General features: G+C 29.8%; 105 protein-coding genes, 9 tRNA genes and 2 riboswitches (2 of these 116 cut by a window edge). Of the genes, 15 read left to right on the forward strand and 99 right to left on the reverse strand.

The window, feature by feature from the left end:
* A protein-coding gene (locus tag JK634_RS12420; protein ID WP_202767957.1) for a hypothetical protein crosses the window boundary here: on the forward strand, positions 1 to 743 show its 3' portion. The gene continues 952 nt to the left of window position 1, outside the view; only the last 743 of its 1695 coding nucleotides appear in the window; the start codon falls outside the window, past its left edge; it ends in the stop codon at positions 741 to 743.
* A gap of 50 nt (positions 744 to 793) precedes the next feature.
* Here JK634_RS12420 and JK634_RS12425 read toward each other — a convergent pair whose 3' ends face one another.
* The 26 genes from JK634_RS12425 to JK634_RS12550 all read right to left on the reverse strand — a co-directional run bounded on the left by JK634_RS12425 (position 794) and on the right by JK634_RS12550 (position 29547).
* Positions 794 to 2104: a nucleotide sugar dehydrogenase gene (locus JK634_RS12425; protein ID WP_202767958.1), complete on the reverse strand. Its 1311-nt coding sequence runs from the start codon at positions 2102 to 2104 to the stop codon at positions 794 to 796.
* Positions 2105 to 2333: 229 nt separating this feature from the next.
* The gene (galE, locus tag JK634_RS12430) at positions 2334 to 3314 is read right to left on the reverse strand and encodes a UDP-glucose 4-epimerase GalE (protein WP_202767959.1); all 981 of its coding nucleotides are present in this window, start codon (positions 3312 to 3314) and stop codon (positions 2334 to 2336) included.
* A gap of 76 nt (positions 3315 to 3390) precedes the next feature.
* Positions 3391 to 4317: an NAD-dependent epimerase/dehydratase family protein gene (locus tag JK634_RS12435; RefSeq protein ID WP_202767960.1), complete on the reverse strand. Its 927-nt coding sequence runs from the start codon at positions 4315 to 4317 to the stop codon at positions 3391 to 3393.
* A gap of 279 nt (positions 4318 to 4596) precedes the next feature.
* The gene (locus JK634_RS12440) at positions 4597 to 5562 is read right to left on the reverse strand and encodes a DMT family transporter (protein WP_202767961.1); all 966 of its coding nucleotides are present in this window, start codon (positions 5560 to 5562) and stop codon (positions 4597 to 4599) included.
* Positions 5563 to 5579: 17 nt separating this feature from the next.
* Entirely contained in the window at positions 5580 to 6275 is a 696-nt protein-coding gene (locus tag JK634_RS12445; RefSeq protein ID WP_202767962.1) for a sugar phosphate nucleotidyltransferase, read from the reverse strand.
* 16 nt (positions 6276 to 6291) lie between these two features.
* The gene (locus tag JK634_RS12450; protein ID WP_202767963.1) at positions 6292 to 8133 is read right to left on the reverse strand and encodes a phosphotransferase; all 1842 of its coding nucleotides are present in this window, start codon (positions 8131 to 8133) and stop codon (positions 6292 to 6294) included.
* A gap of 276 nt (positions 8134 to 8409) precedes the next feature.
* Complete coding sequence (locus JK634_RS12455) at positions 8410 to 9450, reverse strand: acyltransferase family protein (RefSeq protein WP_202767964.1); 1041 nt, start codon at positions 9448 to 9450, stop codon at positions 8410 to 8412.
* 59 nt (positions 9451 to 9509) lie between these two features.
* Entirely contained in the window at positions 9510 to 11036 is a 1527-nt protein-coding gene (locus JK634_RS12460; RefSeq protein WP_202767965.1) for a lipopolysaccharide biosynthesis protein, read from the reverse strand.
* An 85-nt stretch (positions 11037 to 11121) separates the two neighbouring features.
* A complete protein-coding gene (locus JK634_RS12465; RefSeq protein WP_202767966.1) occupies positions 11122 to 12111 on the reverse strand; it encodes a glycosyltransferase family 2 protein in 990 nt (329 codons plus the stop codon).
* Between the two features lie 38 nt (positions 12112 to 12149).
* Positions 12150 to 13157, reverse strand: a complete 1008-nt coding sequence (locus JK634_RS12470) for a sulfotransferase family protein (protein WP_202767967.1) — start codon at positions 13155 to 13157, stop codon at positions 12150 to 12152.
* 22 nt (positions 13158 to 13179) lie between these two features.
* Positions 13180 to 14121, reverse strand: coding sequence for a glycosyltransferase (locus tag JK634_RS12475; protein WP_202767968.1), 942 nt, complete (start codon positions 14119 to 14121; stop codon positions 13180 to 13182).
* Between the two features lie 14 nt (positions 14122 to 14135).
* Positions 14136 to 15329 (reverse strand): O-antigen ligase family protein, encoded by a 1194-nt coding sequence (locus JK634_RS20660; RefSeq protein WP_202767969.1) that lies wholly within the window; start codon positions 15327 to 15329, stop codon positions 14136 to 14138.
* A gap of 41 nt (positions 15330 to 15370) precedes the next feature.
* Positions 15371 to 16432, reverse strand: coding sequence for a glycosyltransferase family 4 protein (locus JK634_RS12485; protein WP_202767970.1), 1062 nt, complete (start codon positions 16430 to 16432; stop codon positions 15371 to 15373).
* Between the two features lie 9 nt (positions 16433 to 16441).
* Entirely contained in the window at positions 16442 to 16918 is a 477-nt protein-coding gene (gene pssE, locus JK634_RS12490) for a PssE/Cps14G family polysaccharide biosynthesis glycosyltransferase (RefSeq protein WP_202767971.1), read from the reverse strand.
* Positions 16915 to 17367 (reverse strand): PssD/Cps14F family polysaccharide biosynthesis glycosyltransferase, encoded by a 453-nt coding sequence (pssD, locus tag JK634_RS12495; RefSeq protein WP_202767972.1) that lies wholly within the window; start codon positions 17365 to 17367, stop codon positions 16915 to 16917. The genes pssE and pssD overlap by 4 nt, the downstream gene beginning before the upstream one ends.
* Before the next feature lie 9 nt (positions 17368 to 17376).
* A complete protein-coding gene (locus JK634_RS12500; RefSeq protein WP_202767973.1) occupies positions 17377 to 18681 on the reverse strand; it encodes a UDP-glucose dehydrogenase family protein in 1305 nt (434 codons plus the stop codon).
* 26 nt (positions 18682 to 18707) lie between these two features.
* The gene (locus JK634_RS12505) at positions 18708 to 19358 is read right to left on the reverse strand and encodes a sugar transferase (protein ID WP_202767974.1); all 651 of its coding nucleotides are present in this window, start codon (positions 19356 to 19358) and stop codon (positions 18708 to 18710) included.
* Positions 19359 to 19950: 592 nt separating this feature from the next.
* Positions 19951 to 21267, reverse strand: a complete 1317-nt coding sequence (locus JK634_RS12510) for a transglutaminase domain-containing protein (RefSeq protein ID WP_202767975.1) — start codon at positions 21265 to 21267, stop codon at positions 19951 to 19953.
* A gap of 293 nt (positions 21268 to 21560) precedes the next feature.
* Positions 21561 to 23048 carry an N-acetylmuramoyl-L-alanine amidase family protein gene (locus JK634_RS12515; RefSeq protein WP_202767976.1) on the reverse strand — a complete coding sequence of 496 codons (1488 nt, stop codon included), beginning with the start codon at positions 23046 to 23048 and terminating at the stop codon, positions 21561 to 21563.
* Between the two features lie 165 nt (positions 23049 to 23213).
* The gene (locus JK634_RS12520; RefSeq protein ID WP_202767977.1) at positions 23214 to 24947 is read right to left on the reverse strand and encodes an O-antigen ligase family protein; all 1734 of its coding nucleotides are present in this window, start codon (positions 24945 to 24947) and stop codon (positions 23214 to 23216) included.
* 464 nt (positions 24948 to 25411) lie between these two features.
* On the reverse strand, positions 25412 to 26110 hold the full coding sequence (locus JK634_RS12525) for a hypothetical protein (RefSeq protein WP_202767978.1): 699 nt from the start codon (positions 26108 to 26110) through the stop codon (positions 25412 to 25414).
* A gap of 18 nt (positions 26111 to 26128) precedes the next feature.
* Positions 26129 to 26443 (reverse strand): hypothetical protein, encoded by a 315-nt coding sequence (locus JK634_RS12530; RefSeq protein WP_202767979.1) that lies wholly within the window; start codon positions 26441 to 26443, stop codon positions 26129 to 26131.
* Positions 26444 to 26601: 158 nt separating this feature from the next.
* Positions 26602 to 26802, reverse strand: coding sequence for a small, acid-soluble spore protein, alpha/beta type (locus JK634_RS12535; RefSeq protein ID WP_202767980.1), 201 nt, complete (start codon positions 26800 to 26802; stop codon positions 26602 to 26604).
* A 91-nt stretch (positions 26803 to 26893) separates the two neighbouring features.
* On the reverse strand, positions 26894 to 27646 hold the full coding sequence (locus JK634_RS12540; RefSeq protein WP_202767981.1) for a carbohydrate deacetylase: 753 nt from the start codon (positions 27644 to 27646) through the stop codon (positions 26894 to 26896).
* Positions 27647 to 27664: 18 nt separating this feature from the next.
* The gene (locus JK634_RS12545; RefSeq protein WP_202767982.1) at positions 27665 to 28192 is read right to left on the reverse strand and encodes a DUF3284 domain-containing protein; all 528 of its coding nucleotides are present in this window, start codon (positions 28190 to 28192) and stop codon (positions 27665 to 27667) included.
* A 209-nt stretch (positions 28193 to 28401) separates the two neighbouring features.
* The gene (locus JK634_RS12550; RefSeq protein WP_202767983.1) at positions 28402 to 29547 is read right to left on the reverse strand and encodes a DEAD/DEAH box helicase; all 1146 of its coding nucleotides are present in this window, start codon (positions 29545 to 29547) and stop codon (positions 28402 to 28404) included.
* Between the two features lie 300 nt (positions 29548 to 29847).
* On the opposite strand from JK634_RS12550, the gene JK634_RS12555 reads away from it, so the two are divergent.
* Positions 29848 to 30915, forward strand: coding sequence for a nitronate monooxygenase (locus JK634_RS12555; RefSeq protein WP_202767984.1), 1068 nt, complete (start codon positions 29848 to 29850; stop codon positions 30913 to 30915).
* Between the two features lie 77 nt (positions 30916 to 30992).
* Here JK634_RS12555 and JK634_RS12560 read toward each other — a convergent pair whose 3' ends face one another.
* From JK634_RS12560 to JK634_RS12585, 6 genes are all read right to left on the reverse strand, one after another.
* The gene (locus JK634_RS12560; RefSeq protein ID WP_202767985.1) at positions 30993 to 31637 is read right to left on the reverse strand and encodes a hypothetical protein; all 645 of its coding nucleotides are present in this window, start codon (positions 31635 to 31637) and stop codon (positions 30993 to 30995) included.
* A gap of 11 nt (positions 31638 to 31648) precedes the next feature.
* Entirely contained in the window at positions 31649 to 33016 is a 1368-nt protein-coding gene (locus JK634_RS12565) for a VgrG-related protein (RefSeq protein WP_202767986.1), read from the reverse strand.
* Positions 33017 to 33072: 56 nt separating this feature from the next.
* Positions 33073 to 34662, reverse strand: coding sequence for a cell wall-binding repeat-containing protein (locus JK634_RS12570; RefSeq protein WP_202767987.1), 1590 nt, complete (start codon positions 34660 to 34662; stop codon positions 33073 to 33075).
* 53 nt (positions 34663 to 34715) lie between these two features.
* Positions 34716 to 36863, reverse strand: coding sequence for a cell wall-binding repeat-containing protein (locus tag JK634_RS12575; protein WP_202767988.1), 2148 nt, complete (start codon positions 36861 to 36863; stop codon positions 34716 to 34718).
* A 137-nt stretch (positions 36864 to 37000) separates the two neighbouring features.
* Positions 37001 to 37075 (reverse strand) — tRNA-Trp (locus tag JK634_RS12580).
* 173 nt (positions 37076 to 37248) lie between these two features.
* Positions 37249 to 38139: a metal ABC transporter solute-binding protein, Zn/Mn family gene (locus JK634_RS12585; protein ID WP_202767989.1), complete on the reverse strand. Its 891-nt coding sequence runs from the start codon at positions 38137 to 38139 to the stop codon at positions 37249 to 37251.
* 188 nt (positions 38140 to 38327) lie between these two features.
* Between JK634_RS12585 and tsaE the strand changes: the two genes are divergently transcribed.
* Genes tsaE through rimI form a run of 3 tightly spaced genes read left to right on the forward strand, consistent with a single transcriptional unit; the run spans position 38328 to position 39954 of the window.
* Positions 38328 to 38789, forward strand: a complete 462-nt coding sequence (gene tsaE / locus JK634_RS12590; protein ID WP_202767990.1) for a tRNA (adenosine(37)-N6)-threonylcarbamoyltransferase complex ATPase subunit type 1 TsaE — start codon at positions 38328 to 38330, stop codon at positions 38787 to 38789.
* On the forward strand, positions 38786 to 39490 hold the full coding sequence (tsaB, locus tag JK634_RS12595; RefSeq protein WP_202767991.1) for a tRNA (adenosine(37)-N6)-threonylcarbamoyltransferase complex dimerization subunit type 1 TsaB: 705 nt from the start codon (positions 38786 to 38788) through the stop codon (positions 39488 to 39490). Before tsaE ends, tsaB begins: the two co-directional genes overlap by 4 nt.
* Entirely contained in the window at positions 39490 to 39954 is a 465-nt protein-coding gene (gene rimI / locus JK634_RS12600; RefSeq protein ID WP_202767992.1) for a ribosomal protein S18-alanine N-acetyltransferase, read from the forward strand. The genes tsaB and rimI overlap by 1 nt, the downstream gene beginning before the upstream one ends.
* A 52-nt stretch (positions 39955 to 40006) precedes the next feature.
* Here rimI and JK634_RS12605 read toward each other — a convergent pair whose 3' ends face one another.
* Positions 40007 to 40579 carry an ECF transporter S component gene (locus JK634_RS12605; protein WP_202767993.1) on the reverse strand — a complete coding sequence of 191 codons (573 nt, stop codon included), beginning with the start codon at positions 40577 to 40579 and terminating at the stop codon, positions 40007 to 40009.
* 99 nt (positions 40580 to 40678) lie between these two features.
* A riboswitch (FMN riboswitch) is annotated at positions 40679 to 40800 on the reverse strand.
* Between the two features lie 128 nt (positions 40801 to 40928).
* Positions 40929 to 43091, reverse strand: coding sequence for a Tex family protein (locus JK634_RS12610; RefSeq protein ID WP_202767994.1), 2163 nt, complete (start codon positions 43089 to 43091; stop codon positions 40929 to 40931).
* Positions 43092 to 43332: 241 nt separating this feature from the next.
* Here JK634_RS12610 and JK634_RS12615 point away from each other — a divergent pair, with 241 nt between their 5' ends.
* Positions 43333 to 43833 (forward strand): hypothetical protein, encoded by a 501-nt coding sequence (locus JK634_RS12615; protein ID WP_202767995.1) that lies wholly within the window; start codon positions 43333 to 43335, stop codon positions 43831 to 43833.
* A gap of 61 nt (positions 43834 to 43894) precedes the next feature.
* Here the strand turns inward: JK634_RS12615 and JK634_RS12620 are convergent, their stop codons facing one another.
* The 11 genes from JK634_RS12620 to recD2 all read right to left on the reverse strand — a co-directional run bounded on the left by JK634_RS12620 (position 43895) and on the right by recD2 (position 58821).
* On the reverse strand, positions 43895 to 45292 hold the full coding sequence (locus JK634_RS12620; RefSeq protein WP_202767996.1) for an FAD-binding oxidoreductase: 1398 nt from the start codon (positions 45290 to 45292) through the stop codon (positions 43895 to 43897).
* A gap of 4 nt (positions 45293 to 45296) precedes the next feature.
* Complete coding sequence (locus tag JK634_RS12625) at positions 45297 to 46490, reverse strand: electron transfer flavoprotein subunit alpha/FixB family protein (protein WP_202767997.1); 1194 nt, start codon at positions 46488 to 46490, stop codon at positions 45297 to 45299.
* 12 nt (positions 46491 to 46502) lie between these two features.
* Positions 46503 to 47291: an electron transfer flavoprotein subunit beta/FixA family protein gene (locus tag JK634_RS12630; protein WP_202767998.1), complete on the reverse strand. Its 789-nt coding sequence runs from the start codon at positions 47289 to 47291 to the stop codon at positions 46503 to 46505.
* A gap of 27 nt (positions 47292 to 47318) precedes the next feature.
* Positions 47319 to 48842: an L-lactate permease gene (locus JK634_RS12635; RefSeq protein ID WP_202767999.1), complete on the reverse strand. Its 1524-nt coding sequence runs from the start codon at positions 48840 to 48842 to the stop codon at positions 47319 to 47321.
* Positions 48843 to 49068: 226 nt separating this feature from the next.
* A complete protein-coding gene (locus JK634_RS12640) occupies positions 49069 to 49755 on the reverse strand; it encodes a FadR/GntR family transcriptional regulator (RefSeq protein ID WP_202768000.1) in 687 nt (228 codons plus the stop codon).
* A 142-nt stretch (positions 49756 to 49897) separates the two neighbouring features.
* Positions 49898 to 50996 (reverse strand): peptide chain release factor 2 gene (gene prfB / locus JK634_RS12645; protein ID WP_202768001.1). Its coding sequence is split into 2 segments (ribosomal slippage): positions 49898 to 50917 and positions 50919 to 50996, totalling 1098 coding nucleotides; the frame shifts between segments, so codons are not numbered across the junction.
* Between the two features lie 166 nt (positions 50997 to 51162).
* Complete coding sequence (gene secA, locus JK634_RS12650; protein ID WP_202768002.1) at positions 51163 to 53682, reverse strand: preprotein translocase subunit SecA; 2520 nt, start codon at positions 53680 to 53682, stop codon at positions 51163 to 51165.
* Positions 53683 to 53858: 176 nt separating this feature from the next.
* A complete protein-coding gene (gene hpf / locus JK634_RS12655) occupies positions 53859 to 54392 on the reverse strand; it encodes a ribosome hibernation-promoting factor, HPF/YfiA family (RefSeq protein ID WP_202768003.1) in 534 nt (177 codons plus the stop codon).
* Positions 54393 to 54861: 469 nt separating this feature from the next.
* Positions 54862 to 55539 (reverse strand): ComF family protein, encoded by a 678-nt coding sequence (locus JK634_RS12660; RefSeq protein ID WP_202768004.1) that lies wholly within the window; start codon positions 55537 to 55539, stop codon positions 54862 to 54864.
* Positions 55524 to 56540 (reverse strand): hypothetical protein, encoded by a 1017-nt coding sequence (locus JK634_RS12665; RefSeq protein WP_202768005.1) that lies wholly within the window; start codon positions 56538 to 56540, stop codon positions 55524 to 55526. Before JK634_RS12665 ends, JK634_RS12660 begins: the two co-directional genes overlap by 16 nt.
* A gap of 46 nt (positions 56541 to 56586) precedes the next feature.
* Complete coding sequence (gene recD2 / locus JK634_RS12670; protein WP_202768006.1) at positions 56587 to 58821, reverse strand: SF1B family DNA helicase RecD2; 2235 nt, start codon at positions 58819 to 58821, stop codon at positions 56587 to 56589.
* Between the two features lie 146 nt (positions 58822 to 58967).
* Between recD2 and nagA the strand changes: the two genes are divergently transcribed.
* Positions 58968 to 60104: an N-acetylglucosamine-6-phosphate deacetylase gene (gene nagA, locus JK634_RS12675; RefSeq protein WP_202768007.1), complete on the forward strand. Its 1137-nt coding sequence runs from the start codon at positions 58968 to 58970 to the stop codon at positions 60102 to 60104.
* Between the two features lie 76 nt (positions 60105 to 60180).
* Here the strand turns inward: nagA and metK are convergent, their stop codons facing one another.
* From metK to JK634_RS12725, 10 genes are all read right to left on the reverse strand, one after another.
* Positions 60181 to 61356: a methionine adenosyltransferase gene (gene metK / locus JK634_RS12680; protein ID WP_202768008.1), complete on the reverse strand. Its 1176-nt coding sequence runs from the start codon at positions 61354 to 61356 to the stop codon at positions 60181 to 60183.
* Between the two features lie 93 nt (positions 61357 to 61449).
* Positions 61450 to 61554, reverse strand: a riboswitch (SAM riboswitch).
* Positions 61555 to 61682: 128 nt separating this feature from the next.
* Positions 61683 to 61767: transfer RNA gene (locus JK634_RS12685), tRNA-Tyr, on the reverse strand.
* Between the two features lie 5 nt (positions 61768 to 61772).
* A tRNA-Thr gene (locus tag JK634_RS12690) sits at positions 61773 to 61847 on the reverse strand.
* A 26-nt stretch (positions 61848 to 61873) separates the two neighbouring features.
* A tRNA-Val gene (locus JK634_RS12695) sits at positions 61874 to 61949 on the reverse strand.
* Positions 61950 to 61975: 26 nt separating this feature from the next.
* Positions 61976 to 62060: transfer RNA gene (locus JK634_RS12700), tRNA-Tyr, on the reverse strand.
* A gap of 7 nt (positions 62061 to 62067) precedes the next feature.
* Positions 62068 to 62142, reverse strand: a tRNA-Thr gene (locus JK634_RS12705).
* 26 nt (positions 62143 to 62168) lie between these two features.
* Positions 62169 to 62244 (reverse strand) — tRNA-Val (locus JK634_RS12710).
* 24 nt (positions 62245 to 62268) lie between these two features.
* Positions 62269 to 62353: transfer RNA gene (locus JK634_RS12715), tRNA-Tyr, on the reverse strand.
* A 7-nt stretch (positions 62354 to 62360) separates the two neighbouring features.
* Positions 62361 to 62435: transfer RNA gene (locus JK634_RS12720), tRNA-Thr, on the reverse strand.
* Positions 62436 to 62716: 281 nt separating this feature from the next.
* Positions 62717 to 63322, reverse strand: a complete 606-nt coding sequence (locus tag JK634_RS12725; protein WP_202768009.1) for a hypothetical protein — start codon at positions 63320 to 63322, stop codon at positions 62717 to 62719.
* A gap of 154 nt (positions 63323 to 63476) precedes the next feature.
* Between JK634_RS12725 and yyaC the strand changes: the two genes are divergently transcribed.
* Positions 63477 to 64004, forward strand: a complete 528-nt coding sequence (gene yyaC, locus JK634_RS12730; protein ID WP_202768010.1) for a spore protease YyaC — start codon at positions 63477 to 63479, stop codon at positions 64002 to 64004.
* 364 nt (positions 64005 to 64368) lie between these two features.
* Here yyaC and mreB read toward each other — a convergent pair whose 3' ends face one another.
* The 27 genes from mreB to JK634_RS12865 form a co-directional block, all read right to left on the reverse strand.
* Positions 64369 to 65400, reverse strand: coding sequence for a rod shape-determining protein MreB (mreB, locus tag JK634_RS12735; RefSeq protein WP_202768011.1), 1032 nt, complete (start codon positions 65398 to 65400; stop codon positions 64369 to 64371).
* Positions 65401 to 65492: 92 nt separating this feature from the next.
* A complete protein-coding gene (gene spoIIID / locus JK634_RS12740; protein WP_202768012.1) occupies positions 65493 to 65744 on the reverse strand; it encodes a sporulation transcriptional regulator SpoIIID in 252 nt (83 codons plus the stop codon).
* 116 nt (positions 65745 to 65860) lie between these two features.
* On the reverse strand, positions 65861 to 66595 hold the full coding sequence (locus JK634_RS12745) for a M23 family metallopeptidase (RefSeq protein ID WP_202768013.1): 735 nt from the start codon (positions 66593 to 66595) through the stop codon (positions 65861 to 65863).
* Between the two features lie 204 nt (positions 66596 to 66799).
* Complete coding sequence (spoIID, locus tag JK634_RS12750; protein ID WP_202768014.1) at positions 66800 to 67843, reverse strand: stage II sporulation protein D; 1044 nt, start codon at positions 67841 to 67843, stop codon at positions 66800 to 66802.
* 223 nt (positions 67844 to 68066) lie between these two features.
* Complete coding sequence (murA, locus tag JK634_RS12755; RefSeq protein ID WP_202768015.1) at positions 68067 to 69329, reverse strand: UDP-N-acetylglucosamine 1-carboxyvinyltransferase; 1263 nt, start codon at positions 69327 to 69329, stop codon at positions 68067 to 68069.
* A 21-nt stretch (positions 69330 to 69350) separates the two neighbouring features.
* The gene (locus JK634_RS12760; RefSeq protein ID WP_202768016.1) at positions 69351 to 70004 is read right to left on the reverse strand and encodes a hypothetical protein; all 654 of its coding nucleotides are present in this window, start codon (positions 70002 to 70004) and stop codon (positions 69351 to 69353) included.
* Positions 70005 to 70316: 312 nt separating this feature from the next.
* Positions 70317 to 70715: an ATP synthase F1 subunit epsilon gene (atpC, locus tag JK634_RS12765; RefSeq protein WP_202768017.1), complete on the reverse strand. Its 399-nt coding sequence runs from the start codon at positions 70713 to 70715 to the stop codon at positions 70317 to 70319.
* A 24-nt stretch (positions 70716 to 70739) separates the two neighbouring features.
* On the reverse strand, positions 70740 to 72137 hold the full coding sequence (gene atpD / locus JK634_RS12770; protein WP_202768018.1) for a F0F1 ATP synthase subunit beta: 1398 nt from the start codon (positions 72135 to 72137) through the stop codon (positions 70740 to 70742).
* A 15-nt stretch (positions 72138 to 72152) separates the two neighbouring features.
* Complete coding sequence (gene atpG / locus JK634_RS12775) at positions 72153 to 73001, reverse strand: ATP synthase F1 subunit gamma (protein ID WP_202768019.1); 849 nt, start codon at positions 72999 to 73001, stop codon at positions 72153 to 72155.
* A gap of 37 nt (positions 73002 to 73038) precedes the next feature.
* Positions 73039 to 74553: a F0F1 ATP synthase subunit alpha gene (gene atpA / locus JK634_RS12780; RefSeq protein WP_202768020.1), complete on the reverse strand. Its 1515-nt coding sequence runs from the start codon at positions 74551 to 74553 to the stop codon at positions 73039 to 73041.
* A gap of 10 nt (positions 74554 to 74563) precedes the next feature.
* On the reverse strand, positions 74564 to 75103 hold the full coding sequence (locus JK634_RS12785) for a F0F1 ATP synthase subunit delta (protein WP_202768021.1): 540 nt from the start codon (positions 75101 to 75103) through the stop codon (positions 74564 to 74566).
* Between the two features lie 2 nt (positions 75104 to 75105).
* The gene (locus JK634_RS12790) at positions 75106 to 75585 is read right to left on the reverse strand and encodes a F0F1 ATP synthase subunit B (protein WP_202768022.1); all 480 of its coding nucleotides are present in this window, start codon (positions 75583 to 75585) and stop codon (positions 75106 to 75108) included.
* A gap of 54 nt (positions 75586 to 75639) precedes the next feature.
* On the reverse strand, positions 75640 to 75876 hold the full coding sequence (atpE, locus tag JK634_RS12795) for an ATP synthase F0 subunit C (protein WP_202768023.1): 237 nt from the start codon (positions 75874 to 75876) through the stop codon (positions 75640 to 75642).
* Between the two features lie 22 nt (positions 75877 to 75898).
* On the reverse strand, positions 75899 to 76582 hold the full coding sequence (locus tag JK634_RS12800; RefSeq protein WP_202768024.1) for a F0F1 ATP synthase subunit A: 684 nt from the start codon (positions 76580 to 76582) through the stop codon (positions 75899 to 75901).
* Between the two features lie 4 nt (positions 76583 to 76586).
* Positions 76587 to 76946, reverse strand: coding sequence for a hypothetical protein (locus JK634_RS12805; protein ID WP_202768025.1), 360 nt, complete (start codon positions 76944 to 76946; stop codon positions 76587 to 76589).
* A 664-nt stretch (positions 76947 to 77610) separates the two neighbouring features.
* Positions 77611 to 78792, reverse strand: a complete 1182-nt coding sequence (locus tag JK634_RS12810; RefSeq protein WP_202768026.1) for an acetyl-CoA C-acetyltransferase — start codon at positions 78790 to 78792, stop codon at positions 77611 to 77613.
* A 165-nt stretch (positions 78793 to 78957) separates the two neighbouring features.
* A complete protein-coding gene (locus JK634_RS12815) occupies positions 78958 to 79284 on the reverse strand; it encodes a hypothetical protein (protein WP_202768027.1) in 327 nt (108 codons plus the stop codon).
* A gap of 161 nt (positions 79285 to 79445) precedes the next feature.
* On the reverse strand, positions 79446 to 80594 hold the full coding sequence (wecB, locus tag JK634_RS12820) for a non-hydrolyzing UDP-N-acetylglucosamine 2-epimerase (RefSeq protein ID WP_202768028.1): 1149 nt from the start codon (positions 80592 to 80594) through the stop codon (positions 79446 to 79448).
* Positions 80595 to 80610: 16 nt separating this feature from the next.
* Positions 80611 to 81102: a dCMP deaminase family protein gene (locus JK634_RS12825; RefSeq protein WP_202768029.1), complete on the reverse strand. Its 492-nt coding sequence runs from the start codon at positions 81100 to 81102 to the stop codon at positions 80611 to 80613.
* Between the two features lie 316 nt (positions 81103 to 81418).
* The gene (gene upp / locus JK634_RS12830) at positions 81419 to 82048 is read right to left on the reverse strand and encodes a uracil phosphoribosyltransferase (protein WP_202768030.1); all 630 of its coding nucleotides are present in this window, start codon (positions 82046 to 82048) and stop codon (positions 81419 to 81421) included.
* Positions 82049 to 82070: 22 nt separating this feature from the next.
* Positions 82071 to 82520, reverse strand: coding sequence for a ribose 5-phosphate isomerase B (gene rpiB, locus JK634_RS12835; protein WP_202768031.1), 450 nt, complete (start codon positions 82518 to 82520; stop codon positions 82071 to 82073).
* Between the two features lie 50 nt (positions 82521 to 82570).
* Entirely contained in the window at positions 82571 to 83029 is a 459-nt protein-coding gene (locus JK634_RS12840; RefSeq protein ID WP_202768032.1) for a low molecular weight protein arginine phosphatase, read from the reverse strand.
* A gap of 11 nt (positions 83030 to 83040) precedes the next feature.
* Positions 83041 to 84093, reverse strand: a complete 1053-nt coding sequence (locus JK634_RS12845) for an L-threonylcarbamoyladenylate synthase (protein WP_202768033.1) — start codon at positions 84091 to 84093, stop codon at positions 83041 to 83043.
* 18 nt (positions 84094 to 84111) lie between these two features.
* Positions 84112 to 84708 carry a hypothetical protein gene (locus JK634_RS12850; protein WP_202768034.1) on the reverse strand — a complete coding sequence of 199 codons (597 nt, stop codon included), beginning with the start codon at positions 84706 to 84708 and terminating at the stop codon, positions 84112 to 84114.
* A gap of 179 nt (positions 84709 to 84887) precedes the next feature.
* Positions 84888 to 85976, reverse strand: coding sequence for a peptide chain release factor 1 (gene prfA / locus JK634_RS12855; protein ID WP_202768035.1), 1089 nt, complete (start codon positions 85974 to 85976; stop codon positions 84888 to 84890).
* A 136-nt stretch (positions 85977 to 86112) separates the two neighbouring features.
* Complete coding sequence (gene prmC / locus JK634_RS12860) at positions 86113 to 87855, reverse strand: peptide chain release factor N(5)-glutamine methyltransferase (RefSeq protein WP_202768036.1); 1743 nt, start codon at positions 87853 to 87855, stop codon at positions 86113 to 86115.
* 12 nt (positions 87856 to 87867) lie between these two features.
* A complete protein-coding gene (locus JK634_RS12865) occupies positions 87868 to 88461 on the reverse strand; it encodes a thymidine kinase (protein ID WP_202768037.1) in 594 nt (197 codons plus the stop codon).
* Positions 88462 to 88632: 171 nt separating this feature from the next.
* Here JK634_RS12865 and rpmE point away from each other — a divergent pair, with 171 nt between their 5' ends.
* Positions 88633 to 88839 (forward strand): 50S ribosomal protein L31, encoded by a 207-nt coding sequence (gene rpmE, locus JK634_RS12870; RefSeq protein WP_202768131.1) that lies wholly within the window; start codon positions 88633 to 88635, stop codon positions 88837 to 88839.
* 292 nt (positions 88840 to 89131) lie between these two features.
* Positions 89132 to 90283, forward strand: coding sequence for an MGDG synthase family glycosyltransferase (locus JK634_RS12875; RefSeq protein WP_202768038.1), 1152 nt, complete (start codon positions 89132 to 89134; stop codon positions 90281 to 90283).
* 54 nt (positions 90284 to 90337) lie between these two features.
* Here JK634_RS12875 and rho read toward each other — a convergent pair whose 3' ends face one another.
* The 12 genes from rho to JK634_RS12935 form a co-directional block, all read right to left on the reverse strand.
* Positions 90338 to 91780 carry a transcription termination factor Rho gene (rho, locus tag JK634_RS12880; RefSeq protein WP_202768039.1) on the reverse strand — a complete coding sequence of 481 codons (1443 nt, stop codon included), beginning with the start codon at positions 91778 to 91780 and terminating at the stop codon, positions 90338 to 90340.
* A 368-nt stretch (positions 91781 to 92148) separates the two neighbouring features.
* Positions 92149 to 93747: a CTP synthase gene (locus JK634_RS12885; RefSeq protein ID WP_202768040.1), complete on the reverse strand. Its 1599-nt coding sequence runs from the start codon at positions 93745 to 93747 to the stop codon at positions 92149 to 92151.
* A 160-nt stretch (positions 93748 to 93907) separates the two neighbouring features.
* Positions 93908 to 94195: a hypothetical protein gene (locus JK634_RS12890; RefSeq protein WP_202768041.1), complete on the reverse strand. Its 288-nt coding sequence runs from the start codon at positions 94193 to 94195 to the stop codon at positions 93908 to 93910.
* 116 nt (positions 94196 to 94311) lie between these two features.
* The gene (locus JK634_RS12895) at positions 94312 to 94728 is read right to left on the reverse strand and encodes a YwiB family protein (protein WP_202768042.1); all 417 of its coding nucleotides are present in this window, start codon (positions 94726 to 94728) and stop codon (positions 94312 to 94314) included.
* Between the two features lie 74 nt (positions 94729 to 94802).
* On the reverse strand, positions 94803 to 95435 hold the full coding sequence (gene spoIIR, locus JK634_RS12900; protein WP_202768043.1) for a stage II sporulation protein R: 633 nt from the start codon (positions 95433 to 95435) through the stop codon (positions 94803 to 94805).
* Positions 95436 to 95493: 58 nt separating this feature from the next.
* Positions 95494 to 96336 carry a 4-(cytidine 5'-diphospho)-2-C-methyl-D-erythritol kinase gene (gene ispE / locus JK634_RS12905; protein WP_202768044.1) on the reverse strand — a complete coding sequence of 281 codons (843 nt, stop codon included), beginning with the start codon at positions 96334 to 96336 and terminating at the stop codon, positions 95494 to 95496.
* A gap of 158 nt (positions 96337 to 96494) precedes the next feature.
* On the reverse strand, positions 96495 to 99140 hold the full coding sequence (cphA, locus tag JK634_RS12910) for a cyanophycin synthetase (RefSeq protein ID WP_202768045.1): 2646 nt from the start codon (positions 99138 to 99140) through the stop codon (positions 96495 to 96497).
* Positions 99124 to 99954, reverse strand: coding sequence for a cyanophycinase (locus JK634_RS12915; RefSeq protein WP_202768046.1), 831 nt, complete (start codon positions 99952 to 99954; stop codon positions 99124 to 99126). The genes cphA and JK634_RS12915 overlap by 17 nt, the downstream gene beginning before the upstream one ends.
* 289 nt (positions 99955 to 100243) lie before the next feature.
* Entirely contained in the window at positions 100244 to 101809 is a 1566-nt protein-coding gene (locus JK634_RS12920) for a DUF3794 and LysM peptidoglycan-binding domain-containing protein (protein ID WP_202768047.1), read from the reverse strand.
* A gap of 332 nt (positions 101810 to 102141) precedes the next feature.
* Positions 102142 to 102378: a Veg family protein gene (locus JK634_RS12925; RefSeq protein WP_202768048.1), complete on the reverse strand. Its 237-nt coding sequence runs from the start codon at positions 102376 to 102378 to the stop codon at positions 102142 to 102144.
* A 214-nt stretch (positions 102379 to 102592) separates the two neighbouring features.
* On the reverse strand, positions 102593 to 103456 hold the full coding sequence (gene yabG, locus JK634_RS12930; RefSeq protein WP_202768049.1) for a sporulation peptidase YabG: 864 nt from the start codon (positions 103454 to 103456) through the stop codon (positions 102593 to 102595).
* 194 nt (positions 103457 to 103650) lie between these two features.
* Positions 103651 to 104649 carry a CotS family spore coat protein gene (locus tag JK634_RS12935; RefSeq protein WP_202768050.1) on the reverse strand — a complete coding sequence of 333 codons (999 nt, stop codon included), beginning with the start codon at positions 104647 to 104649 and terminating at the stop codon, positions 103651 to 103653.
* A 106-nt stretch (positions 104650 to 104755) separates the two neighbouring features.
* Between JK634_RS12935 and JK634_RS12940 the strand changes: the two genes are divergently transcribed.
* The 3 genes from JK634_RS12940 (at position 104756) to JK634_RS12950 (ending at position 108098) form a co-directional block, all read left to right on the forward strand.
* Complete coding sequence (locus JK634_RS12940) at positions 104756 to 105877, forward strand: glycosyltransferase family 4 protein (RefSeq protein ID WP_202768051.1); 1122 nt, start codon at positions 104756 to 104758, stop codon at positions 105875 to 105877.
* A 142-nt stretch (positions 105878 to 106019) separates the two neighbouring features.
* Positions 106020 to 107330, forward strand: coding sequence for a putative DNA modification/repair radical SAM protein (locus JK634_RS12945; RefSeq protein ID WP_202768052.1), 1311 nt, complete (start codon positions 106020 to 106022; stop codon positions 107328 to 107330).
* A gap of 12 nt (positions 107331 to 107342) precedes the next feature.
* Entirely contained in the window at positions 107343 to 108098 is a 756-nt protein-coding gene (locus tag JK634_RS12950; protein WP_202768053.1) for a TIGR03915 family putative DNA repair protein, read from the forward strand.
* A gap of 61 nt (positions 108099 to 108159) precedes the next feature.
* On the opposite strand, the gene JK634_RS12955 is transcribed toward JK634_RS12950, so the two are convergent.
* From JK634_RS12955 to JK634_RS12965, 3 genes are all read right to left on the reverse strand, one after another.
* A complete protein-coding gene (locus JK634_RS12955; RefSeq protein ID WP_202768054.1) occupies positions 108160 to 109197 on the reverse strand; it encodes a CotS family spore coat protein in 1038 nt (345 codons plus the stop codon).
* 12 nt (positions 109198 to 109209) lie between these two features.
* Positions 109210 to 109935: a hypothetical protein gene (locus tag JK634_RS12960; RefSeq protein ID WP_202768055.1), complete on the reverse strand. Its 726-nt coding sequence runs from the start codon at positions 109933 to 109935 to the stop codon at positions 109210 to 109212.
* 181 nt (positions 109936 to 110116) lie between these two features.
* Entirely contained in the window at positions 110117 to 111127 is a 1011-nt protein-coding gene (locus tag JK634_RS12965) for a CotS family spore coat protein (RefSeq protein ID WP_202768056.1), read from the reverse strand.
* 166 nt (positions 111128 to 111293) lie between these two features.
* On the opposite strand from JK634_RS12965, the gene JK634_RS12970 reads away from it, so the two are divergent.
* Positions 111294 to 112433: a glycosyltransferase family 4 protein gene (locus JK634_RS12970; protein ID WP_202768057.1), complete on the forward strand. Its 1140-nt coding sequence runs from the start codon at positions 111294 to 111296 to the stop codon at positions 112431 to 112433.
* Positions 112434 to 112482: 49 nt separating this feature from the next.
* On the opposite strand, the gene JK634_RS12975 is transcribed toward JK634_RS12970, so the two are convergent.
* Positions 112483 to 113595: an ABC transporter substrate-binding protein gene (locus JK634_RS12975; RefSeq protein WP_202768058.1), complete on the reverse strand. Its 1113-nt coding sequence runs from the start codon at positions 113593 to 113595 to the stop codon at positions 112483 to 112485.
* A gap of 180 nt (positions 113596 to 113775) precedes the next feature.
* On the opposite strand from JK634_RS12975, the gene JK634_RS12980 reads away from it, so the two are divergent.
* The gene (locus JK634_RS12980) at positions 113776 to 114666 is read left to right on the forward strand and encodes a LysR family transcriptional regulator (protein WP_202768059.1); all 891 of its coding nucleotides are present in this window, start codon (positions 113776 to 113778) and stop codon (positions 114664 to 114666) included.
* Between the two features lie 6 nt (positions 114667 to 114672).
* Here JK634_RS12980 and JK634_RS12985 read toward each other — a convergent pair whose 3' ends face one another.
* Positions 114673 to 115343 carry the 3' portion of a polyprenyl synthetase family protein gene (locus tag JK634_RS12985; RefSeq protein ID WP_202768060.1) on the reverse strand. It continues 298 nt past the right edge of the window, so 671 of the gene's 969 nt are visible here — the last part of the coding sequence; its start codon lies beyond the right edge, outside the window — the gene reads right to left on this strand; the stop codon is at positions 114673 to 114675.

The raw sequence follows: 115343 nt of genomic DNA on the forward strand, positions 1-115343 counted from the left end.
CCTATTTATTATCACTAGGAACATTAGGTTATATTTACTTTGTTTTATACAAAAAATATGAAGTCCATATATTTGCTGGAGAAGGCTCTCGTATGCTAGTTAGATTTGGCTTTATTGCTTTTGCACTAGTATATCTATTAAGTAATTTTTATGTTTCTTTTTTAATTCTTCTAAAAGAACGCTATCCATTTATAACTTTTTGTTGTATTAATGCATTTGGTGCTCAAATTATGCTTCTGTTTGTAGATCCAAGGTTTGCTGGAGATCATAGGATTTTATTTCCTTCACTTTTACTTATGAGTATATTCATAGTTTACTCTTCATTAAAGTTTTACAGTAATAGATTGTTCCTAGCATTTGCATTACTTGCAATTTCACTTGGAACTCATAAGCTATCACTAGCAATTATAGCTTCAATATTGGTTATATTATGTTTTATTCTTTCAATTATTAAAATTAACTTTAAACCACTGAGATTTATAATAGTTTTAGTTTTTCTAGGAATCTCCTTATTTGCTTTTAAAAATACTTATTCTGGATATAATGAAGCCTCCTATGAACAAGTATTTAACATGAATGCAATAAATGAGTATCATAAAAATAATAATGAGGGTGTATTAAGGCTTAAAAAGACACCTCCAACTATATACGGTTATAATGTTTCTAATTGGAATGACATGCCCTACTTTATGAAACAATGCTATAAAATAAATGAAATGACTGTAATTGAATATTATAAATAAGATTAAAGGCAGAGGGGTTTACTTCCCTCTGCCTTTATATTAATTATTCACTATAGTCTAAAATAAACATAACCAGCTTTTTCGAATTCTTTTCTATTGTAAAGTCCTTTTACATCTATTAAAACTGGAGTTCCTTCACCATAGAACTTCTTTATACTTTGTGCATCTAATTCTCTAAATTCACTGTGACTAGTAGCAAACACTACTGCATCTACATTCTTAATGTCATTAAGTTCTAAGGATGATATTCCATATTCTTCTTTTAACTCATTTTTGTCAGCTACTGGGTCAAATGGTAATACATCTATTTCATACTCTTTTAACTCTTTAATAATATCAAATACTTTTGAATTTCTTGTGTCTGGACAATTCTCTTTAAAGGTTAATCCCAATATTGCAACCTTTGCACCCTTTACTTTTTTATCTCCTTTAATTAAGGATTTTACTACATTTTCAGCAACAAAAGCAGCCATTCCATCATTTATTTTTCTTCCAGCTGCTACAAGCTTTGCTTCAACTCCAAATTCTTGAGCTCTATGCACTAAATAGAAAGGATCTACTCCTATACAATGTCCTCCAACTAATCCTGGATTAAACTTTAGGAAGTTCCACTTTGTTCCTGCTGCATCTAATACTGCTCTTGTATCAATTCCCATCTTATTAAATACCATTGAAAGTTCATTTACAAATGCAATATTTACATCTCTTTGAGTGTTTTCTATAAGTTTAGCTGCTTCTGCAACTTTTATACTTTCAGCTCTATATACTCCAGCTTCTATTATAAGTTCGTAAGTTTTTGCAACTACTTCTAAAGTCTCTTCATCCATTCCAGAAACTATTTTAGTTATCTTTTCTAATGTGTGAACTCTATCTCCTGGATTAATTCTCTCTGGTGAATAGCCAATTTTAAAATCTATTCCACATTTTAATCCTGATTCTTCTTCTAAAAGAGGAATACATACTTCTTCAGTAACTCCCGGATAAACTGTAGATTCAAAAACTACTATTGCTCCTTTTGATAAATTTCTTCCTACTGTTTTTGATGCACCAATTACTGGTCTTAAATCTGGTGTGTTATCTTTATTAGTTGGTGTTGGTACTGCTACAACAAAAAATTTAGCTTTTTTAAGCTCTTCTTCATCATAAGTAAACTTGCAGCTGCTTGCTTTTAAAGCATCATTTCCAACCTCATTAGTTACATCGATACCATTATTGTAAAGATCTACTTTTGCTTTATTTACATCAAATCCTATAACATCTACTTCTTTTGCAAATGCTACTGCTAGTGGCATTCCTACATATCCTAATCCTACCACTGCTACTTTTTCTTCTCTTTCAATAATCTTTTGGAATAAATCCATCTTATTATCCCCCTATATGTTAAGCTTTAATTATTTCAGGTTGTTAATAGTTTAAACTATCTCTACAAAACCTACGTTATTATGTCTCTATTTCAACTCATCCTTATTATTATAGTTTATATGTTATATAAATATCAATACTTAGCATAAAAATAGATTAAAATATTACTAACCCCTTATTCTTAGGGGTTTTAATAACATTTTAATCTAATAAACAAAATCTATTTACTTAGAATCCATTTGGATGATTTGAATGCCACTTCCAGGCTGTCTCTATTATATTTTCTAGAGTATTAAATCTTGGCTCCCATCCTAGCTCTTCAACTGCTTTATTAGATGAAGCTATTAAAATAGCTGGGTCTCCAGCCCTTCTTTCAGCAACTTCTGCAGGAATCTCATGCTTAGTAACCTTCCTAGCAACCTCTATAACTTCTTTAACAGAAAAGCCTGTACCATTTCCTAAATTATATATTCTGCTCTCTCCACCACTTTGGAGTCTTTTAAGTGCCAGTAAGTGAGCTGAAGCTAGATCAGACACATGAATATAATCTCTTATACAACTTCCATCAGGCGTATTATAATTATCTCCAAATATCATTATTTTATCTCTTTTTCCTAAAGCTACTTGTAATATTAAAGGAATTAAGTGAGTTTCTGTTTTATGATCTTCTCCAATATCACCACTTACATGAGCTCCTGCAGCATTAAAGTATCTTAAAACAGTATATTTAATACCATAAGCAGTATCACACCACTTAAGAATCTTTTCGACTATGAGTTTAGATTCACCATAAGCATTTGTAGGTAAAGTCTTGTCCCCTTCTAAAATAGGAGTATTTTCTGGTTCTCCATAAGTAGCTGCTGTTGAAGAAAATACTATATTCTTAACTCCATGTTCTTTCATAGTTTCCAAAAGATTAATAGTCCCATAAACGTTATTATTGAAATATTTAAGTGGTTCTACCATACTTTCTCCAACTAGGGAATAGGCTGCAAAATCTATAACTGAGTCTATATTATTTTCATTAAATACCCTATTTAAAAATTCTTTATCTCTTAAATCCCCAGTATATAGCTTTACCCCATTAACCGATTCTTTATGACCAGTCTCTAAGTTATCTACAACTATTACCTCTTTCCCTTCTTCTAATAAATATGCTACCATATGGCTACCAATGTAGCCGGCACCTCCACAAACTAGAATTGCCATTTTAAACCTCCTATTTATCATTAAATTTCTCTATAGCTATACCATTATATCTAATGATCGTGACTGTAATGTGTCTCTAATCATTCTTTTGTAAGTTTTTATAGAAATCTAAAGTTTCTTTAAGTCCATCTTCTAATGTATACTTTGGCCTCCAAGAAGACGAATTTTTTATCTTTTCATAACTCATATAGCTGTTATTTATATCTCCAAATCTTTTTTCTCTATATTCAGCTTTTAACTCTAACCCTGTTAATTTATTAAAAACATCAATTAACTTATTTACTGAAATTTCAATATTGGTCGCTACATTATATATCCCATTATCTAAAGCTTCTAATGCTAGTAAGTTTGCTTTAGCAACATCCTTTACATAGACAAAATCTCTTGTTTGCTCACCATCCCCAAAAATTATAGGGGATTGTCCGCTAAGAAACTTCTCTGAAAAAACTGCAACAACTCCGCCTTCACCATTAGAATCTTGTCTTGGACCATAAACATTTGCATATCTAAATACAGTATAATTTAATCCATATAATCTGTTATATACATCTAAATAATGTTCAACGGTATGTTTTGTAACTCCATATCCACACTGCATATTTAATGGATGATTTTCATCAATAGGGAGATATTTAGGCTCCCCAAATATTGCTGCAGATGCAGGATATATAACTTTTTTCACATCATATTTTCTGCAACATTCTAATAAACTAATTGTTCCTAAAATGTTTATTTCTGCATCCTCAATAGGGTCTTCTATTGAAGTAGGTACTGAAATTTGTGCTGCTTGATGACAAACAACATCAAACTTTTCCTCTTCGAATACTCTCCATAAATCTTTATCCCTTATATCTATCTCAATTAACTTAGCCTTTTTATTTACATTACATTCCTTGCCATGAAACATATTATCTATTACTACAACTTCATGATTATTTTCTATGTACTCATCTACTATGTGTGAGCCTATAAATCCAGCTCCACCTGTCACTAATATCTTCATCAATACCCTCCAAATATCTACAATATATAATTCTCAATCATAATAATTATATCAAACTTTTTGTATTTTTTTAATACTTTACATAAAATTAGAACGACGTGCTTAATTAATTGTACTAAAACTTTCATCTATAGTCCATATGCATAGAGTAAATATAATGATCAATTCAAATATGTTTTTATACATAAGATGCTATCTATATACTAAAATAAAAGTGATGAATCTTAATAATTCACCACCTTCTTATCCTAGCCTGACTTTACATCCATATATTTTTTTCTAATTCGCAAATTCAATGTTCTCATTCTCTTGGTCTTTGGCAACTATTACTGAACCACAAATAATTAACACACTGCAAATAACAGATTTCAATGTTGTTCCTGTTCCTATGAAAATTACTTGGAATATAATAGCCCATACGGAATATGTTATGTTAAGTGCCATAGCCCTTGTTGCTCCTATTTTATTTATTGCAGTATAATATAATAAATAAGAAGTTGTTCCAGCCAACGCCGTTGCTACTATTAGCGCTGTAGTACTTAATGGAATTCCACTCTTTAGTACACTTATTCCTCCCATTGCAGGAATGATTATAACTCCATAAACTAATGCAGATGTTAATTGTCTTACAAATAATGCTTCATCTGGCGCTAGGTCGTCACCTTTCATTCCGTATGCACAGACTACGCATTCTAAACCCCATCCGATAACTGCTAATAATGCAAATGCAAAACCTATCATACTTGCTGAAGACATCCCATCTGAACTATATCCCAATACTAAAATGGCTCCAATACTTAAAGCCAATCCCATAACCCCTTTAATTGAAAGTTTATCTTTCAATATAATAAATGCAAAAAGAGCTCCTACAGCTGGATAAAATGCAGAGATTGAAGCAGTATAAGCTGGCCCAATATATTTTACTGCAAGTAAGTATCCAGTCATTCCAACAGGTCCCCCTAATAAAGCTGCTATAGCTACAACTCCACCATTTTTACTAAATACTTTTTTAATAGAATTTTTCAAATTACCTCTAACTCCATGATATATAATCATCCATATAACTGAAAATAAATCATGTAAAAATGCTGTAAGTAGTGGTGCCAAGAATATTATCTTTTCATCTTTATTAAATATTGCTGCTAATAAAACTACCCCCATTAGTGTTGTGTCTAGCCCCCATGTCATACCAGAAAATATACCTGAAAAGAAACCTTTTTTCCCGTTACTTAAACTATTTTCCATTAACTTAATTCCCCCTTCTACTTATTGCTGCTTATTAGTAATTCATTTAGATTGTTATAATCTTCCAATGTGTCTACTTCAAAAATATCATTAGTACCAATCTTCTCAATATATATTTCTAACTCTTTTAAGTTTTCCCTAACAATATCATCCCAATATAAATTGCTGAAATCTCTTTCTTCAACAGCCTCTTCTAACTTTCTTTTAATATATTCTCCACTTTTCTTAGTCCAGAAAGAAACTCCAGATAAAATATATGCTGATTCTTTAGTTCCTACTTCAATGTCTACAACTCTATTTTTACCATCATGTATAATAATCCATTCATTACTAAAGCCTGTTTTTTTTGCAGAATAGTACTTAGATATTTCAGGATTTGCTTCAAACATATTATTCTTTATATATACATCTGCATCTATAACATATGCATCCTCTAAATACTCTCTAACTAGGTACATTGTATAAATGTTATTATATTTGTTATATTCTTTATTGTGGATTAACTTAACTCCATATTTATCAACTAGATAATTAAATTTATCATTTAAGTATCCTGTTACAACTATAATTTCATCTATTCCTTTTTCTTTTAAAAATTCAATTTGTCTTTCCATCATAGGCTCTCCTAATACCTTAACTAAAGATTTTGGAGTGTCTAGTGTTAATGGCCTTAATCTTGTCCCCATTCCAGCTGCTAATAAAATTGCTCTCATCTTTATTTTCCTTTCTCTATATTCTTGTTAAATTTTCTTTTGCTCTATTAAATCTATCTATTCCATATGATCCAAAGTTATCACCTTTGGCTTCTTTTATAATTGTCCAAATTGACCATAAAAAATCTTGAAGAATCTTATTTATTAAAATTCTTTTTCTATATTTCTCTTTTGGTTCACCGTCAAAATAAAGTCTTAAAAACAACTCTTCTTCATTCTCATTAAAACCTGATTCTAAACTATGTGCAGCCAAGTCCCACATTGGATCATTTAATCCTGAATATTCCCAATCTATTAGATACATTTTAGAATTACTTTTTACAAAATTATCTGGTAACGTATCGTTATGACATGGTTTTAATTCTACATCATTTTCTATTAATATTTCTTTAAGTATCAATACTTTTTGTTTTACTTCATCATAGCCTTCATAAAAAGCCCCTTTATACTTCTTTCCTAAATCCTCATATTTTTCAATCAACACATAAGGATCAAACACATTTTTTATAGGTATTTCTGAGTAATGCAATTTTTTTAATAATCCAATAACAAGTTCCATATTAGCTTCTTTCTTTGCTGTCATAGCTGTTAAAGTATCTGCATTCTCTATATATTTTGATATTTTAACTCCTGTATCAGGATTATGATAGATTAACTTTGAGTCAATACCTAAATCTGCAGCCAAGGATGAGTTATTTTTTTCATCAATTCTATTTATCATTTCTTCAGTACCTTTACCCGCCATCCTTAAAACATAATCCTCATTTTTTACACTTACTTTATAATTTCTATTTGTCATGCCTCCAATAGGAGATATATTTGTAATATCACTTTCTTCTACATTCATAGCTTCTCTTATGCATTCTTTTATGTTTTTTTCCTTAAACTCTAGTTCTTTTCTAGCTATAAGTGGATATATTCTCTTAATTAAGTTTTCATAATCATTTATCTTATCAATATCTGTCCAAACTATATCATTAACCTTTGCATATCCTATATTATAATTTCTTGCTACATCCATAAGTACATATTCATAATTGATATATGGATTCATATTTGACTTCATTTCATTTAGCATTTTTTCATAAACATCAATAGAAATCTTAAGCGCTCCAAGCATTTCTCCATCTATTCTATTAAACATACGCATATCTTTTGAAAGTTTAAATACATGTTCTTCTTTTATCTGAACAAATGCTTCATCTCCGCTACCACTTTCATTAGTTATAAGCATACAATCCCTTTTTTCATTATCAAGTAGTTCTTGTAATGCTCTCTCTTCAATTATTAAATCATCTTCAATCAAAAGAAAATCTTCGTTTATATATTCTTTTGCCATCATTAATGAGTGCATACTACCTGTCCACTTGTATTTATCATTTTCAACTATTTTAAAGCTACTATTTCCTTCAAATTCATCAAAATACTCTTTTTGATAGCCTGCAACTATTATAAATTCCTCAATTCCTAAGTTTCTTAAAATATTTATTGTTCTATCTATTATCTTGTTATCTTCTAAATCCATTAAACATACTGGTTTCTCAAAGTTTTTTTTCTCACCTGCAGCTAATATTATTGCTTTCTTAATGATATTTTTTTCTTTTTTATGCTGAATATTTAATTTTTTATCTTTTTGATGGCTTAGGTAATTTTCTAGTTCATTTATACCTAATGTAGTAAGTTTATATGTATATTCTTTTCCATCTTTAACAATACTAATATGATTACTCTTCTCTAATTCATTAAGCAACATATTTACTTTCCCTAAAGAAATATCAAGAACTTTTGAAATATCTCTTTGCTTTAATGTTCTTTCATTATTAATGCATTCTAATATTCTAAAAATTGTATTATCCATTCCTACACCTCTTTGTTCATTTTTTGAACCTCACTATTGATTATGCATTATTTTCATTAACAATTCAAGTGCTTTTTTACATTTTTTTGTAGATAAATAATTAAACTTAAATATTTATGAAATTTTACTGTTTAATCCCTAACAATTAAAAATGCACTTTTATGTTTTGAATCTATTAAATTACTAATAATACTTGAGTAATAATTAAAAATAAAAACGTGAAATACTTCTTAAATAGATATATTTCACGCCTTTTTTAAAATACACATATTCAATTTATTTTTTTAGTTTCACTTTTTTCATAATAAAATCATATATAATACTTAGAACTATTACAGTTAGTAAATAAAATGTCAGCGATACTTTTCCATTAAAATACTTAAAATATGAATATTCTTCTCTAAAAACACCTTCAAATAGATAAACAAAATATGATATTGCCCCAATCTTAATTAAAAAATTAGATTTATAGCCGCAATAGCTAATAAATACCAATGTCATTATAAATATCATTCCCACGGTTAGATTATAAATTATGTACGCTGTGTCGCTGTTTTTCAAATAGTTATAAGTAACTAAAACTAAAATTATACACACTAAAAATTGTAGACTCATTATTATGTTTAAAATTTTCTTTGATTTCAAGAAATCTATAATCTTTTTACTATAAAATCCCCAAAAAACACCTAATGGAAATATAAATGCATGAACATGAAATTGATATTTCATATTATCAAAAGGATTATTATATTTCGTTAAATAGAAGCCTATAGAAACTACAAATAATAAACTTAGCTTTATGTACTTAGGTATTTTAAACTTAAATATTATACCAAATGCAATATACCATAAAATAATAAATTCTATATACCACATAGTAGTGTCTATTAATTTAGTAGGTTCTATTCCCAAAACTGATAGAAATATAAATGTTACCGAGTACTGTTTCCCTTTAATAAATATGTTTATTAGTATCCACATTGATGTAACTATGCTGAACGGAAGAAGTACAGTATGAAATCTTTTTTTGATATAGTTTAAATCAATACCATTTTTTTTATATGACTTTGTAAGTCCAAAACCCGATATAAATAAGAAAAGTACAACGCCTTGAGCTCCTAGTTGATTAACAAACATATTATGTATTCCTACATTTCTAGATAAATGTCCTGCTAAAACCAAGAAAATTCCTAAGCCTTTTATTTCATTAGATAGGCTCGGATTAATTTCTAACGCTCCCCCATCAGTTTTCCTAAAAGAGAATATCGTTGTTACTATAAATAATAGTGTATATATTTCGTACGATGTCTTTGGCATATTCCCTCCATATATGGCTCCCTAGTAATACTTTTTATATATTCAATTAAAAATAATACCTATTTTCTTTTTGAACTTATTCCAATTTTATTTAATATAAAATTCTTAAAATAGGAATATTCATCTGTTTTTCTAAATAATATTATAAATATCAAATTCACATATATAGCTGAGAAAATTCCTGTAACTACAAATGTTAAAAAATTTGATTTCAAATTAATAAAACTTGTTATGTAATTAGATGAAAATAGCATGGCTAATGAAATAAATAAATATTTGGCATAATTTATATAATATTCTAATGCATTTGACTTAAATACAAGTTTGTATACTAATATTGGCCTTATCCAAAATATTACTGTCAAACTACTTATTATTGTTCCTAGTATTATTCCCGCAATACCTAAATACCTTCCTAGTATAATACAAGCAACAAAGTTTATTGCTGCTTCAATTAAAGGAAAAAATCTATCATTATGATATATACCAGCAGCTTCTTTAAATCTATCAATAGATGGTCTCATATTTAAAATATAAAAATTAATAAGCATTAATGTTACTATATTCCTATCTAATATAAAATCCTTACCTAGCCATATAATTACGAACTTATTGATCGTATTATATATACAGACTAGACAAAAGCTAACAAGACAAAAATTAAAAAAGTAAACCTTATTAAAAACATCTTTTGTCTTTTCATTATTTGTACTTACAATTAAATTTCCTATACTCGCTACAAGTCCTTCAAATAATTTTGCTATAAGAGAGTTAAAAAAAGTTATAACCATTAGATAATTATTATACAAACCTAAAATATTTAAGTTTGCAAAATATGACATCAACATAGAATCTGTTCCGAATACTACAAACCCTCCAATCTTGTGTAATGATAAAGCTTTAATATTCTTAAAAAGATCTTTTTTAGTTGCAATGTCAATACTTCCTGTGGCGTCAAAAATCACTTTATATCTTTTATTTATAACTTTGTTGATTATAAAATAATAAGTAATATTAAACAGAGTTTCAATTACTAAAAATATTACATATGATCTAAATATATAAAGTATTCCTATTTGTACTATATTTTTTATTACTTTTATTGAACTATCATATTTTGAAATAACGTAATTTTCTTGGTTTACATATAAAATTGGTAGTTTATATGTAAAAAAATAGCTTAATGATGTATTTAATAAATATATTAAAAAATATACTTGAACTTTAGAAATATCCATTTGATCTTTAATAAAAATATTTATAAAAGGCGTAACTGCAAATCCTAATAGGATTACTGCTACACCAGAATAAGTATACATTTTTTTATAAAAACTAATTATCCCCTTAATTAAGCTATAATTTTTTTCCTGTATCGGCTTGTACAATGCGTATATAACTGACCCACCAACGCCTAGTTCAGCTAGATTCAAAAAACTCATAATACTACTAAACAAAGAATTTAACCCGTTGGTATTGTTTCCAAGTGATGAAATAAACATTTTCTTTGTAAAGAATGTTATTATTGATACTAACACAAAGAAAAGTCCATTATATATCATATTTTTAAATGCCTTTTGTGTTCTCATTACTCTATCTCCTATTATAAATAATACTTTTGAATAATATTACTTATATAAATTTCAAATTAATCTAATAGGCATAATTTTATCTTCATATAAAATATTTTAGAACGATTGCTCCTAAACTACTATTTGCAATAAATACATTATATTTTATCTTCCATTTAAAATTAATAGTTCTTAGTGTATACTTTGAATTTAAATTAATTAACTTTAATTTTTTATTTTTAACAATCTCATTAAATTTAGCGATAGTTGAATTTTTTAGTATTCTTTTATAGATACCTAACATTATGTTGTTATAATCGTTATCTATACTTATTAGCAAGCTATCTATATCACTCTTCTTAAAAATTTCCTTTTTTTCTACGTAGTCATAAAAGTTTCTATTTAAGTAAAGTGCATCTAAAAAATGTTCATTGAAGTCTGAATTAATTGCTGATCCATTCCTATTCAGATTTTCAAATCCATTATAAGCAATACTACATACCTTCTCTGAATTTAACAAAGCTTTATTTATAAACTCCATATCTTCACCATATGCATATCCAAATGAATATGTCAGATTATTATTTACTAACAAATCTTTTCTATATAGGCATGTTCCTTGACATATCCATATATATTTCTCTACCTTTAATCTACAAGCCTCAATACCTGAAACTGGTTTCTCTAAAAAAACAAATCCGTCTTTACTATAAGTAGTCTCCAGATAATCATCTTCATCGTAGACTTCCCATCCACAAAAACATATATCGCACTTTTCATCATTTATCTTTTTTACAGCCATTTCAATATAATTAGGTTTAATTCTATCATCTGCATCTAAAAATAAAATAATTTCTCCTTTTGAATAGTTAATCCCATTATTCCTTGCAGCACTAACTCCTTGATTGTCTTGTTCAATCAATCTTATTTTCTCGCTAGTTCTTTGTTTAACTACTTTTGAAGTATTATCTGTAGATCCATCATTTATAATCAATATTTCAATATTTTCATATGTCTGATTTAAAACTGAATCTATACATCTCCCTATATAATTTTCAATATTATATGCTGGTATAATAACACTAACTAACATCTAAATCTCCTAAAATATTTATTATTTCATTGTTGTAGTTAACTAAATTTATAGCAAAATTCCATTAATTGATCTTCTATTAATTTTATATCATTTTCTAGATCGCTATGTTTTTTCCAAACTTGCGTATTTTTTATTGAAATTTCTGGGTTAAAATACTTAAATTTATCTTTATGTTCTTCCGAATTCAAGCTGGTAAATTTATATATAGTATTAATTGCTTCATCATAATTATAAATTAAATCTTCAAATTTAATTCTTAAAACAAAGTCAGAATCATTACTTTCTACATTCTTTCTAAGACTTTTAAACCATTGTATAAAGACATTAACATCCTCAGAAGGTATCCACCCTTCTTTCCAATACTTTTTATTTAATGTATATAAATCTCTTGGATCTCTATCAACACATATTATCTTAATATCCTCAAAATAATTTAAATATCTGTCTGTATTTGTTGGTGGTACTAACTGATCCATTACTATATATTCTGCTTTTTTACTGCTTTCGTCTTTTAAATTGTTCAATATGTCATTAAAATATTCTTTCGTCAATTCATAAAAATTATCAGGATTAGAATAATACATAGTTGATCTTTTATAGTAAGGAATATACTCATACCCACTTTTCTTTAAGAAATATTTATAAATATTTCTTTGGACTTTTGCAGGTAAACTGAACAATAAAAAACGAGACATTGAACTATATCTATTCATATGCCTATGCCAATAACCTTCCCAACTAATTTCAATTAACCCATCTAAGTATTTCTCAGATATTTCATCAAAATTACTAATAAACTCAGAATACTGCTTACTTACTATCTTTAGTAATTTCTTAAATCTAAATATAGCTTCATCAACTTTCAATCTATGATTATCATTTACAAGAAAATGTTCCAAATCTGAAATTCCATCTATTTCATGTGCAATTGAAAATTCATAACTACCTAATGAAACTGTTTTATTAAATTCCTTTAACAAATCTGTTATCGCTGAGGAACCAGTTCCACCAAAACTAGCACATGTTATTATTTTTTTCCCCATATACTCCTCCAATGTAAGCACATCACTTTTGATTCATTCTTTTTATATAAAGCGTTCTTTTCACCCTTTTAATTAATTCATCCCTTGAATATAGGCTTAATACGATAGCTATACCACAATAAAAAGCCTTTAGAAACTTAGATCCTTTAGCCTTATTCTTTAAGCTTTTAGACATATAATATCGTTCTGCTCCAACTTCTGATGATATTAAATCCTTCAGTTTTACGTATATTAATTTGTCATCCTCATTATTAAGTCTTTTTTTATACATCTTCTTAACATAGTAAGCCGCCTTTGATTGCTTGAAAGAATTTGAAATAGATATTCCATTATCTCTTAATCTATATAATAACAACTTATCATCTAAATTATCTATATTATAACCATTGGTCACGACTCTTGTTATAAAATCATAATCTTCTGCATACTTAACTTCTCTGTAGTTTCCCAATTGCTTAAGTATGCTTCTTTTAAACATCCAAGTTGGATGTGCCATCGGATTACAGTAATTTAGCATCACTTTCAAGTTATACTTATTAGTATAAACATTACTTTTTTTATTTATTATATTTTCATTTTCATCTATAAACTCTATTTGACTCCCTACCAAATCCACTTTTGGATTGTTAAGTAAAAACTTTATTTGCTTCTCAAATCTATTTTCTAAACTTATGTCATCTGCATCCATTCTAGCAATATATTCCCCAGTTGCTATTGCTAACGCAGAATTCAGGGATTCAATTAATCCTTTATTTACATCATTATATATAAGTTTTATTCTTTGATCTTTTTGTGCATAACAATTAAGAACATCTTTTATTTCTATGTTTAACGGATTGTCTAGCACTATTATAAATTCAAAATTTCTTTCTGTTTGATTTAAAATTGATTCTATAGATTTTATTAACCAACTTTTTTCTTCATTATAAGTACTCATTATAACTGATATTAATGGTTGTGTCATTGGTGGCCTCCATGCTATTCCTTAACTTCCTTGTATTTCTCACTATATAATATTTTTATCACAGTAAAAAATGGCAACGTAAAAATAAACAAATGATAATTGAATAATCCATTGAAAACTGCCAAGAAAATAAATCCTGATAATATCCACAAATTTATTGTCTTTATACTTTTTAATAATATGACTATATAAAGTAATACTCCTATCAACCCATATGAAAGAAGTACTTGAATAAAATCATTATGAGCCCATATAGCCATCTTGTAATATGTCTCATTTATAAATACAGTAATATCCATTCCACTTCCAAACAATTTTTCAAATATTGTAAACTTGTTAACATAATAATCTATTAGGTAACGCCAAAAAACATTTCGGCCACTAGTAAACCCACCTGCTGTACTTGTTCGTATCGTCTTTTCAATCAAAGGCAAATGTTTAAATAAACCAGTAAGGACAAAAATAACTACTGAAGATAAAATTAATCCTAAATTTATCTTCCAATATTTAATTCTATTTTTAATATCAAATATAAAATTCATGATACCTAACAAAGCTATAATAATTAATGGTGTTCTCGCACCTGTCATGAAAGATAACACTAAAATAATAACTTCGTAAATATATAGATACCACTTACCTGAGTACATTCTGATAATAGTAACAACTGCTAACATAGACATTAAGAAATATCCACATAGATGTGGATTGTCAAAAGTACCTATAAAGTATTTTTCATTTCCCCACCATTTTTCAAAACCAAATCCAGCTATAGCTGATACTACTAATAAAAACATGCATGCGTTCATAATAATATACAAGTACTTAATATTTTTTAGTGTAAAATCTTTAAACCCATTAACTATATTTTTATTGGTTATCAATTGAAACATTGCACAAGTAAATATTAATCTTACTATGGAATTATAGTTTGTATTCCATTTATGATTAAATACGAACTGAAGGAATACAATACCTATTAAAATCAAATTATATATATTATTTTTTGATTTATAATTTAATATTAAATTCATGACTATTACTAGAACCATAAAAATCCCTAAAAAATTAAATGGAACATACTTTTCTAGCATAACAACTGGTAATGATAAGAAAACTGCCCAATATAAATATTGGGGTATAGCACTCTCTAAATAATTTATGTATTTACATAACTTTTCATTGTGGGATTTTATTAAATTAATCACTATATACCTCCACTTTTGTAAGATTTACTTATATGCTTTCGTTAGTTACTACTTTTAATCAATCTAGTATATATTTCGAATAACTTATTTACATTATTCTCAATATTGTAATTTTCACTTACTAATCTATAATTTTCATTACTCATTACACTTCTTAACTTTTCATCGTTCAAAAGTAATAGTATATATTTTTTCAGATCGTTTATATTTCCTGGTTCAATTATAAATCCGTTTTTATAATCTTTAACTACTGTCGGTATACTTCCTACATTTGTAGATATAACCGGCACTCCATAACTCATAGCTTCTAATATAGACATAGGCATTCCTTCATAATATGATGGTAACAAATATATAATAGTATTTTTCAAAATTTCGTCTCTCTTATTATGATCAATCCACCCAAGTACATTAATGTATTGTGAAATACCTAATTCATCAGCTTTTTGTTTCACAACATTAGCATCCCCTGATCCTGCAAAGACAAACTTAACATATGGAAACTCTGAACATACTTCCTTCACAACCTTTAGTATATCAAAAGTTCCTTTATCTTCTTCTAGCCTTGCTAAAAGTGTTATATATGTTGAATCATTTGAGAATTGATTTGTTCCAGGTATATCTATAGCATTATGTAAAACTACTACCTCCGAATCACAATATCCAGATATTTTTTCTTTCCATTCATCACCTAATGCTATTACAACATCACATTTATTTAGTATTTTAGATATATAGTTTCTCTTTTTATCATCGCATTCATTTAAGTAATATTGATGAAATGCACCTCCATGCATATGAAAAACTACCTTTTTACCAAAAATCTTAGATAAAGTTACAAAATAAGATTTTCTAATAAAGCTTCCTCTAGCAGCAGAATGAATATGAACAATATCTATTTTTTTAGTTAATAATACTATAAGTACTCTTAAAAGCGAAATCAGAAAATATGTCATTTTAGTTAATTTATTACCACCAATAGTAGTTGAAATATGCTTTATATTAACCTTATCTTTTAGATTAGATGAATAGTAGTTGTTTATGACAGTTGACATCCCACCTAACACTTTTTTAGGATGTGGCGCAATCATTAGTATATTCATAGTTCGCTCCTAACTACCTATAAAATCTTCAATTAAATTTATGATTCTTTGATTATTAGATATATAAGTTTTATAAGTCTTTGTATTCAAATCTTTAATTGCTCTTTCTAAATCTTTAATATCAACAATTCCTTCTATTAGTCCCATTTCATTAAATTGACTAACTATCTCTACTTGATGATCATCTACATGTTCTTCGTATTTTTTAAGTCTAGCAACTGCTATAACCTTTTTCTCTTTTTTTACAGCTGAAATTATCGCTCCAGTTCCCCCGTGCGTAATTACAATATTTGCTTTATTAATGGAGTTATTAAATTCATCTCTATCCAAAAATTCTTTATACCGGTAATTTTTAGGTTTATAGTCTGAATATCCAATTTGAGCAAATACTTCATCTTCTATTATTCCTTTTTCAACTAATAAATCCACTTCTTCTAACAATCTATTAAATTGAAACTTTTGTGATCCCAATGATATGAAAATCAATATATACCGCCTCCATAAACTGCATTTGGATAGAACTCTTTAAGTTGTTCCCATTGAATAATAAATAAATCAGCAAACTTATATACAATTTTTCCTGATAAGGTTTGTGTACTTATTTTTGCAAACGATTCTATGAAAATCACTTTTTTCCCTTTAAGTTTTCCTAATAAGCATACTGGAACAGTTGATAATGCGCCAGTAGAGATAACAACGTCAGGATTCTCTTTATTTAATATCTTAAATGTTCTATATGTGTTTGCAATAAACTTCAAAACCCATCCAGATTCTTTTCTATTAACTTGTTTCAAATAATAAATATTTTTACTATTTGAAGGTTGATATTGAGTTTTTTCAGTAATTACAAAGCTTTCATTTTTATCCATAATAGGCTTAAGCATCATTAATTGTTCGAAATGTCCACCAGATGAAGCCGTAAAACAAATTTTCATATCACACCTCTAAACTATATCTCGTCGTCCAATTGAGTAGTATTCAACTCCAGATTCTTCTGCATCTTTAAGCTTATAGCAATTTCTTCCATCAAATATTACTGGAGTTTTCATTAATTCTCTATATTCCTTTAATGAAATACTGGTTATAGTATCCCACTCTGTAAATATAAATGCTACATCAGCATCTTTTAAAACCTCTTGAACATCTTCAGAATAATTTATTTTACCTGAAACCTTAGTTTTAAAATTATTTATGCCAATTGGGTCATATACATAAACATTTGCCCCTTCTTCGATAAGCGCTTTTACATTTGGAATTGATGGTGCTTCTCTTAAATCATCTGTTCCTGGTTTAAATGTAACCCCTAATATAGCAACTTTCATGTTTTTAAATCCATTAAATCTTTTTTTCGCTTTCCTAAACAATCTAAATTTTTGATTTTCATTTACTTCTATTGTTGCCTTAACAGTTTTAATCTCGTAACCATTATCCTCGGCTAACCAATGCAATGCTTTAGTATCTTTAGGGAAACATGAACCACCGTAACCTATACCTGCTTTTAAGAATTTATTTCCAATTCTCGGATCGTATGACATACCATTAGTCACATCTTCAATATCTGCTCCTACTAATTCACATACATTTGCTATTTCATTTATAAACGAAATCTTTAGCGCTAAAAAATCGTTTGACGCGTATTTTATCATTTCTGCACTTCGTCTATTTGTAACAACTATTGGTATATTAAATCTTTCATAAATCGTCTTTAAAAGTTCTTCAGATTTTTTACTTTCAACCCCTATAACAATTCTACTTGCTTGTAATGTGTCTTTTATTGCCGTTCCTTGTGATAAAAATTCTGGATTTGATGCAACTTCTACATTTACATCATTTTTAAGATTTTCCCTAATATATTTTTCCACATAATCATTTGTTCCTACAGGTACTGTAGATTTTATTACAACAAGACAATCTTTTTTTATGTTTTGTGCTATCTGTTCTGCTACAGCATATAAATATTCTAAATTAGCTGAACCATCTTCTCTTTCAGGGGTTCCAACCCCTATAAATATAACGTCAGCATCACTATACGCCTGTACAAAATCCGCGGTAAAATTCAGTATCCCTTTCTTATAATTTGATAACAAAATTTCATCTAGTCCTGGTTCATATATTGGCGAAACACCTTTTTTCATTAATTCAACTTTTTCTTCATTTATATCTACACAGGTAACGCTATGGCCTACTTCAGCCAAACACGCTCCAGTTACAAGTCCAACATACCCTGTCCCTGATACAACTATTTTCATATATTCTCTCTCCATTCTAAATACTGCTATCTAGCATTTTCATCCCCTAATAGTACAGAAAATGTTTTACAGATAAGTTTAATATCTAACCAAAAATTTCTTTCTTTTACATACTTCACATCTAGTTTCATCCAATTTCTAAAATCAATACTATTACGTCCCATAACTTGCCAATAACAAGTTAATCCTGGCTTAACATCTAATCTTTCTCTCATCCAAGGTTCAAATTCTTCTACTTCCTTCGGTAAGCTTGGCCTAGGTCCAACTAAACTCATCTCACCTTTTAAAATATTTATCAATTGGGGCAATTCATCGATACTTGTTTTTCTTATAAACTTACCTATTCTAGTTATTCTAGGATCTTCTTTCATTTTAAACATAGGTCCAGACATCTCATTACGTTCAAGTAATTTCACTTTCAATTCCTCAGCATCAACTACCATGCTTCTAAACTTATACATTTTAAATGATTTACCATTTTTCCCTATTCTCAATTGTGAAAATACCACTGGACCTGTAGAATCCAATTTTATTAAAATTGCTACAATAATAAAAATAGGACTCAATATAACTAGTCCAATAAATGAACACACAAAATCCAATATTCTTTTGCTAATATCATACCCTATTCTTCTCTCACTACTATCAACATCTTCACTAATATTATTCAGTTGCATTTTATTCCCCCCAGAATAATTAATAATTATTAATTATTGATATATTCATTTCATTTTATGTGTATTAGTTTTTTTTAAGATTATAATACAAATATGTTTTCCCTATATTATTTATAACTTTTTATTATATGTAAACTTGCTATTTTAAGCTTATACCAGTTATTAAAAACTTGTTTACTTTTAAACAACATTCTATATTCTATCATAATCATATTTCTATTTCAATCATAACAAATTGACCTTTTTTTTATATTATCGACATTATTTTATTGTAGAATAAGAAATATTTTTCGACTTATATATTTTTTTCATCTAAGCTTTAATAAACCCTAAGTTGTTCAAATAATTCTTCAAAATTTAGTCTATAGATATATATATAGGCAAAATATTATTATATTTACTTAAATTCATTATACTATATTTATAATGTTAAAACTATATAAAATTATTGTTAAAAATAAGTGCTTTAAAGCAAAATAAAGAGACTATCCCCTATGGCATAGCCTCTTAAATTTCCTTAGTTACTTTATTTTCCTGCACAATCAGAGCAATACAAATTTCATACAATCAAAGGTTATTCCCACATTTCAAACTAAAGCATAACTCCATTAGAACCTATTTTATGTCCTCCTATAGTTGTATTAACTGCCATTGTACCGTTTGAATAGAAATAATACCAATGATTTGATAGACTTACCCAACCAGTCTTCATCGCTCCGGAAGAAGCAAGATAATACCATTTACCTGATAGTTGTATCCATCCAGTTTTCATTGCCCCAGTTGAATCCATGTAATAGTAAGAATTTCCGACTTTATTCCAACCACTCTTCATTGCTCCAGTATTGTCCATATAATAGAAAGTGCTACCTACTTTAACCCAGCCAGTCTTCATTATTCCGCTAGCATCCATATAATAATAAGTTGTTCCTACTTTTGTCCATCCAGTTTTCATACTTCCACTAGCATCAAAATAATACCACTTAGTATTATTTAATAACCATCCTGTTTTTCTCATCCCTGTAGTTTGATCATAGTAGTTCCATGCACCATAATCTCCCATAACCCAGCCATTTCTATTTATTAGAATTGTATCTGGATCTAACGCATGTGTTGATTGCATCTGACTATCTGAAAGATTAAAGTAATTATAATGTACTGTGTTACCTTGATCTGGAACTGGATCATCCCAAGTAGCATCTACTTGATAATACTTACCATTTATTCTTACTCTGTTCCATGCATGATTAATTTTATGTGAAGGAACTATATCACATTCTATTCCTGCTTTATCCATAAATAACTTCATTGCCTTAGCATAACCTTCACATACAGCTTCATTGTACTTAATTACTCCATATGCAGAATGAGAAGAATTAAAATCATAATCATCATATGATGTATTTTTTACTATATAGTCATGAATAGCCTTCTCTTTTTGTAATTGGCTCATATTATTTGTTATTATAGATGAATAAATTGAATTGACTTTTGCATCAAACTGTTTTTTCTCAACTAGATAGTCATCAGCAGTAAGTAAATAAGTTGGCTCAATTTCAAGTTTTATTACTGTTTCTCCAACCTTTGTTGTATATGCATAAACACGTCCTGCTCCATTAAATAGTTCTGGGTGTTGAAATAGCACTTCAAAGTAAGCTTCCATAGCCAAATTATCATCTTTTGTATAAGACGTTACATCGATACTCTTAGCATTGTTCCTTATTCCAATATAAAGTGCATACTCTAACTTAGGATTTCTTACATACGAAGAGCTTGTACTAAAACTTCTTTCTGAATAATTAGTAATTACAATAGTATTATTCTTTTCTGCTGCAAATGTTGGGCTAGTGCCTAACGCAACCATAGTTATTACGCTTATAAGTGCTAAACTGATTTTTTTGAATAATTTCATTTTTCTCCCCCTTGTATAAATTCATTTTTAAACTTTTACATAATTATGAATATATTATATCAGAATTCCATATTTTCTTAACAATATTTACCCTTTATCCATATCATTGAAATAAGTATATTGAAAAATGACATTTTATCCACATATTATAAATTATATTAAATTTTTCGTTGGTTAATATGGGTTTCTTAACCTCTTTATGAATTTTTTATTAACATATTTTTATATCTTGATATAAAAATGCATACCTAAAATAGATATGCATTTAACTTTTTTTTCATCTCTTTATAAGATTACTTAATCCAAGCTCCATTGGCTCCTAATTTACATCCACCTATAGTTGTATTATATGCCATTTGACCATTTGAATATAAATAATACCAGTTACCAGATACTAGTATCCAACCTGTCTTCATTGCTCCTGAGGCATCCATATAATACCATACTCCTGAAACTTTGTTCCAGCCTGTCTTCATTGCTCCTGTGGCATCCATATAATACCATGCACCTGAAACTTTGTTCCAACCTGTCTTCATTGCTCCTGAGGCATCCATGTAATACCATACTCCTGAAACTTTGTTCCAACCAGTTTTCATTATTCCAGAAGTATCCATGTAATACCATACACCTGAGACTTTACTCCAACCAGTAGTTGCACTGCCATTTACATAATAATACCACTTACCATTAATTAATTTCCATCCACTTATACTATTTATATTTATTATTTTATAAATTCCTGTATATGTACTTTTATCAATTCCTGATACTGTTAAATGATAATCATCATATACATAAACACCGTTCATCCTTGTGTCTACTTGGTACTTCTTAACAGGAACATCATTTTCTATTTTGTATACATATCCATCATTTACATACCATATATTATTATTCACATCAAGAGAGAAAAATAATATAGGTACACTATATGTGGCATTTATAATTGGGTTACCAGAAGCTATTATTTGATTATTTTCAATTTTTACTTTTTGTAACAAATAATTGTATCTATTTGTTACATAGGTATTATAGTTTAAATATATGCCATTTTGGTTCACATATATATATGCCGCATTCCCAATACTTTTTAGAGTTGTACTTAATGGATAATTATGATAGATTCCATCTGCTCCAATAATATTTACGTTATTATTGGCATCTAAATAATAAAAACTATTATTATAAACAACTGATCCATAAGCTAATCTGTTAAAGTCTTGTCCCAAATAATCTGTTGATGATTGTTTTACCTCATATACCTTAGATGAAGAATTGACTACACCTATAATATAATTTGTCACATTATTTTTTACATAACGTATTTTATATCTACTCCACTTTACATCACCCGTTGAGCGAATTGGAATTAAATCCATATATGCAATAGTAATATTGCTATATTTTGTAGTAACTGCATTTTTTTCCAAAACGTATGTACTATCTTGTTCCAAGTTAGAAACTTTTCCTGTCTCTAGATTAAAAATCAGTTCATTGCTTGGATCCACTACTTGATTTTGTGAATATTGAACATACCAAGACAAGTCACTAACATCACTACTAGTACCATTATTATAATATTTTAGTCCAAATTCTGAGTCTAGAAGTGTCTTATCCTTATACTGAATTCCAGTCATGATATACGCTTCACTATAGTCTAAATATTTTGGTACTGTACTTTCTGCTGCATTAATTTTTTTTGCTAATACGTTAATTGGTAGTACTGTAAGTATAAAAATATATAATATCAATATACCTAAAGCTTTTTTTAAGTTTTTCATTTAATTTCCCCCTTTTGTATTTCTTTATCTTAAGCATAACAAAAATATTGTCCTGCAAAAAATAACTTTAATTCAAATATATAATGCCAAAATATATATAAATTTCATTGATAATTACTTTATCTTTGCATAATATAATATCAATACACTATATATTACCTATTTTCAATCTTTCAAAGTATCTTCTAATGTTGCTCCCAATTGATTTTTAAGGTATTTTGTTCTAAAACTTCTATTGCCATTTGCTTCTGAATAGATTTTATTCAGAATAGGAAGAATTTTTTCATCATGCTTTATATACTTATATGCTTCCTTATAACTTTGCGAATTATATTTTTCTTCATGTACAAGTTGAATTCTTAATTCCTTACCTTTTGAGTTATTCAACTTTTCATAAACATATGCTAAATTCCATTTTATCAAAACATTTTCTTCATGAGCCTTCAGTCCATTAATCAAAGCTTCTTCTGAAGTCTTTAAGTCTTTTTCACTAAATTCTGAATGAGTATTTTTTATAAACGAATCGCTTCTAATTTGATAAATTCTCCAATCATGAAATAAGTTTATCTCTGATATTTTCTTACTTATATTAAAGTTTTCATATAATACCGATAAGTATGAAACTCTTAATATTGTTTCATTAAAAATAACACCTGTTGAAATAAATATTAGAAGTATAATTGGAATTTTGTATTTAAAACTATATCTTTCCTTTACCAATACCTTATTATCATAGGTTAATGTAAACAATAGCAGTATTATAATAGGTGAATATATGAAATCAAAATCCATCATTGAATGAATAACTATAATTAGCAATAAAAATACCTTATCAAAATCTCGATTTTTATATAATTTAATAAGTGACATTATTATAATTACTGCTAATAATATCCCTCCTACTATTCCAAGTTCAAATGATGTATGTAATATTGAATTATGAATATACTTTATGTCGTAGAATCCACTTTGGATTTTAAATTGTTTATACTGAAAAGTTCCTATTCCATATCCAAATAGCTTGAGATTTTTAATAACATCACTAAATGTTAATAATCTTTCCTGTAAGGAGCCATTGCTGCTACTAATATTTCCTATTCTCTCAAATGTATTTACTTTTAAAAATAAAGTAAAGGAAGTAATTAGAATTATTGAAATACCACACAAAATCTTTGATTTATTAAATCCTTTAAATTCATAAAATAGATATAAAATAAGTGGCAACGCTACTATTCCTAATATTGGTACATATTCAAGCATAACAAATAGTAACAATGAAACTATAAAGGTTTCAAATAAAACATGTTTATATCTTCTAAATTCTATATACAGTATATTTACTACTAATAATATTAATGTTGTTCTAGACCCAGTATATAAAATTGTCAACATATATATGACATTTATAACTTTTCCATATTTATTCTCATTAAACTTGCAATTAATATTTAATAGAATAAGGATTAAAAGTGCATAACTGTTGGCATAGCCTAAGTTCCCATATACCCTAACATTGTAGTAAATTCCTAAGTAAAGAATATATCCAAGTGCAACAACAGCTGTTGCTATTACAGTTATATTAATCATCTTTTTCATTTCCTTAATTCCAGTAATTGTATACATGGACTTAAACACTAGATAATATAGTGGAATTACTATGTAGGTACCCATAGATGCAATTTGATCTATTTTTATTCCATAAATTAAAATACTTATTACACTCCAGCCTAATAATCCCAAGGAAACTAATAGAACTTTTTTATAGATTAATACAGGTTTGTTTTTTAATAAGTAAAATATCCCAAGTAAGATAATTATCCAATTGGATAAATTATCCCCTAAAATAGTTACTGGAATTATTGAAATCAAGACCATAATAATAGTGTTAATAGTTTGCATACGCTCCTCCATCTATACCCAAATGCTTGACTAAAATGTACTAAATACAATTACTAAATCTCTATAATAATACTTCTCAATGGATTCAACTTATGTTAGCATATGGCTAATTTACCATCAATATAAACAATTTGACAAAGTATTATCAATATCGACAACTAAAATTTTACTATTTTTTAATGCAACCTTTTTCTCAATCATACTCTTGATTAATAAATCTTATGGTAAATCCCTCCATTATTCATGTTTTTTTTTTGATTTAACTATAATAAATTTAAAACTTCATGATTTTTTCTTAACATAATATTCACTAAATATCAAAAATAAAAATACTTTATTCATAAAGTTATCCTTAAAATAAAGAATATCTTGTTTTTTACAACGTAATTTAACACAAAAAAACACACAAAAGTCTTTAAAGACTTTTGTGTGTTTTTAAAATTCAAACTATTTTATTAATTATTTTAATTATTTTCTATAGCAGTTGTTCCATCAGTTGAATCAGTTGTTGGTGTAGAATTATCTGCGGGAGCTGGAGTTGTTGCCTGTCTTGCAATTGCTAAAGCATCATCTAAATTAGAATTTAATTTATTTAACGCATCTAATCTTGCTTGAAGTTTTGCAATAACTTTATCCATAGATGCTAATGCATTTGAAAAATCTTTTTTATCAACCTTTTCCTGTGTATCAGCCTCTACAGTGCTTATTCCTGTTGTAGCCTTTACTTCATCGCTTGAAGTATTAAGTACAGCTGCCTTTGCTAATAAATCATTTAGCATATCTTCTGGAAGTGTTTTATTTCCTGCTTTTATGTCTTCTAATATAGCATTTAATTCTTCTGTCTTCCCCTCAATTTGTTGTCTAACTTGAATTGTTTGTTGTCTGATTTGTTTCATTGTTTCATGCTTAGCTTTCATTGCTGTTTTGAATTCACTAATCTGTTGTTTCTTTTCATCTTTTTTTGCTTGATTAGCTTCTTTTTTAGCTGAGCCATTGTTTTGTTTTGCTTCATTATCTGTAGCATTAGTTGATTGTTTTTTGTCCTGACTTACTACATTTGCTTTGTTAGCTCCTGTATTTTCTGGTTTTCCTTTAGCATAAACTGCTGTTGAAGTTAACATTACTCCTGAAATTACTAATGCGGCTAATCTTGTTTTATTCATAATACTTTCCCCCTAAAATTAATTTGCTGAATCTAAATTTATATCTTTAACATCATCAAGTGAATTTAAAGATTCTTTTATATTACTAATTGCTGAATCTAATTTATTATTAACCTTAGCCTTTTGAGCTGGGGTTAACTCCTTAACTGTACCTGGCTTAACGGTTTTAACATTACCATTTGTACTAGCTGATTTATCTGTAGCCTCACCTGCAGAAGTTTTAACTGATGCTGAACTACTATCTGTTCCATTGGAGGTTACATTGTTCTTATTTCCACAACCAGCTAAAACGAGACTAGAAATAATTACAATTAACAATAATACCTTCTTCATAACTTCCTCCTTATCTGCCTTATGTTAATATATACGAAGAACATATTTATTTTCTTGGGGTATTTATAGAATTTTTTTAATATTTAATCAACAAACTTTTTTTGCAATATAAAAAGCGAAAACCACTGGTTTTCGCTTTTCAATATATCTACCTAAAACTATTTTTCTCTTATTGGAGTTCTAGGCGCTCTGTTTTCTATACTACTGTCTATTCTTGATTCATTTTTCCCAAGTTTTCTGGATTGTTTTGAAAATCCTATTTCATTTGCAGTTTCTTCCTGCATCTTCTTAACTTCTTTGTGAGTTTTCTGTCTTGATTTTTTATTATCCTTAGAATTCTTATTATTCTTATGTGACACAACAATACCTCCTATAATTATTTATAGGTTTATTGTTTCAATAAATAAATTGAGCTATTCTAGGAAATTCTAGGAATGGTCATTAATAATCTTATATCTCATTGAATCCAATAAGTTTAATACCATTATCTTTTATATATTCTTTAATTGAACTAGAAGTTAACACTTCAAATTCTTTAGCTCTGTTTGTATTATAGGAAGTTGCCTTAATTAAGTCTTCATCTACATAAGCTGGATGGCACATTATCTCTAAAGTTTCATCCTCATCAGCATTTTCCAATAATTTAATTAAAAATTCTTTTGTTGTATTATCTCCATAAAAATCTATTGAGGTACTATTTGTTGTTTTAACACCTTTTTCAATATAATACTCATAATCTTTTGAATATACACATCTAAGAGGTATATTCATCTCCTTTGCTAGCTTTATAACTATGTCTGTAAGCTCCTTATTTAAAACAAAGAAATGATGATGAGCATCTAAATGAGTTGGCTTTAATCCTAATAAAAGCAATTTATTTATCTGCGCTCTAAGCTCTTTTTCAACCTCATCAAAATTAGGTTTCTTTACATTTTCAATTCTTCTGTAAAAATATCCATTATCATCAACTATAGAGCTAACTTCATCTTTTGGCAATATAGGCTTTCCCCAACTTAAAGTTAGATGGATTCCTATATTAGTTATCCCTCTTTTTTCAGCTTCTTTTAAGGCTTCTTCAATATATAAACCATTTGCCATAGCTGTAGTTTCTGTTACTATTCCATTCTCCATGGAATCTAATATTCCTAAAGAGACTCCTTTGGTTATACCAAAATCATCTGCATTTATTATAATATTTTTCATAATACCACTTCCTACAAATTACTCTTCAGTCATTTCTTCCTTATCTACAACTACTTCTTCAGTATCAACTTCTGTATTTGCAGACTTTCTATTAGTTCCATTTCTTCTATCCATCAATGCTTGCAATTCATTTTCAAGTGATTTTACGAAATAATCAAATCTTCTTTTAATTCTTTTCTTAAAAAGATATTTTGTCATAAATACATTTACCGTTGAAAAAATACCATTTGCACCTTCACTCTCTATTAGTACAAGTTTAGTTTTATTTTCATCTAGTGCTGTGAACTCATATCTTGATATATATACTAGAGAACCACTGCTATTGTTGCTTCTAATTTCATATACTTCATTTTTTATATAATCAGTTATCTCTACAGTCATTGTTCCAGTTTTTGAAGAATAAGCACCAACTTGCTTTGTTACCGTAGCTCCTATTGGGTCTTTTTCATTAAATCCTGGGAAATCTCTTTTTGCTGTTTTTGCAAAAATACTGAATACATCTTTTACTGAATAATCTAATATTACTTCACTTTCATGTAAGCTCATGTTTTACCCCCTAAGCTATTTTGTTTATGATTTTAAATTTTTGCACAATAAGAATAAAATTCTTTAAACCACTAAGTGGTACTTTTTACCCTATAAATATTATACTTATTTATGTAATTATTTTCAACGTATTTAGCCAACTAATCCATAAAAAAAACAGAAACTCATCGTTTCTGCTTTTAAATCACTACAAACAGACACTCTATGAGTTAATCTTCTGCTTGTAATATCTTACCCATGTATATATACTTTTTATTAAACTTAATTCTTAAACTTCTTTCGTATTCTTCTATGATCGGAATCTCTTTAAAATCAACTAAGGAGTATGCCTCACCCTTCTCTCCTGCTCTTCCAACTCTCCCAACTCTATGTAAATACTCTTTAGGGTCTTCTGGAATGTCTACATTAATAACTTGAGTAACACCTTTAATATCTAGGCCTCTTGCTGCTAGATCAGAAGCTACTAACACTTGAACCTTTCCATTTCTAAAGGATTCTAGTGCTCTTTTTCTTTCTTCTTTATCTATATTACCATGAATAGTTGCAGCATTCACTTTATGGAATTTAAGTTTCTCAAGCGCTTCATTAGCATCAAATGCCTTATTAATAAATACTAATATTTTTTTAGCTTTTGAAGCATGAATAAATCTTCTTATGTAATCTATTTTCTTTCTTTGCTCTACTAACACATAGTTATGAGTTATATCTTCATTTACTCTATTTCTTTCCTTTACTCTTATTACCTCAATGTTATCAGCTAAATCCTCAGAAAGGCTTAAAGTAACATTATTTAATGTAGCTGAAAACATTAATACCTGTTTTTGCTTTTGAGTTGCTTTAAAAATGTCCTTAATAATAGGTAAATTCTTTTTGTCTAATAACTTATCTACCTCATCAAGAACTATAGCTTTAATATTTTGTGCTGGTATCTTCTTTTTTCTAATAAGTTCAAGAGCTCTTCCTGGTGAAGCTACTAATATATTAGGTTTATCTTTTAATTTTTCTATTTGCCTTGTTATATTCGCACTACCGATTAATGGAGTAGATGTAATATCAAGATTTGATTCTCTTTTTATTTCTCCAATAGTATTATGTATTTGCATTATAAGTTCATGAGTTGGAGCAAAAATTATACATTGTATTTCTTTCTTTCCCTTATCTAATCTCTGAAGTAAAGGAATTAAATAAGCTAAAGTTTTACCAGTCCCAGTCTCAGATTGAGCTAATATATTTCTTCCTTCTAATGCGATAGGTATGGTCTTTTCTTGTACCTCTGTAGCTTCAACTATTTTAAATTTATTTAATGCTTCAACTAGATTTTTATCTAATTCAAACATATCAAATTTTTTCTTCATTATTATACCTCGTTAATTTTTGATTATTGTGTATACAGGGTTTTTTATATGAAACTTAATTTATTCTTGTTTGAAAATGTCGGTTTCTTGACATTTTCAGGCATGAATAAGTTATTAGTTGAACTTAAAACCCTATACTATATAATACCTTAGTATAGGTTCTATTATCAACTTTTATTAATAATAATAACAAATTTACTTGTTAAAAATAAAATAATCAACTATAATTAAGCTACAAAATACTTTTATTATAAAATTATTTCATTATCAAAGTAAATTTTTAAAAAGGAGTTGTTTTTTGTGGATATAAAGCCATTAAAAATAGGAAATTTAATTGCAAAGCTTCCTATTATACAAGGTGGAATGGGTGTAGGAGTTTCCTCATCTAAACTAGCAGGTGCCGTTGCATCCTGTGGTGGTATCGGGGTAATTTCTGGTGCTCAAATAGGTTATACTGAGGATGACTTTGAAATAGATTCTCTTAAGGCTAATTTAAGAGCTTTAAAAAATCACATAAAAGTTGCTAAAGAAACAGCCAAAGGTGGAATTATAGGTGTAAACCTTATGGTTGCTATGAAAAATTATGAAGAGCATGTTAAGGCTGCTATAGAAGCAGGAGTTGATATAATCATATCTGGTGCTGGACTTCCAACAAATCTTCCCAAAATAGCTAAAGGTTTTAATGTAAAACTTGCTCCTATTGTTTCTTCATTAAAAGGTGCAAACGTAATATTAAAGCTATGGGATAAACATCATGGAGTATCTCCTGATATGGTGGTAGTTGAAGGCCCTAAAGCTGGAGGTCATCTTGGTTTCTCAAAAGATGATTTAGAAGGCGGAAATATTGATTTTGACAAGAGTGTCGTAGATATTATAGAACTTGTTAAAACTTATGAAGAAAAATACAATAAATCAATACCAGTTATTGCAGCTGGAGGAGTTTTTGACGGACATGATATAGCTAAATATCTAAAGCTAGGTGCAAGCGGAGTTCAAATTGCTTCAAGATTTGTTGCTACCGAAGAATGTGATGCTCATATTAATTTTAAAAATGCTTACATAAATAGCAAAAAAGAAGATATTGTTATAGTTAAAAGTCCAGTAGGAATGCCTGGTAGAGCTATAAAAAATGCTTTTGTTGAAAGAGTTAACTTAGAAGGCGAAAAGGTAACTAAATGTTATAACTGTTTAGTTCCATGCGACCCTAAAACAACTCCTTACTGTATAACTAAAGCACTAATTAATGCTGTTAAAGGTGATTTAGATAATGCATTAATATTCTGTGGTGAAAATGCCTATAGAATAAATAAAATGTATACTGTAAGTGAGCTAATGAATGAACTTATTAGCGAAGCTAAACTTTCATAAACGTTAAATAACCCCAGAATACCAAAAGTATTCTGGGGTTATTTTTTCATCATTGAAGTTCAAAAATCATTATATAACTAATTCAAATTACCTATTTCAATTATTTTAGCTCCATCGACCAATTTAATTTTATATATAATTTCTTTCTTTTCATTTTTACTTTGATTATTAATACTTCTGCTTTCATCTGTTTTTACAGTGGCCTGGTATATATTTTCTTCTACCTTTTTAACACTGTCTAGTGAAAAGTCCATTTTTTCTATTTTAGTATTGCTTGCTCTGTAACCTTCTATTAAGGATTTAACATCACTATATGCTTTGCTATCCTTTTCTACAACATCCTTTAAAAAATCAATGTTCAAATCCTTATTATTAACCATGTTCTTAAAAATCATATTAAATGAAGTTATGGATTCTTCAATTAATGCACTATTGTCATTATTAACTTGATCTGATTCTTTATTAGATTCTGGCTTAGCATCATTATTATTTTGCTGTTTATCTTCTTTTTTCTGAGTTTCATTAGACTCATTTTGACCATCAGATTCTTTTTTATTATCTGAAGTATTATTTTTTGCATCATTAGAATTATTAGTGTCTACACTTATATTGCTTTTAGCTTTATTTGATTCATTTTTCTTATTAAAAGTTATGTAAACTATAGAAGAAATTATTACAGCAATTACTACACTGCTTATTACTATCTTTAAGTTTTTATTCATCAACTTTTCTCCTAGTATGATATTTCTCTTTGATAATTTCTTTTAATATCAGCACTCTCGTTATCATATCTATCCTTAACCCCATTGTATATGGAACTTCCAACTGGGTAGGATTTAGCAACCACAGCTAATCTACCATTATATACACTTGTTATAAAATCTGTCATACTTAAGGTTTTATCTATCGGTGCAATAATATTATAGGCTCCTGTTACTCCATGTTGTATTGAGGTAGAAAAAATCATATTCCTTGTTGCGTTATATGCAGCAAGCTTACTAATATCATAACCACTATTTTTTGCTTTATTAATAAATCCATCATAGTAAACACTCTTAGTATAACTAAATTGAAGTGCATAAAACTCATCATAGTTATTAGCTGCTATCTGTTGCCATGCAGCTTTAAAGTTAGTTCCGTAAGTATTTCCATCTGCAATATATGCATTATTTAACAAACTATAAAAAGCCGGTTTAGCTCCTGATAGCCAAGAAATAAATGATGCTAAAGTACCCACGTTAGCTGCAAATTGGAACACCCCACAGGATACTCCTCCTTTATCAGCAGGATTATCTGATATTGCTCCAGGATCGCCATTTGATTCATACTTTCCTGCTATATTTCCAAACATTGAATTATTTCTATCATCTTGTATAAAATCCAAGTAATTAGGAAGGTATCCTGTCACTATAGTGTTATCTGGCTTATACCACTTAAACTGATAAAACCCTCTAGTAAGAGCAACTATTTCAATCAACGTATTGTTTGGTACTTTAATAGAAGTTTTATAATCATTTGACGGTTGAGTTCTTATGTAAACATCTGTGGATGTTACAGCAAGCTTTTCTTTAAATCCAGTTGTATTATTTATAAGTTCTTGACCGAATTTGTTATAAGCTCTTCCATTTGTAATTGACTTTGCCGCATTTACTGCATCAAAAGAGTTTGAGTATTTATTATAAAATTTTTCTCCTTGAAACACATAATACCCACTGTTATTCCAAATTACTTGTCCACCTTTTGTCATTACAACAGAACCATTAATACTGCGTGCTTTTAGTACTGAAGATGCTAAATCACCTGAAGAATAATAAGAAATAACTGAACCACTTGAATTTTTTACTGAATACATTTTAGTATCTAAAACATTACTTAAAATTACCATATCATATATATCTATGATACCATCATTATTATAGTCAAAACTAGAATTGTATGTATTATAGTATTTTTTTAATGCTTCTAGGTCGTTTGAATTAAGTACATTATTTCCATCCACATCATAGTTTATTTGCGCTGCATACACTTTTTGAGCTGTAGGCATTATAATATTAGCTATACCAAAACTTAATAACAGTATCCATACGAATTTCTTTTTCATATTTATCCCTCTTAAAAATATTTTTTATTCCATTTTAAACAACATACTTCATTAATTTAATAATTTAATAAATCTCCTTCTGGACATATAATTATTCTCGGATTTTTACTTGGATCTAATCTTTTCATAACATTTAATAAGTTAGGTTCACTTAATCCAACACATCCCCCAGTTCCTCCACCACTCTTAGGTGATACATGAAGGAATATAGCAGCTCCATCACCTCTCACTGGATTATAATAATTAAAATCTATTGCCATAGCATAATTATACTGCTGCTTATAGTTGATAAGATGTTCTGCTCCATCCAATTCCCATCCTCGATATCCTTCAACCCATCTATTGTAGTATGTATTATTCATATCTGTTACCCAATAACTTTCGCTATCGATATTTCTATAATTATATTTCACTCCCGGATTATTACTATAACCAAATGCGAAGACAAATCCAAAATCTCCAATTGGACTAGTATTAGTATTTTGTTTTCTATTGTACATTAGTCCATTTTCGCCTGTAACTGCTGGCATATCTTTATACACTAGTTTCCATACTCCGTCTTGTTTCTCATAATAATTTGCATTTGCCCTAAATCCATTAGTTGATGGGGCAGTTATAGTTATAATTTGACTGCTTGTATCCGCTGCATATAATTTTTCTACTATCAAGTTTGCTGGAACTAAATTGTATTTTATAGCATTTGATATAACACCTGTACTACCTAATACATATAAAGTGGTATTTCCACTTTCTTTAATGAAGTTTGCCACTTCATTCTTTATATTTTTTCTTTCTACTAATAAAATTGATTCTTTCCTTTTGGCTGCTAAAACCCCTCCAGAAAGTGCATCTGGAAAATCGCTTCCTGTAGCAAGTATTACTCCTTTATTTAGAACATTCTTATAAGTTTTAGCGACATTTAAAGACGTACTATATCTATCAACTCCTGCAATTCTTTCTGAAGTAATCCCTAAAGTTTTTAATTCATTTACTATACTATCTGAAACCACACTAGGTCCACCTGGTATTATTATTTTAGTAATATTCTTATTTTTTATATACTCCTTAGTCCTAGTATTTAATCTCTGTGTTTCTGTATATAAAATAGGGTAATTATTTATCGCAGCATAAGAGCTTATAGAAAGTGCATCTGGGAAATCATATGCTGTTGTTAATATCGCAACTTTTTTATTATACTTGAGTACTTCATTGCTTATATTCATAGATGTTTCAAATCTATCCTTACCCCCTATTCTTGTAACATTATATCCTTTAGCAATTAGACCCTTCTGAATATTATCAGAAATTACTCCATTACTTCCAAGCAAATAGATGTTTTTTGCTTTTAATCTTTTTATCTCATCTAAAGTTGCAGGTGGAATAGATTCTTTATCTGTTAAAAGTATAGGTGCATCTTTAATATAAGCAAAGGGCACTCCAGTAAGCGCATCAGCGAAACCATTGCTATAAGCCAGTACTACATTCTCAGCTTGGGACCATCCCCCCTTGCTTACTTCCACCGCAGTTTCATATCTATTGGCTCCACCGTATCTGACCATATTTACCGATGTCATTGCACTTACATTAAAATTATTTATTATTGTAAACATTAATGTTCCAACAATTATAATAGTAATTTTTCTCATAGTAATTTTCCTCAAATCCTTAATTTATCTTTTAGTTCCAACTTCATATCTCGTTAGTTTGAAATTAAGTTCTTTAATATGGTATTATCAACAACTCCAACTCCACCAAGAACATCAATAGTCTTTACACTACTACTATTTGCACTTACTATACTTTTTGCGTTTTGTGAATCAGCTCTATCTGCTAATAAAATAGGTGAATTTGTGTTTGAAGCTAAAACTGATCCTGCTAGAGCATCTGGGAAATCTAACCCTGTTGCAACATAAACTTGGTTAAAGTTCATTGATGATTTTATATAATTAACTATTAACTTATTAGTATCGTATCTATCTTTTCCACCTAATCTTACACTATTTTTCATATTTCTAATCGCATTATCAGACACTACTCCTGCAGAACCTACTACGTAGGTTTTGGAAATATTTAAGCTCTTAATATAGTTTTCTGTATCTTTAGGCATACTATTTTTTTCTGTTAATATTATAGGTATCCCTTTTAAAGCTGCATAAGAAGCTATTGAAAGTGCATCCGGATAATCCTCTCCTGTTGCTATTACTACTTCATTTACTTTACCCATAACTTTTGCAATCGCTAATGATGTACTATATCTATCTTTTCCATAAATTCTTGAGCAATTATAACCAGAATTCACTAGTTGTTTTTCAATATCCGATGAAACTGCACCACTACTACCTATAATTATTATATTTTTAGGTTTAAGCCTATTAATTTCATTCTTTGTGCTATCATATAGAGTATTTTTTCCAGTTAATAATATTGGTGCATTATACTTCTTAGCCAATGGTGCCGCACTTAATGCATCTGGAAAATCTTCCCCCGTTGCTAAAATTACAGTATCACTTGTGCTTGTCCATCCAGCATTAGATATCTTAACTGCAGTTTTAAATCTATCAACACCTGCAATTCTATTAGGGATCTTTGTTACTGATTTAGCTAAATTATTATGGTCTATTGATATATCACTTGATGCAACAATATTACCACTCTTGTCCTTTGCCAATACTCTGTACTTCGCATTTAAATCCAATATGCCATCTGTTCCATAAGTATTTCCATAATTATAGGTTCCTATTGTAGCAGTTCTTCCAGTTGAATCTTTTGATGTTTTGACCACACCGTAATAAAAATTACTACTAGGATTATTCATATCCCCCTTATAAAAAACAACTGAATAATCTAAATCATCAGTACTATCATCTGCAGAACTTGTCCAATTTAAGGTTACAGTGGACTTAGTTCCTCCCCAAGGATAAGGAAGTGTTGATACATTAGTAACTGTAAGCAGAGGCACAGTTGGTGCCACCTCATTACTTGCCCTTTTACCAGACATACTTACCCAATAGTTATATAAATTATTAGCTTGAGAAGCTAGTGGCAAATATATATTTTCTTGTGGCCATATATTATACATTAAGCTACTCCATGAATAATTAGTTTGATCTCCTGCTATTGTTCTATCCTTTATATCCTTAAATTCATTAATATTTTTACCAGTTATACTTCCATAAAGCTGCTTATAATCTTCTGCTGCCATCTCTGCTGGATCCCATTCATGATATCCTGAGTTAACGCTGCTATAAGAAGATAAATTTCTTGCTTTATTATAACTATTACTATCATCACTAAAAAGCTTTCCTTCTTTTAGTAATAAATAATAGTTTGTAAATTGATGACCATATTCATGAGAAAGTACTCCTGCTAATTCTTGAAATGAAACAGTATCACATCCAAAAAGTTCTATATATCTATCCTTAGCTAACCTTTTTACTCCCCCATTATCTTCATACATACCATGCCATACACCAGCTGTATATGCCCCCATTGGATAATCACTTATTAAATCAATATGTGATAGATAGCTTACTTCCGGTCCAATGGTATTCTTTATTAGCTCGTTGTAAACCGCCTGTACTTTATCTATTGTATTATATGATGATGAATAACTTCTTATTTCCACACCATTAGGCCCTTTATAGGAGCAAATTGGTTGTGTAGTCGCCTTTAAAATATACGCATTTCCTTTTGTTTCATTATCCCATATGACATCATCTTGAACTTTATTATTACTATTAATACTTACTTGTTTATTCTCATGTAGCTCACTTGCAAAAGCTGTTCTTGTGTTTAATATTAAAAATGCTGCTAATGACAAACTATAAATTTTCGTAAATCTTTTCATAAAATCCCTCACCTCTGATTTTAAATGAATCACTAATACTTAAATTATATTATATCAAACTTTCCTTTTCAATTATATGACGTTCCTCATAATTTTTAGACATAAAAAAACAACAGAAATAAATTTCTGTTGTTCTATGGCAGGGGCAGTAGGATTTGAACCCACAACCAATGGTTTTGGAGACCACTACTCTACCGTTGAGCCATACCCCTATATTTAACACAAGACTTATATTATCATACTTTTTTTTAAGATGCAATAGTTTTTTGGCTTAAATATTATAATTGTTTATTTCTTGAACCATATTTTTAAAGCAGAAAGTAATCTTCTGCTTTATCAATTTATAATTTATTAAATAAACTATTATATTTAATTACTTTTATATTTAATTACTTTCCTCTAAAGTTTTCAAGCTGTTATAGGTGTTATTGATGTTTTCTGTTAAGAGATCAGCAAATTCTTTATCCCCATTATATGTGTTTACCTTTATAAATATGGCCCCTTTTGTTATTAATGAGTTTTTATAGCTTTCTATAGTCTCATCTTTTTCATAAAATACTATGAATGGTTTTATATCTTTTTTTTCAGTAATAATCTTACTTACTTTTTCACTGTCTAAAATATCTGATTTAGAATTTAGATATTTGCTATAGTATTCCAAGGTATTATCAGCATAATAAAAAGTTGTACCATTTATTTTTCTTATATTTTCAACATTCTTTGAATTGTCACTTTCAAATTTGCTTACTATATCATTATAATTATCTTCATAATAATTTCTATTATCTAAATCATCAGTTTGCAATTCACTTTTTATATTAAATAATGCTATTTTATAGTTATCAAAATCCATCCAATAATAAGGGATTTGTTTGCCGTCTGAACTTTTCAAGCCCTTTGTACCTCTTGATAAATCAATTATTCCAGTTTTTCCTTTATCAAGATTACTAATAAGCTCTTTAGCCCATGGCTCAAATGCATCGCTTGAATAAACAAACAGATTCATTCTTGAAATATTATTTACTATGTCGTCATTAAATGTATAATTTTTTATCTCTTCTTGACTTTTTAGCAAAAATTCTACATTATGTCTGTCCTTAACCAATTTTTTTATCATAAGATAAGTTGGTTTATTTGACGCCATTATATTTAAATAAGGAGCTCTTTCCTTGCTTGCATGATCAACTTTACTTGATACCACTGTTTGCGGGAAAATAAAAAGTCCTATAAACATTATTAAGTTTATTATAATTAAGGCAAAAGTTACCTTCTTCACTGTTTTCCCTCCTAATAACATATGGTTTTCTAGTATATTCTATAATAATATATGTATAATTTCAATTGATATATACTGGATGTAAGACTTTCTTAACTAATATGTAATATATTACCTTTCATTTTCTCTATAATTTGGATAAAATATAAGCTATAATAATTAAATAAACTATTTGAAAGGAGTCAATTATGGAGTATATTATTGATTCTGTAGAAAAAACTCTATCCCTTGGCGAAAAACTAGGTCAATTAGCTCAAGCGGGAGATGTTTTTTGTTTAACTGGAGACTTAGGTACTGGTAAAACACATATATCCAAAGGATTTGCAAAGGGACTTGGAGTAAATGAGGAAATAACCTCTCCTACTTTTAATATAGTAAATGAATATCATAGTGGTAGAATCCCTTTATTCCATTTTGATGTATATAGAGTAAGTGATTCTGATGAAATTATGGCAATTGGGTTTGATGAATATGTTTTCGGGAAAGGTGCTACATTAATAGAATGGGCTAATTACATAGAGGATATACTTCCTGAAGAATTTGTACATATTAATATAAAAAAAGTTCCTGAGCTTGGAGAAAACTATAGAAAGATTAGAATTAAAGCTTTTGGAGGCAGATTTAAAAATTTTGAGGAGAAAATTTTATGAAGATTTTAAGTATTGATTCCTCCACTTCTGTTGCTACTGTCGCACTTTTAGATAGTACAAAAGTTATTGGAGAATATAGTTTAAATGATAAAAAACAGCATTCTATTCTACTTTTGCCAATGATTGATAGATTATTATCCGATAATGAACTATCTGTTAATGATTTAGATGGATTCGTTGTTTCAGAAGGTCCTGGTTCCTTCACTGGTCTTAGAATTGGTCTTTCTACTATAAAAGGGATGAGTCAAGGAATTAAAAAGCCTTATGTTTCAATATCAAACTTAGATGGTCTTGCATACAATGTCATTACATTTAATGGCATCATTTGTCCTGTAATGGATGCATTAAGAGGAAATGTCTATACTGCAATTTACAAGTCAAATAACGGCAATCTAGAAAGATTAAGTGATTACCTTATAATATCTCTTGAGGAATTAGGCAATTTGCTAGATAAATATGATGAATCAGTTATATTTGTAGGTGATGGTACTTATAAATATGAAGAAGAGCTAAAAAACTTAAAAAGTAATGCTCATTTTCCACCTAAACATCTTAATTATACAAGAGCAGCTTCTTTAGGTGAGCTTGGATTAGAAAAATTATTACTTGGCAAAAAGGATGATATAAACAACTCAACCCCTTTATATCTTAGAAAATCTCAAGCTGAAAGAGAGTATGAAAGGAAATTAAGGTTAGACTAATGGAGGATATACCAGAAAATATTGAAATTGTTGAAATGAAATCAGCTCATTTAGCTGATGTTTGCGAAATTGCAATCTTCTCTTTTCCAATACCTTGGAGCTATGATTCTTTTAATAACGAATTAAATAATAAGCTTGCAACTTATATAGTTGCAAAAAAAGATGAAAAAGTAGTTGGTTTTGGTGGCATATGGGTAATCTTTGATGAATCTCATATAACTAATATAGCTGTGCATCCAGATTATCGTAGCTTAGGAATAGGTGATATTTTGATGAAAGAACTTTTAAAAAAATCCTATGACAAAGGCGCAAAAGATATTACCTTAGAAGTTAGACGATCTAATATCGTTGCACAAAACTTATATAAAAAATACGGATTTGCTCAAGATGGAATTAGGAAAAAATATTATCAAGATAATGGCGAAGATGCAATTATTATGTGGAAAAGAGAAATTAAAGAGTAATTAATATTATAAAAATAAGGTCTAGATTTAAATAAAATCTAGACCTCTATTTTTATCTGTATTCTGTTTTTCTAGCTTCACTATTTAATAAAGCTGATACTTGCTTATACAAAAGCAATGTTGGAACTGAAGCTGCTGCTCCTTTTATTAAGTTAAAAGGTAATGTTGCAGTTGCTATAAATGCTCCTAAATCACCTATTGGAACTTTAAATACATTAACATACATTGGTAGTAGTATAAAATAGTTTAGTAAAACTGCAACAACAGTCATTGCAATTACTGAAACAATTAGTCCAATTAAAGCACCACTAAATGTTCTCTTGTATTTATAAATTAATCCTGCTACTAATACCCAAGTTCCTCCAATTGCAAAATTAGCAAATTCTCCGATAAATGCAGATTGGCTTCCTTTTATTAGTGTATATAATATATTCTTAATTAATTCTATTACTACACCTGCTATTGGTCCTAATGCAAATGAACCTATTAAAGCTGGGATATCTGATAAATCAATTTTTAGAAATGGTGGAAAACCTGGTATTGGGAAATCAAAATACATTAGCACAAATGCCAAACCAGCTAGCAATGCTATTTTTATTTGTTTGTTTAATTTGGAATTACTCATTAATAATACGCCTCCTATATTTCTTCGGGGCAATATTAAGATAAACTAAAAAACCCTGAATCAAAACGATTCAGGGCGAAATAAACGTAGTTACCTAAATATTACCTTCTTCCATCCAGACTATACTGTCGGCTTCGGAGTTTCACCGAATCAACCTTAAATTTATAAGGGTCGCGGGCTATACCGCCGGTGGGGAATTACACCCCGCCCTGAAGATATTAATTTTTTCTTACCTTTATTATATAACTTTGTTTTATTTTTGACAAGTCTTTTATATAGGGTTTTAAGTTCAACTATTAACTTATTTATGTAAGTATAAGTTAAGTTTCCTATCAAAAACCCTATATTATTAATCCACATCTTTCATTGTTAATGATATTCTCTTTCTTTTCTCATCAACTTCTAAAATTTTAACCTTAATAATATCTCCTAATTTTACTACATCAAGTGGATGATTTATTCTTCTATTTGCCATTTGTGACTTATGAACCAATCCATCTTGATGCACTCCAATATCAACAAATGCTCCAAAATCTGAAACATTTCTTACTGTTCCCATCAGTTCCATTCCTGGTTTTAAATCCTTAAGGTCAATAACTCCTGATTTGAATATTGGTTTTGGTAGTTCTTCTCTCGGATCTCTACCTGGTTTTTTAAGTTCTTTAATTATATCTTTTAAGGTAGGTTCCCCAACTTCTAATTTTTCTGCTAATTCTTTTATACCTGCTTTATCAGCTCTTTCATCTATATCAGCTAATTGGCCATTTTTTAATTCATTTTTATTGTATCCTAATTCTGCTATTAGTTTCTTAGCAATTTTATAAGATTCTGGATGTACTGAAGTATTATCTAAAAGTTCTTCACTTTCCATAACTCTTAAGAATCCTGCGCACTGTTCATATGCTTTTTGTCCTAATCTTTTTACCTTAAGTAATTCATTTCTGCTCTTAAACTTACCATTTTCTTCTCTATAAGCCACAATATTTCCTGCTATACTCGAATTAATTCCTGATATATAGCTTAATAATGAAGGGGTAGCAATATTTAAATCTACTCCTACTTTATTAACCGAATCTTCAACTACGCCTTTTAATGATTCATCTAATTTTTTTGGAGTAACATCATGTTGATATTGTCCTACTCCTATTGATTTTGTATCTATCTTAACTAATTCTGCTAGAGGGTCCTGTAATCTTCTTCCTATAGAAATAGCTCCTCTAATAGTAACATCAAGATCTGGATACTCCTTTTGTGCTAACTCTGAAGCTGAGTAAACTGATGCCCCTGCTTCTGAAACTATACAATAAAATAATTCTCTACCAGTCTCATTCTTTATTTCAGTTATCATTCTAGCTATAACTTCTTCCGATTCTCTAGATGCAGTTCCATTCCCTAAGGATATAACTTCTACCCCATGCTTATAAATAAGTCCTTTAAGTGTTTTTATAGTTCCCTCAATATCACTTCTAGGAACTGTTGGATATACAGTAGCCTTCTCTAAGAACTTTCCTGTATCATCTAATACTGCAACTTTACATCCTGTTCTAAAACCTGGATCATAGCCCATTACTACTTTTCCTTTTATAGGCGGCTGCATAAGCAATGCTTTAAGATTTTCCTTGAATATTCTTATTGCTCCCTCTTCACCTTTATCTGTAAGTTCGTTTCTTATTTCTCTTTCAATTGATGGATATATAAGTCTCTTTATGGAATCCTTTATTGCATCTTCTAAATATTTATCAGTAGTTTTATTTCCTTTAAGAATCCTATTTTTAAAATATGTTATTATTTTTTCTTCTGGAGCTACAACCTTTACGCTAAGAATCTTTTCTTTTTCTCCTCTATTAATGGCTAAAATTCTATGTGAAGGTATAAACTTAACTGCTTCAGAATATTCATAATACATTTCATAAGGTGTAGGGCTATCTGATGAGCCTTTTGTCTCTAAAGTACCTTCCCTAAATAAAAATTCTCTAAGCCACTTTCTATAATCTGCATTATCAGAAATTTCTTCAGCAATAATGTCCATTGCACCTTGCACTGCTTCTTCTACAGTATTTACTTGTTTCTCTTCGTCTATATACTTACCTGCCTCATCTAAAACATCTCCACTAAATTCTCCTGTAGAAATTACATCTGCTAGTGGCTTTAATCCCTTTTCTAAGGCAATAGTTGCTCTTGTTCTCTTTTTAGGTTTAAATGGTCTATAGATGTCTTCAACCTCTGACTGCGTTTCAGCTTTTAATATTTTGTTTTTCAGTTCCTCAGTTAGGTTTCCACTCTCATCTATTAACCTAATTACATCTGATTTTCTTTCTTCTAAATTTCTTAGATATATTAATCTCTCTTCAAATTTTCTTAATACTTCATCTGTTAATCCACCAGTTTTTTCTTTTCTATATCTAGCAATGAAAGGTACTGTATTACCTCCATCTAATAATTCAATTACACTCTCAACTTGAGGTAAACTTATTCTTAACTCTTTACTTAAAGTTTCTCTAATATTACTCATATGTCCTCCTTAAAATTCTATTCATATATTATTTTAGCTAAATGTAACAAATTATTCAAACTCTTAACATGATATTGTCACAATAGTCCACTATATTTAGAAGCAGTAACCATTCTATAGGGTTTTAAGTTCAACTAATAAATTATTCATGCCTGAAAATGTCCAGAAGCCGCCATTTTCAAACAAGAATAAATTAAGTTTCCTATAAAAACCCTACATCTCAAAATTAAGGAGTGTTATAATGAAAAATAAGAGTATATTAAAGAAAGCTATAATTCCGGCTCTTGTCTTAGGAATTACTGCAAGTATTTTAACTGGCTGTCAATCAAAAAATAATTCAAACAACAATAAGCAAGCTAATGGCAAAGGATATTTTAAGCAAGGTGGGCAAAGAATGGATCCCGAAGAAAGAAAAAAACAAATGCAAACAAATATTGATGCATTAGTTGCTGATGGCATAATAACAAAGGATCAAGGTACTAAGATATTGGAGGCCTTAACTTCAAATACAAGGAATCAGAATGGGCAAGCTAATAATAGTAATCAAGATAACAATAACAATAACAATAATAATAACAATAGTAATAATAATTCTGAGAATGGCAACAAGAATAGACAAAGATTTAACCCATTAAGTAAATTAGTATCTGATGGGGTTATTACTCAAGACCAAGCCGATAAGGTTTTACAAAAGGTTATGGGGAACTTCCAAAGAGGAAATAATCAACCTACAACCTCGTAAACTAACTCCTTGTTTAAAATAAAAAATGGAGGCATTACCTCCATTTTTTAACTTTAAAGAACTAAATAACTTTTCCTGGGTTTAAAATATTCTTAGGATCAAAAGCTTGTTTAATTCCCCTCATAATAATTAAGTTTTCTTCAGGTATTGCTTTTTTAAGATATGGTCTCTTAGCTAATCCAATGCCATGCTCTCCAGAAACTTGTCCTTTTAATTCTCTTCCTTTAGCATACATATCTTCCATAACATCTTGAAGTTTTTTGTTCCATGTTATTTCATCAAGTTCATCCTTCAAAATATATATGTGTAAATTCCCATCTCCAGCATGTCCAAAACTTCTTATTCTTATCTCATGCTTTTCTTCTAGTTGATGTGTATATTTTATAAATTCTGCAACTTTATTTCTTGGAACTACTACATCCACTTCATCCATTTCAGTAGTAGAGGCTTTTATTGCTTCTAGGAAGGCTCCTCTAGCCGACCAAATAGATTCTTGTCTTTCTTCTGTATCAGAAATTAATACATCTAAAGCTCCATTTTCTAAACATATATTAGCTACCTTTTCATAACTAGCTTCTATTTCTTGCTTTGAGTTACCATCAAAAGTTAATAATAAATAAGCATCTGATTGAGAATCTGGGAACTTCTTTCCTAAAAATTCTTCTGCAGCTATTATTGCAGCTCTTTGCATAAATTCGATTGCTGTAGGAATAGTTTTAGATTTTATTATCTTCGGAACTGTTTCTATAGCCCTATCTAAATCAGGAAAAGGTATAAGTAGAGATATTGCTTTTTTAGGTAATGGTAATAATCTTAATATAGCTTTTGTTACAATTCCAAGTGTTCCTTCTGAACCCACTATTAGATCTTTCAATGCATATCCAGAACTATTTTTTACTACTTTTCCTCCTAAATTTACTATTTCTCCATTTGGAAGTACTACTTCTAAACCTCTTACAAAATCTCTTGTTACTCCATATTTTACAGCTCTCATTCCACCAGCATTTGTGCTTATATTACCTCCGATAGTAGCTGTTTTTTCACCTGGGTCTGGTGGATAAAATAAATCAAATTCCTCAACATATTTTGATATTTCCATTAGTAGTACACCAGTTTCTAATGTAAGCGTCAAATTCTCTTCATCAAGCTCAAGTATTTTATTCATTTTAGATAAGTCAATTACTATTCCGCCATGTATTGGGACAGCAGCCCCAACTAATCCTGTTCCTGAGCCCCTTGGGGTAACTGCAATATTATTTTCGTATGCGTATTTCATAACCTTGGATACATCTTCTGTAGTTATAGCTTGAACTACTAAATCGGGCATTTTTTTAACTGCACCTAATTCATCGTGAGAATAATCTTCACCTATATTTTCTTTATATAAAACCCTCTCATCATCATTTATCATTCTTTTTATTTCTAAATAGTCTTGATTTTCAACTTTTTTATATTCCATGATATTATGCCTCCTTAGCTGATTTTATATTTTCAATAAGCTCTGGCACTATTTCATACATATCTCCAACTATTCCATAGTGAGCTACCTCAAATATAGGTGCCTTTTCATCCTTATTTATAGAAAATATAACGTCTGACTTATTCATACCAGCAGTAAATTGTACTGCCCCTGAGACTCCACAAGTTATAATTAATTTTGGTCTTACAGTTCTTCCGCTTAATCCTACCTGCATTTTTGCATCTGCCCAACCTGATTCTATAAGCGGTCTTGTTACTGCAACTTCTCCACCTAAAAGCTCTGCTAATTCTTTTATCATGCTTAAGTCTTTTTGAGATTTAACTCCTCTGCCTGCTACAACTAGCACCTCTGCATCTGATATTCCAATTTCTGCTTCTTTTTTAAATACTTCTAAAACATTAATTGCTGATTTTAACTTTTCTTCACCTATCTTGCAAGATATAATTTCTCCTGTAAATTCTTCATTTCTTTCTGGTGCAACCATAACCTTGTATCTTACTGTTGCTAATTGTGGTCTTGAATTTGGAGTCACTATTTGAGCCATTATGTTTCCACCAAAGGCCGGTCTTATTTGAACAAGATCTGTATTTTCTTTAATATCAAGAATTGTACAATCTGCAGTTAACCCTGTTCTAAATCTAGCTGCTATTCTAGGTGCCAAGCTTCTGCCTACAGTAGTTGCTCCTACCAAAATAGCTGCTGGTTTAACATTGTTTATAAAGTCTTCAAATGCTGCTGAATATGGTTCAATTCTAAATTCCCTTAAGCTATCGTGATCATACACAAAAACCTTATCAACTCCATAATGCAATAATTCTTGTGCTTTATCTTCAACATTATTTCCTATAAATACACAGTATACTTCTTGTTTAATCTTTTCTGCAAGCTCTCTTGCTTTTCCTATTAATTCAAAAGTTACAGGATGTATATCTCCTTCAACATGATCAACATATACTCCTATTCCTTTCCATAGACTCTTGTCAACTTCAGGTTTTTTCTCACCTTCCACATATTCAAATGCACCCTCAGGTCCTTTTTTTACGCACAATCTACACATTTTACAATTAGCATTTATTTCAACTTTATCATTTACTATTTCCATTGCTCCAAAAGGACACATCTTTATTACTTCATTTTTATCATTAATCTTTTCACTATGAACTACTAACTTTGCCATAATATATTCCCCCTATATAAATCTCAATTCCTTAAGAGTTTGTGCCATCTTTTTAACTATTTGTCCACTTTCATCTTTCCACATTTCTCTATGACTATTTACTTCTGGTGGAAATATTCTTTCTACTTGAGTAGGTGATCCATTTAATCCATATTTCATCTCATCTTGATCTTCAAATTCTTTAAGTGAAATCATCTTTATCTCTTTATCTCTTGTTGCAACTTTTCTTTTAAAGGATGGTAACCTTGGTTCATTAATATCTTTTTCTACTGTTATTAGACATGGGAATTTTATTTCTGCTACTTCAATAGTATTAGGCATATCCATCTCAACTATTAACGAATTATCTCTTGCCTCTTTTATCTTTCTAACATTTGATATATGTGGTAATCCAAGATATTCTGCCATCTCTGGTCCTACTTGTGCAGTATCTCCATCTGTAGTTTGCTTTCCGCAAATTATAATATCAAACTCTCCTAATTTTCTTACTCCTTGAGAGATTGTATAAGAGGTTGCTAATACATCTGCTCCTGCAAATTTTCTATCTGATATTATGGTCCCTTCATCAGCTCCCATTGCATAGGCTTCCTTTATAACATCCATTGCTTGAGGTGGCCCCATTGAAATTACTTTTATTACTCCACCTAATTCTTCTTTTAATCTTATTGCTGTTTCTAAGGCATATAAATCATAAGGGTTCATTTTGGTATCTATTCCATCTCTTTTTAATACGCCTGTAACAGGATCTACCTCTACTTTTGATGTTCCTGGAACTTGCTTAATACAAACAATAATATTCATTCTATATCTCCTCCATATAATTAGTATTTATACTCCTATAAGTCTTCCCCCTAGAAAAACTATGAGTCCCAAAACGACTACATAAACTAAACAGAACTTTAAAGTTGAATTTAATATTGTTCCTTCTTTACCACTCAATCCAGTTGCTGCTGTTGCTACTGCAATACTTTGTGGTGAAATCATCTTGCCAGCAGTTGCTCCAACTGTATTTGCTGCTGCTAACCAATATGGATCAAGATTTAATCCTTTAGCTGCTTCAACCTGTAAGCCCCCAAATAAAACATTGGCTGATGTATCTGAACCTGTAACAAAAGTTCCTAAAGCTCCTATGATAGGTGCTATAAGTGGATATAGTGGACCTGTAATTGCTACTAATACTACAGCTATGGATTTAATCATCCCACTATACTGCATTACTTTTGCTAACGCTACTATTGATAATATAGTTATAAAAGAAATACTCATTTGTTTTATTGTTTTAAATAATACCTTGGTAATCTCTTTAAATGAAAATCCTTGAATAAACCCTGCTAAATATGTTGCTATTATAATTAAAGTACCTGGAGCTGTAATCCATTGGAATGTGTAAGGTTTTCCTCCTACCCCATGATAAAGCTTTATTGAAGTTTTAATTGATGCTAAAGGTCCGTTTATTGCTGAAATTAGCGGCGAAGCTAATAATATAAACGAAAATACCAATATGAAAGGCAACCATGCCATTAACCCTTTTTTAAAACCAATGGCCTCTGTATTCTTTTGAGCTTTATCTTTATGAAATATCTTCGCCCAAAGAATTGTTGCTCCCATAGAAACAACTGATCCTAATATTGCCGGAAGTTCTGCTCCTAAATATTTAGCTACTATCACTTGCGGAACTGCAAAAGCTAGTCCAGATACTATAGAAATTCCTAATACTCCATTAATGGCCTTTACACTCTTACCAGTTATCATAACTAATGCAATTGGCACTACAATAATGAGCGCGAATAGTTGCATTGAAACCGCATAAGATAAAGGCGCTACCTGAATTCCAGTTACATTAGCAAGTGTAGATACTGGTAGTCCAACAGCTCCAAACGCAGTTGGTGTTGTATTTGCCATAAGGCATATTACTGCTGCAAATACTGGTTCGAATCCTAAGGCAACCATTATACTTGCTGGTATTGCAACTGCTGTTCCAAATCCTGCTACTGCCTCTAGAAATCCTCCAAATCCCCATGCTAGTATAAGTACCAATATTCTTTTATCTGTAGTTATACTTGTCATGATTTTCTTTATGACATCCATTCCACCCGTATGTAGTGTAAGATTATAAGTAAATACTGCGGCTATTATTACAATCATGATAGGCCATAAACCCATTGCAAACCCTTCTAAGGTTGCACCAAATACATTTGTTATTGAAACTTTCCAAACTAAAACTGCTAATACTATTGTTATAACTAGTGCTATAGGGATTGCTTTATATCCTGGGATCTTTAATTTACCTAAGGATACCATTAGCCATATTATTGGTAATAAGGCTATTAAAAATAATACGTAATTATTCATATACTCCTCCCCCTAATATTGGTTCTACCAATGTTAAAATTGGTCTGACCAATTCTTACAATTATATTGTAAACCTTTTCTCGTATGAATGGAATAATAAATAAAAATAAAACAAGGCTTTTTATTTTTTTTATTAAAAAGCCTTGTTTCAAATACAATATTACTATTTTATCAAAAATACTTATATTTTTTAAATAATTTATTAAAGTGACTGTTAAAAGATTAACTACATTTTGACAGATTGTTTTATTAAAGTATAATGTTTTTCCATTGCTTTAATTATCTTTTCTTCATCTCTGCTTCTTAATGCTAAGTATATACTTTCATGTATTTCTACTAATTTTCTGTCATTCTTAAATAAATCTATAATTTGACTTCTATATTCCTTAATTGATATTTCTATTAATTTCGAAACAACATTTAAAACATTTATTATTAACTTATTTCTGCTTGTAGTTGTAATAAGGTTATGAAATTCTTTATCTAGAATGCTACTTCTTTCCTCACTATCAGTTTCTTTCATTTCGCTTATTATTGCTAGCAACCTATCCATTTCATAGTCCTTTATATTTTTAGCTGCCAATCTACAACATTCTAATTCTAGAACTTCTCTTAATTGAAATATATCCTTTGGACTACTTTCCTGTAGCATAAACATTACTGATAAAGGTTCAAATAACGATGTTGCAAAGTCATCTTTTATATAATTTCCTGCACCTTGTTTGCTTTCAACTAGTCCAATTATTTCTAATGCTCTGATTGCCTCCCTTACAGAAGTTCTTGATACCTTAAGATTTTCAGCAAGTTCTCTTTCTGTTGGAAGTTTATCTCCTTTTTTTAATTCTCTTTTAAATACCATATCTTTTATACTATCTATAACCACTTCATAAGCCTTTGTATTTTTAACTTCCATAATTACTACCCTCTTTTATGTTTTCTTTACATATAGAATACCATATAAAAGATTTACTTCAAAGTTTATGAATAATTAAAAAGTCTATAAATGCTAAAAACGCTAGAAAATTTAAATCTAGCGTTTTTACTCTTAATTATTTTTAATTTTGACTTAAATATGCATTAATAAAATCTTGGATAGCTCCATCCATTACACTATTAACATTGGATGTTTCATAATTAGTTCTATGATCTTTTACCATTGAATAGGGGTGGAATACATATGATCTTATTTGACTTCCCCATCCCATGTCTTTAAGTTCTCCAGTTAAGTCTTCAATCTTTTCTTTATGAGCTCTTTCTTTTAATTCAATTAATTTTGCTTTAAGCATATTCATTGCTGTTTCTCTGTTTTGAATCTGACTTCTTTCATTTTGGCACTGAACTATTATTCCAGTTGGTATATGCGTAATTCTAACAGCCGATTCTGTTTTATTTACGTGCTGCCCACCTGCTCCACTTGCTCTATAGGTATCAGTCTTAAGATCCGTAGGATTTATTTCTATATCTTGTTCCTTCGTAAGTTCTGGCAATACTTCTACTGATGCAAAAGAAGTTTGGCGTTTACCATTTGCATTATATGGAGAAATTCTTACCAATCTATGAATTCCTTTTTCAGCTTTAAGATATCCATATGCAAATTCACCTTCAACTCTTAAGGTTACACTTTTAACTCCTGCTTCATCTCCAGGTAAATAATCTAATGTCTCTAACTTATATCCTCTACTTTCACAGTAACGAGTATACATTCTTAATAGCATTTCTGTCCAGTCATTAGCGTCAGTTCCACCTACTCCTGTATGCAAGGTTAAAATCGCATTATTTCTATCATATTCTCCTGATAAAAGTATTTCTATTTTCAACTTTTCCACTTCATTGTTAAGCATATTAATTTCATTAATAGCCTCTTTTATAGTTTCTTCATCATCTTCTTCTGCTAGTTCGATTAATACTTCTATATCCTCTACTCTAGTAAAAAGTGAATTAAAATATTCTATTTTATCCTTAACTCTTTTAGCTTCTTGAGTTATTTCTCCAGCTTTTGCTATATCATCCCAAAAGCCTTTTTCTTGCATGTTTAATTCTAATTCCTGAAGCTTCTTATTTAAACCTGAAAGGTCAAAGTGAAGCCCCCATTTCCTCTAATATTTCTTTTATGACTTTAAATTTCGAAATAGAATTTTCTAGTTCTAAAATCATTTACATCACCGCTTTCTAACATTATTTATATTATAGAGTTTTAGGTTCAATTAATAACCTACTTATACATCAACAAACAAAGTTTCATAAAAGACACTTTTTCTAACTTATCTCTTAATTCAAAGAAACTCAGCTAAGCTGAGTTTCTTTAACTAATTATTTATCCTTATATACTAGTTCTTCCATGGCAGTTCTTATATTTCTTTCCTGAACCACATGGGCAAAGATCATTTCTTCCAACCTTCTTTTCTTTCTTAACTGGTTGTTTCTTTGCTTCTTCCTCTTCACCACCATGAGAAGCGCCTGTAACTTCTGCAACTCTTTCTCTTTCTGGTGCTTTTTCTACTCTTACATGGAATAACATTCTAACAGTTTCAAGTTTAATATTTTCAATCATTTCATCGAACATATTAGAACCTTCAAATTGATATGCTTGGGTAGGGTCTTGTTGCTTATATGCTCTTAATCCTATACCTTGTTTTAAGTGATCCATGCTATCAATATGATCCATCCACTTTGTATCTACTGCTCTTAATAAAATAATTCTTTCAACTTCCCTCATTTGCTCTTCGCCAAATTCAAGTTCTTTTCCAGCATATATCTCATTAGCTTTTGATAATAGAGCTTCTTTTATTTCCTCATTTGAAAGTTTAGCTAACTCATCTACAGTAAAGGTTCCATGTGGAATGCATATGTCTTCTAAATATACTAAAAGATTCTTCACTTGAGTATCTATATCATCTTCAGCATTAACTAAATGTGCATCTACAGAAGCATGAATAAGTTCTCTAGTCATATCCATAACTTCAGTCTTAACATTCTCACCTTCTAAAACTTCAGCTCTTTGTTTGTAGATAATTTCTCTTTGCATATTCATTACATCATCGTAGCCAAGTAATGTTTTTCTTATATCAAAGTTATTTCCTTCTACTTTCTTTTGAGCATTTTCTATAGATTTTGAAACCATTTTACTTTCTATAGCTTCATCTTCTTTTAGACCAAGTTTATCAACCATTGGAGCAATTCTCTCAGATCCAAATATTCTCATTAAATCATCTTCAAGAGAAATATAGAATCTTGAAGATCCTGGATCCCCTTGACGTCCAGATCTACCTCTTAACTGATTATCTATTCTTCTTGATTCATGTCTTTCAGTACCTATTATTTTTAATCCGCCAAGCTCTGTAACACCTTCACCAAGCTTAATATCAGTACCTCTACCTGCCATGTTAGTTGCTATAGTAACCATTCCTCTTTCACCAGCATGAGTAATGATTTCTGCTTCTTGTTCATGATACTTAGCATTAAGAACTTGATGAGGGATTCCTCTTTTCTTTAATAAAGATGAAAGTAGTTCAGATCTTTCAATACTTACAGTACCAACTAGAACTGGCTGACCTGTCTCATATGTTTCTGCAATCTCTTCAACTACTGCCATAAACTTACCTAGTTCACTTTTATACACTAAATCTGGATGATCCATTCTTGCTATTGGCATATGTGTAGGTATAACTATAACATCTAGACCATAGATTTCTCTAAATTCTATTTCTTCTGTTAATGCAGTACCTGTCATACCAGAAAGTTTTTCATATATTCTAAAGTAGTTTTGGAATGTTATTGTTGCAAGTGTTTTAGATTCTCTTTCTACTTTTACTCCTTCTTTTGCTTCTATTGCTTGATGAAGACCATCAGAGTATCTTCTACCTTCCATAAGTCTTCCTGTAAATTCATCTACTATTATAACTTCTCCATCTTTAACCATGTAATCTTTATCTCTTTTCATTACATAGTTAGCTTTAAGAGCTTGAGTTATATAGTGCTGTAATTCCATATTCTCTGCATCAGCATAGTTTTGCACTTGAAATGCACCTTCTGCCATCTTAACGCCTTCTTCTGTTAACATCGCAGCATTTGCCTTTTCATCAATTGTGTAGTGCTCTTCAAACTTAAGCTTTTTAACAAAGAAATCTGCTATCTTATAAAATTCAGTAGACTTCTCTCCTGCCCCTGAAATAATAAGTGGAGTTCTTGCCTCATCTATTAATATTGAGTCAACCTCATCTACAATAGCAAAGTTTAACTTTCTTTGAACTCTTTCTTCTTTGTAAATTACCATATTATCTCTTAAGTAATCAAAACCAAACTCATTGTTTGTTCCATAAGTTATATCTGAATTATATGCTTCTCTTCTTTGATCATTGTTTAGTTCGTGAACAATAACTCCAGTAGTTAATCCAAGAAATTCATATACATTACTCATCCAGTCTCTATCTCTTTTTGCAAGGTAATCATTAACTGTAACTATATGAACCCCTTTTCCAGTTAAAGCATTTAAATAAGCTGGTAAGGTTGCCACTAATGTTTTACCTTCACCAGTTTTCATTTCTGAAATTCTTCCTTGGTGTAATACGATACCACCAATTAATTGTTCTCTATAATGTTTAAGTCCAATTGTTCTCCAAGCTGCTTCTCTTACTACTGCAAAAGCTTCAGGTAAAATATGATCTAAAGATTCTCCATCTTCTTGTACTCTCTTTTTAAATTCATCAGTTTTAGCTCTAAGTTCTTCATTACTTAGTGCTTCCAGCTCTGGTCCTAATGCATCTATCTTGTCAACTATAGGTTTAATTCTTTTTACTTCCCTATCGCTATAGCTTCCAAAGACTTTACTAATTATCCCCATATTTATCCTCACAATCTTCTATTTATTTTATAATTCTACTTCTATATTATAGCATTGACTACACATTTTGCAAGGTTTTGGTCAATCCAATAATTATTTTATAATTTTTATATCAGAAACTTAAAAACTCAGCTTTCGCTGAGTTTTATTATAAATATAATTTTTTTACGTATGTTTTAAAATTCTGCTTCAATTAAACCATATTGACCATCTTTTCTCTTATATACAACATTCATGTCATTTGTCTCTCCATCTTGATATACAAAGAAATTATGTCCTAATAGTTCCATTTGTAATATAGCTTCTTCAGTTGACATTGGCTTTACATTGAACCTTTTTGTCTTAACAACTTTGAATTCTTGTTCATCTTCTTCTGGAATTGATTCAAAGCTAACATATCTTAGTGAGTCAGCTCCACCATGAGATCTCCTAGAAATTTTTGTTCTTTGTTTTCTAATTTGTCTTTCTAGCTTCTCTTCAACTAAATCTATTGACCTATATAAATCATCTGTTGATTCTTCTCCTCTAAGTATAATTCCATTAAAAGGAATGGTTACTTCGATAGTTTGTCTATTCTTTTGTACACTTAAGGTTGCTCTAGCTTCAACATCTGGATTAAAATACTTTCCTAACTTGGAAATTTTCTTTTCAACAGTGTCTTTTAATGCTTGTGTTAATTCAATATTTTTTGCAATTACAGTTACTTTCATAAGGTCAACCCCCTCTTATACTTTAACTCTTATGTTAAGAATTAAGTACTTGTTTGTTAATATTATTTTACAATTATTTTTACATAATATCAATACGAATTTTCTGAATTTACAGAATATTTAGTGAGTTTAGGTTGTGAAATCTCCTTTTTTCTTGCTTTTTCCCCTTTATAGGACATTTATTTACGTATATTACGATAAATAAAAAAAACAGCCTGTAATAGACTGTTATCTAACATTATATATTGTAATAAAGCTAGTTGACCTGGTTTTTGACCCCACACTCGCCTGCTGGAACTTTTGCTACCCGGAATTAACCTCTCACTACTAGCTCTCTCAATTTAAAAATTGGCAGGACTTACCTCTATACCGCACCATGCTCATTAAAACTTTGTTTAACTTACGTGGATCGTTTCGCCTGCGACTGGCATCGACTTTCAACCACAAACCTAGCTTTATACTCTTTCTATTATAGCTTGCTTTTTGCAATAGTCAATATTTTTACTTCTTTAGCTCCGCTTTTTTTCAATTCTCTAGCACATGATATTACAGTTGCTCCCGTTGTAAAAATATCATCAATAAGAATTATTTTCTTTCCTTTAATATTCTCTATATTATTGGTATAAAAGGCATCTTCTACATTTTTAAAACGTTCCTTTTTTGTAAGCTTTTTTTGTTCTCCTATATTTTTCTTCTTAGCTAACAATGGAGAAGTAGGTATGAAATAATACTTTCCTAGACCTTTTGCCAAGTACAAGCACTGGTTAAACCTTCTTTTTTTCTCCTTATCTTTGCTAAGTGGTACATAAGTTATGACATCACCCTTGATATTCCATTCCTTCATACCTTCTATTAATAAACCTATTAGAAAATCTCCAGTATAAAATTCTCTCTTTTCTTTAAAGTTTATTATTAATGTTTTTAATTCTTTGGTGTAATATACACATGAATAAATAGTATATATATTTTGTCTATATTCTCTTATCTCGGGACTAGTTACTTTTATCAATTTCTTTTTGCATACATTACATATAACTTCCTCTTCTTCTAGTCTCCCACAAATAGAACATTTATCATTTTTAGGATAAATAATTATTAAAAAACATTCAAAAAGGTATTTTAGTATAGCTTTTATTGCTTCTCCCATACTAATTTATTTAACTCTCTTGTTATCTCCTTTGCTTTTTCCATTGACGATGTAATCTCATTTGCCACTAAAATCATCTCGCCAAATTCACTATTTCTATAACCAACTTTTCCACAAAGAAAAACTATTTTTTTATAATCAAACCTACTTTTATGAGCTTTCAATACTATTACATCAATATTCCCAAAGGTTTTTAATGATTCTCCTATATATTCCGTAATTATCATTACTGGCTCTTTTTGATTAGTTATTCTTTTTTCAAATTTTTTTATTTCGTCTTGCTCGCTAAACCTAATAACAGTTACATCTGAAAAAATAGAAATTTTATTTTTATAAAGTTCATAGACTTTATCCGCTGAATCTTTGCTTGGAGTATGGATTACAACTCTTCTTCCATTCTCTTTAAACCACTTAAAATATTCATATAATAAGTAAGGAATATCTTCTTCAAGATTAATTCTTGTTGTTATGAACCTCGGCTCAATCATTGGATAAGAATTAAGAATGCCTCCTAATTCAAGCTTTTGTATATTATTAAATACATTCTCTATTGAATAGATAATAATCTTATTAGTATATCTATATACTCTTTCAATTCTCTCTGTTATCTGTAATTTTGAACAATTTGAAAAGCTAGTTATATCATCATAAATTATTAACTCAATTTCTTCTTTTAATACATCAACATTGGAAGAACTTATAAAATAAAGAACCCCATTTTCTATTGTTCCATTCAATTGTTTTACATAGGAATATCTTATATCACCTAAGTGTTCTTTAATATATTTAACCAGTTCCCAGTTATTGTCATAGCCATTAATTATATAAACAACCTTTTTGTTCTTTTTTAACAAACTAAAAATTATCTCTGAAAATAGGATGGAGCTATTATATGGCCTAGAAATAATATTTAGCATTTTATTTCCTTCTCTGGCATACCATGAATTAATTTTATTTTTAGCAAAGTTCAATTCTTTCAAATTATTTTTTTCTACTTCCATCTTATTATCCTCTCTTGAATATATTCAAGTTATTAGTTTAGTTATTCTACGTATTAATAAAAGCCTCATGAGTAATTATATCTTTAATTCTATATTTTAAAGATGAGAATCTTTCCATAGACTTAGTATTTTCAATCATAAACTTTAAGGCCTTAACTGACCCTACTATAACAACTAATTCTTTAGCCCTTGTTATACCTGTATATAGTAAATTTCTGTTCATTAAAAATGGAGATCCCATATATGAAGGTATTATTATCACAGGAAATTCACTTCCTTGACTTTTGTGAATTGTAATTGAATACGCTAAATCTAGTTCATCTAGAAATATAAAATCATATACAACTTTTCTTTCTTCTTCAAATACTACAGTCAAAGTTTTTTCTTCCTCATCTATTGAATGAATAAATCCCATATCACCATTAAAAACACCTACACCTTCTGGTTCCCCAGCTCCACTTATCCTCTTCCACTTTAAAGTGTAGTTATTCTTAGTTTGCATAACCTTGTCACCAACGCGAAAAACCCCTTCTTTTAATGCCTTTTCTTTCTTATTAAAAGCAGGTGGATTTAATATTTGCTGTAATTGCGTATTTAAATTACTAACACCCAATAATCCTTTTTTCATCGGTGAGAGAATTTGAAGATGCTTAAGCTTATCCCATTCGCTATTAAATTTAGGCAATCTTACATTTACAAGGTCTATTAAAGTTGATAGCACTTTATCTAAGGATTCTTCTTTAATAAAAAAGAAATCCTTATCCCTATCATTTAACAGAGGCATTTCGCCTTGATTTATTTTGTGAGCATTTACTATTATCATACTCTCATTTCCTTGTCTAAATATCTCTTTAAGTCTTATTACTTCCGTAAATTCACTTTCAATTAGGTCTTTAAGTACATTTCCTGGCCCTACTGAAGGCAATTGATCTACGTCTCCAACAAATATTACTCTAGTTCCAACTTTAATAGCCTTTAATAATGAATTCATCACCATTACATCAATCATAGATGCCTCATCTATAATTACTACATCAGCTTCAAGTGGACTAGACTCATCTCTACCAAAAAAACTTCTTTCTTCTTCATCAGAAACACCCATTTCTAATAGCCTGTGGATAGTTTTAGCTTCCTTTCCAGTAGACTCACTCATTCTTTTGGCTGCTCTTCCTGTCGGGGCTCCTAATACTACTTTATATGATGACTTTTCAAAAATACTAATTATACATTTAATTATAGTAGTTTTTCCTGTTCCTGGCCCCCCAGTAATAATTTCTATTCCATTTGTAAATGCCCCCATTATGGCATTTTTTTGCGATGGTGCGAATTTAATATCATTAGCACTTTCAAATCTCGATATTTCATATTCTATATCTGTATTTATTTTTTGGAAGTTTGCAACCGAAAGGGTTAATATTCTTTTAGTTATACCTATTTCACAATAATAATATGGTAGTGTAAAAACACATTCCTTATCCTGTATTTTTTCTAAAATTAACTTTTGTGCTGCACAAGAATTAATTAAATTCTGAGTTATCACATCTTCAGAAACAGTCAAAACTTCTCTTCCCTCTTTTATTAACTTTTCTTTTGGCATATATGTATTTCCATTTGCACAAAATTCATTAATTACATACTTTATTCCGCTCTCTATTCTAAATGGTGAATCTGCCTCAATTCCAATACTTCTAGCAATTTTATCTGCTGTTTTAAATCCTATTCCTGAAATTTCTTCACAAAGCAGGTATGGGTTCTCCTTAACAGCTGCAATAGAATCACTTCCAAGAGTTTTATATATTTTAATACATTGATTGGTAGTAACTCCATGACTTTGAAAAAAAATAATTATATTCTTTAGTTCCTTTTGCTCTTCATATGACTCTTTTATTAGAAGAAACTTTTTCTCTCCAATTCCTTCAATTTCTCTTAATCTATCTATATTCTTGTCTAAAATATCTAAAGACTCTTCACCAAACTTAGCAATAATTTTCTTTGCTGTAATAGGCCCAATTCCATATATTACACCTGAAGATAAATATTTTTCAATTCCTTCAACTGTATTAGGAACTATTTCTTCGCATTCTTCTATCTTTATTTGTCTCCCAAAGCTAGGGTGCAAGACCCACGCTCCTTTTATCTTTAAGTTCTGTCCTTCCTTTATATAAGGTACAACACCTACAGCTGTAAAAGTTGTGGTTCCATTTGAAAGCTTTGCAACCATATATCCATTATCTTCGTTATGAAAAACTATACTTTCCACAACTCCACTTACTTCTTCCATAACATCTCTCCTGCTTAAGTATAACTATAATTTAACTTTTTAACTTATATACTAAGATTATACCACAATTTGTACTATTTAAATCGCTCTTTAATAGTTGACTGAAATAGTATTTGAAGCTATTCTATTTTTAGGGGGTGACATTAATGTTAATTAAAAATGTCAATATAATTTACTTAGATAAAATTGAAAAAGGTTCTGTTCTTATTGAAGACGGAAAAATTAAATCACTAAATCCCTCAAGCTATGATACTAATGAAATAATCGATGGCGAAGGATTATATCTATCTGCTGGCTTTATAGATGTTCATATCCATGGTGCTGGTGGTTATGACACAATGAATGGTACCTTTGAAGCTATAAATGAAATAGCTAAAAATATAGTAAAGCATGGAACAACATCCTTTACTCCAACAACGATGACAGTAGCAGTTGAAGATATTCATAAATCAATGGAAGCAATATCATATGCTAAAACTCATGGTACAGATGGAGCAAATGTCTTAGGTGCTCACTTAGAAGGTCCTTTTATTAGCCCACAAGCTATAGGAGCACAAAATCCAAACTTCTTACAAAGACCATCAGTTGAAACTTATAATAATATGGTTAGTGGATTTGAAGATGCAGTTACTTCTATTACAGTTGCACCTGAAGTTGATGGTGCTCTTGAATTGATATCTTACTTAAATTCTAAAGGCGTAAGAGTTTCAGTTGGCCATACAAAAGCAACTTATAATGAAGTAGTTTCTGGTATCAAGGCTGGAATTTCTCATTCTACTCATTTATTCAATGCAATGACTGGACTACACCATAGAGAACCAGGAGCTATTGGTGCAATTTTTGATACTGATATTACAACTGAAACTATCTCCGATGGAATTCACATTGCTTACCCATCTCTAAGAGTGGCTTACAAAACTAAAACTACTGATAAAGTTTTATTAATTACTGATGCAATGGAAGCTTGTTGTATGCCTGATGGGAAGTACTCATTAGGAGGTCAGCCTGTTTTTGTAAAAGATGGTGCTGCTAGACTTGAAAATGGAGCATTGGCAGGCTCAATCTTAACTCTTGATAAAGCTGTTAAGAATGTTTTTGATAATTCTAATTATCCTTTGTATGAAGTTGTTAAAATGGCTACTTATAATCCAGCTAAACACTGCAAAGTTGATAATAAAAAAGGCTTAATCAAAGAAGGTTTTGATGCAGATTTAGTTTTATTTGATGATAATATTAATATTAAATATTCAATTGTAAACGGAAAAATTATATTTAAAGCATAAAAAAACAAATACCCCCAGAATGTCAATGACATCCTGGGGGTATTTCATTGTAAAAAACTATTACGTTAATTTTTTATTATAGTAAAGCTTTTATTTCTTCAACTCTGTTTAATTCTTCCCATGGAAGGTTTAAATCTGTTCTTCCAAAGTGACCATAAGCAGCAGTTTGCTTAAATATTGGTCTTCTTAAGTCTAGATCTCTTATTATAGCAGCTGGTCTTAAGTCGAAAACCTTATTTATGATTTCTACTATTTTATCATCAGCTATTTTTCCAGTACCAAAAGTATCAACTTCTATAGAAACTGGCTTTGCAACTCCAATTGCATATGCTAATTCTATTTCTAATTTAGTTGCTACGCCTGCAGCAACTAAGTTTTTAGCTACCCATCTAGCAGCATAAGCAGCACTTCTATCAACCTTAGTTGGATCTTTACCTGAGAATGCTCCACCACCGTGTCTTCCGTATCCACCATAGGTATCAACAATAATTTTTCTTCCTGTTAGACCTGAATCTCCTTGTGGTCCTCCAATAACAAATCTTCCAGTTGGATTAATGTAATATTTTGTTTCACTATCTAGTAGTTCAGCAGGTATTACAGCTTTAATTACATGCTCAATCATGTCTTCTTTTATTTGTTCTTGAGTTGCCTCTGGCCCATGTTGTGTTGAAATAACAATTGCATCGATTCTTTTAACTTTATCTCCATCATATTCAACTGTTACTTGAGTCTTTCCATCTGGTCTTAAATATTCTAATGTACCATTCTTTCTTACTTCTGATAATCTTCTTGAAAGTCTATGAGCCATTGCTATAGGTGCAGGCATAAATTCTGGTGTTTCATTTGTTGCAAATCCAAACATCATACCTTGGTCTCCAGCACCTACTGCATCAATCTTGTCCATATCCCCTTCTCTTGATTCAAGAGCCTCATCAACACCTTGTGCTATATCTGAAGATTGTTCATCTATTGTAGTTAATACTGCACATGTTTCGCAGTCAAAGCCAAATTTTGCTCTATCATATCCAATTTCTTTTACTGTTTTTCTTACGATTTTAGGAATGTCCACATAACATGATGTAGATATTTCTCCCATTACCATAACCATTCCTGTAGTAACAGTAGTCTCACAAGCTACTCTTGCATATGGATCTTTAGAGATAATGTCATCTAATATTGAATCCGAAATTTGATCACAGATTTTATCTGGATGTCCTTCTGTAACTGATTCTGAAGTAAATAATCTTTTCATTTTTTTCTCCTTTCATTTAAAACAATACTCAGACTTTATTTTTCAAAAAAATAAAGTCTCCTCGATAAGAAGAGACTAATAATACTATTCTCTCTCTTATCTCGCAGAAATATAAATTCTGCAGGAATTGGCACCTTGTGTAACACACAGGTTGCCGGGTTTCATCGGGCCCTTTCCCTCCGCCTCTCTTGATAAGAGTTATTAAATTTTACGCTATCTGATTTTAACACTTTATATTATATATGTCAATATAAAAAAATCCACATAAAAATTATTTTCAAGATATATTCATTTATAATAAAAAAAGTAGACAAATTGTCTACTTTTGGTGGAGGAGGACGGATTCGAACCATCGAAGCGAAACGCAACAGATTTACAGTCTGCCCCCTTTGGCCACTCGGGAACTCCTCCATAAATGGAGCTGGCAATAGGAATCGAACCTACAACCTGCTGATTACAAGTCAGCTGCTCTACCGTTGAGCCATGCCAGCATATTATTAATTTTATATAGTTATAATGGTGGGCACAACAGGGTTCGAACCTGTGACCCCCTGCTTGTAAGGCAGGTGCTCTCCCAGCTGAGCTATGCGCCCTTATTTGTAAAAAATAATTAATTAATTGGTGGAGGAGGACGGATTCGAACCATCGAAGCGAAACGCAACAGATTTACAGTCTGCCCCCTTTGGCCACTCGGGAACTCCTCCATATTAGTGGAGCTGGCAATAGGAATCGAACCTACAACCTGCTGATTACAAGTCAGCTGCTCTACCGTTGAGCCATGCCAGCATATTATTAATTTTATATAGTTATAATGGTGGGCACAACAGGGTTCGAACCTGTGACCCCCTGCTTGTAAGGCAGGTGCTCTCCCAGCTGAGCTATGCGCCCTTATTATAAAAATGATTAATTAATTGGTGGAGGAGGACGGATTCGAACCATCGAAGCGAAACGCAACAGATTTACAGTCTGCCCCCTTTGGCCACTCGGGAACTCCTCCATATTAATGGAGCTGGCAATAGGAATCGAACCTACAACCTGCTGATTACAAGTCAGCTGCTCTACCGTTGAGCCATGCCAGCATATTATTAATTAATCCTTATACACTTTATTATGAATACTATCTACAAATTATATACTATTCATTGTTTACCTAACTACGTTGACCGACAATGAATAGTATAAGGGGATAACAAATAAGTTTCAACCCCCATATTAACTCATATAGCGAAATTAACTCTTTATTACTCTATTATCCTTTATTATTCTTGTAATATAGCTACTATATCAATAATCTCACATTTCTACAATAAGTTCAAGCTTCAGCATAAAAATTATAAAGCCTAACTTTTAAAATAGCATTTTATGTATCAATGTATTGTTCAATCTTGTCTGTATTTATATATGGATTAAGAATACCCTTAACTTCGTTATATTCATTGGAATTTAATCTACTTTTAAGGATCCTAAAAATCTCTTTTGCGCCATTAACTTCATCGTCAGATGCTAATATTTGTTTAATCCTTGCAAAATCAAAATTAGACAAACGCTTTGCATAAAATAATAACTTAGCTTTACTTGTCAACGACATCTTACTTTCAATTGTACTCTTATCAACTTTAAATATCATTGCTGCAGTTAAAGCATCATCTTCGTTATCTTTTTCTTCTTTATTAGCTTTAGTATTATCTGTATAGTTTTTTTCAGGTGTTACTTCCTCTTTGACAGCTTTGTCATCTTTGTCCTCTTTTTCAGCCTTTTTAACTGGTTCTTCTTGTGCTTTAACATCCTCTTTTTTAGTATCTTGTTTAGTATCTTTTTTAGTATCTGCTACTTTCTTTTCTAAAGATTGCTTATTCACTTGCACAGTGCCACTTTTATCATTTTCGTTATTTAAAGGCTTCAATATAAAATATACACTAATTGCTGTAGCAATAATAACAATTATAATTAGAATTTTTTTATTCATTTAATCACCTCACACTATTAAGTTTTATTGCCACTTTTTTGTGTATTTATACTTTTTTTAATAAATTTAATATTCCCTTCATATATAGTATAGTACCTTTTAAATTTCTACTTAGGTTATACTTTTATTTCTGTTTTAAGAAAGGGGAATTTCTTTGAATAAGGTTAAAGTCTCATATAAAGACCCTATGTCCTATTATGAACTAGCATATTTTTTAAAAGATTATATTAATAATGAAACTATAATAATATGTATAGGTACAGATAAATGTATTGGTGATTGCCTTGGTCCAATGGTTGGAACCCTATTAATTGATACCTTACTTCCTATCCCTGTATATGGAACCTTAAACTCACCTATTCACGCATTAAATATAGACGACAAGCTTCAGGAGATATATCTAAAGCACCCTAACGCCTTGATTATAGGTATTGACGCCTGCCTTGGTGATACTGATTCTGTGGGTGAGATACACGTGAGAGATTACCCTATTCATCCTGGTAAAGGGGTAGGAAAAAAACTTCCTAAGGTTGGGGATGTATCCATTATTGGTATAGTCGATACAAGTAATAATTCTGAGATCTTTTCAAATAGAGCAATCCGATTATCCCTAATATTTGAAATGTGTAAGGTTATTGTTAAGGGAATTGTTCATAGTTATTATCTTTCATCAAGCACATAAAAAATCAAAAAAAGTTAATAGTTAAAGTACTAAATTATTAGTTATTACTTTAACTATTAACCTCAAAAATTTATTGAAAACTTAAAGGATGGTTAAAAAATCGTCAAGGCGATTTTGAGCCGTCGATTTTTTTCTCGCATCTGCCTTTCCAAACGCATGTGAAGAAAATTTGGCAGGCGACTAATTCTCTTTTTTACTCTTTAGGAGAGTCTAGTAAATCCTAAGATTATAATTTAAACTTATAATGTTATCCAAAACCTTAAAATATTATAAATTCCTAAAGAGTAAAAAGCTCAAAAATGAATATAGTATTGATATTGCTAAAACCCTTTAATCATCCTTAAACATTCATTTTAGTATATTACTATGCTCTTTGCACTTCATTTTCGATAGCTTCTGTATTGTTTTTGTTTATGCTTGCAAGAACCTTTCCTGATCCTAATACTACACATTCTACAGTATCATTTGCAATAAATACTCTAACTCCAGTCTCAAACTCTATCAACTTATCTAATCCGTGTAATAAAGCTCCTCCACCTGTCATTAATATCCCCTTGTCTATAATATCTGCTGCCAGCTCTGGTGGAGTTTTTTCTAAAACATCGTGAATTTTATCAATTATTAATCTAACAGGCTCTTCAAGCGCACTAACTAACTCATCAGTTGTAACTTCTATGTTATCTGGTAATCCAGTAACAAGATTTCTACCCCTTACTGTTGCAGTTTCATTTCTAGCACCTTTTAATGCTGATGCTGCTATGAATTTCACTTCTTCAGCCGTTTTTTCTCCAATCATTAATTTGAATTTATTTCTTATATACCTAATAATAGCTTCATCAAATCTATCTCCAGCAACTTTAATTGACGCTCTTACAACTACTCCCTTTAGAGATATTACAGCAATATCAGTTGTTCCTCCGCCAATATCTATAACCATAGAGCCACTTGGTTCAGAAATATCCAAACCTGCACCTACTGCAGCTGCAAGTGGTTCCTCTATTAGATAAACAGATTTTGCACCTGAATTTTTTGCTGCATCAACAACAGCTCTCTTTTCTACCTCTGTAGCCTGTGATGGTATACACACCATAACCTTTGGAGCAGAGATTTTTCTTTTTCCACAACTCTTTTGAATAAAATGTCTTAACATTTTCTCAGTAATATCATAATCAGAAATTACACCATTTCTTAGTGGACGTACTGCAACTATGTTACCAGGTGTACGACCTATCATTTTTCTTGCATCTTCACCTACAGCTAAAACTTTATTTGTATTTTTATCTACTGCCACAACTGAAGGCTCTTTTAATATTATTCCTTTTCCCGCCATATAAACTAGAACTGTTGCCGTACCCAAGTCTATAGCAAGATCAGTTCCCATTCTCCAAAACCACATTCCATATTCACTCCTAAAATGATTTAATTATATAACTTGTATTATTTTTCTACAATTTATACCCATTCTAATTATAATATGGAATTATGTTTTTATTCAATAGCCTTGTACTTTAATTTTGTAGCTTTTCCACCTCTTATATGTCTTTCTGCTTTATTTAAATCTAAAATATTTTTCGCTTCTAATGCTATTGTTGGATTTATTTTGGGTAAACGTTCTGTCATATCCTTATGAATTGTACTTTTGCTTACACCAAATACCTTAGCAGTTTTTCTAATTGTCGCTTTTGAATCAATTATATATTGCGCCACCTCTAGTACTCTTTCTTCAATGTAGTCTTTCAAAACGAGGCTCCTCCTTAATTCGATATATTTATTAATATGCATTATTTTTTCTTTAAATTCCTTAGAAATCAGTCATTTTCATAGATAAAATGACTGATTTCACATTAGGTAAAGTTTTACTTGCTTTTTAAAGTTATATACTTTAATGGATCCACTTGTTCACCTTTTGAATCTATTATCTGAAATTGTAAATGATCGCCCTCTTCTTTATTAGTAAGTTTTTTAGCTGTATCGCCAACTTTACCAATTACACTTCCTTGAGTGACTTTATCATTCTTCTTAACTTTAATATCAGAATCTAAGTTAGCATATTTACTCTTTAATCCATTTGAATGCTTAATTACAACATACCAACCACTTAAATCTCCATCTTCATTTCCAATTTCATCTACAACACCATCAGCTGCAGCAACAACAGTACTACCAACTTTTCCTGCAATATCTATTCCCTTAATACTGTCATATTTGTTTGTATCAACTTTTACTAGTGAAACTCCATAAGTAAATTTTCTTAATAAAGTTCCATCTAGTGGTTTAACAAACTGAACGCTACTTGTAGATGATACATTTTGAGTTTTTCCTGTAGTACCTTTATTGGTTTGATTTTTTGTTTCCTGAGTATTTTTAACTTGTTCAGCATTATCAATTTTATTAGTTCCACCAGAATTATTTATATTAATAGGCAGATCTTGAGAATTTTCAGCTACTGGAGGATTACTATTCTCCTTAGCTTTTCTAATTGATATTGCAGCTGCACTAGCAATAACACATAAACACACAAAAAGGACTACGTAAAAACTCTCCTTTCTAAGTAGATTTTTTAATTTTTGAAATTTACTTTGTTTATCCAATATGAACACCTCCATTTCGTAGTCTGTCCTTATATACATAAAAAAATACATTTATTCCAGTAAATATTTTCCTCTTTTTTCTACATTTTTCTCCAATATAAAAAGGCTGATAAAATTTTAATAGAACTCCATTTGTAGAGTTTTATTAAATATCTTATCAACCTAATTATTTACACTTTTATATTTAATAAACTTGATTATCTTTTATTTACTTATCTTAACTTCAGATACATCCTTTAATTCTATTCCTTTGTAATAGTGTTTTAAAATATCTTCATACTTTACCCCACTCTTCGCCATTACATTTGCACCCCATTGGCTCATTCCAACTCCATGCCCATATCCAAAGCTCTGTATTTCTATTCCCTTATTTGAAAATGAAAAAGTGAAATTAGCTGAATTTAAAGATAATAAACTTCTAAATTCTGTACCCTTTATTGTTACTCCACCTACTTTAACTTCATTTACTGATCCACCTGGATTTTTGCTAACGATTTTTATAGAATCTTTTATATTATTAACAGCTAGCTTAGCCTCTTTATATTTATTATTAATTTTTTCCACAAATTCTTTACTACTAATAGTAATACTAGATTTAAACTTAGGTGCTACTTCCTCTCCAGGAGAATCTACTGATTGAAGATATGGTAATGCAGTTGAGAGAACAGCTTCAGCATCCTCAGTTTTTCCCCAACTTGTAGAAAAAAATTGCGGATATAATACCAATTCTCCATTGTATGTTAGTACTTTTCCCTTTGTAGCAGAAACTGCATCCTCTAGTTTCTTCCAGTATTCTTCTGATTTATCTTTGTCCCACTTACTTACTCTATCTTCTTTACTCATAAAGACTTGACAATGAACAGTATCGCAAACATCTGCTCCTTTTGCTTCAGTACAAGGATATAAAATTCGTTTCATAGCAAATGTTCTTGCTGCTACAGCTTGAGCTTTTAACGCCTCCTCATCAAATGCAGCTGGCATTTCTCCAGATAAAACACCTAAGACATATACCTCTAAATCAACTTTTTCAGTTGTTCCTGTTTTAGTTTTATATACAGTTACTTTTGAGAAATCCTTACCTTCAACTTGTTTAGATTCTTGTTCTCCTAACTTATCAAAATTTAAAGAATTTAAAGGAACCTTTCCCCATACAAGAATTATGCTAGGGACAAATATTAAAACTAGTATTGGCAAAAGGAAAATTATTATTTTTTTTGATATTTTAATATTTATTTTTTTAAATCTCATAACCCCCACCTATATATTGTTTTACATAATAAATATACGCTGTGAGGTCTACTTTTATTCAGATATTAATTACTTCATTTTGAAAATAAAAAAGGCCTAACCAGCCTTTTCTATAAGATTAAAATTTCTAAAGATTTTTATTTAATACCACCTTTTTCATTTCTTAATTAATAAAAATCTATATTAATTTTATATTCTACTTTAAAATCATACTCTTTAGTAATTATATATTAATTCTTTCTATGTTTGCCCCTAATTTTCTAAGCTTCTCTTCGATATTAACATAGCCCCTATCAATATGATAGATATCACTTATATCTGTATATCCATCTGCAGCTAATCCTGCTAAAATCATTGCTGCACCTGCTCTTAAATCTGTTGCTTTAACTTCTGCTCCAGTTAACCTGTCTACACCTTCTATAATAGCTGTTCTCCCATCAATTTTAATACTTGCACCCATTCTTATTAGTTCTTGAACATGCATAAATCTATTTTCGAAAACTGTTTCCGATATAATACTTGATCCTTTAATCAATGTTAACAAACTCATCATTTGCGCCTGCATATCAGTTGGGAATCCTGGATATGGTAAAGTTTTTATATCTACTGGCTTTAGTATTCCTCTTCCATCTACTATCATTTTTTCATTTTCAACAATGTCTATGCTAACTCCACACTCTTTTAATTTTTCTATTATAGGTCTTAAGTGCTCTTCATTTACTCCATTGATTTTAATCTTACTTTTAGTTATTGCAGCTGCTACCATAAATGTACCAGCTTCAATCCTATCATATATAGGTCTATAAACTACTGGGCGTAATTCATCTACCCCATCAATGGTAATTTTTCCTTGACCAGCACCATATATTTTAGCACCCATTGAGTTCAAGAAATTTGCCAAATCCCATATTTCTGGTTCCTCTGCAGCATTTTCAATTATTGTTGTGCCTTTTGCATAGACTGCAGCCATCATTATATTTTCTGTCGCTCCAACAGATGGGAAATCTAAATATATTCTATTTCCTATAAGCTTTGATGCTTTTGCCTCTACAAATCCATGTCCTATAGAAATATCAGCACCCAAAGCCTTAAACCCTTTTAAATGAAGGTCTATTGGTCTTGTACCTATATTACATCCACCTGGATGTGATAATTTTGCATGACCAAACTTAGTTAACATTGGTCCCATTATTAGAAAGGATGCTCTCATTTTTTTTATTAGTTCACTATTTGCACTATTTGGTATAAGATTCTTTGTATCAATAGTTAACTCTCTTTTTACTTCATTTATTTCTACTGATGCATTTAATTCTTTTAAAACATCACATATTACGTAAACATCTTCTAACAAAGGTGCTTCCTTTATTATATTTTTATCTCCGCATAGTATACATGCTACAATTATTGGGAGAACAGAATTCTTCGCAGAACTTATTTCAACTTCACCTTCTAAAGTACTTCCACCTTTTACTCTGATTTTTTCCATATTATCCTCCATGAATTATTGTTAATATGTTGATATTATTATTGGTTCACCAATAATAATGTAGGATTTTTTTTCATATGTGCAAATAGCGAAGTTTATAGTACTATTTCCCAATTCTGCTTCCCCTGTATATCCATTACTAATTTTTAACAATGAATATTTTTTGATTCCTAGAGATTCCAATTGCTTAATCAATGTTTTTTTCATATCTTCTTCTATTTCTATTCTGCCCTTAATTTCTTGAAAATATCTCAAATCAAATGCTTTTTCATTTAGGAGATAGTTTATATTTTTTTTAACTGCTTCTAAGTTTTCCTTTTTATTCTTAGTAGAAAATATTATTCTAAAACTACTTTTATTTTCATTAAAAACTTGTATTTCCATATTGAAGTTTTGGGAATTGATTTTTAAAATCTTAGAATTAGCTGATTTTTCATTAGTTAATGCTCCATTATAATCATTTGAGATATTTTTGAATAGATACTCACTTAAGTTCTCATACTTTTCATTGCTTTTGCCTTCAATCACCAAGCTTCTCTCTACATCATTATGACTCTCTAAAAACTTATTTTGTAAACTTTGAAAACCCTGACATTTTAAATTATAAAAATTTAAAAAGGTTAAGAGAGAAGTTAGGAAAAGCACCAATAACTTTATTTTATTCTTGCACTTCATGATACCCCCTACCTTTCTTCTTAATTATGGTCAAGGTATTCATTTCCTATTCAATTTTTTTATATATTAGTAAAAAGATTAATTTATTGTATATTACAGTATATTAACACTCTCAATATATGTGAATATTTTCCATATTTACAACATATATATGTTTTGAAAATATTAAATTAATAAAAAGTAAAAAAGTCCCCCAGAACAATTACTGTTCTGGGGGATCTTTTCTAAAGAAAACCTTCAAGATTTTCAAATTATAATACTATAGATAAATAAGTAAGTCGTATAAAATAATTAGAATAAACTATTATTCAATTACTTTTTGATGCTTAATCTTATTAAAGCTCTTTGTAATGAAACTTCAGCTCTATGTTTATCATATTCTTCAGAATCATCTAATCTGTTTTCAGCTCTTTCTTTAGCTCTTTCAGCTCTTTCTACATCTATTTCTTCTGGCCATTCTGCTGCATCGCAACAAAAGATCAATTGGTTATTTTCGAATGAAACAACCCCACTAGATGTAAATAGTTCTCTTTCTTTTCCTGATTCATCATAAAATACAGTTTTGCATGGAACAGTAACAACCACTATAGGGGTATGATTAGCATACATCTCTAAGCTCCCATTATTAGTAGCTATAAGAGTTCTAGATGCTTCTCCCTCATATATAATTTTATCAGGAGTTACTATTTTTAAAGTATAATTAGTTGACATAATACTTCGCCCCTTTACAGATTACTATTTGCTAGCAATCTCTTTAGCCTTTTCTACTGCCTCTTCAATTGTTCCAACAAATAAGAATGCTGATTCAGGAAGATCATCATGTTTTCCTTCTAAGATTTCTTTAAAACCTCTAACTGTTTCAGATACTGGAACATATTTACCTACCATACCAGTAAATTGCTCAGCAACAGTAAATGGTTGAGATAAGAATCTTTGAACTTTTCTTGCTCTACCAACTACAAGTTTATCTTCTTCTGAAAGTTCATCTACTCCAAGTATTGCTATAATATCTTGTAGTTCTTTATATCTTTCAAGAATATGTTTAACTTTTGAAGATACTTCATAATGTTCTTTACCAACAACTCTTGGGTCAAGAATTCTTGATGTTGAATCTAGTGGATCAACTGCTGGATAAATACCAAGCTCTGATATACTTCTTGAAAGAACTGTCGTTGCATCCAAGTGAGTAAATGTTGTTGCAGGAGCTGGGTCTGTTAAATCATCTGCAGGTACATATACTGCTTGAACAGATGTAATAGATCCACTTTTTGTTGACGTGATTCTTTCTTGTAAAGCACCCATTTCAGTAGCTAATGTTGGTTGGTAACCAACTGCTGAAGGTATTCTTCCAAGTAACGCTGAAACTTCTGATCCAGCTTGTGTAAATCTAAATATATTATCTATGAATAGTAAAACGTCTTGACCTTGATCTCTGAAGTATTCTGCCATTGTAAGTCCTGTTAACGCAACTCTCATTCTAGCACCAGGTGGTTCATTCATTTGTCCAAATACTAGAGCAGTTTTATTAATAACTCCAGAATCCTTCATTTCATGATAAAGGTCATTACCTTCTCTGGATCTTTCTCCAACTCCTGTAAATACTGATAAACCACCATGTTGTTTAGCAATATTATTTATAAGCTCTTGGATTAGAACTGTTTTACCAACTCCAGCTCCTCCAAATAGACCTATTTTTCCTCCTCTTTGGTATGGAGCAATTAAATCTATTACTTTTATTCCTGTTTCAAACATTTCTGGTTCTACAGATTGTTCTTGGAATGTTGGAGCTGGTCTATGAATTGGATATAAATTCTCTGAACTTACATCACCTTCATTATCAATAGTTTTACCTAAAACGTTAAATAGTCTTCCTAAAACTTTCTCACCTACAGGAACACTTATTGGCTTTCCAGTATCATAAGCATCCATACCTCTTCTTAAGCCTTCAGTAGCTTCTAAAGCTATAGCTCTTACGATATCGTCGCCTGTATGTTGTTCAACTTCTGCTATTACCTTATGATCCCCACTAACAATCTCAATTGCATTGTATATGTTCGGAAGGGCATCGGTATCGAATTTTATATCTATTACTGGTCCAATTACTTGAACCACTTTCCCGATAGTACCAGGCATTAGATTACCTCCTTACTATTTTTGCGCTTCAGCTCCTCCAACAATTTCGGATATTTCCTGAGTTATAGCGCCTTGTCTAATTCTATTATATTTTGTATTTAGTGCATCTAATAAATCATCTGCATTCTTAGTTGCTCCATCCATCGCACTCATTCTTAAGCTTTGTTCACTAGCTTTCGAATTAAGCATGCAATTAAGAATTAATGATTTTAAGTAGACTTCCAAAGTTCCTTCTAAAACTTCATCTATACTAGGTTCTGCTAATAAAGTTAAATTGCCTTTACTACTTTTCTCCAATGGAAGTAACTTTATATTTTTTAATTCCTGCTTAACCGGAGAAATGAAATCAGTGTATATCATTCTTATTCCAGATATTTTTCCTTCTCTATAAAGCTTTATAGCATGTTCATATACTATTTTAGCTTCCTTAACAGTTGGGATATCAGGTATTTCAACGTATTCTGCTACAGTTTCATAGCTGTATTTCTTTAAATAGCCTAAGCCCTTTTGACCTACAACCATAACTTTAGCATCATGTACTCTTGAAGCCTCACTCGCAAAGAAAGATACTGTATTTCCATTATATCCTCCACACAAACCTGAGTCTGATGTCATAAGAATGTATAAAATGGCTCCTTCACTTTTAGGATTAAAATAAATATTGTTATTTATATCCTCTACTGAACCTACCAAACTTTCTGTTAATTTATTCACAGATTCTAAATAACTATCATTAAGAGAAAGTTGTTGTCTTGTCTTTCTAAGTTTAGAAGTGGCAACAAGTCCCATGGCTTTTGTTATTTTTCTGGTGTTGTTAACAGACTTTATTCTTCTTTTTATATCAAGAAGTCCTGCTCCTGCCATATATCCACCTCCTAAAAGATGGCATAGCTTTTAAAAGCTATGCTCCTTGTAAGAATATTTTCTTGAATTCAATAATAGATGCTTCTAATTGAGATTTCACTTCGTCATCAAGTACTTTCTTCTCAATTATTGCCTTACCTACTTCTCTATGGTGAGTATCCATGAATTCTAAGAATTCTTTTTCAAATTTCATTATATCATTTACCTTTATATCAGATAAGAAATCATTAACTGCTGCATATAAGATCATTACTTGTTCTTCAACATCCATTGGAGTGTATTGATCTTGCTTAAGTACTTCAACTAATCTCTTACCTTTCTCAAGTCTCATTTTTGAGTCTTTATCTAAATCAGAACCAAATTGAGCGAAAGCTGCAAGTTCTCTATATTGAGCAAGTTCTAATCTTAATGTACCAGAAACCTGTTTCATTGCTTTAATTTGAGCATTTCCTCCAACTCTTGATACTGATATACCTGCATTAACAGCTGGTCTTTGTCCTGAGAAGAATAATTCTGATTCAAGGAATATTTGACCATCTGTTATTGAAATAACGTTGGTTGGTATGTATGCTGTTACGTCACCAGCCAATGTTTCAATTATTGGAAGTGCAGTTATTGAACCACTACCAAGTTCTTTTGAAAGCTTAGCTGCTCTCTCAAGAAGTCTTGAATGTATATAGAATACATCTCCTGGGTAAGCTTCTCTGCCTGGTGGTCTCCTAAGTAATAGTGACATTGTTCTATAAGCAACAGCGTGCTTAGTCAAATCATCATATATAATTAGGACATCTTTTCCTTTATGCATGAAATATTCACCTATAGCGCATCCTGCATAAGGAGATAGATATTGTAATGGTGCTGTATCAGAAGCTGATGAACTAACAATAGTAGTATAATCCATCGCACCCATTTCTGTTAATGTATTAACTATATGAGCTACTGTAGATTGCTTTTGTCCTATAGCTACATATATACATATAACATCTTTTCCTTTTTGATTAATAATAGCATCTAGAGCAATAGCAGTTTTTCCTGTTTGTCTATCTCCTATTATAAGTTCTCTTTGACCTCTACCTATTGGAATCATAGAATCAATCGCTTTTATACCAGTTTGCATAGGTTCATTAACTGAACTTCTGTCAATGATACTTGGTGCTGGTTCTTCAATTGCTCTATATCCATCATTAATTATAGGTCCTTTTCCATCGATAGCTTCTCCTAGAGCATTAACTACTCTTCCTACCAAAGCATCTCCTACTGGAACTTCAACTATTTTTCCTGTTCTTTTTACAATGTCGCCTTCTTTTATACCTTCTTCAGATCCTAAAAGAACACAACCAACGTTGTCCTGCTCAAGGTTTAATGCCATTCCGAATACATTATTAGGGAACTCTAAAAGTTCACCTTCCATACAATCATCAAGGCCGTAAACTCTAGCAACACCGTCACCTATTTGTATAATAGTACCAGAATCTTCAGTTTTTAAGTGTTTTTCATACTTTTCTATTTCATTTTTAATAATAGAAGTAATTTCTTCTGGTCTGATGTTCATAGATTCACCCCTATTCTCTCTTAAGCATAAGAGCCTTCATTTCCTCGAGTTTGGATTTAACTGTACCGTCAATTATTTCATTTCCAACTCTCACATAAACTCCTCCGATAATGCTCTCATTTATTTCTTCTCGAAGGATAATTTTCTTATCATATTTTTTTTCTAAGTTTCCCTTTAGCTCATCAAATTGTCCTCTCTCTAGAGGAATAACAGTTTGAACTGTTGCCATAAGAGTATTATTTCTTTCAAGATGAATTTTTTCCATCTCATTAAGCTTTTCCTTTAAATATGATATTCTGTCTTTTTCAACTAATATTAATAAGAATGATAATAGTTCTTCATCAACTTTATCTTTAAAAATATTAGTAAACACTTCTTTTTTCTTTGATGTACTTATTTGAGGATGTTTAATAACATCTAAAAAGTTACTATCATTGTAAACATATGAGCAAATTTCTCTTAAATCAGCTAAATATTCATCAACCTTGCCTTTTTCTTCAGCAATTTGGTAAAGAGCTAGAGCATAACGCCTGTCTAAGTATTCATACATAATTAAATACCTACCTTAGCTATAAAATCATTGATAAGTTTTCTATGTTTCTCCTCATCTATGCTCTCTTCAAGAGCTTTCTCAGAAAGCATAACAGCTAAATCAACAACTTGTTTCTTTATTTCTGCTTCTGCTTTTTGCTTTTCTCTCTCCACTTCAAGTTTAGCTCTATCCATTATAATACTAGCTTCTTTATTTGCGTCCTGTACTATTTCATTGTATATCTTATCAGCTTTTTGTTTATATGATTCAGTAATTCCTTTTCCTTCATCCTTAGCTGATTTTAATATTCTTTCATTTTCAACTTTAAATAATCTTGCTTTTTCAAGATCTTCATCAGCCTTAGTCATCTTATCTTCAATTTCAACTCTTCTTTCTTGAATTATGTTTTTAACCTTGTCAAAAAAGAAATGTCTTAAAACTAAAAGTAAAATGATAAAGTTAATTATTGTAAATATAATCGTTGAAACATTTATATCCATATGTTAGCCCATGCCTCCCTTCTGGAGTCAGTAATTAAATTTTTTTGTTACTTACTATTTTACTCCAACGAATATTAAGATTAAGGAAACTAGAAGACCGTATAATGCAGTTGTTTCTGCAAGAGCACAACCTATAAATAATGTTGTAGTAAGTCTACCACTTAACTCTGGTTGTCTTGAAATTCCTTCTATTGCTTTACCTGTAGCTATACCTATACCTACACCGGCACCTATACCAGCTATTGCAGCGATACCTGCACCTAATGCTCTCATTGCTAATGCTAAATCCATTTTAAAATCCTCCTTTTATCGATTAATGTTCTGCTGTGATTTTTGTATTTATCATTGTAAGCATCATAAATATGAATGCTTGGATTAACCCATCAAACAAGTCAAAATATGCATGTAAGAATACAGGAACACCCAGCTTGAATACACCTGCGAGTACACTTCCTAGTGCCATATAAACTAGATCTAGTAGTACTGTTCCTGCTAGAATGTTACCAAAAAGTCTCAGTGAAAGAGATACTGGTAACATCAATCTTTCTATGATATTTATGGGTAACATAACTGGAAAAGGCTCACAAAGTCCACCTAAATAGTGTTTTACTCCAACTTTTTTTAGTGCATTTGCATTAACAATTAAAAATGTCATCACTGCAAAAGCAATTGTAACACTATAGTTTGAAGTTGGTGGCGCTATTCCAACAAGACCTGTTAGATTCATTAATAATATGAATGCACCTAATGTACCGATAAATGGTACAAATCCTTGATATCCTTCGCCCATATTGTCTTTTACCATTCCGGATAAAGCTTCATATGCCATTTCCACCACTGTTTGCTTTTTACTTGGTTTTTTCTTTAGACTATTAGTAGACCAAATAGCTAAAGCAATAATTAATATCATTACAATCCATTCAATTACTACTTGAATAGTAATGTCTACTTTAAAATTTCCCAAATAAAAAGATACCAGTGGTTCTACTTTCTCCATCAACTTACTCACTTCCTTTCTTTATGAAAATCCAGTAAATTATCAAACATACATGATGAGTAACAAACCCACCTATATACGCTGAAAGCAAAATAAATTCATTTGCAAATGCCATACCAATTAGTAATATGAAGAATATTCTTAGGGCATATGCTATTCCATAAAACAGACTATTCTTTGTCAAAAACTTTGACATAAAATAGCCACTTATAATAAAATTAACCACACTAACCATTGCCCCTATGAAATAAACAGTAGCGACTTTGCTATTTATAAAAATAAATAAGCTCAATGTGATTACACTCATAACTATTATATCCAACTTGGAGTTTTTAACTATTAGTTCCTTAAGGGATTTTTCCATTATAATGACTCCTTAGTTTAATTCATGTGATTATTATATAACTCATAAAAAAATTAACAAAATCTTATATCCATTTAAAAATGTCGTTATTAATCGATATTCTCCCAATATGTAAGTTTAATATTCTCATCATGCCCGTAGCTTGCTGATTCTTTGTTTTCCTTATAAAATAACTATTATTTTGCAAGCTATTCAATTGTCTGAAAATTCATTTTTGAGCTTCAAAATCATTTGTTAAAATGTCAACATTTTCAAAAGTCTTATTTATATTAATTTCGTAATATTTTGAGATTTATTTAACTATTTGACAAAATATTTTTTTTATTCTATTTTTCAATAGAATATCATCTTAATACAATTGAATAGCCAACATTAACATATTTCATATTTTTTTAAAAAATTGCATAATATTAATAAAAAATTCACCTTAAATTCACTATATTTCTATAATATTTATGTTATTTCGCACTTTTTCTTCATGATTTATTGTTCTTTCTTTTATAAATATTATTCCTTCAAATTATTATCTAAAAAGTTTCTTTATCTTCACATAAAAATTCATAGATTATGTATTTTTATGAATAAGATATTTATTTTATGAAAAATACCAATCTTGAATAATATTCAAGATTGGTATTATTATATCTGTATTCTCTATTTAAAACTATTCTCTTTCAACTATAAGAGCTGTACCCATTCCTCCACCAATACATAAAGTAGCTAAACCTTTTTTAGCATCTCTTTTTTGCATTTCGTGAAGTAATGTAACTAGGATTCTTGCACCTGAAGCTCCAACAGGATGTCCAAGAGCTATAGCTCCACCATTTACATTTACTTTTTCCATATCAAAATTTAAATCTTTAGCAACAGCTACACTTTGTGCTGCAAAAGCTTCATTTGATTCTATTAAATCTAAATCTGCTACTGTTAAACCAGTACCTTCAAGTGCTTTTTTAGTAGCATGGAATGGACCATATCCCATTATTGATGGATCTAATCCCTTAGTTCCGTAAGAAAGTATCTTAGCTAATGGTTTTATTCCTAACTCTTTAGCTTTATCAGCACTCATTACTATTATAGCAGCTGCTCCATCATTTATTCCAGATGCATTACCAGCAGTAACAACACCATCTTTAATAAATGCTGGTTTTAATTTTCCTAATGATTCTGCAGTGCTTCCAAATCTTGGGAATTCATCAGTATCAAATACCTTTGGTTCACCTTTTCTTTGAGGAATAACAACTGGAACTATTTCATCTTTAAATCTTCCAGCTTTTATAGCTGCTTCTGCTTTTTGTTGAGAAGCTGCAGAAAATGCATCTAATTCTTCTCTTGTTAAGTTCCATTCTTTTGCTATATTTTCAGCAGTAACTCCCATGTGATAGTTGTTAAATGCATCCCATAAAGCATCATTAATCATTGAGTCAACCATTTTTCCGTCGCCCATTCTTTGACCCCATCTTGAAGTCTTTAATAGGTAAGGTGCTTGTGACATACTTTCCATACCACCAGCTATTACTACATCAGCATCCCCTGCTTTAATCATTTGAGCAGCTAATGCTACTGATTTTAATCCTGAACCACATACTATGTTAATTGTTGTTGCTGGAACTTCAACAGGTAAACCAGCTTTAACAACTACTTGTCTAGCAACATTTTGTCCTAAACCAGCTTGGATAACATTTCCTAAAATAACTTCATCTACTTGTTCACCTTTTAATCCTGCTCTGTTTAAAGCTTCCTTTACTACTGTAGCTCCTAAATCAGCTGCTGAAACATCTTTTAGACTTCCACCAAAGGAACCTAATGCAGTTCTTACAGCACTTACGATAACAACTTCTTTCATTTTGTAACCTCCTAGGATATATTTTAAGTTAATTTAAAACACTTTCATCTTCTTTATTATATCTACTTTCATTAACATAATCAATGGTTTTTTGATAAAAAAATAACAATCTTTTCTATGGTATAGATTAACGCCAGGAAATTCACCTTTATACCTTATACTAACTCAATAATAAAAACTTTTTACCTTTATCAGAATATAAATTGCGAAAAATCTAGTTAACAAACTACCTATAGCCAATATATCCCCAATCAAAATTGAAATAGTACACCCTAAAGCATTAATAGAAAGTGTAGTTATAGCAACCTTTATTCCAACTCTTTTTTTAGTCAATAACAATATTGAAGATATTATTTCAAGTACAGCCATTAATACCCCATACACAATAGAATAGATATGAGTATTCTCTTCATTATACGTGCTACCCAGTCCTAATAAATAACGAAAATTGAACCATGTCATATGTGGAATTAATCCCTTTACAATATCCATAATCCCCCCAATAAGCATGATGTATACTAGAATGTAAAACAAAACCTTTTGTGTTTTCACATAACCGCCTCAGCATTGTTTGAGTATAATTAAAATTTTAACATTTTATTATTAGTTTACTATAAAAATAAGAGTAGAAGCTACGATTCTACTCTTGTTTTTTATTTAAATTCTTCAATTTTCTTATCACTTAATCCGAAGTAATTCTCAATTGCATCAACTATTCTTATTGAAGCTTTTCCATCTCCATAAGGATTAACGGCTTTACTCATTTTTTCATACTCAACTTTATCATTAAGTAATTTATTCGCTTCAGTAATAATCTTTTCAACATCCGTACCTACCAATTTAACTGTTCCAGCTGCAACAGCTTCTGGTCTTTCAGTAACATCTCTTAATACCAAAACAGGTTTTCCTAAGTGAGGAGCTTCTTCCTGTAACCCACCAGAATCAGTCATTACCATAAATGATTTTTTCATTAAATTATGAGTTTCTTTAGTATCTTGTGGTGGTAATAAATGTACTCTTTCTTTATCATTTAGATGTTTGAATACTACATCTTTAACCACAGGATTTAAGTGAACTAAATACACCAATTCTGCATCTTTATTTTCTTCCACAATTCTCTTTAGAGCTGTACAAATATTTTCTATTCCTTCTCCCCAATTTTCTCTTCTATGAGCCGTTATCATTATTACCTTTTTCTTTTCAAAGTCAATATGATTTAACTCTTCTGTTTCGAATTTATACTCTTCTTTTACTGTGTGTTCCATTGCATCTATTACCGTATTACCAGTTACATATATGTCTTTTTCGTTTATACCTTCTCTTAATAGATTTTCTTTAGAACCAATAGTTGGTGCAAAGTGAAGATCAGCTAATGATCCAGTTAATTTTCTATTCATTTCTTCTGGGAACGGAAAATACTTATCGAAAGTTCTTAATCCTGCTTCCACGTGTCCTACCTTAATTTGCTTATAGAATGCTGCTAATGCGCCACCAAAAGTCGTAGTTGTATCTCCATGAACTAATATCATATCAGGTTTTTCTTCTTCAAAAACAGCATCCAATCCTTCAAGCACTCTACTAGTAATCCCAGTCAATGTTTGCTTGTTTTTCATTATATTTAAATCATAATCTGTATCGATTTCAAAATAATCCAATACTTGATCAAGCATTTCTCTATGTTGAGCCGTCACGCATACTTTTGAATCAATTCCTTCTCTTTTTTCTAATTCTTTAACTAATGGAGCCATCTTTATCGCTTCCGGTCTTGTTCCAAAGATTGTCATTACCTTTATTTTTTTCATTCCTTACCTCCACTTATTAATACCCTTTACTTTGGTATTCTAAAGATTCATCATTATTTATCCATTCTTCAACATAAATAACTTTATACTCATTTTTGGAATTTCTAATTACAACTTTCTCTATACCAGCATTAATAATCAGCCTTTTACACATAGAACAAGAATTAGCATCTTCTACATAAGCCTTTGAAACTGCATCTCTTCCAACCAAATATAAAGTTGCACCTATCATATCTCTTCTAGCAGCACTAATTATTGCATTGGCCTCACTATGAACACTTCTACACAACTCATAGTGGGTTCCCCTAGGAACATTAAGTTGTTCTCTTATACAACTTCCTTTATCAATACAATTTATTCTTCCCCTAGGTGCACCTGTATATCCAGTCGAAATTATTTCATCATTTTTTACTATAATTGAACCATAGTTTCTTCTTAAACATGTTCCTCTTTCCAAAACAGTCTCAGCTATATCTAAATAATAGTTATATTTATCTCTTCGTTCCATATTAACACCTCAGGAGTTTTTATATTTATTATAATTTAATTATCTAGGTATGTAAACCAATGCCATTTATAAAAAATCGTCAAGGCGATTATGAGCTGTCGATTTTTTTCTCGCATCTGCCTTTCCAAACGTATGTGAGGATAATTTGGCAGGCGACTAATTCTTTTTTTACTCTTTTAGAGAGTCTAATAAATCCTTAGATTGTAGTTCAAACTTATAAATTTATACACAATCTTAAAATATTATAAATTCCTAAAGAGTAATAAGTGTTATAGGGTGACTTAAGAAGCACCCTATATTTTATATTCATACTGATTTATTTTGTTCCAAATAATCTATCTCCAGCATCACCAAGACCTGGTACTATATATCCATTTTCATTTAATCTTTCATCAATTGAGCTTACATAGATATCTACATCTGGATGTGCTTCTTGAACATATTTTATTCCTTCTGGTGCTGATATTAAACAAACTAATTTTAAACTTCTTGCTCCTTTTTCTTTTAAAAGTGTAAGAGCATCCGCAGCTGAACCACCAGTAGCTAACATTGGATCAACTACCATAATATCTCTTTCTGCAATATCTTGTGGAAGTTTGCAGAAGTATTCAACAGGTTTAAGAGTTTCTTCATCTCTATATAATCCTATATGTCCTACTTTTGCTGCTGGTATAAGTTTTAACATTCCATCAACCATACCCAAACCTGCTCTTAGTATTGGAACTACAGCTAGCTTTTTACCTGATAAAACTTGATGTTTTGTCTTACATATTGGCGTTTCAATTTCTACAAATTCAGTTTGAAGATCTCTAGTAACCTCATATGCCATAAGCATTGATACTTCCTCTACTAATTCTCTAAAATCTTTTGAACCTGTATCTTTGCTTCTTATTAATGCCAACTTATGCTGAATTAATGGATGGTTAATTTGTGTTACTTTACTCATTTTTATTTCCTCCTAAAACTTTCTATCTATTATATTTTTCTTCAATAGCTTTAATTTTATCTATTCTATTTTGATGTCTATCCCCTTGGAATTCAGCCTTTAAAAAAGTTTCAACAATTTCAATTGCGAGTCCTGGACCAATAACTCTTTCACCCATTGCTAAAATATTAGCATTATTGTGTTCACGAGTAGCATGTGCACTAAAAGTATCATGACAAAGAGCTGCTCTTATTCCTGGAACCTTGTTTGCAGCTATACTTATTCCAATTCCTGTTCCACAAATAAGTATTCCAAATTCAAATTCCTTCTCTGCTACTGCTTCTGCAACCTTTAGAGCATAATCTGGATAATCACATGAATCAGTACTTGTTGTTCCAAAATCTTTGTACTCAATAGATTTTTGCTCTAAGTACTTTATCACTTCACCTTTTAAGTTAAATCCACCATGATCTGATCCAATTGCTATTTTCATTTAACGCACCTCCGTTTTATTAAATGTCCCAAAAAAAAGAAGAAAAGTATTTAAAGAATACCTTCTCCTTTAATTTTTAAAATTAACTTACCTATTAATTTTTCTAATTGAGAGTAAGTTTTTTCATATAGAAATAATTCCCCTCCAAAAGGGTCAACAACATCACCTTTCTCTTCAACGTATTCACTAAGTGAAAAGATTTTATTGGAATAGAAAGGAAAGGCACTTGTTAATGCCAATTTTATTGACTCTGTCATTGTTAAAATTAAATCCTGTTCCTCTAAATGAGACTCTTTTAATTGAACAGCATTTCTATCTTTTAAATCAATTCCTATACTTTTTAATACTACTTCTCTTGAATTAGGTGAGGTTTTACTTCCTGGGAAAATACTTATCCCTGCTGAAGAGGCACTTATTGAGCTGTCATCTTTTGCAAAACTATTTAATATAGCTTCTGCCATAGGGCTTCTACATGTATTTCCTGTACAAACAAAAAGAACTCTCTTCATACTTACCTCCATTACAATTCTAAAATATCATATGCAGCTGCTTTCTTTAATCTATTCATTATTGCAATTCCTACTCCTTTTTCTATAAAAGCTTCTGATAATATAATATCTACGTTTCTATCATCAAAGGACCTTAATGCCTCAAATAGATTTCTAGCAATTTCCTGCATATTATTTTCTGAACCAATTGAAATTATCTCTGCATTATTATTATAGCACTTTACTCGCTCACGACAGGTCATAATTCCAACTTTCAATCCATTTTCTATATAATTTTGCACTAAATCATTAATTTTTTCAATAGTTTTTTCTCGATTTCCTTTTATAATTTTTACTTTTGCCTTAGGCGCATAGTGTTTATACTTCATTCCTGGTGCCTTTGGCCTTGAATTTAAATCACTTTTTTCCATTATAGAAGGATCTATATAAATTCTTTCATCATATTCTCTTAGCATCTCTAATGTAATCCCACCAGGTCTTAAAATGCATGGAGGATCAACTGTTATATCTAAAATTGTAGATTCAACTCCCACATTACTTTTTGAACCCCCTATAATAAAATCAACTTTGCCACTTAAATCTTCAATACATCTTTCTATATCAGTAGGGCTAGGTTTTCCTGATATATTTGCTGAAGGTGCAGCAATAGGGGTTCCTGATAGTTCAATTAACTTTAGCGCTATATCATTGTCAGGCATTCTAATTCCAATTGTATCTAATGACGCAGATGTAATATCAGGAATAACAGGTTTCTTTTTCATAATTAAAGTTATTGGACCTGGCCAAAAAGCATCTATTAATTTCTTCCCTATTTCAGGAATACTTTCAACCAACTCGTCAATCTTTTTATCAAAAACATGAACAATCAGTGGGTTGTCTTGAGGCCTTCCTTTTGCCTTAAATATTTTTTCAACAGCCTTTGGATTTAAAGCATCCGCTCCTAATCCATACACTGTTTCTGTAGGAAATGCTACAATCCCTCCATTTTTTATTGTTTCCGCTGCTTCTAATATAATATGTATGTTTTCTTGGACATCCTCCACCCTAGCTATTTTGGTATCCATGTAAATTCCTTCTTTCACTTATAATTTCACCAATTCTTTTTGTCCTCTTGAAATCTTAATATTCTCAATAGCATTACTTGTGTATATTGCTTTTACACAATTCTTAAATATTATATCTAATAGTAAGTATTTTTTAAGAGCACCTTTCTTCAAAACTAAAAAATAGTAAGTATTTTCTGGATCAAATTCTTTAATCTTTATATATTCTTGTGCTATTACTGGATATTTCTTTAAAAATGTTTTAGTTACTAATTTAAAACTTCTATTTTTAAAATTTACAGATGATATAACAATTATATCCATCTCTTCTCCAAGTTTCTCCGTATGTACTAATGCAACCTTATCACAAAAAATTAGACCCTCTTTGCTAAACAATCCTGCTTTATATTTTAATCTATTATTATAACAAGAAAATTCAAGTCTTTCCCAACTTATTCTATATACTAATGAAAAGAAAATCATCATCTCAATAATAACCAAATATGCAATATAAAATATTTCAGTCATTCCGAAAAGGAGAGTCACAATGGGAAGTAGTGCAGCAATTATTATCATCATAGCCTTAAAATTTCGATAAGCACTTTTTTGCTTTTTTATGGCTTTTGAAATGTGCATATAACCCCTCCTTGTTGTAATGCAAGCTATATAGGGCGTTAAGTTCAACTAACAACTTATTTATGTAAAAACAAATTAAGTTTCATATAAAAAGCCCTATTGTTTCTGCATTTTTTCAAATTAAATAAGTTATAAATAAAACTCAGCCAGGCTGAGTTTTATTTTCTTTTCAAAGAATATTAACTTAATGTATCAGTATTCCCCATAGCTTTCATCTTTTCAGCTTGATCAGCTGTTATTAATGCTTGAATAACTTCTTCAATGTCACCATTCATAAAAGTTTCAAGTTTATATAATGTAAGACCTATTCTATGATCAGTTATTCTTCCTTGTGGATAGTTATAAGTTCTAATTCTTTCTGATCTATCTCCAGTACCAACTTGACTTTTTCTATCTTCTGCAATTCCAGCTGCTCTCTCTGCTTCAGCTTGTTCAAACAATCTTGATCTTAGTATTTTCATAGCCTTTTCTTTATTCTTAAGTTGCGATTTTTCATCTTGACAAGAAACCACAAGGCCTGATGGCATATGTGTTATTCTTACGGCTGAGTCTGTAGTATTTACACATTGACCACCATTTCCTGATGCCCTAAATACATCTATTCTTATATCTTTCTCGTTTATTTCTATTTCAACGTCATCTACTTCTGGAAGAACTGCAACTGTTGCTGTAGATGTATGAATTCTACCTGAAGATTCTGTGTCTGGAACTCTTTGAACTCTGTGTGCTCCACTTTCATACTTTAACTTAGAGTAAGCTCCATTACCTTTAATCATAAATACAACTTCTTTGAAACCTCCAATATCTGTTTCATTGGCACTCATAAGTTCAACTTTCCACCTTTGAGCTTCTGAGTATCTTGTATACATTCTGAATAAATTATAGGCAAATAATGCTGCTTCTTCTCCACCTGCACCTGCTCTTATTTCAACAAATACGTTTTTATCATCATTTGGGTCCTTAGGTAAAAGTAATATTTGAAGTTCCCCTTCTAAAGTCTCTTCCTTTGATCCTAAATCTTTAATTTCTTCTTGGATCATTTCTTTCATGTCTTTATCTTCTTCTATAGAAAGCATTTCTTTGTTAGTTTCAAGTTCTTCCTTAACATCTTTATACTCTCTATACTTATTTACTACTATTTCTAAATCAGCATGCTCTTTACAAAGCTTTCTCCACTCATTTTGATTTGCCATAATGGATGGATCACTAATCTTAATTGATAATTCATCATACTTATTTTCTATAAAATCTAATCTATCTAATAACATTTTAACAACCTACCTTTAATTTTAACTATTTCTTCTGTTCATGAATAAATGATATATATTTTCTCACGATTTATTATTATATCATATTACACTTATCTCAATCAACATTTACATGTGTGATTTGTATACTAAATAGCTATAATCCACCCACAACTACTCTATCTAATCCAGCTAAATCCTTTTTAATTTTCACATCTTTAAAACCAGCTGCCTCCATGATTTCTTTAACTTCATCTCCTTGATCGTATCCTATTTCAAAAGCTAATATGCCTCTTTGGTCTAAAATTTTAATGCTCTCCTCTACAATCTTTCTATAGAAGAACAATCCATCTTCTCCGCCACTTAATGCTACATGTGGTTCATAATTTTTTACGTCATCCATTAACGTTTCTATAATATCTTCCTTAATATATGGTGGATTTGATACTATTATATTATACTTTTTCTGAATCTCGAGAGGCTTCTCAAGCAAATTAGATTTTATGAAATTAACTCTATCTTGAAGATTTAATCTTCTTATATTTTCCTTTGTCACCTCTTCTGGAATCTGTTCTATATCTATACAATCCACATGAATATTTTTTCTAAAACTTGCAAGCGAAAGTCCTATAGCTCCGCTACCAGTACATAGATCACATACTTCTATTTCTGAGTCCTCAGCTATATTATCTAAAACCTCTTCAACTAAGATTTCTGTATCTCCTCTCGGAATTAAGACGCCCTCTTTTACATAAAAATCAATACCCATAAATTCAACATTTTCAGTGATATAGCTTATGGGTTTCTTTAATTCTCTTTCCTTGACATATTTTAAAAATTCTTCTTCTTTTTCAATAGATACAAGTTCTTCTTTATTAGTAATCACATAAAGCTTATCTTTATTCAAAGTTTTTGCTAGTAAGATTTGTGCATCAAGTACAGCAGTATCAATCTCTACTTTCTTAAATATCTCAGTAGCTTCTTTTAATACTGTCCCAATACTTTTTCTTATGCCTTCTGCTTCTCTAAGTGATCTTATGGCTACTTCAATTTGACCATCATCCGGTTCCTTAGTTGTAAGTTTCTGCAATTGCAATCCTGGACTTGCTACTATCCTTGATAAGTTCCCTTCATTTCTTCCTAACCATTTGATTAATTCGTATGTTATTCCTGTAATAACAGGTAATAGTACTAATCTTATAATTAATCTTTCTCCAACTGAACCGAAAGAAGTAAATGAAAATACTGCAATACTAATAAACATAATTAAAAAAATAAAATTTGTACCGCATCTAGGATGAAATCTAGAAAATTTCCTTACATTATCTACAGTTAAATCATCTCCGCATTCATAACAGAATATTGTCTTGTGCTCAGCTCCATGATATTGATATAACCTCTTTATATCCTCGAGCTGTCCTACCCCTATCATATATGCTAAAAGTACAACTATCCTAATTATAGCCTCAATTACATTTAATATAACAGATGATTGTGCAATTCCTCTAAATAATGAAGCGATAAATGTAGGTAATAATACAAATAAAACCATTGCAAACATAAATGATATAAATAAACTAATATAAATTAATATATCATTACTTTTATCTCCGAATTTTTTTTCAAACCAAACCTCAAATTTTGATGGTTCTGTGTCTTCAAAAAAGCTAGCTGAAAAATTAAGAGATTTTATCCCTAATATTAGTGAATCCAAGAAAACGAAGAATCCTCTAATAAACGGAATATTTAAAATTGAATATTTTTTAGTAATTGGAACTTGATTCAAAAAGTCTACTTCTATTTTTCCTTCAGATGTTCTTACTGCAGTTGCAATTCCTTTTGTCCCTCTCATCATTACGCCTTCAATTACAGCTTGACCACCTACATCTATTTTCTTCATATCATCATTCCTTTAAGTATTATTTTCTTTTTTATATTTAAAATAACATTCCCCGCATAAAGATTGATATTGAACATTATCAACTTCATCTATAGCAATTTGTTCACCTTTAAACACAAATTTACCATTTACTTTTCTTCCATTAAATATAGCTTTTTTCCCACATGTACATATCGTCTTCATCTCTTCAATTGAATGAGCTATAAGTAGAAGTCTCTCACTACCTTCAAAACCATTCATTAAAAAGTCTGTTCTTAATCCATAACATATAACTGGAATATTCATTCCCACTGCTACTTCAAATAGTTCATCAATATGATTTTTATTTAAAAACTGTACTTCATCTACTAATATACAATCTATTTTATTATTGTTCTCTCTAAGTTCTGAGATCAAAGCTAAAATATTATCTTCATCACTAATAAGTAAATCTACTTTTCTTTCTACTCCTAATCGTGAAATCAATTTTTCTCCTGCCTTTTTATCTTTTGAAGGCTTAATTATAAGTACTTCCATTCCTCTTTCCTCATAATTAAACGCAACCTGCATAAGATTTGTTGATTTTCCTGAATTCATTGCACCATATCTAAAATAAAGCTTACTCATTGTTACTCTTCCCCTCATTTCTTCTGTTCAATTCGATTATAACACACCTTATGTCATTATAAAAATATAATTTTATTGACAAAAATACCTCAAAGTGATATATTCTAATAGTTACATTTGGTTACGTGTTACAATTAGTAAAATTGTATATATATGAAAGAGGTGAATTCGATGAGAGAAGGCATACATCCAGAATACAGCCATGAAGCAGTTGTTAAGTGTGCATGTGGAAATACTTTTACAACAGGTTCTGTTAAATCAGAATTAAAAGTAGAAATATGTTCAAAATGCCACCCATTCTTCACTGGAAAACAAAAGATTGTTGACGTTGGTGGAAGAGTTGATAAATTCAATAAGAGATTCAATATTAACAAGTAATTTATATTATGGGAAAGACATTTGTCTTTCCCATTTTTCTTTTAACATACTAGGAAATATAGATTTTAATAAATACTAAATCTCAATATAATGCAAAAATCATATTACATCTTATTATCCAACTCTTAGTTAAAGCGACTAAGCATTGGACTGTGACATGTAATTTCTTTAATGCATTATATCTAGATACTTAATTTTCTATTAATTAATTTAGATATTTATTTACAATATATGAAAAAATGTTAAACTATAATATAGAAATCTTACTAAAAAGGCAAAGCGAGTGAATTAAATGAAAAAGGTTTTAATTTTAACAGCATCCACAGGGCAAGGTCATAACCAAGCAGCTAATTCTCTTAAAACGGTTTTTGAAAAGAAAGGCTGGAAAGTTGATAAATATGACTTTTTGAAGAAAAACTCTAATTTCCTAAACGCAGCAATAGTTGGAGGTTATGAATTTGCAGCTTCTAAAATCCCTTGGATATACGGCTGGTTTTATCACCTGACAGATAAGAAAATAACAAATAAACTTTTAAACATAGTTTTCTTTAATACTCAAAGAAAGTTTTTACGTTATATCGAAAATGAAAATCCTGATATAATAATAGGTACACACCCTATGTCTGTTAACTTGGTGACAACACTTAAAAGCCAAAATAAGATAAACATTCCTTTCATATCAATTGTCACTGATTTCAAGGTTCATTATGCATATATTAATAAATTTACAGATGCATATATTACTGCAAGTGATTATACAAAGGATTACTTAATTACAAGAGGAATTCCTGGAGATATTATTTTTCCATATGGAATACCTATAAACCCTATATTTTTTGAAAATGATAAAGAAGTTAGTGCAACAAAAGATGATGATTATTTCAACATACTTCTTATGGGTGGAAGTATGGGCCTTGAAAATATTTCTCATGTCCTAAAAAAATTAATCACAAATAAACATTTGCTACGCATAACTGTTGTATGTGGAAACAACGATAATTTAAAAATGAGGTTACTTTCTGAATACTCGGCACCAATTCCAAATAAGAAACTTCACATTTTAGGTTTTACTAAAGATATATCTGCAATAATGGATTATTCAGATATAATAATCTCTAAACCAGGTGGGCTAACCGTTAGTGAATCAATAGCTAAAAAACTCCCAATAATAATCCCATTTGCCATTCCTGGTCAAGAATATGAAAATGTAGAATTTCTTACACAGGTAGGTTGTGCTAAGTATGTTGATCATATGGATGATATAAACTATATTGTAGATTCACTAATCTCAAACCCTTCTGAAATTGATACTATGAAGGATAACTTAGATAAACTTAGGAATAATTATTCAATAAATAAAATTTATGATTTATCAGAAAAACTTTCAACTGAAAATGCAATTATATCCAATTTCTCAATGGAGAATAATAATGAACATATATAAAAAAAGGTATACCAGATTCAACTTTCTGGTATACCTTTTTAAATTTTTTCCCGTCTATTTATCGATTTCCGCTTTTGGGAATGCATCAATAAACTCTTTATTATTTTTTGTTTTAGATAGTAAATTTATTAGCTTTTCTGCAATGTTTTCGATATTACCATCTCTATACATTACTCTTCTTATTGAAAAGGCAACTTCTTTTTCTTCACTACTTAAAAGTAAATCTTCTTTTCTAGTTCCTGATTTATATATATCAATTGCAGGGAATATTCTTCTTTCTTGAAGTCTTCTATCTAAATGAACTTCCATATTTCCTGTTCCCTTAAATTCTTCAAATATCATATCATCCATTCTACTTCCGGTTTCTATTAAAGCAGTAGCTAAAATGGTGAGGCTTCCGCCCTCTTCAATCTTTCTTGCAGCTCCAAAAAATTTCTTAGGCATTATTAAAGCACTTGGATCCAAACCACCTGAAAGTGTTCTTCCAGAAGGTGTAACAGTTAAATTGTACGCTCTAGCTAATCTAGTTATACTATCAAGAAGAATAACCACATCTTTTCCTTGCTCAACCATTCTCTTAGCTCTTTCAAGTACCATTTGTGATACTTTAGCATGATTTTGTGGTTCTTCATCAAAGGTAGAATATATAACTTCTCCATTGATACTTCTTTGCATATCTGTAACTTCTTCCGGTCTTTCATCAATTAAAAGTACAATAAGAGTAACTTCAGGATAATTTGCTGATATATTCTGAGCAACCTTCTTTAATAATGTTGTTTTTCCTGCTTTTGGAGGGGCAACAATTATACCTCTTTGTCCTTTTCCAATAGGTGAAATTAAATCCATTAGCCTAGAACTTAAATCTCTAGAATTATTTGTTTCTAGTCTTAATCTTTCTTGTGGATATATAGGAGTAAGTGTTTCAAAGGACTTTCTCCCAACTGCTTTCTCTGGATGATCACCATTAACTTTTTCAACATATATTAATGCTTTAAACTTTTCACCTTCTTTAGCTTCTCTAACTTTCCCCTCAACTTCATCACCAGTTCTCAAATTAAATCTTCTTATTTGTGATGGTGATACATATACATCATCTTCACCAGTAAGATAGTTTTTACATCTCAAAAATCCGAAGTTATTATTCTCTAATATTTCAAGTACTCCTCTTAAAGATGTTGCTTCATTTATATTATCCTTTGTTCTTACAGTTCTTCTTTCTGATAAATTTGATTCTTTATTTAATGATGAATTTTCAGTAGTTTCTCTAGATACAAAGTTACTTTTATCTTGTTCAACTATTTTTTCTGGTACATTCACCTTAGGAGTTATTTTCTCTCTTAAAAAAACTCCATCTTTTTCAATTGAAATTGGGGAACTTGCAATAATTTCTTCAATAATTTCCCCCTTTTTTTTCTTTGATAAGTTCTTTATTCCTAAATCTTTTGCTACTTCTTTCAACTCACTCAAAGTCATTTGTAAATATTTTTCTTTCGACAAAATCGGGCACCTCCGAATATTTTAAACTGCAATATAACTTAGTAACCTTAATTCATTCTATAAATTTAAACTTAATATATAATGGAATACCTTAATTATACGCTTTAATATTTATATAAGTTTTTAATACATTTCAATTTGGGAAGTTTAAAGGTAAGATTAAACGAAATATTATAAAATGAAAACAGGATATGTTATAATTCATTCTCATTCTATTATTATAACACTTTTTTAAAAAAGTAAACAAGATTTTAACTAATTATGGTACTATATCTTATTTAGCCATTACGAAAGTTTCAAGAAATTTCTACGCTGTTATAAATTAAAAAGAACCTAGAATAAAAATGATATTCTAGGTTCCTAGTTTCCTATTTATTAAGTGATGCTTTTATAAAATCTCTAAATAGTGGATGTGGTCTATTTGGTCTTGATTTTAATTCTGGATGGAATTGAACTGCTACAAACCATGGGTGATCTTTAACTTCAACTACTTCTACAAGTCTACCATCTGGGCTTGTGCCTGTTATATTCATTCCCGCATCTATTATTGCTTTTCTATATTCATTATTAAATTCATATCTATGTCTATGTCTTTCATAAATTAATGAAGATTCATAGGCAGCTTTTGTAAATGTACCTTCTTCAACTTTACATGGATACAACCCTAATCTCATTGTTCCACCCATGTCTTCTACATCTTTTTGTTCTGGCATTAAATCAATTACTGGATATTCAGTTTCAGGGTTAATTTCTGATGAATTTGCATCAGTGTATCCTAATACATTTCTTGCAAATTCTATTACTGCGCATTGCATTCCTAAACAAATTCCTAAGAATGGTTTTTTATTTTCTCTAGCCCATCTAATTGCTTCAATTTTTCCTTCGATTCCTCTATCACCAAATCCACCTGGAACTAAAACTCCATCTACACCAGCTAAAGCTTTATCAACATTTTCTTTATTAATATCAACAGCATTTATCCACTCTATTTCAATATTGGCATCATTAAAATATCCGCCATGATTAAGTGCTTCAACAACAGAAATATATGCATCATGTAATTCAACATATTTTCCTACTAATCCGATTTTAACAGTCTTTGATAAATTCTTAATTTTATCAACCATTGAAACCCATTCATTGTTGTTAATTTCTCCAGTTGGTAAGTGTAGTTTCTCACATACTACTGTATCCAAACCTTCTTTATGTAATAAAAGCGGAACTTCATATAAGTTTTCTGCATCTAAATTTTGAATTACGCTTTTTCCCTCAACATTACAGAATAAACCTATTTTATTTTTAATTTCAGTTGAAAGTTCTTTTTCTGATCTACATACTATAACATCAGGTTGAATTCCTATACTTCTTAAATCCTTAACAGAATGTTGAGTAGGTTTTGTTTTAAGTTCTCCAGCTTTTCCCAAGTATGGAACAAGTGTTACATGTATAAAGCATACATTTTCAAATCCTGCTTCATATTTAATTTGTCTAATAGACTCTAAAAATGGAAGAGATTCTATATCACCTATTGTTCCACCAATTTCAGTAATAACTACATCAACTTCTCTTTCCTTAGCAACCCTATAAACTCTATTCTTTATTTCGTTTGTAATATGAGGTATTACTTGTACTGTTCCACCAAGATATTCCCCTTTTCTCTCTTTTGATATAACCGACCAGTATACCTTACCTGTAGTTACATTTGAATTTTTAGTAAGATTCTCATCTATGAATCTTTCATAGTGCCCTAAATCTAAATCTGTTTCTGCTCCATCATCAGTTACAAAAACCTCTCCATGTTGATATGGGCTCATAGTGCCTGGATCTACATTTAAATATGGGTCAAACTTTTGAATTACTACGTTTAATCCTCTATTCTTCAATAATCTACCTAATGAAGCTGCTGTTATTCCTTTTCCTAAAGAAGAAACTACTCCACCGGTTACAAATACATACTTAGTAGCCATAAAAAATCCTCCTAAAAATATTTAAAAAATATATTGACATGTAATTAACTCGATGATAAAATAGAAATTACCCTTCAATATTATGATGGGATAACTATTTAATAACATAGATTATATATTATCATAAACTGAGTTTCTAATCCAGTCTTTTTTATATGTTTTAAATAATTTTTTTTATCTTTTCGTCTATTCTAAAGTACTTTTCCCTAAAACTACTATTTATTAATATCTTTTCTTCAGCTTTTCTCAATGTTGAATTTATATTCTTATTATGCTCCCCTAAGATCTCTTTAACTCTCTTGTCATGTAAAAAATGATAATCTTTCATTATCAATATTAGCATATAAAGGTTTTCTTTCTTTCTTAAAAAATCTACCATATCTTCTAAGCTCATTCCATTAATACCTAAAACAAATTCTAACAAATCATCTAAAGCATCCTGTTTCATTAATCTACTCTCCTCAAAAATTTTCATATTTAAGTATTAACGCTTGAAGTTATTTTTAATCAAAAAAAGGTGAAGTAAATTAATAATAATTTTCTTCACCTTTTAATTATTTATATTTATGCTTTTATTTTTATCTTTAATTGAGTTCCTTGAGGTGGTTGTCCAGCAATGCTTATATTGTAGTCTATCTGAACTTCTCCACCATTCTCATCCATATCAATTCTTAAATCTTTAGTATCAATCTTTAATTCCAACATTCCGTATGGAGTATTGTATAGGGTAACTGAATTACTATCCTTTTTAAAATCCATTTTTGTTGAAGTTGTACCTTCTCTATATAATGTAATTTCATCTTTATATATCTCTAATTTTGTAGTAGTTCCTTCCATACCTGATATTTCAGTTTCTTCATATATAGCTTCATAACTACTTGCATCTTTTATATGAAATTCTCCAGGTGTTACTACTTCAATAACATCATCATCTTCATAATTTTGGTTTGATATAACAGAAATTACAGCCTTTTTCTTCATAACTATTAACCTCTTCATCTTAAAATTTAAATTCACTGTATAGTTTATAGGTTTTAAATAATTTAATCAAGATTTTATTTTTTAATCCACTTTTGAATCAATTCAAATATTTTGAATTTAATTTTCACATCATTATTAACTTCATCATATTCATCATCACTTAGCACTCTCTTCATTTGCTTTTCTGTTTCTTTCTCAGATACTTGTCCCCTTGTTTCATCTACAAAACACAAGGGAGGAAACATTACACACCACCAATTTTTCCCTTCACCTGATCCTATTATAACTCTATATGCCTCATACTCACCCTGAGGCAATGTTATATTACCATAGCTTTTATCCGGGAAATTCTCTTTTCCCATTGTTGACTTAACACTATAATTATAACCATTATTTTTAATGATACTCGATGCAAGTTTTAGTATATCATCATTACAAGATTTAAGTATCTTTCTTGATTCATCAATACTTGGAGAATCCTTAAGCTTTGGGAAAATATAACTTATTATTGCATCCTTCACTTTTATTTTTAATTGCTGATCATTATCAGAATCACTGTTTGCAATAACATGAAATCTAATTAATTTAGTACTTATCTCCTGCACCAGGTTGTCCCTAGATTTGTCAGAAGCACTTTTACTATTAAAATATACAAATGTATTTATGACAAGTAAGATAATTACTAGTAGTGAAATTACTTTTTTCATTTTATCAACCCCCTATAGGAGTATTGTTGACAAAATAAAAAAATCTTATACACATCTTTTAAATTGTTCTTGTAATAAATACATCATTATATTGTTTTTTCATTCTATCATAACAACTTTGTGCTTTAAGCATATCATCAAAGAATCCAAAAACGGTAGGACCACTGCCACTCATCATAGCCCCTAACGCATCCATCTTAACCATTTCCTCTTTAATATCAATAATTTTTCTATGTTTTCTTAATGTCACATTTTCCAAATGATTTTTCATATTTTTTGCTACAAAATCTAAATTATCATTTTCCATAGCATCAATTATTTCATCAATTTTAACTTTTTTATAGATTTTACTTATATCTAAATCGCCATAAACCTCTTTAGTAGAAACACCAAAAGATGGTTTTACTAGAACTAATATTTTGTCTTTAAATTCCTTTAACTGTGTTACTTTCTCACCAATGCCTTCACATAAAGCTGTCTTTCCTTTAATGCAATAAGGTACATCTGCGCCAAGTTTTAATCCCAACTCCATAAGTTCTTCATCCGAAGCCCCTATATTAAATATTGAATTCAATCCCATGAGCACAGCAGCTCCATCAGTGCTTCCTCCAGCTAATCCTGCTGCTACAGGAATATTCTTTCTAATATCTATATGTACTCCTTTATCTATGTTATAAGTATCCAAAAAGAGCCTTGCAGCTTTATAAGCTAAATTTCTTTCATCCCTAGGAACATATGGCTTATTACAAGTAATTTCTATTCCGTTTATTTTTTCCTGTATTTCAATCAAATCATAAAGATCTATTCTCTGCATTATCATTCTTAGCAGATGATATCCATCACTTCTTTTTCCTACTACCTCTAAAGCAATATTAATCTTGCCATAAGCTTTAATCTTCATATAATCTTCCTCTCAAATAAATAATACTATTATATTATCATTTATTTAAAGGTATTTATGCAAGAATTAATTTATGTAAAATTCAAGTCGGGAAAAAATTCATAAGCTTAAAATAACCTTCTTTTTAATTCTTCACCCGACTTATACAATTAATTAAATTAATTTAAATTAATTAATCCTTCCTCTATACTATTTAATTCTTTTTCCACTAATTCTCTTTCTTTAACATTATTTATATAATCCACTAGTGGTTTGAATTTTTCATAAAATACAATTACAATGTCTCCTGAAAGAGCCATATCCAACGCTTCTTTCAAAGCCTCTACTTCATCCAAAACAATTTTACTCTTTTTATTATCTTTTACTTTTTTAATTACACCTTTACTTATTCTATTGCAGATGTCTCCTTTTTCTCTTCCTCTTCTGTCTTTATCTTCTTTTATGAATACATAGTCTAAATTTTCTCCTGCAATCTCGCCTATCCGCTCTGCAACATCATCACTTCTATCACCTGGAATCCCTATAACTCCAATTAGCTTATTATATTCCATCGTTTTTAGAGATTCTAAAACAACTCTATACCCCTCAAGATTATGACCATAATCTAATATAACTTTAACTCCATTAATGTCATATTCGTTAAATCTTCCCTTATTTAGTTTTTCATTATTCTTAAATTCTTTTAACCCCTTAGCTATAATACAATAATCTACACCTTGAGATATTAACGCTGCTGTTGCTGCCATTGCATTAGCAATATTATACTTCAATATACCATTCATAGAAATTCCTATATCACTTACACTACAAATATTGTAATGTCTTCCATTATTAAATGCCATTAATCTATCTTCATCAATATAAACAGCCATATTATCTTTAAGAAAAGCATTTTTAATATATGGATTTTCTTTATCACATGAAAAGAATACAATTTTAGACTTAATTCTTGGTAATACTTTTAAAGACCATGGATCATCAGCATTAATAACTGCATACCCATTCTCTTTTACTTCTTCTGCAACAATAGATTTAACAAATGCCAATTCTTCTAAAGTATTTATTCCATCTAAACCTAAATGATCTTCCGTTATATTGGTAATTACCCCCACATCTGCTAAGTCATAAGCCAATCCTTTTTTTACAATACCACCTCTTGCTGTTTCTAGAACTGCAATATCAACATCCTTATTCATTAGGACTGTTTTCGCACTTTGAACTCCAGTATCATCACCAGAATGTAAACACTTTTCACCTAGAAATATTCCATCAGTTGATGTCATTCCCACTTTATATCCTATTAATGAATATATATAAGAAATCATTCTAGTAGTTGTAGTTTTTCCATTCGTTCCAGTAACTGAGACTAGTGGAATATTTATCGGATTATTATTATATAGCATATTAACTATTTCTTTTCCAACATTCCTTGCATTACCTTCATAAGGATAACAATGCATTCTTATTCCAGGTGCAGTATTAACCTCCATAACAACCCCCTGAGACTCAAGAGGTTCCATAATATCACCTGTACATAAATCAATTCCGCATATATCTAATCCTATGGTTTTAGCTACCCTAACACATAGTTCCTTATTTTCTTGAGATATAGTATCTGTACAATCTATAGCCACTCCACCAGTAGAAATATTGGCATTTTCCCTCAAATATATCTTTCTATCCTTTTCAAGAACTGATTCCAAACTTAAATCTTCCCTTGAAATACATGCCATTACTTCTTCATCAATTTTAACTTTTGTTAAAGGTTTTTCGTGATCATCACCTCTATTATTATCTGCATTAAGCTTCTTAATTAAATTAAGTATTGTATCTTCACCATTTCCTATAATATATGGCGGTATCCTTAGTGCAACCGCAATCACTTTATCCTTAACAACTAAAACTCTATAATCTTTTCCTTTTATAAATTCTTCTAAGATAACATCCTTATAGTTTTTCTTTATTTTGTTAAAAGCTTCTATCAGCTGTTTTTCACTTTTAATATTTAAAATTACACCTTTTCCTTTGTTGCCATATTGAGGCTTTAAAACTAGTGGGTAACCTAATTCCTTACTGTATTTTATAAGCTCAATGATATTATTAACTTTATATCCATCAGCCACAGGAATACACTGATATTTTAGTAGTTTCTTTGTTAATAACTTATCACAGGATATATCTGCTGCTACACAAGATGTATTATTCCCTATGGTAGCTTCAATAACTCTTGCAGCCTTTCCATATCCAATCTGATAAATACCACTGTTACTATATTTAATTACAGGTAACCCCATTTCTTTTGCAGCATCAATAATGGCTCTAGTACTAGGACCATCAATTTCATATTTCAACATATCTTTAATTATTAGAATCCTCTCATCAAAGTTTATACTCTTTTGACTTATCAATGAATTTATTAAATCTACCACTAAATCAACTATTCTTAATGCTGTTTGTTCATACTCATATTGAACTATTATATAATAGTGGTCACCTTTAACTTCCCTAGCCTTGCCATATGCAACTTCAATATCTAACATATTTTGAATCGCAATTATACAATGCTCACATATATGCGCCAGATATGTCCCTTCATTTAAGCGCTTTACAAATCCATGTTCTTCATCAATTCCACATCTATGTTTATATAGTTCTGGTAATATCCTAGTTAAATTAAAATTAAAGTTAGGTATATCTTTACTTGGAGTCTCACAATATCCTTCTAAATCCAAATCTACCCTTAAGCATTTTTTATGGGAATAGATATTTTTACCTTCAAAGACTCGTTTACTTATTATTTTCATTTTTGGTATTTTCCTCCTCAAAAGGTGTTCTCTTTTGCAAATGAAATAAGTTACCATTTGTTAATACATGCATTTTAACATTGTACATACTCAATATTTCATCTTGATGTTTTTCTGATACATTCGAAAAAGTTATTTGTTCTCCATCTAAAAAATATACCGCACCATTTCCAATTACTCTTATTACATTGTTCTCCACTACTATTGCTGTATCTTCATCAATTCCTACCCCTAACATCTCTGGATTTTGTGCAATTCCAGCTAAAAGTCTTCCAATTCTACCTCGCTGTGCAAAATGCTGATCAATGATTACATTTTTAATAAATCCAAATCCAGGAGCCATCTTCAAAGTACATTTTCTTGGAGATTCTTCATCATCTCCCTTTACTATCATTGTACTACTCATTACAGATGCTCCAGCAGATGTCCCTACTAATATGCATCCATTCATAAATACATTTCTTAGTTCTTGAAAAATAGGGGTACCTCCTACTAAACTAGTAATACGAAGTTGATCTCCTCCTGTAAAAAAAATTACTGATGACTTTTTAATAGTCTCTATACTTACAGGATTAAATGAATCTTTTCTTTCGCTTACGTCTAAAACATTCATTTTTTTAATACCTAGCCCTGAAAACACCTTCTTATACTTATCCCAAGCTGAACTAGGATATTCAGTTGCAATTGTTGCAATTGTTAATTCTCCATTATTTTTCAAAGATTCTTCTGCAACATATTTAAGTATTTCTTTTTCTCCTTCTTTATCTTCAGCTCCTCCAATAATAATAAGTTTCCCTTTGCAACAGTTCTCCAAAATATCACCTCAAATCATGCATTTTTATTGTAACCATGATTTTACATAATTATTCATAAATTCGTCACAATTGATACTGAATAAATGCTAGTAAATACATATACTGCCAATGAATATATATGATTTTTCTCTCTTTAAATAGCTTAAAGTATTCTATAAAATGCAAAAGCTGTCTCATTATATTGTGAGACAGCTTTTAAAAAAATATTCTTACTAACTTTATTAACTTTTTGTAATACTTGGCATTTGTTATTATTACATGATTCTTTTAAATTCAAATGACGAAAATTTATATAACCGCTCTTCCTGGAATCAATAATTTTGTTCCAGCCTTCAAATTTTCATCTGCTTCAAGATTGTTTAACTTCACAAGTGCATCCATTGTTGTTGCATATTTTTTTGCTAAAGACCATATTGTATCACCTAATTGAACAACGTATATTATAATACTAGCTTTTTTGCCTTTTGCTTCACCTTCTTTTGTCTCTAAAGATGATACCCATTTCTTTAATGCATTTGATACTGATTTAACCTCAACTGAAACTATAGCTTTTATAGCTATTGTTGATCCTTCAATCACACCTTGAATACTTTCTATAACACTCTTCGCAATGCATTTCGCATCTTCCTCTGAATTAGGTAAATCAACTGTTACATTAAATGGAATTTCAGAATTCATTTTACCTACTTCTTTCTCTCCACCTTCAGCCATATAGATTACTTCAACATTTAACACTCCATCAATCAAAGCTTTGCCATACATTATTTTTTTCTCTATTATTGTTGCGTTACCTGTAGTCGATAGTATTTTACTTGGCATTGCTGAAGAATCAGTAACTTGTAAATTTTCTTTAATAACTGCTTCTGCATTGCCTTTATCATTAACAATTCCAACATTTGTATCTTGTTGTTTAACATCAATATTCATAGATGGTGAATATACATCATCTATGAAATCCATATGACTTTTATCCATAATCTTAAAATCTGATCTAGCTTGAACATCTATTTCTATCTTTCTAGCTTCTCCCAAGTCATCTTCTCTAACTTTCAAGTCATAATTTGTTAGGCTAAAGTTTCCTAGTGAAGTCATATTCGATGATACTCCTATAACTTCCTCATCCTTACTAATAAATATGTCCTCTTCAGCAAGTATAACCTCCCTAGTTTCTGAAGCTCTATATAATAATTCTACCTTGCAGAAACACGAAACTGTAACTCTGTCCTCATTTAACTTAATATCCTCTTTATGAATATTCAATGATGTCTTTATTATCTTACCAACTTGAGGCTTATCCATACCAATAATAATTGTGCCAGTTCCACTGAAATCAATTTCCTTTTTAGCTACTAACTTGTCTATCATTTCAGGCTTTCTTAATACTTGAATGTCTTTTACTCCAACTATATCTTTCAAAAAATCAATTTGAGAATTTTTATAGCATTCAGCGCTTATATTTAATACCCCTTCAATTGATATCTTTCTTTCATTTATTATTTTTCCTTCAATATGTTCAATTTTTGCTAAAGCCTCACATGAGATCCTATGTTCTGCTTCTAACCCCTCAATATAGTTTGAGAACTTATCATTATAAGAAACACTATTAAGTACAAGACCTTCTTCTTCTCTTGCTAGATATAAAACAACGTATTCTATGTTTCCTTCAAGCAGTATTCTGTCGCCAAGACTTTCTTTTCTGGTAAGGTTGGTTCTACCACTAACCGAAATAATCTCCTGTACATCTGGATGAGTATCAGGTATCAAAAATTCACCTTTAAGCATTTGATCTATAGAATCTTCTCTCACAAGTTGTTGGTAATCTACAGACTCTTTTATAGTATCTATTTCTGGCATTATATCCCTCCTACAAAATTCTTATTACTATTTATACTCAATTTTTTATGGAATATGAACTAAAATCTAAGTTTTGTAGGAGTAAATTAACGCATTTTTCTACATCGTTACGATTTTTTTGTCGAAAAAGATAATTTTTTTTGATTTTATTGTTGACATTGTTTCTGAAATATCGTATTATGATATTGGTTATTGACCATATAACCTCTCATAAATTCTCAATACCCTTTTATACCATAGTTGAAAGATGGATACCCACCATCTTTCTTTTTTGTCGTCTAAGTAAACGTTTTTTTGAAGATTAAAAAAAACTTCGATGCATAATCGAAGTTTTATCCAGCAAAATGTAATTGTACTGTCTTTGTCAAAACATCTGAATAACTATATGTCACTGTCCTTTGGGTGTCACTCTCTAATCTAATAACAAATATACTTGGATATAAACTTTCAAGTATTCCATTATTAACGAGAATTTTCTTCCTGCCTCCGTTGGCCTTTAATGTTACTTTTTCACCAACATGGCCTTCAAGGTCTCTTTTTATGGAAGCTAATGTTCTATTTTTTTCCATATTAAACACCCTCTTTCCATTATATATTTTACCCTAAATACTTACATATGTCAAATTAAAAATTTAATTTTATCACTATTTGTTTTAACTTGTCAATGTAAATTTTTAATAACATAACTTTCATATACTTATTTTCCTTAAAAATAACTTTTTTATTCCTATTTTCTGAGGTTTTGTTTAATTTTTCTCAAATATTAAGAAAATACTTCTTTTTCTAAAGATATACTGACTTTGGATATCCCTCTCTATACTTTCCTCTTGTTTGCAATCCCCCAATTCCTTTTATTCCAGTTATTGTATTTTCTATTACATCTGTAATAGAAACAACTGTGTCTATTCTTGTATAGGCTATTTTCTCACATACAAATACTGGATCTAAGCAATGAATTAGTACCCTATTGGGAGATGATGCAAAGTTAGCTCCTGCATCTAAAATCCCTTCATAGCATGACTGACAAGCTCCCGCAAAAATAACTAGTTCATCATAACTTGAATTGTAATCTCTTAATGCCTTTACTGCCTCAATATAGTATCTAGAATTCCTATAGCTATCTAAATTCAAAAAATCCTTGGCATTTTTATGAACGCCATCATGACCTGTCAAAACGACGATATCCGGCTTTATTTCCTTAACCATATCTACAACCTTAAGAGGCTGCTCTCTTTCAATTACAGACCGTCCTACGGCCTCTATATTTAATTGTTTATATACCTTTAAGCAATTTTCCATATATACTTCATCACCATCAATATGAAGAACCTTCCCTGGCCTTCCAAACATAAGCTCTTTTTCAGGAATTATTTTAGGCGATTTTGTAATTCTAGTATAGGTTCCCCCTCTAGAACTTATTGCATTTTTTATAGCTTGACTAACCCGTGCATTTAAAATCTTATCTTTTTCTGCTATAAACTCTTTGTTTACAAGTTCTAAATCATCTCTGCTCGAATCAGCAATTATACGGATACTTATTCCTTTTAAAATATATATTACCTCGCCATTGTCCTCTTTAACATCAATAATCTTGAAAGTAATGTCTTTCCCATATGATTTTCTTACAACCACGTCACCTATTCCCATACTTTTTCTCCTAAAAAATTATCTATTTCATGATATGCAATTTACAAGAACAATGTGCAAATCTTTTTTTGCAAATAATAATTATCACCACTAAATAAAAAGTGAGTTATACAAAATAAAATGCACATTTTACTTTGTAATAACTCACTATGGATACAAAATAGTTAATCAATTTTAAACCTGATGATATTACTCTAAACTCCATATTCTTTTCTAAATTCTTCGATAAATTTCAAGAATGCTTCTTGTTCTTGAACTAATCCATCCAATTTATTTGCAAAAGTCCCCTGTCCCCAATTAACTTCGTTGTAGTAATATCTGTTAGCCAGCCTCCAGTATCTTTGTGGAAATAATAAATATGCAAAAATCACATTATATTCTCCTTTTTGTAATGGAGATACTGAATTATATGCATCTAGTATATCAACTGCAGAGCTTATATCCCAATCTACTCTTTTTAATACTTTAGTCATAAAGTTTGCTATATCATAAGCTCTTACTTCTCTCTTACAATAGTCAAAATCTATAATATTAACGTTATTATTTTCATCTAAAATAATATTATGATAAGTATAATCATGATGACAAAAACTCTTCTCTACTTCGGTACGTTCACATAGCTCATAATAACTTGAGTTCTTAAGAATATCTAATGCACGTCTTCCAAGATCCTTATAAAATTCTACTGTCTTAATATAGTTTAAATCAAATGTTCCTTTATTTGACTTCTTTCTTGACATATCTCTCATTTTGTCTAGAGACTTTATTCTTTTATCCATCAAGCTTGGCCATCTTCCTAAATCGCTTTTAAGCTTACTATTTTCTGGTGGATCATATCCTTTACTCATTTCATGAAGTACCGCTAATTCTTTGGCTGCTATTCTAACCTCTTCAGTTTTATGGAAGTCACACTCTCTACCTGGTATCCATTCTGAAAGTGTATATATATCTTCATTAACTAATGCATAAGGTTCTCCTTCAATATTTAATGAATACTTGTCAACTCTTGAATATCCTTTTTCAATTAAGAATTCTTTTGCACCATATACAAATAATAGTTTTTGAATTCCATAACTTATCTTCTTCAAGCATTTTTCTCCCTTGTTTGTTTTAAGATGATATACACCTTTATTTGGCTTTATGTTTTCAATAATAATATCAAATTGTCTTTCAATCTCTGATTCCCTCATCATCGTTATGCACCCCCTAAATATTTATATGTTGTTCGAGTAACAATTATTAACAAATCACAAAATAACTTAATATAATAAACTATAACTATATTTGAAAGGATTTATCATGCGTATAGGAATTGACGGCAGAGCATCAAAATGGTACAGAGGTACTGGTATTGGAACCTATACCTATGAACTTATATACAACCTTAACTTGATTGATACAATAAATGACTATCTTTTATTTCTACCCGAGAATTCAAGTTTTACATCATTAAGCAGAAATTTTACCAATAAAAAAGTCGACGAGAATCCTAATGAAAATTTTTGGGAAAATGTTTCTTTGCCTAATATAATTAAGAATAATGATTTAGACTTATATCACATACCACAAAACGGAGTCGGATTACCTACTGAGCTATCTTGTAAGTCAGTTATAACTCTTCATGATATAATCCCTCTCAGAATGCCTGAAACAGTAAGTGAACGATATAAATACATTTTTCATAACAATATTCCAAAAATCATAGATAAAGTTAGTGGAATTATAACTGTATCTGAATTTTCAAAGGAAGATATATCTAAAGAATTTAATTATCCAAAAAGTAGAATATATGTCACTCCCTTAGCTGCAGAAAATATATATAAGCCTTTAGATAGAAGCATATGTAAGAGCCTCTTAAATAAATATTATTCTTTAGATAAAAATTTTATTCTTTATGTGGGTGGATTTAGTCCTAGAAAAAATATTATTGGACTACTAGAGGCTTTTTCTAAATTAAAAGAAAAATATAAGCTTCCCCTAAGTCTTGTGATAACAGGCAAGCATGGAATCTCCTATGAAATATATAAAAATAAAGCCATATCTTTAAATATTGATAAAGATGTATTATTCCCAGGATTTATTCCAATGGAACATATGCCAATATTTTATAATTCTGCTGAGATGTTAGTGTATCCGTCTTTCTATGAAGGATTTGGATTACCTCCATTAGAATCTATGGCATGTGGAACACCAGTTATAGCTTCTAATAGCACCTCTATACCTGAAATACTACAAGACTCTGCTATACTAATTAATCCCCAAAATATAAATGAAATCATTGATTCAATGTATAATTTTTTAATAAACAAAGATCTTAAAAATCAGTATATAGTTAAAGGGTTATCTAAAAGTAGAGAATATAACTGGAAAAATACCGCCCTCAAAACTCTAAAAGCATATACCGAAATATATAATTCATAATTAATAATTAAAGAACAGGTATTCCTGTTCTTTAATTATATACTACCAACCATATTTTTCCAATAAATTCTTTTATGTCAATTTGCACAAGAACATTTGTTCGTGTATAATTTAAATATAATGAATGGATGGTGAGTTTATTATGGATTTAAGTGAAAAATTAAAAATACTTTCTGATGCTGCTAAATATGATGTTTCTTGTTCCTCTTCAGGATCTAATAGAAAAGGAAAAAAAGGTTTTCTTGGTAATGCTATTGAAAGCGGTATATGTCATAGCTTTACTCCTGATGGAAGATGTATTTCTCTACTCAAGATACTTTTAACTAATTACTGCGTTTATGATTGTGCTTATTGTATTAATAGACGTTCTAACGATTCATTAAGGGCAGCATTTACTCCTGAAGAAGTTTGCGAAATTACAATAAACTTTTATAGAAGAAACTATATTGAAGGACTTTTTTTAAGTTCAGCAGTTTTTAGAAATCCAAATTACACAATGGAACTACTATTAAAAACGTTAAAATTGTTACGTGAAGTGCATAAGTTTAATGGATATATTCATGTAAAGGCTATTCCTGGTGCCGATAAAGCGCTTATTGAAAAACTTGGTCTATATGCTGATAGAATGAGTGTAAATATAGAATTGCCTTCAGCAAATTCATTAAAACTCTTAGCACCTGAAAAATCAAAAGATAATATTTTAGAACCAATGAAAGTAATAAAAGCAGGAATCCAAAGTTATTCTGAAAATAAAAAAGTAATTAGAAGTACTCCTATTTTTGTTCCAGGAGGTCAAAGTACTCAACTTATTGTAGGAGCAACTGGTGAAACAGACTTACAGATTTTAAATTTAAGTGAAGGGCTATATAATAAGTATGATTTGAAAAGAGTTTATTACTCAGCATATGTCCCTATAACTTCTAGTAACAAGTATCTTTCAAGTATAATAACTCCTCCTTTAACCCGAGAACATAGATTATATCAAGCAGATTGGCTCCTACGTTATTATGGATTTAAAGCAAAGGAGCTCTTAGATACCTCTAAGCCAAACTTTAATTTAAAACTAGATCCTAAAACCTGTTGGGCAGTAAACAATATGCACCTTTTCCCAATTGAAATAAATAGAGCTCCATATGAAATGTTATTGCGAATTCCTGGCGTTGGAGTTAAATCAGCTCAGAAAATTATAAGAACTCGTAAAGTTCATATCTTAAGCTATAATGATTTGAAAACCTTAGGAATAGTTTTAAAGAGAGCTCAATATTTTATATTATGTAACGGAAAATATTTTGGAGATATTCCATTTGCTTCTTCTCTTATAGAGGATAGACTATCTGATAATAATATTGTTAATAAAGGTCTTAATCCCAATATTCATCAAATTAGTTTCTTTGATAAGTTAGCTCTCCCTTCTATGGAAGATAGAATCACATCCTTAACTGGAGAACTTTAGGAGGTGTTAATGATGGATGTATTGATATTTGATGGTACTTTTACTGGATTATTAACTTCTATTTATGAAGCTTATTACTCATTTCCTAATACCATGCTTATTTTATCTGAGACTAATTACTGCGATAATTTTGTCTATTCGAAGAATCTAGTAATAACAGATCTAGAAAAAGCTGAAAAGGTGCAAACTGCAATAGTAAAAAAAACTGGAATTTCAACACTCGAAAATATTTATCTAGCATATTTGTCTGATAACCCTGATGTATATACTAAGATATTAATATATATAAAGTTTGCCTTTTCAATTGGCTTCAAAGTAAATGAACATTTATACGATAAAAGAGTCAAAAATATTGTTGATATGAAAAATAAAATTACAAGAGAAGCTCATAGCTTCATAGGTTTTATTCGATTCACGTTAATAGACAATAAGTTTTTATATTCTCCTATTGAGCCAGATAACAATATATTAGAGCTTTTGTCATCGCATTTTAAAGATAGATTTCCTACTGAAAATTTTATTATTCATGATATTAAAAGAGGTATTGCATTAAGATATACTTCTGATAAAAATGAGATTGACTTCATTGAGATGAATCCAGATGAGTACAAATTTTTAAAGAATTATAAAGACGAGTTTGAGGATTTATGGAAAACATATTTTAAATATACAACTATACTAGAAAGACAAAACACTTCTATTCAAAAGTCCAAAATGCCTAAGAGGTATTGGAAGTATATTACCGAAGTAAAAAATAACACAAATTAAATTCCTATGTAAGGTGTAGATAATTTTTATCTACACTTATTACTATCTATACAATATTAATTTATAAATATTTGCTTTTAAATAAATCTAAGAACTCTTTTTTATCCGCTTCTTCAGCTGCTTTTCCTTTAAATTTTGATAGAAAAGCTTCATAGCTCCATTTCTTTTTTTTGTAATAATAATTTGAAACTAAATTATAATAATCATTTGGAAATACCATCATTGAATAAAGCACATTAAGCTCTTCCTTATCTAACTTATTAATAGATTCATAACTATTAATTATCTCATTACATTTATCTAAATCATATCCAAAATTTTTAATAGATTTAATTATAAAATTGCATAAATCATGGACTCTTATATCAATAAGTGAATATTCAAAATCAATAAAATATGCTTTTTCTTTAGCTAAGATTATATTATGATACGCCAAATCATTATGACATAAGACTATCTTACTCTCATCATTACATGATTTTAAATATTCAGGGCCATTAATTCCCAATATTGCTTTATCAATATTAGCTATTTGCTCATTAATTGTGGATAGAAATAATTCATCAAAAGAATTCTTGTTTTTAAAAGTACTAACCATATCTTCAATATCTTTTAGTTCTTCTCTTGCTTTCCTAAAATAATCAGGCATCTTGAATAAATTATTTTTTACGTCTAAAGTCTCTATATTCCTTAAATGATTTAACAATCCCAAGGATGCATTATGATATTTAGCTAAAGCTGTTGCCGCCATATTTACATCTAGTGGATTAGCACAACAACATTCCCTACCTTCTATTAATTCCATAACACAGTATATACCATCATTCCACTTCACATAGTAATTTCCGTCCCCAGCTTTTACGAAGTTAAGTATATCTGAAAACCCTTCTCTAATATAATCTAGTGATGTTGTAATAAATTTTATATCATCTGTATTTTCTATTTTCTTTAATATTCTTTTTCCTTTATCTGTAATTAGTAAATATACACTTCTTAAAGGTACTAAATCTTCAACTCTTAAGTCAAATTTTTTAAACAGTTCCACATCTAAGTCATATTCACAGAGATATTTCTCATCAGCATATCTAAGTTTGTTCATATAATCACCCTTCTATATCGTAATACTATTATCAAATTCACACGCCTTCATAAATTTATAATAGAAGGTCTCCTCATTCCACTGTTTCTTTCCTTCCTTATATTTTTGAAGTAATTTCATACTTTCTTGAGGGTATAAAATGTATCCCATTAGAAAAACCTTGGAGTTATCTTGGAGCTTTTCATTTTTAACTATATAGTCTATAAAACCTCCATAAGAAGTCACAACACTATACTTTCTAAGCTTCATAAGAAATTTTCCATAGTCACTTTCAATAATGTTATAGCATACTCCTTTCACAGAATTTATGATAATTTTTTCATTATACTTTAAATGTCTAAAATCACAATTTCCTAAAATTATCTCGCCATTATCCATTGCCCTTCTAAGAATTGATAAATAATTTGAATTATCAATATATCCTATAGCTTTTTCAGCATTTAATAATACCTTATAAACTTTATCTTTTATATGTTCTGGATAGTAATCTTTTAATGCTGCCCTGCTTACTTTTCTATATAATACTTTAAATTCTTCAAAATCTTCACCAATTCTACTAGGAACTGTCGGAATAATATCATAAGGATACTCACTCAAGATTTTATGAATTTCATTTATAATATCTAGCTGGCTATATATATCTTCTATTTTTAGTTTGGCGCCAGTACTATCAAATTCCTCTTTATTAATCAATACATCTCTATTATTTAAATATTGTTCTAATGTAAGGAATCTCATTGCTACCCCCTCTTATAAATGTTAAGACAAATCCAGTAGGAAATAGACTATAGATCTTTGATACCTTGTACATATAGGTTTTTTTATAGAAAACTTAACTTATACTTACATAAATAAGTTAATAGTTGAACTTAAAACCCTATGATTTCAAAACTCTACCCTATTCCCTAACTTTTACACCCTAAAGTCTAATTCTTGAATTTGTAAACTCTTTAATAAACTCCTGTTTTTCCTCTCTATCTTCAATATACTTTTTTAATTTATCAACAAAAAATTCTTCTCCCCAAGGTTGCTGTTCCCAATAATACTGTATTCCTAATTGCCAGAATTGTTGCGGAAATTTAATAAATGTCCCTATTATTTTATTATCATCCTTAAATAATCTATTTACAGAAGTATAGTTCTCTAATATTTCTATTGCTTTCTTCTTATCCCATTTTCCATTTTTCATAGATCTAATAATAAGGGATGATAAATCATGTAATGAACTATCAAGAATGCAATAATCAAAGTCTATTACATACATTTCTCTATTACCTGTTACTAGTACGTTATGATGAGCATAGTCATGATGACAGAATCCTCTCTTAAATACTTCTTTATTCATTCTGTCAAAATAATTATATTTCTTTAAATCTGTAATTGTTTCTTCTATTTGCTTTAATTCATCTTCCATTACACTTAGATAAAGCTTATCAAATTCACTCTTATACATTTTTTGATTTATTCTCTTTTTGAAATCAAGTATTTCACTTTCTCTAGTTTGAAAATTATCTATCCATCTGAACCAAAATATCCTTGGTCTCATTTTTCTGTTTAAGCTAAACCCTTGACTTGATAAGTGAAGTTCAGCTAACTTCTTAGTTACTTCCATCAATTCAATCACATTGTCATAATTACTTTCCCTTGAGGTTATCCAAGGAGAAAGATAACAAAACTTATTATCGAAGGCTATATATTTTTTGCCTTTACGTGTCTCTATAATATCTGGTATATTTTCAAATCCTCTATTTTTCAGATGGAGAATTGCTGATAGAATAAAATAAAAATGAGGATAATCATATTTTATGGTTTTTAAACTATACTCCTTATCCCCAGATTTAATTAAATAAATATTTTTTTTATTTTCAATTTCATCTATATCTATTCCATAACTCTCCATCAATAAATCTTGTAAAGTCTCTAACCTCAATCGTCTTTCCTCCCATAGTAATTCTAAGTTATTATATGTATCAAAATAGATATTGGTGAATTTAATCACCTTTAAGACCATCAGTCATATTTATATATTATATATAACAGACATTTATATTTTTGGATGTCTCGCTTGTATTTAGTAATGTTCTAGGGAGTATTTTATGGATGTATGTATAGATGCTAGGGGATTAAATTGGTATAGAGGTACTGGAATTGGAACTTATACCTACAATTTACTGAAGAATATCCTTGGAATAAAATCAGATAACAAATATCATTTAATTTGGTCTGGAGATGGATATGAATCATTTATTAATGAAAAAATCAGTGTACTAATGGCTTCTAAAAAGCACCAAAGATTCTTTGAGAATTACTACATCCCATCATATATAGAAAAGAAGCATTTAGACATTTATCATGTTCCTCAAAATGGTATGGGCTTAGCTCAAGATATTTCTTGTAATAAAATAGTTACAATACATGATTTAATTCCATATACTCTACCCGAAACAGTCGGGGCAGGCTATTTAAAAAGATTTCTAATGGAAATGCCAAAAATAATTGAGAACTCTCAAGGAATAATAACTGTTTCTGAGTATTCTAAAAAAGATATTTTAAGGTTTTTTCCACACTTTTCTGATGATGATATTTTCGTAACCCCATTAGCTGCCAACGAAGAATTTAGACCTCTTGACAAGGATAAATGTAAAAACTATTTAAGTGAAACCTATAATATTTCAACCCCATATTTCTTATATCTAGGTGGTTTTAGTTCTAGAAAAAATGTAAAAGGCTTAATACTTGCCTATGAAAAAGCTTTACTTAGCTTTAATAAACCAATATCTCTAGTTATAGTTGGTTCCTTAAGAGAAGAAGGTGAAGCATTAAAAAACTTAGTAGAAAGTAAACACTTAAATCATTATATAAAATTTATTGGTTTTTGCCCTGATGAAGTTCTACCTATACTCTACAATGCATGTGAAGCCTTTGTATATCCTTCAACCTATGAAGGCTTTGGTTTACCACCCCTTGAGGCTATGTGTTGCAAAACTCCAGTTATAGCGTCAAATATAACTTCAATCCCTGAAGTTGTTCAAGATGCAGGAATATTAATAAATCCATATGATATATTGGATATTTCAAATTCTCTTGTTAATTTATCTCAAAATGATGCCTTAAGAATTGAACTAAGTGAAAAAGCTTATGAAAGAAGCAAGGATTTTTCTTGGGAAAAAACTGCTGATATTACATTAAAAGCTTATAGCAAAATAAATGAAAAATACCTTTTATATAACACATAAATTAATTCGTGAAAAAACCTCAGAATACATTATAATCCTGAGGTTTTTCTTATTTATCCATTGATTCCTTTTTAACTTGCTCGTCTAACTTTTTATAGTCATCTATTGTATAATTTCTATTACATATATTAGCCATTAAACTCCATACCTTGTCATTGTTAACCTTTGAAAATTCAGTATCTACAATTGAATTCTTATAAAATACTACTGAGCTAGGGAAAAAAGTATTTTCTTTCAAAAATTTTTCCATTAAACTTTGATTATTAATTGAATAAGTTATAAATCTAGTTGCCAATTCTTGTTTTTCATTTGTACTTTTAACAATTGCTAAATTTTCTCCATCAAGAGAAGCTGCTCTATTACCTCCAATTTCAAATGCAGGTAACATCACTGCTGTTAAAGTATCTTCATTGGAAGCATCTATTATATTATTATAATTATCCTTAGTTGCAATATATGCTATTGTAGTTCCTTTACCCATCAAGTCATTATTCTTAATAAAATCTAATGTCTCTTTAATATTTTTATCTGTCCCTGCTTGATATAACATAATATTTCTTAAGGAATCTAAGGTTACATAACTATAATTAAGTAAGCTAATCTTGCCACTAGATTTGTTTTTTATATCTTTCGAAACATCCAGTAATTCTTTCCATGTTCTTATATCTTCAACTTTATACCCATATTGATCCAATATGTCTTTTCTTAGAAACATAAACACTGGGTTATTTTCAATAGGTATTGCTAAAAGATCATCTTGTACACTAATCTCATTTAGTCTCCAGCTATTAAAAGTTTTTCCATAGGAGTCTATTATATTATGTGCTGATGCAATTCCTTGCATTCCTTTATTAGATAAGTTTCTTAAATCCTTAGAATTAATTGAAACTACAGATGGCGCATCGTCACTACTAGAACCTTTTTCTATATAATTAATAATTTCATCCTTAGATTTTTCCTTAACAGTTATACTAACCTTCTTATTAGTCTCCATAAACTCTTTTGAAGATTCTTCTAAGTATTTATAATTTTCTTTTGAAGCCCAAATTACAAAACTTCCTTTTAGTGGTTTTAAATTTATTACTTTGTTATTTGCATAAAAAAGACCTACTACAATAAAAATACATAAAAATAATATGCTATATTTAATTTTATTTTTCATATTTGTTCTCCTTACTGTAAGTTATTATAAAAATATCATAAATAAATCAAGTTTTCAATGACAATTCTACATTATGTAATGTTTTCAATTGATAAAAATTATTGTTTGCAATATTAAATAATATTGTCTATAATTAATTTATTAATTTATTATGAATTTATTATTAACATGGAGGATAAAATGCATTTAGATAACTTACGATATTTTTATGATATCGCTACAACCAAAAATATATCTGATGTTGCAAAAAAATCACACATTTCTCAATCTGCTCTTTCTCAGCAACTTATAAAATTAGAGGACAAGCTAGATATGAAGCTGCTGGAAAGAAGTAATAAAGGCGTTGAACTAACTCCTGAAGGCGAAATCGTTCTAAAGTATTGTAGAGCTATATTATCAAATTATGATAATATGATTGAGGAATTATCATCAAAAAAATACAATAAAAAATGTTTAAATATACATTCATGCTCATATATACAAAGTTTTATTCTTCCTAATATTATTATGGATATTAAAAACTCTTTTTCTGACTTAAAGATAAGTATAAACTCTGTTCATGCTTCATCTAACATTAATTTTTTAAATACAAGTACCTTTGATATTTTTATCTACTGCGAACAGATTGCTAATGATGCATTAATCTGTCAGGAGCTATTAGAAGATGAAATAATTGCAGTTTGTCCTTATGATTTTAATATAAAAGAAGAATACACCTTTGATGAACTATCTTCTTTACCTTTAATACTTGTAAATAATTTTTGTACAATATGCAAAAGCTTTGAAGATAAAATTATAGAATTAAATATGAAAAAAGATAAGTTAAACATTGTACTTTCCACTGATTCTCCAGTAGTAGCCTTAAACACCTTATCTAGCACAAATGCTATATGCTTTATTCCAAAACTTGTTGCAAATAAATATCTTAGTAATTCTCAATTTAAACAAGTAAATATAAAAGATTTTAAATTTAATTATTCTCTATATATATTAGTTAATAAAGCTTTCTATTCACAAGAAAAAAAGCTTATTGATACCTTAAAGAAAAAAATTAAAGGATTCTTAAAATAGAATCCTTTAATAATTTCTATATAATAACTTTTCAATAACTTCTCTAAGAATATCCTTGAATGTATTATCCGGAAGTCTTTCAATTCTTTTAAATGCTTTTTGTGAATATTTAAGTGCTAGTGCTTTTGACTTCTCTACACCATCATTTTTTCTAACTAAATCAATAATCGATTTAATATCTTCTTCATCATAATGACTTTTATCGAAATACTCTTCAAATGCTTTTCTATTTTCTTTTACTGCATAAAGAAAAGGTAGTGTAAATATTCCTTGTTTTATATCATTTCCAGCAGATTTCTTGATGCTTTCATCAGTTCCAACATAATCTAAAATATCATCTATTATTTGAAATGCCATTCCTACATCATGCCCTATGTTCCAAAACTCTCTTGATAGTTTTTCAGAACAGCCGCTTTCTGCAGCTCCAATATAGAAAGATAATGAAAATAGCTCTGCTGTTTTTCCTGATATTCTTGATAAATATTCTTTAATAGATATTTTATTACTAAACTTTGAATTCATTTGATTAATTTCACCAAGACATATTCTTGACATAGATTTTGAATCAACTTTAATACTTTGAAGAGACCCCTCTGAAGCAAGTACTTTAAAGCATGCACAAAATAGATAGTCTCCTATATATACTGCATAATCTTTTCCATACTTTGATTGAATGG

The sequence above is a fragment of the Clostridium paridis genome (assembly GCF_016765615.1).
Lineage (GTDB): Bacteria > Bacillota > Clostridia > Clostridiales > Clostridiaceae > Clostridium_T > Clostridium_T paridis.

Coding starts and splice junctions, on each gene's coding strand:
- JK634_RS12425 (WP_202767958.1), bottom strand. CDS start 2,104: ATGGATTTATTCCAAAAGATTATTGAAAGAGAAGAAAAAGTAGCAGTG.
- galE (WP_202767959.1), bottom strand. CDS start 3,314: ATGGCAATTCTAGTTTGTGGAGGTGCCGGCTACATTGGTAGCCATATG.
- JK634_RS12435 (WP_202767960.1), bottom strand. CDS start 4,317: ATGAAGATATTAGTGACAGGTGGAGCTGGATTTATAGGCTCACACATA.
- JK634_RS12440 (WP_202767961.1), bottom strand. CDS start 5,562: ATGGAAAATAGTTTAAGTAACGGGAAAAAAGGTTTCTTTTCAGGTATA.
- JK634_RS12445 (WP_202767962.1), bottom strand. CDS start 6,275: ATGAGAGCAATTTTATTAGCAGCTGGAATGGGGACAAGATTAAGGCCA.
- JK634_RS12450 (WP_202767963.1), bottom strand. CDS start 8,133: ATGGATAATACAATTTTTAGAATATTAGAATGCATTAATAATGAAAGA.
- JK634_RS12455 (WP_202767964.1), bottom strand. CDS start 9,450: ATGCCAAAGACATCGTACGAAATATATACACTATTATTTATAGTAACA.
- JK634_RS12460 (WP_202767965.1), bottom strand. CDS start 11,036: ATGAGAACACAAAAGGCATTTAAAAATATGATATATAATGGACTTTTC.
- JK634_RS12465 (WP_202767966.1), bottom strand. CDS start 12,111: ATGTTAGTTAGTGTTATTATACCAGCATATAATATTGAAAATTATATA.
- JK634_RS12470 (WP_202767967.1), bottom strand. CDS start 13,157: ATGGGGAAAAAAATAATAACATGTGCTAGTTTTGGTGGAACTGGTTCC.
- JK634_RS12475 (WP_202767968.1), bottom strand. CDS start 14,121: ATGACACAACCATTAATATCAGTTATAATGAGTACTTATAATGAAGAA.
- JK634_RS12485 (WP_202767970.1), bottom strand. CDS start 16,432: ATGAATATACTAATGATTGCGCCACATCCTAAAAAAGTGTTAGGTGGG.
- pssD (WP_202767972.1), bottom strand. CDS start 17,367: ATGAAAATTTGTTTTACGGCTTCATCTGGTGGACATTTCGAACAATTA.
- JK634_RS12500 (WP_202767973.1), bottom strand. CDS start 18,681: ATGAAAATAGTTGTATCAGGGACAGGGTATGTTGGACTTGTAACTGGA.
- JK634_RS12505 (WP_202767974.1), bottom strand. CDS start 19,358: ATGCAACTGAATAATATTAGTGAAGATGTTGATAGTAGTGAGAGAAGA.
- JK634_RS12510 (WP_202767975.1), bottom strand. CDS start 21,267: ATGAAATTATTCAAAAAAATCAGTTTAGCACTTATAAGCGTAATAACT.
- JK634_RS12515 (WP_202767976.1), bottom strand. CDS start 23,048: ATGAAAAACTTAAAAAAAGCTTTAGGTATATTGATATTATATATTTTT.
- JK634_RS12520 (WP_202767977.1), bottom strand. CDS start 24,947: ATGCAAACTATTAACACTATTATTATGGTCTTGATTTCAATAATTCCA.
- JK634_RS12525 (WP_202767978.1), bottom strand. CDS start 26,110: ATGAATAAAACAAGATTAGCCGCATTAGTAATTTCAGGAGTAATGTTA.
- JK634_RS12530 (WP_202767979.1), bottom strand. CDS start 26,443: ATGAAGAAGGTATTATTGTTAATTGTAATTATTTCTAGTCTCGTTTTA.
- JK634_RS12540 (WP_202767981.1), bottom strand. CDS start 27,646: ATGAAAAATATTATAATAAATGCAGATGATTTTGGTATAACCAAAGGA.
- JK634_RS12545 (WP_202767982.1), bottom strand. CDS start 28,192: ATGAGCTTACATGAAAGTGAAGTAATATTAGATTATTCAGTAAAAGAT.
- JK634_RS12550 (WP_202767983.1), bottom strand. CDS start 29,547: ATGAAGAAAAAATTTGATATGTTTGAATTAGATAAAAATCTAGTTGAA.
- JK634_RS12560 (WP_202767985.1), bottom strand. CDS start 31,637: ATGAATAAAAACTTAAAGATAGTAATAAGCAGTGTAGTAATTGCTGTA.
- JK634_RS12565 (WP_202767986.1), bottom strand. CDS start 33,016: ATGAAAAAGAAATTCGTATGGATACTGTTATTAAGTTTTGGTATAGCT.
- JK634_RS12570 (WP_202767987.1), bottom strand. CDS start 34,662: ATGAGAAAAATTACTATTATAATTGTTGGAACATTAATGTTTACAATA.
- JK634_RS12575 (WP_202767988.1), bottom strand. CDS start 36,863: ATGAAAAGATTTACGAAAATTTATAGTTTGTCATTAGCAGCATTTTTA.
- tsaE (WP_202767990.1), top strand. CDS start 38,328: ATGGAGTATATTATTGATTCTGTAGAAAAAACTCTATCCCTTGGCGAA.
- tsaB (WP_202767991.1), top strand. CDS start 38,786: ATGAAGATTTTAAGTATTGATTCCTCCACTTCTGTTGCTACTGTCGCA.
- rimI (WP_202767992.1), top strand. CDS start 39,490: ATGGAGGATATACCAGAAAATATTGAAATTGTTGAAATGAAATCAGCT.
- JK634_RS12605 (WP_202767993.1), bottom strand. CDS start 40,579: ATGAGTAATTCCAAATTAAACAAACAAATAAAAATAGCATTGCTAGCT.
- JK634_RS12610 (WP_202767994.1), bottom strand. CDS start 43,091: ATGAGTAATATTAGAGAAACTTTAAGTAAAGAGTTAAGAATAAGTTTA.
- JK634_RS12615 (WP_202767995.1), top strand. CDS start 43,333: ATGAAAAATAAGAGTATATTAAAGAAAGCTATAATTCCGGCTCTTGTC.
- JK634_RS12620 (WP_202767996.1), bottom strand. CDS start 45,292: ATGGAATATAAAAAAGTTGAAAATCAAGACTATTTAGAAATAAAAAGA.
- JK634_RS12625 (WP_202767997.1), bottom strand. CDS start 46,490: ATGGCAAAGTTAGTAGTTCATAGTGAAAAGATTAATGATAAAAATGAA.
- JK634_RS12630 (WP_202767998.1), bottom strand. CDS start 47,291: ATGAATATTATTGTTTGTATTAAGCAAGTTCCAGGAACATCAAAAGTA.
- JK634_RS12635 (WP_202767999.1), bottom strand. CDS start 48,842: ATGAATAATTACGTATTATTTTTAATAGCCTTATTACCAATAATATGG.
- JK634_RS12640 (WP_202768000.1), bottom strand. CDS start 49,755: ATGGAAGTTAAAAATACAAAGGCTTATGAAGTGGTTATAGATAGTATA.
- secA (WP_202768002.1), bottom strand. CDS start 53,682: ATGGGGATAATTAGTAAAGTCTTTGGAAGCTATAGCGATAGGGAAGTA.
- hpf (WP_202768003.1), bottom strand. CDS start 54,392: ATGAAAGTAACTGTAATTGCAAAAAATATTGAATTAACACAAGCATTA.
- JK634_RS12660 (WP_202768004.1), bottom strand. CDS start 55,539: ATGGGAGAAGCAATAAAAGCTATACTAAAATACCTTTTTGAATGTTTT.
- JK634_RS12665 (WP_202768005.1), bottom strand. CDS start 56,540: ATGGAAGTAGAAAAAAATAATTTGAAAGAATTGAACTTTGCTAAAAAT.
- recD2 (WP_202768006.1), bottom strand. CDS start 58,821: ATGGAAGAAGTAAGTGGAGTTGTGGAAAGTATAGTTTTTCATAACGAA.
- nagA (WP_202768007.1), top strand. CDS start 58,968: ATGTTAATTAAAAATGTCAATATAATTTACTTAGATAAAATTGAAAAA.
- metK (WP_202768008.1), bottom strand. CDS start 61,356: ATGAAAAGATTATTTACTTCAGAATCAGTTACAGAAGGACATCCAGAT.
- JK634_RS12725 (WP_202768009.1), bottom strand. CDS start 63,322: ATGAATAAAAAAATTCTAATTATAATTGTTATTATTGCTACAGCAATT.
- mreB (WP_202768011.1), bottom strand. CDS start 65,400: ATGTGGTTTTGGAGAATGGGAACTGATCTTGCTATAGACTTGGGTACG.
- spoIID (WP_202768014.1), bottom strand. CDS start 67,843: ATGAGATTTAAAAAAATAAATATTAAAATATCAAAAAAAATAATAATT.
- murA (WP_202768015.1), bottom strand. CDS start 69,329: ATGGAAAAAATCAGAGTAAAAGGTGGAAGTACTTTAGAAGGTGAAGTT.
- JK634_RS12760 (WP_202768016.1), bottom strand. CDS start 70,004: ATGAAGTGCAAGAATAAAATAAAGTTATTGGTGCTTTTCCTAACTTCT.
- atpC (WP_202768017.1), bottom strand. CDS start 70,715: ATGTCAACTAATTATACTTTAAAAATAGTAACTCCTGATAAAATTATA.
- atpD (WP_202768018.1), bottom strand. CDS start 72,137: ATGCCTGGTACTATCGGGAAAGTGGTTCAAGTAATTGGACCAGTAATA.
- atpG (WP_202768019.1), bottom strand. CDS start 73,001: ATGGCAGGAGCAGGACTTCTTGATATAAAAAGAAGAATAAAGTCTGTT.
- atpA (WP_202768020.1), bottom strand. CDS start 74,553: ATGAACATCAGACCAGAAGAAATTACTTCTATTATTAAAAATGAAATA.
- JK634_RS12785 (WP_202768021.1), bottom strand. CDS start 75,103: ATGTATGAATACTTAGACAGGCGTTATGCTCTAGCTCTTTACCAAATT.
- JK634_RS12790 (WP_202768022.1), bottom strand. CDS start 75,585: ATGGATATAAATGTTTCAACGATTATATTTACAATAATTAACTTTATC.
- atpE (WP_202768023.1), bottom strand. CDS start 75,876: ATGGATTTAGCATTAGCAATGAGAGCATTAGGTGCAGGTATCGCTGCA.
- JK634_RS12800 (WP_202768024.1), bottom strand. CDS start 76,582: ATGGAGAAAGTAGAACCACTGGTATCTTTTTATTTGGGAAATTTTAAA.
- JK634_RS12805 (WP_202768025.1), bottom strand. CDS start 76,946: ATGGAAAAATCCCTTAAGGAACTAATAGTTAAAAACTCCAAGTTGGAT.
- JK634_RS12810 (WP_202768026.1), bottom strand. CDS start 78,792: ATGAAAGAAGTTGTTATCGTAAGTGCTGTAAGAACTGCATTAGGTTCC.
- JK634_RS12815 (WP_202768027.1), bottom strand. CDS start 79,284: ATGGATATTGTAAAGGGATTAATTCCACATATGACATGGTTCAATTTT.
- wecB (WP_202768028.1), bottom strand. CDS start 80,594: ATGAAAAAAATAAAGGTAATGACAATCTTTGGAACAAGACCGGAAGCG.
- JK634_RS12825 (WP_202768029.1), bottom strand. CDS start 81,102: ATGGAACGAAGAGATAAATATAACTATTATTTAGATATAGCTGAGACT.
- upp (WP_202768030.1), bottom strand. CDS start 82,048: ATGAGTAAAGTAACACAAATTAACCATCCATTAATTCAGCATAAGTTG.
- rpiB (WP_202768031.1), bottom strand. CDS start 82,520: ATGAAAATAGCAATTGGATCAGATCATGGTGGATTTAACTTAAAAGGT.
- JK634_RS12840 (WP_202768032.1), bottom strand. CDS start 83,029: ATGAAGAGAGTTCTTTTTGTTTGTACAGGAAATACATGTAGAAGCCCT.
- JK634_RS12845 (WP_202768033.1), bottom strand. CDS start 84,093: ATGGATACCAAAATAGCTAGGGTGGAGGATGTCCAAGAAAACATACAT.
- JK634_RS12850 (WP_202768034.1), bottom strand. CDS start 84,708: ATGCACATTTCAAAAGCCATAAAAAAGCAAAAAAGTGCTTATCGAAAT.
- prfA (WP_202768035.1), bottom strand. CDS start 85,976: ATGTTATTAGATAGATTAGATTTTATAGAAAATAAGTATGATGAATTA.
- prmC (WP_202768036.1), bottom strand. CDS start 87,855: ATGAAGAAAATAGATGTAGGTGGTCAAGCTGTAATTGAAGGCGTAATG.
- JK634_RS12865 (WP_202768037.1), bottom strand. CDS start 88,461: ATGAGTAAGCTTTATTTTAGATATGGTGCAATGAATTCAGGAAAATCA.
- rpmE (WP_202768131.1), top strand. CDS start 88,633: ATGAGAGAAGGCATACATCCAGAATACAGCCATGAAGCAGTTGTTAAG.
- JK634_RS12875 (WP_202768038.1), top strand. CDS start 89,132: ATGAAAAAGGTTTTAATTTTAACAGCATCCACAGGGCAAGGTCATAAC.
- JK634_RS12885 (WP_202768040.1), bottom strand. CDS start 93,747: ATGGCTACTAAGTATGTATTTGTAACCGGTGGAGTAGTTTCTTCTTTA.
- JK634_RS12890 (WP_202768041.1), bottom strand. CDS start 94,195: ATGAAACAGGATGCTTTAGATGATTTGTTAGAATTTGTTTTAGGTATT.
- JK634_RS12895 (WP_202768042.1), bottom strand. CDS start 94,728: ATGAAGAAAAAGGCTGTAATTTCTGTTATATCAAACCAAAATTATGAA.
- spoIIR (WP_202768043.1), bottom strand. CDS start 95,435: ATGAAAAAAGTAATTTCACTACTAGTAATTATCTTACTTGTCATAAAT.
- ispE (WP_202768044.1), bottom strand. CDS start 96,336: ATGAAGATTAAAGCTTATGGCAAGATTAATATTGCTTTAGAGGTAGTA.
- cphA (WP_202768045.1), bottom strand. CDS start 99,140: ATGAAAATAATAAGTAAACGAGTCTTTGAAGGTAAAAATATCTATTCC.
- JK634_RS12920 (WP_202768047.1), bottom strand. CDS start 101,809: ATGCCAGAAATAGATACTATAAAAGAGTCTGTAGATTACCAACAACTT.
- JK634_RS12925 (WP_202768048.1), bottom strand. CDS start 102,378: ATGGAAAAAAATAGAACATTAGCTTCCATAAAAAGAGACCTTGAAGGC.
- yabG (WP_202768049.1), bottom strand. CDS start 103,456: ATGGGAATAGGTGACGTGGTTGTAAGAAAATCATATGGGAAAGACATT.
- JK634_RS12935 (WP_202768050.1), bottom strand. CDS start 104,649: ATGATGAGGGAATCAGAGATTGAAAGACAATTTGATATTATTATTGAA.
- JK634_RS12940 (WP_202768051.1), top strand. CDS start 104,756: ATGCGTATAGGAATTGACGGCAGAGCATCAAAATGGTACAGAGGTACT.
- JK634_RS12945 (WP_202768052.1), top strand. CDS start 106,020: ATGGATTTAAGTGAAAAATTAAAAATACTTTCTGATGCTGCTAAATAT.
- JK634_RS12950 (WP_202768053.1), top strand. CDS start 107,343: ATGGATGTATTGATATTTGATGGTACTTTTACTGGATTATTAACTTCT.
- JK634_RS12955 (WP_202768054.1), bottom strand. CDS start 109,197: ATGAACAAACTTAGATATGCTGATGAGAAATATCTCTGTGAATATGAC.
- JK634_RS12960 (WP_202768055.1), bottom strand. CDS start 109,935: ATGAGATTCCTTACATTAGAACAATATTTAAATAATAGAGATGTATTG.
- JK634_RS12970 (WP_202768057.1), top strand. CDS start 111,294: ATGGATGTATGTATAGATGCTAGGGGATTAAATTGGTATAGAGGTACT.
- JK634_RS12975 (WP_202768058.1), bottom strand. CDS start 113,595: ATGAAAAATAAAATTAAATATAGCATATTATTTTTATGTATTTTTATT.
- JK634_RS12980 (WP_202768059.1), top strand. CDS start 113,776: ATGCATTTAGATAACTTACGATATTTTTATGATATCGCTACAACCAAA.